Source organism: Trichocoleus sp. FACHB-262 (assembly GCF_014696035.1).
In the GTDB taxonomy this organism is placed as follows: domain Bacteria; phylum Cyanobacteriota; class Cyanobacteriia; order FACHB-46; family FACHB-46; genus Trichocoleus.
The window spans coordinates 57,672-173,014 of sequence record NZ_JACJPK010000085.1; the positions used below are offsets into that span (position 1 = coordinate 57,672).

Below are 115,343 nucleotides of genomic sequence, written 5' to 3' on the forward strand. Positions count from 1 at the left end.
TCTCGTCTGTTGGAGCTGTTACGAGGATCTCGCTGTCTACTGATTCTGGATAACTTTGAGGCGATCCTCCAAGGAGGTATGCGAGCAGGAGCTTACCGCAGCGGTTATGAAAGCTATGGAGAGTTGCTGAGGCGGGTCGGCGAGATCTCCCATCAAAGTTGCTTGGTGATTACGACTCGGGAGAAACCTCAAGAAGTCGGAGCGCTAGAAGGAGATTTGCTACCCGTGCGAACGCTGCCAGTAGCTGGGTTAGAGGCGATCGCAGGGCATGAAATTTTGCTGGCTAAAGGATTGGCAGGTTCGACCACCGAACAAGAGCAGTTGATCGAGCACTACCGAGGAAATCCGTTGGCGCTCAAGATTGCCGCTACCTCAATTCAGGATTTATTTGCCGGTGATATTGCAGCGTTTCTCGACCAAGGTATGGGAGCGTTTAACGGCATTGCGACCTTACTGACTCAACAGTTTGAGCGCTTGTCAGACATAGAAGCTCAGGTGATGTATTGGCTAGCAATTAATCGGGAACCAGTTGTTCCGGCAGAATTGCAAGTCAACATGATACCGGAGATTTCCAGACCCAAATTGATGGAGACTCTGGAATCGCTGACATGGCGCTGTCTGATTGACACAGCCAAGCCGACTGCTGGTGCGACTCGCCCACTGGGATTTACGCAACAGCCCGTGGTGATGGAATATGTGACCGAGAAACTGATCGAGCAAGTCTGTGAGGAGATCGTCACAGTGTCTCCTCGCTTGCTGTTGAGTCATGTATTGATGCAGGGGCAAGCCAAAGAGTATGTTCGGGAAAGCCAAATTCGGCTCATTCTAAAAGCTGTGGTGGAGCGATCGCTGACCAAATTAGGCTCTCTGCAACAGCTTGAGCAAAAACTGAATCAGCTGCTGACTCAGCTACAGAACCAATCACTCAGCTTCACCGGATATGGCGGTGGCAATCTCCTCAACTTATTTCGTCAGCTAGAGACGAATTTAGCAGGTTATGATTTTTCCGGGTTAAAGATCCGCCAAGCCTATCTACAAGATGTCAATTTACACGAAGTAAATTTCGCTCAGGCAGAATTCATTCACTGTGTTTTTGCAGCGACTTTCGGCGGCATTACTTCCGTAGCCTTTAACGCCGATGGTCAGCTCTTAGCCACCAGTGATACCAATGGCGACATTCATATTTGGAGGGCAACAAACAGCAAGCAGATGGTAGCTTGCAAAGGCCATAATAGTTGGGTTTGGGCGGTTGCTTTTAACCAGGACAGCCGAATTTTAGCTAGTTGTGGGCAAGATCATACAGTGCGGCTGTGGAATGTAGAAACAGGACAATGTCTCAAAACTTTGCATGGACACACCAGCATTGTCACGGCGATCGCCTTTGCGCCTCATCCTAGTTTTCCCGATAGTACAACGGCGCAAATTCTCATTAGTAGTAGTACCGACCATACCATCCGCATTTGGGATATCCAGACAGGAGATTGCTTAAGAGTTTTGGCAGGGCATACCGCTTGTGTCTGGGCGGTGAGTGTTGCTGCTAATGGCCAAACCCTAGCCAGTGCAGGTGAAGATCAAACCATCAAGCTCTGGGCGATCGCCACAGGAGAATGTTTCAAAAGCTTCCCGGCACATAGTCATTGGATTAAAGCGCTGGCACTCAGTCCAGATGGGCAAACGCTGGTGAGTGGCAGTTTTGACAATACCGTGAAGCTCTGGAATGCTAGCACGGGAGAATGTCTGAAAACGCTTCCAGGGCATGTCAGCACCGTAGCCTCTGTCGCGTTCAGCCCGAACGGCAAAGTGGTTGCTAGTGGTAGCTATGACCAAACTGTAAAGCTGTGGAGTGTGCCTTCAGGTAAATGTCTCACTACTTTAGAAAAACATACCAATCGAGTTTGGTCTGTAGCTTTTCACCCAGAGGGACAGCTACTCGCAAGCGGGGGAGATGACCATACGGCCAGAATTTGGGATATCTCTACGAGCCAATGTGCCAGAACTATTCAGGGGCACAGCAACTCGATTTATGCGATCGCCCTCAGCCCAGATCAGCAATGGCTCGCGAGTGGTCATGAAGACCAAACAGTTAGATTATGGGATTTCAACGCCATAGATTCAGACGCATCTCGCAGTTTGACCTACCCACTGAAAAAAATCTTTCGCGGACATACGAATCGTATCTTTGGCGTCGCCTTTACGCCGGATAGTCAAACTTTAGTAACAGGCAGCTTAGACCGCACAATTAAACTGTGGAATGTGCAAACTGGAGAATGCCTAAAAACATTGCAAGGTCACACCAGTTGGGTTTGGGCGATCGCCTTAAGTCCAGATGGCAGATTAGTCGCCAGTGGTAGTTACGACCATCTAGTCAAGTTGTGGGACATCACCAGTGGAGAATGTCTCCAGACATTGTCAGGACATACGAGTTCTGTGTTGTCAGTTGCCTTTAGTCCAGATGGCCGCTTGCTTGCGAGTGGTGGTTATGAGCAAATGATTAATCTGTGGGATGTGGCTACAGGCCAATGTCTCAGAACCCTCCAAGCACATGCTAATCGAGTGTGGTCTGTGTCGTTTTGCCCGGATGGCCAACTATTGGCAACCGGGGGAGATGACTTCACCGTCAAACTGTGGAATATCGCCACTGGAGAATGTGAGAGAACTCTGTCAGGACATACTAGTGCCGTCCTATCCATTCTCTTTCATCCCAGCAGTGACCAGCTCATTACTGGTAGTGCTGACAGAACGATTAAGATCTGGAGCTTAACTACCGGAGAATGTCTCAACACCTTGTCGGGTCATCAAAACTGGGTTTGGTCCTTGCTCTTGGATGCTCATCATTACCTGTTGTGGAGTGGTAGCCAAGACGAAACGATGAAGTGTTGGGATCTGGAAACTGGAACCTGTCTCAATACCCTGCAACCACCCCGACCCTATGAAGGAATGAATATTACAGAGGTCAAAGGCTTAACAGAAGCCCAAAAAACCACATTAATCGCCTTGGGAGCGATCGCTGACTCATAGCGGCACCCCAAACTAGCGTTACTCTGCACTCAAAGATTTGGTTAAACCCCGCGGGCGATCGACATCTAGCCCCCGATACACCGTGATGTAATAGGCCAAGAGTTGTAAGGGAATCACCGTCAAAATCGGCGAGAGCAACTCATCTACCTCTGGGATTGGCAGCAACGAATCAAACAAAGCGGCGGCTTCAGAATTTTCAGGCGTGGTAATGCCAATTAACCTAGCGCCACGAGATTTCACCTTTTGCAGATTCGCCAAAGTTTTGTCATAAACTTGCCCTGGCATCGCGATCGCAACCACCGTTACTTGCTCATCCAGAATCGCGATCGGCCCGTGGAGAAACTCTCCCGCCGCATAACCTTCAGCATGGATATAGCTGGTTTCCTTTAGCTTCAAGGCTCCTTCGAGCGCAATGGGGTAATTAATCCCCCTAGCCAAAAAGATAAAATCTTGAGTATCCACCAACTCTTTCGCTAGTTGGGCGATCGCGTCTGTTGCTGCTAAGATTTGGGAGATCTTTTCGGGCAACCGTTCTAGTTCTCTGAGCAAGATATCGAGGCGATCGCTAGAGAGCGTTTGGCGGCGACAAGCCAGATCCAGCGCCAAGGTGTAGAACACTATTAACTGAGCGACAAAACTCTTGGTTGCTGCCACTCCCACTTCTTGTTCAGAAGGTGCATGTAGGATATGGTCTACTCGTTGCTGTAGGGTACTGTCCGGTTGATTGGTTAAACCTAGCAAGCGAGGACGACAGGATATAGCGAGCTGAGACCGCCGTTGTTGCTCGAATGTCAGCGCCTTGAGTGTGTCTGATGTTTCTCCCGATTGAGTGACCGCGATCGTCAGTGTATTGGCAGTTAGGGGAAATGGGTGATCTGGAAACTCCGAAGCATAACGAACTCTAGTCGGGATACCTGCCAACTGTTCTAGCCAGTATTGCCCAACTAAACTGGCATGGAGACTGGTGCCACAAGCAACAATGTGAATTTCGGCCAAACCGTTATAGAGGTTGGCTGGCAATCCCAGATGGATTGGAGACTCTGAAGTGCGATTCTGTGTCCAATCCAAATTCAGATACTTCTCTAGGCAAGCCCAAACGACATCAGGTTGCTCATAGATCTCCTTCAGCATGAAATGCCGAAATTCTAGGTGCCGAAATTCTGGGCGATCGTCCAGCATGGAGGATTAAGTTTAACAGGGCTGACAACATTGCTGACAATATTAATAGCAACCCAAGCTAGCTTAAAAAACATGGGGCAGAAGACCGAATTATTCACTGACGATCTTTCTGCCCCTTAGTAGATGGACGGAGAATTCAGCTTACTGATAAACCGTAACGGTTGGTAATTTGATCTGAACTGTGGGAGTCGCAGGTGCCTGGGTGCTGCTTTGCTCTCCTACTGTGGGCACCACGAAACCCCCCTTACTAGGTGCACTGGGGGAGGGAATAACAGATGGGAGACTGGGAGCGGGTGTCACCTTAATACCGCTGTTGGGTAAAGGACGACTGGAGTTAGTCACGGGGGGAATGCTCACCGCAGGCGTGATGGTGGGGAGCTTGACACTAGAAGTGCTGGGTCTATTTCCCGTCTTGGTTTCTGGTAAGGGTACCAGAATAGGAACAGACGTGGATGCAGTTGGTTTCGGAGACGTTACCCCAATTGGCTGACTAATCGGTTGACCAATCGGCTGGCTAACGGGCTGACTTGTGGATTGAGGAGGAGGGACTGGCACTGGAATCACAGTTGCAGTCGTGGGGGTTTTGGGAATCACTACTGGGGGTTGAGCAGGCCGAACGGTCCCAATTGGTTGCGTGGGTCGAACGATCCCAATTGGTTGAGTAGGTCGAGCCGATGGTAGGGGAGCAGGAACAGTTACAGGTCCATTGGCAGGCCGAGTCGGGCCAGTCGTCGGCAGAGCCGCAGGTTTGGTAGAGCCCACCGCAGGAATCGTGGTAGGTGGAGTCGAACCCGTGGCAATATTGCTGGGTAGTAAGGTCTCTGGAGCCAAATCGTTGGTGAGGTAAACATGACCCAGTGGGCGATCGTTGTAAACGCGCTTACTCAACCGCCAACCTGGATCAAGAAAAATCTTGGCGAAGCCTGAGTCTAAGCCACGGGTTCTGCCAATTTCCAACGCTGGTAAATTTTGTCCCCGGTTGGGTTGCCCGATGAGCACCAATTCATTGTTGCGTTTGACCACTCGCAAACTATACTTCAAGCCTAGGTCTTGACCTGCCATCCGCACAGAGTAGCCATTGCTATCGGTGCTACGTCCACAAATGCCAGTGAAATCAAAGCCGAGTAACAGCGGTTCTACAGGTGTATGGCTTCCTGTGGCGATTCCGCCTTCTTGCCAGCAGGCCTGCTTATTGGAGACCTGTTCTAAGATGAGGAGTTGGTGAGCTTGTCGGCCATAGGGAGCAGCTACCGCAATAAATTTGCTCTGATCTACCTCTTGTTGACTGAAGGTAGCAGCCGCGATCGCTGGATTAACGGAACTGATGGCACTCAACGCTAGCGTGGCTGAGACAGCCAATTGGAGTCGCAGGGAATTCGACATAGTGGGTGGGAGAAATCTTGTGTGTGAGGTATTAATAGTGATTGCACCAGTTCCGATAAAGTTGCTGGCCTTATATTAATTTTTTAACGACTTGGGACTGGGATGGTCCGGTTATTTTGAGCCTCATTTTCACTTAAAGTGCCCTAAATATATCAGTCAAGCCCGCAAAACTTAACCGCATTTCGGCTCTAAAGCAAATAAAATAGTGCAAGAGTACTATCAGTCAGCCTGAGGTAAATGGCACAGTTGACTTAAACTTCACTTAATAACTTAACCTCCGCTAGATATTGGGAGTGATGGGGTTAACTTATTGGTGCGAACACTAGATATGCGGTAATCTAATCTCCATCCGTCTGTGGTTGAGAAGCCCATGTCTTTCGTTGGCCTGCATATTCACAGTGACTACAGCTTGCTCGACGGAGCCAGCCAGTTGCCCGCCCTCATCGATCGCGCCTTGGAACTCGGTATGCCCGCGATCGCGCTGACGGATCACGGAGTCATGTATGGGGCGATCGAATTAATCAAAGTTTGCCGTGGCAAAAATATTAAGCCAATTATCGGCAACGAAATGTATGTAATCAACGGCGACATCGAGAAGCAAGAGCGCCGTCCTCGCTATCACCAAGTTGTACTGGCTAAAAACACCCAGGGCTACAAGAATCTCGTAAAGCTCACCACAATCTCTCACCTAAAGGGTGTGCAGGGTAAAGGCATTTTTTCTCGCCCTTGCATTAACAAAGACTTATTGCAGCAATACCACGAAGGGCTAATTGTCACGAGTGCTTGCCTGGGCGGTGAAGTGCCGCAAGCCATTATGCAAGGTAAACCAGAAGTCGCGCGTCGAGTGGCTCAGTGGTACAAAGATCTGTTTGGAGAGGATTATTATCTCGAAATTCAAGATCACGGTTCTACCGAGGACCGCATCGTTAATGTTGAAATTATTAAAATTGCTCGCGAGTTAGACATCAAAATTGTCGCCACTAACGACTCACACTTTATTTCTTGCTTTGATGTCGAAGCCCATGATGCGCTGTTATGTATTCAAACTGGCAAGCTAATTGCTGAGGATAAACGGCTGCGCTATAGCGGAACTGAGTATCTAAAATCAGCAGATGAAATGCGGCAACTCTTCCAAGATCATTTGCCTGATGAAGTGATTGAAGAGGCGATCGCGACCACCCTAGAAGTTGCTGAAAAAGTAGAACCTTACGACATCTTAGGCAAAGATCCTTTACCCAATTATCCTGTTCCCGAAGGTCACACTCCTGATACTTATCTGGAATATGTAACTTGGGAAGGTCTACTCCAGCGATTAAGCTGTCAATCCCGTCAAGAAATACCTCCTACCTATCGCGAGCGGTTGGAGTATGAGCTAAAAATGCTCCAGCAAATGGGATTTCCTAACTACTTTTTAGTTGTTTGGGACTACATTAAATACGCCAGAGATAGTGGCATTCCAGTGGGACCAGGCCGTGGTTCAGCCGCAGGTTCTCTAGTCGCCTACGCTCTAAAAATTACTAATATTGATCCGGTTCATCATGGCTTACTATTTGAGCGATTTTTGAATCCAGAACGGAAGTCAATGCCTGATATTGATACCGATTTTTGCATTGAAAAACGTGACCAAATGCTGGAATATGTCACCCGCAAATATGGTGAAGATCGAGTAGCGCAAATTATTACTTTCAACCGCATGACCTCAAAAGCGGTGTTAAAAGATGTAGCCAGAGTGTTGGATATTCCCTACGGTGAATCCGATCGCATGGCGAAATTGATTCCGGTGGCAAGGGGTAAGCCTGCCAAGCTCAAGGTCATGATTTCGGACGGCACTCCCGCCCCAGAATTCAAAGAAAAATATGATGGGAATCAAACCATTCCCAACACTTCAGTTACTTATCGCCGCTGGATTGATATGGCAATCCGGATTGAGGGCACGAACAAAACCTTTGGGGTTCATGCTGCTGGAGTCGTGATCTCAGCACAACCTCTAGATGAAATTGTGCCCTTACAGCGCAACAATGATGGCTCTGTAATTACTCAATATTTTATGGAGGACATCGAGAATATTGGCCTCCTAAAAATGGATTTTCTGGGTCTTAGAAACTTGACGATGATTCAGAAAACGGTTGACTTAATTGAGCAAACGCATGGTCAAAAAGTTGATCCAGATGAAATTCCTATTGATGATCCCAAAGCTTTTGCTCTACTCGCTAAAGGTGAACTAGAAGGTATTTTTCAACTAGAGTCTTCTGGCATGCGCCAGGTCGTACGTGACCTCAAACCTTCTAATCTAGAAGATATTTCATCAATTCTGGCTCTTTACCGTCCGGGGCCTTTGGATGCAGGTCTAATTCCTAAGTTTATTAACCGCAAACATGGCCGAGAACAAATCGATTATGCTCATCAAATTTTAGAGCCTATTCTCAAAGAAACTTACGGCATCATGGTCTATCAAGAGCAAATTATGAAAATTGCTCAAGATATGGGTGGCTATTCACTGGGTCAAGCCGATTTGCTACGCCGAGCCATGGGTAAAAAGAAGGTATCTGAGATGCAAAAGCATCAAGAAATCTTTGTGGACGGCTCAACTAAAAGTGGTGTGAAATCCAAAATTGCCGAAGAACTCTTCAATCAAATGGTGCTCTTCGCAGAATATTGCTTTAATAAATCCCATTCCACAGCTTATGGGTATGTAACCTACCAAACTGCTTATTTAAAGGCGAATTATCCAGTCGAATATATGGCAGCGTTATTGACTGCTAATAGTGGCGACCAGGATAAAGTTCAAAAATACCTCAGTACTTGCTTGAGTATGGGGATCGAAGTAGAGCCACCAGACATCAATCGATCGCTCGTGGACTTTACCCCGCTTAAAACCAGTATTTTGTTCGGTTTGTCAGCAGTGCGTAACGTCGGACAAGGTGCGATCGAGTGTATTTTGGCCGCTCGGGATGAAGGAGGTTCTTTCAAGTCGCTGGCAGATTTGTGCGATCGCGTGGATTCTCGCTCAGTGAACCGCCGAGCGTTAGAAGCTTTAATTCAGTGCGGGGCGATGGATGCTTTTGACCCTAACTCCAACCGCAACCAGCTAATTCAAGATTTGGAGCTAGTGACTGACTGGGCGCAATCACGGGCGAAGGATCGAGCGATCGGGCAGGGTAACTTGTTCGATCTATTTGGTGGAGCAACGGCTGAAAGCCCTGATACAACTGCTACTAATTTTGAATCTGCTCCTAAAGCGCCGCCCGTAGAAGATTTTCCTCAACAAGAAAAGCTACGGCTAGAGAAAGAATTGCTCGGTTTCTACATCTCCGACCATCCCCTGAAATCGGTGCAGCAATCCGCTAAAATCTTGGCCCCGATCAATATTTGTGACTTGGGCGATCAGCGTGACGATGTTACCATTAGCGCCATCATCATGCTGTCCAGTGTCAAGCCTGTCGTCACCAAAAAAGGCGATCGCATGGCAATTGTGCAAATTGAAGACTTAACTGGGCAAGCGGAAGCTGTTGTCTTTCCGAAATCTTTTGAGCGGATCGGCGCCTACATTATCCCTGACGCGCGGTTAATGATTTGGGGCAAAGTCGATCGCCGCGATGACCGCAACCAGTTCATTATTGATGATGCTGAACCTGTGGAAGAAGTACGAATGTTGATGGTGGAACTCGATCCCCAGCGAGCCAGCAATATTGAAGACCAACACCGCTTGCGGACAGTCCTCCTAGAGCATCGAGGCGAAGAAGAGAGAGCCAAAATTTCTGTAGTGGCCGTTATTTCAGCACCGAATCGCCGCCAATTTGTCCGTCTAGGAGCGCAGTTCCGCGTTCAAGATTATCAAGCTGCTGTGAATGCCTTGGCCCAGGCTGGATTTCAAGCTAGAGCATCGGCTTTGGTGAATGCGTAACATTGTGGTTTGGGGCTATGCTGGCGCTGGAAATAATCGTGATTAATGTCAGGCATAATTCGGGTAGTCGTACTAAGCTCAGAAGTAGTGCTACCTGAAAAATTCTTTGGAAGACCAGCATCCGAACTCCCCCAATTCCGAGTTAACAGCAGGTCTCAACAAATTGGTTGAGGCTGTGGTTAAATCCGCGATCGCCGCCCACAAAAGTCAAAACTTAGAAGACGCCTTGGCTATTCGAGATGAATTACAGCGTTTGCCGAGAACCTGGATGACTGAAGTCATCAATGGCGTGATGCTGGAATTAGTCCGAATCGACCCCATTTTGTGCCGCTGGTTCGTTCTAGATGTGTTTCTTTACGATGCTGACCCCGAAGGTAAAGCAGATGTAGCGGAGCGCATCAATCTAATGCTGGCTGACCTCAAAGCCAAGGATTCTTAACAAGCACTGGTTTAAGGCTGTTTAGGTGGGAACCAACCAGGACAAAATTCATCATAACTTGTTGCTTACCTCATGGTTATTTAGTAATTGATGGGCACTCTAAGTAAGGCTGTAGAAATCATTAAATCTGTACAGCGGATTCAGGGACCTCGGTAGGATGAGCGGTATTAAACCAGCAACCCTCTACTTCAGAAGTGTTCCCTAACTGAACTACTTTGTGAGGAGAGCCCGTGATGTCAGAAAAACTTTTGCTAGCTGTTACCATTACCTTCTCCCTAAACTTATTTTTAGGCGGTAACTGGTCCCCAGGTTCCCAAGCTTTGGAAACGGCCCAAACCCCGGTTGGTTCCAGTCAACTTGCCAATAACTCAGAAGCTCAAGCTTTCTTTACCAATCTCATCAAACCTCCTGCCCTATAGCCCTTCACGCCTTTGGGGTTGATAGAACTTGTTTGAGGTTGAAACAATCTGGCAATCCTCAAAGTACTATTGAAATGTTGTTAATGAAAACCATGTGCAAGATGCAGGATTATCAGCTCTAGATATCAAGGATGGGCCTCCACTCAGCGGCTTAATCTCAATTCTTAGAGCTAAAACTAACTGAGACGAATCCTGGGAACTCTCTGAATCTAGCGGCGTCAAACCAAACAGGAATGTTATAGACCCAGATTCCACCCATGAGTCACTCTCTTCCTGTATCCTGGTCCACGGTTGAGGCAAATGCTCCTCAAGTGCCAGTGCAACCCGAAAAACTCTCAAATTACGATTTGATTTTGCAATGTCAAGAAGGGCTACGGCCCGATCGCTCGGCATTTGCTGAATTAATGCGGCGCTACCAGTCCCATGTAGAACGGGTCTTGTATCATCTTGCTCCTGATTGGCAGGATCGCTCAGATCTGGCTCAAGAAGTTTGGATTCGGGTTTACCGCAATGTCAAACGCTTAAACGATCCAGTGAAGTTCCGGGGCTGGCTGAGCCGTATTGCCACCAACTTGTTCTATGACGAACTGCGGAAGCGCAAGCGAGTATCAGAGCCTCTATCGCTGGATGCGCCGCGAGCGATGGATGACGGAGAAATGGATTGGGAGATTGCTTCCGCTGATCCAGGCCCCGAAGAGCACTTGACGACCCGCGAGTTTTACGACCAACTTCGTGAGGCGATCGCTGACTTACCTGAAGTTTTCCGCACCACCATCGTGTTGCGCGAAATTGAAGGCATGGCCTATGAAGAAATTGCCGAGATTACGGGCGTTTCTCTGGGTACTGTAAAGTCAAGAATTGCTAGAGCAAGGCAGCGCTTGCAGTTTCAATTGCAAAACTATTTGGATGGTCAGTAACATCAACCGTAAGAGATACGGTTAGGGTCTCTGACTTAGGAACAGTGTCAGCTCCAAATTGTTCTTCTATGATTGGTCTATTAGACTCAATGGTCTGTAAATTTTAGTGTGTTTTCCTGGCGTGACCTGGTAGTGATGTAAAGATGATGTCTGATTTTGAGTCCCGTAACAGCTCTAAACCAACGTCCCCTGAAGATGGTTTCACTGGACAGATTGATAACCCCCATCAACCTACGGGTGCCCGTTCTATGCTCCAACGCGATCGCTTCGAATTATTGAGTGCTTACCTGGATGGTGAAGTCACTGCCGCAGAACGTAAGCAAGTCGAAGAATGGCTAGCAACAGACCCCGTTGTTAAGCGTTTGTACACCCGCTTGCTGGAACTCCGCCAAGGCTTGCAGGCGATGCCCGTACCTGCGGCAAGTCAATCGGTTGACCAAACCGTTGATGCCGTGTTCAAGCGAGTTAATCGTCGGCCTAAGCAACTTCTGCTTTGGGGTGGCGCAGCGGTTGCAGCTTTATTTGTAGGTGCGGTTTCCGGATTTCTTCCCGGCAACAACTCTTTCAGCCCCCAGTTTGCCCAGTCTCCTATTGAAGGCTCAGGTGCAGCTCAGAATGCACAACTGCCTAGCTCGGCGCAGCCCGTTAATTCTGATGCTTTGATGATTGCTCTAGACCAGCCAGTGGTGGAAATTCCCAAGGCTCCGGTTTCTCTACCAGCGGATGCAGTCGAAGATATTCATAACGACTCCAACGATAATATTCGCTAGATATTTGCTAGCGAACTATGAGTGGCTAGACGGGCTTTAGCGATCGCGGGCCTCAATTTTTCAGGCAACGAAACCAGGTCACAAAAGAGGTAAAACAGGGGTGGAAGCTGTTTTACCTCTTTCGTTTTGTCAATGTTTTCTCAACCGGGTCGTGCTTGTGCCAGCCAAATCCCATTGGGGATTAGGACGCCTCGGAGTTGTTGAATGTGATGGAGGTGCATGAGGTAAGCCCAAGCCCTGCCTAATGGTTGCCCCTCTGAGTCAAAAACCGTAATCACTTCTCGTTGATATTCGTTTTGCTCAGGCGATCGCCCTGGGACAAAATCTTCTAAAGCATCTAAGCGAGACAAGATGGCTGCGTCCTGGAAACTGACCAAAAATCCGTGCACCGTTTGAGTTCCCCAAGTCATGGCTGGGTAGCCCAACGGCAAAGCAAATAGCTGACCACGAGCGATCGCGGGTGTTGCCGTCACAACTTTGCCTGCACAGTAGCGTTGGTAATTCACCTCGCCTGGCTTCAGGGTGCCGTAGACAAAGACTTTCAAGAAATCCATTTGCAATGTAATAGACCAGTGCCGAGCATTTAGAATAGGTAGGCAAACCAGATGACTGAAATTTAGCAGGAGTTCCGTTCGTGGAGTCCCGGTATACCCCCAAAGCAATTGAGGACAAGTGGCAGCAAACTTGGGCTGAGCTAGGCTTAGACCAGACCTCTACAGATCCTAACAAGCCCAAATTCTACGCGCTGTCCATGTTTCCCTATCCTTCGGGTAATCTGCACATGGGGCATGTGCGGGTGTATACCATTGCCGATGTGATTGCGCGGCTGAAGAAAATGCAGGGCTACCGAGTGTTGCATCCGATGGGTTGGGATGCGTTTGGTTTGCCTGCTGAAAACGCAGCGATCGATCGCGGGATTCAACCTGCGGAGTGGACTTACAAAAACGTGGCTCAAATGCAGAAGCAGTTGCAGAAGCTGGGCACCTGTTTCGACTGGAGTCGAGAAGTCACGACCTGCTCTCCAGACTACTACCGCTGGACCCAGTGGATTTTCTTACAGTTTTACCAAGCTGGCTTGGCCTATCAGAAAGAGTCAGCAGTGAACTGGGACCCAGTTGACCAAACTGTGTTGGCGAACGAACAGGTAGACAATGAAGGTCGTTCCTGGCGATCGGGGGCACAGGTAGAGCGGAAGCTGCTGAAGCAGTGGTTCCTCAAGATCACCGATTATGCCGAGCAACTGCTCTCTGACTTGGACAAGCTCAAGGGCTGGCCAGAGCGAGTCAAGCTGATGCAAGTCAACTGGATTGGCAAATCGGTCGGCGCTTATTTGGAATTCCCCATTGTGGGATCTGACGAAAAAATTGGGGTGTTTACCACTCGCCCGGATACGGTTTATGGCGTGACTTATGTGGTGCTTGCACCAGAGCATCCCCTCACGGCTCGCGTCACGACGAGCGATCGCAAAGAAGCAGTGGAAGCGTTCGCCAAAGAAGTGGCGGGTCAGAGTGAATTGGAGCGAACCGCAGAGGACAAACCGAAGCGGGGTATTCCGACCGGAGGCAAAGCGATTAATCCGTTCACCGGGGAGGAAGTGCCAATCCTGATTGCCGACTATGTGCTGTATGAGTATGGCACTGGGGCAGTCATGGGGGTACCCGCTCATGATGTACGTGACTTCAAGTTCGCCACGGAAAAGAACTTGCCGATCAAGACGGTGATTGTGCCCGAAGGCGGCGATGCCAGTGCGCCTCTAGAAGCTGCCTATACTGAGCCAGGAGTCATGGTCAACTCTGGTGAGTTTGATGGCACGCCATCGACCCAAGGCAAGGAGGCGATCGTCAAATTTGCCGAAGCGCAAGGGTTTGGTAAAGCGCGGGTGCAGTATCGCTTGCGAGATTGGTTGATTTCCCGTCAACGCTACTGGGGTGCTCCGATTCCGATCATTCATTGCCCCAATTGTGGCGCGGTGCCTGTGCCTGACCAAGATCTCCCGGTGCAGTTGCCAGAAAATATCGCGTTCTCCGGTCGGGGGCCATCTCCTTTGGCTCAGTTGGAAGATTGGGTGAATGTGCCCTGTCCCAGTTGTGGCACCGCAGCTAAGCGCGAGACAGACACGATGGATACCTTTATTGATTCATCGTGGTACTTCCTCCGTTACCCAGATGCTAACAACGATCAGCAAGCCTTTGACCCTGCCATCACCAATGACTGGATGGCAGTCGATCAATATGTGGGTGGGATTGAGCACGCGATTCTGCACTTGCTCTACTCCCGCTTCTTTACCAAGGTGTTGCGCGATCGCGGTCTCCTCAATTTTGATGAACCCTTTGAGCGCTTGTTGACCCAGGGGATGGTGCAAGGTCTGACCTACAAGAATCCCACCACGGGTAAATATGTCACACCTAACTTGGTGAATGCAGCCGATCCCAAAGATCCCGAAACTGGAGAAGCACTGGAGGTCTTCTACGAGAAGATGTCTAAGTCGAAGTACAACGGGGTTGATCCAGAGGCGGTATTGGCTAAGTACGGCGCAGACACAGCCCGGATGTTTATCCTTTTCAAGGCTCCTCCAGAGAAAGACTTGGAGTGGGATGACGCCGATGTAGAAGGTCAATTCCGCTTCTTGGGTCGGGTGTGGCGCTTGGTGAGTGAGTTTGCCGAGAAGGATGGCGATCGCACCAAGAAAGCCAATCTCGCTGAACTAAGCAAGCCAGAGAAGGATCTCCGCCGCGCTATCCACACAGCAATCCAAGCAGTGACAGAAGACTTTGAAGGAGAATATCAGTTCAACACAGCGGTGTCTGAGTTGATGAAGCTGAGTAACGCCCTCACCGATGCCTCCTGCAAAGAGTTGCCGATCTATGTGGAAGGGATTCAGACGTTGCTCTTGCTGTTAGCTCCGTTGGCTCCACATATTGCCGATGAGCTATGGCAGCGGATCGGACATACCGAGTCGATTCATTTGCAAACTTGGCCTAAAGCTGACTCTGCGGCTTTGGTAGCAGATGAAATCACGATCGTAATTCAGATCTTGGGTAAAACTCGTGGCAGTATCCAGGTGCCTGCGGGAGCTGACAAAGCAGCGCAAGAGCAATATGCTCGCGAGTCGGAGCTGGCTCAGCGCTACATCGAAGGCAAGGAGATCAAGAAGGTGATCGTCGTGCCTGGTAAGTTGGTCAACTTCGTTGTGGCATAGAACATAGTAGGGGTTTGGTAATACTGAACCCCTTATTAAGGGCTCTCCTTGGATTGTGGAAATCACAATAAAATAATGGAGTAGTCGATCGCTCAGGCGGATTTCTCATGGCTACCAACCTTGACGCTGGTTGGGACTTATCAGTAGCCGATCGCAATGGTCAACTCGCCCTTGTGGTTGAAGTGAAGCGTAAAATTAATGCGTTGACAGAGTGGGCAGCGGGACTGCGGCACAATATTCTCGCACACGGTACTTTTCCTAAGGCTCCGTATTTTTTGATGGTCTTTCCCGATAGGTTTTATCTATGGACTAACGCCAAGGCTCATCTAGATCAGAGCGAACCTACTTATACCATTGATACCCGTCCGATTCTACAACCCTACTTTCAGCAGGCAGAGGTGACGGCTAATCAGATTAGTGGGCAAAGCCTGGAGTTGATTGTCGCATCCTGGCTGGGAGAGATCATGTACTCTGAACAGCCCCCTGAAAATCAATCTCAGCGCTGGTTAATTGATTCAGGACTATACGCTGCTTTGGCTGATGGAAGGTTTGAGCATGAGATTGCAGCATGAAGTAGAAGTATGCCTAAGCGAGTTTTTGGTCATATTCCAGAGTATCCAGTTGGCAGTTGGTTTGAGTCTAGAGCATCATTAGCAGCAGCAGGACTGCACCGTCCTCTAGTAGCGGGAATTAGTGGAACTGAAGCGGAAGGGGCAAACTCAATAGTCCTGTCAGGAGGCTATGAAGATGACGAAGACTGCGGCGATGAGATCGTTTATACAGGTCATGGTGGACGAGACCAAGACACTGGCAAGCAGGTTGCTCATCAGAAGTTAAACCGTGGCAATTTAGCACTGGCAAAAAGTAAGCTGAAAGGATTACCAGTTCGAGTGATTCGTGGTTCAGCACATAAATCTGACGATTCTCCTTCTACGGGTTATCGATATGATGGGCTTTATCAGGTAGAAATTATTGGCAAGAAAAGGGTAGAGCAGGATATTACATTTGGCGTTACCGTTTAGTAAAAATTCTTGAAAATGAAGTTTGCACCTCCTCAAAAGTTACAGAAGATGGAGCATTTTACTCAATACCGTGTCGCAAAGAAACAACTATTCTGAGAATTGTTCGAGATACCAAGCAAGCACAAAAAATTAAAGAGTTATATGATTACTGCTGCCAAGTTTGTTGTATTCGTCTTGAAGGAACGGCAGGTCCCTACGCGGAAGCAGCCCATATTAGACCACTAGGCATTCCTCATAATGGCTCAGACTCAATAGACAATCTTCTCTGCCTTTGTCCTAATCATCATGTACTGTTTGACTATGGTGCATTTTCAGTAGCGAATGATTTATCTTTACTAGGAATAGAAGGTGTTCTCACAGTATTAGCTCAACACAAGATTAATGTGGGTAATTTGCATTATCACAGAGAACATTATTTTCTTAAGCAAGGTGAGCTGTGAAAAAGTTGAGGGAATCAGCGATCGCCCCTACTTCTCTTCACTAACGAGCGATCGCCTAGATGAACTTATAATTCGAAGCTTTGGAGGTAATACTGCAATGACCATTAAGGCTATCGATCTACCAATGGAAAAAATTGCTGAGTTTTGCGATCGCTGGCAAGTAATTGAGTTTGCTCTGTTTGGTTCTGTCCTGCGCGATGACTTTCGTCCTGAGAGCGATATTGACGTAATGGTACAGTTTCATCCAGAGGCGCACCCCACATTCAGCACCTTAGACCAGATGGAAACGGAGTTAAAAACTATCTTTCACCGAGACATTGACTTGATCACCCGTCAGGGTATTAAAACTAGCCGCAACTACTTGCGTCGCCAAGCAATCCTCTCTTCCGCCCAGGTGGTCTATGCAACGGGATCTTCAATTCCTGCTTGATATGCTGCAATCCGCAGAACTCATCATGGCCTACACTGCTCAGTCCACAAAAGATGAGTTCTTGGCAAATGTGCAGTTGCAAGATTCGGTGATACGGCGATTATTAGTAATTGCTGAAGCCGCAAAACGGGTTTCAGAAACAACTCGTCAGACTTTGCCAACTATTGCATGGCAAGAGATCAATGGAATGCGGAATCGATTAGTGCATGAATACGACGACGTAGATCTCAACATCGTTTGGAATGCTGTGCAAAATGAGATACCACCTCTGATCGAAGAGTTGAAAGCCAAGGTTCCTCCTGAAAATTAAAGTAAGAGAAACAGCGTTGGCGATCGCCCATGTTTCTTCTCACTAAGGAGCAGCGAGGCCGTCTACTTTTTTTGCCACATTTAGCTTTGAACTCGTTTAAAGATTGCTAAAGCAGAAGTGAGGCAAGCCAATGCAACTAATAAAGTGCGGCGATCGCTTGGATAAATCAGCAACTTGAAGCGTTGGGGGCCAGAAGCTCAACCCACATTCAGCTCCCTAAACCAAATGGAAGCAAGATGAGTTTCTCCTCAATTCACACAAGAATTAGGAAGATGAAACGAGGTCTAGCAAAGTTTATGAATAGCCCACGTCAACCAAATCAGCCATTTACCTTATTTGCAGGTATGGTTACAGTCTCTTCTACCGCTGTTGCGCTTCTAGCTCTTTGGCTTGTGCCGCAGTTTCAAAGCATTGCGATTGGCATGTCAATTCCCCTGATAACGCAATTCGTTTTCTATAGTTATCGCTGGATTTGGTTGGGGGCTGTCCTCAGTGGCGTGGTTTGGTTCCTGGCTTATCGCCGCTGGATTTCCTGGGGTTGGGCCTGGGGTGTCCTGAGTAGTATTGAGCTTTGCACCGTTGCTTATGCAGTTTTGGCCCTCTTAGCACTGCATTCTTTGATGTTTAACATGTTGGAGAAGGTCGGGCAATAACAACCAACGCAATCTCGAACATATTCTCTCTACTTTTTCTTACCAAATTTGGCTTTGAGGTCGTTGAGCGTGGCGGGTTGGGGTTTCGTGCGATCGCCCTGCTTTTCACCCTGCTTTTCGCCTTGCTGTTTGCCTTCATTCCCCTTACTGGGCTTACTGGTGGGCCTAGGAGCTTCTTGTCCAGAGCGCATGGTTAGGCTGATGCGCTTGAGGGCTTCGTTGACCTCCAGCACTCGTACCTTCACTACCTGACCCACTTTCACAATCTGTTTGGGGTCGCTGACAAAGCGATCGGCGAGTTGGGAGATGTGGACTAAGCCATCTTGATGCACTCCGATGTCAACAAAGGCTCCGAAGTTCGCCACATTGGTGACTACACCTTCCAATTCCATTCCCACTTGCAAGTCAGAGATCTCTTTCACCCCTTCTCTAAAGGTGGCGTATTGGAACTCAGCGCGAGGATCACGGCCTGGTTTTTCTAACTCACTGATAATGTCGCGTAGCGTCGGTTCTCCCACCGTCTCAGTTACATATTTTTTCAGACTGGTAGAGTTTACCCGTTCTGCAACTTGAGTGATCTGGGTGAGAGGTACTTGCAAATCCTTGGCGATCGCTTCTACGACTTTGTAACTCTCTGGGTGAACGGCGGTGTTGTCCAGTGGATTCTCGCCGTCTCGAATGCGTAAAAAGCCTGCGGCCTGCTCGAAAGCTTTAGGGCCGAGCTTTGGCACTTTCAGGAGTAAACGGCGGTTCTTGAAGGCACCGTTTTGGTTACGGTAGGCGACGATGTTGTTAGCGATTGTGGGAGTAATGCCCGAAACAAAGGTCAGCAGTTCCTTAGAAGCGGTGTTGAGGTCTACGCCTACATAGTTAACGCAACTCTCTACGGTTTCGTCTAGCTTCTTCTTCAGCAGCTTTTGGTCTACGTCATGTTGGTACTGCCCCACCCCAATCGATTTAGGGTCAATCTTTACCAGTTCTGCTAAGGGATCTTGCAAGCGCCGCCCAATGCTGATCGCGCCTCGCACGGTGATATCTAAGTTGGGGAATTCTGCGATCGCTACCTCACTGGCGGAATAGATCGAAGCACCCGACTCGTTCACCATCACCTTGACTGGTTTGCGGTCTAAGGTTGCTAGCACTTCTGTGACGAACTCACCCGTTTCTCGTCCAGCGGTGCCATTGCCGATCGCAATTAACTCAACTTGATATTCCTCAATTAGTCGCTTGAGGGTGGCAGCGGCTTGAGCGCGTTGAGCGACTGCTTGGTGGGGAAAGATGGCTTGATAGGCAAGAAACTGGGCAGTCTGGTCAAGGACAGCCACTTTGCATCCGGTGCGGAAACCAGGGTCGATCGCCAAGGTGGGTTTCATGCCAGCGGGACTGGAGAGGAGCAATTCCCGGAGATTAGTTTCAAAGGTTTTGATCGATTCCATATCTGCGTAGGCTTTGCGATCGCCCCGTACCTCACTGATTAAAGAGGTTTTCATCAAGCGATTAAACGCATCTTTGATCATGGTGCGGTAGAAGTCGCGTACTGTTGGAGTTTTGGTGCGGATTGTCTGTGACTCCAAATAGGAGAGCACTGCTGTTTCATCGAAGGTGAGGTCAAAGTCTAAAATCCCTTCTGCCTCGCCGCGATAGAGCGCTAAGAGATTATGGGGAGCGATCGCTTTAGCTTTGGCTTGGAAGTTGCGGTACATCTCGAACTTAGTGGTACCTTCTACCTGATCTGACTTCATTTTGGAGACAAAGACTCCGGTCTCCATTAGGTAATCCCGCAAATAGGCTCTTAGCTCGGCTTGCTCGGCGATGCCTTCTGCCAAAATATCCGAGGCACCTTGGAGAGCATCTTCAACCGTCTTCACTCCCTGTTCCTCAGAGAGATATTTGCTGGCTTCTGTCTCTAAGGCAGCAGGAGCCGCACTAGGGCGGTTCAAGGTTTGAATAAACTCAGCTAGCGGTTGTAGTCCCTTTTCCCTGGCAATGGTGGCTCTAGTGCGGCGCTTGGGCTTGTAGGGCAGGTAAAGGTCTTCTAATTCGTTTTTCTGAAGGCAAGGAACAATCTTAGCTTGCAGTTCCTCGGTTAGCTTTCCCTGAGCCGCGATCGCCTCTAAGATGGCAGCTTTGCGCTCTTCCAACTCGCTGAGGTAAGTGTAACGATCGAAGAGATCTCGCAGTTGCACCTCATTCATTTCCTCGGTGCGCTCTTTGCGGTAGCGGGCAATGAAGGGAACGGTAGCTCCTTCAGCAAAGAGTTCTAAGGCGCTTTTAACCTGGTGGGGTCTGAGGTCTAGCTCTTCAGCCAGAATTTGAGGAATGTTCAGCATCGCGATCGCAAGAGTCCAGTGGGAACGTCAGGGTTAACTGTTTTAGCAGTTTTGATCATCTTATCTCCACCTGCATGACTCAGCCAAAATTACTGGCTTAATTAATCTGTACTGGAGGCGATCGACTTCCCTATTAACCAGCGTAAATCTGGCAGTGACACAGACGAGCAATCAACGTTCAGAGCTGGATTTCAGCTTTTCTACCTAGATCTGTAAAATTACTGAGATTCGTGTCAGCGATCGCCAACTTATGTCTAAAAAAGCAGATATGAGGGGTTATGTGCGACAAAGATGTGAATTTTTATGCAAAACATTTGTCTGAAATGATAGAACAGTTCATTCTCTCTTTTAGAATTAACACTAACATGCGTAACCTAAAGGAATGTCTCCGGTGACAGATTCTCCATCATCTGAACAAACATCTACTTCCGTTCTAACTAAACTCCTAGACGTAGATGCTGATTTGGCATCTCAGGAAGCTACACTCTTGGTGCAGCTAGAGGCTGTCCGTGAAAAGCGCAATAGCCTGAAAAGCGTGATTGGTATGTTTAGCTCCGCAGATACAGGTTCAACTCCTGCTGCACCTGCCGCACCTGCTGCGCCTGCTAAGCAGCCTGGCAAACCGGGTAGAAAGCCTAGAGCGAGTAAAGCTCAGGATGCTAAACCTGCACCTGTAGCCGATGAGGTGGCTCAGGAGCCTTCTACGCCTGCGTCTCCTCCAGAAGTAGAAGCAGAAACTGAAACTCCCGCTCCTGCTAAATCCGGTCGAGGTCGGCGGGCTAACCCTGAAAAACCTAAGCGTGGCGCTAAGCCAGCTAGAAAGCTAGAAGGTTGGCAGCGATATGTGCGGTCGGAGTTCGGTAAAACTCCTTTGCCTGAAGCCGTCTCGGTAGTGCTGCAACGCCAGCCCGAAGACATTATCGAAGTACCCGCGATTGTTGATGCCATCTTTGAGCAGGAAATGCCTCAGACTGTGCGCAACAAAGCTCGCGATCGCATTTTGCATGTGCTCTCGGCGGGCGTGAAAGAGAATAAGTGGTATCGCGGCAGAACTGGACAATACAGCCTGTCTCGCAATGCGGCTGCCTCTAACAAAGCGTCATAAGCAAAAACAAACCCCAACCTCTTTCGTTTAGCAGCTGAGCTAGCCAGAAGGTTGGGGTTTGTTTTTGGCTCTCTCAAGCACTTCTAGAAGGCGATCGCTATCTAGACTTGGGGGACATCATCTTGGCCAATCTGCCGCTCTACGTTGTCGATCGCAGCGTTGAGACCCGCCAATTTAGTTTCTAAGTCATCTCGCATCGATCGCAAGAAACCAAGTTTGCGTTCTAGGCGAGCTTTGCGAGAAATGGGTTCGTTACCGTAGCAGGCGTTGCCCCAGTTGTTGCTCCAGAAAGGAAACATAGTTCACCTCGCGTATATGTCTCTAACTTCTCTCTAACTTCCATGTTGGCTAAACTTTGCCAGGGACGCTGGACGGATCTCCTCACCTCCAAGGTAGGGCGAAGGATGGCAAGTGGCAGGCCAGCTAGAAAACAAATTCGTCGTAGTGGCAGGTGGGGCAACTGACATAGTGACCTTGCCAGCGAATCGGGCCATCGCCGCACTCTGGGCAGTAGAACGTGAAACTAGCGGAGATTAAACGGGTGCTAGGGCAAGATGCCTGGTTTTGTCGTTGGCGCGACTGAGAATTCTTTGCAGGCTGAGGTGGAGGCTGAGAAACTAAATATTTCTCTCGGTAAACTTGTTCGGCCATACCTTGCGCTTCTGCTTGAGTCCAGCGTTTCTGGGGCTTTAGCGTGGCCACTTGCCGGAAGGGATGCAGCATGGCGCTATCTCCGAGCAAAGTGGCGATCGCGCTGGCTACAGCTTTGCAACAACTCGCAGGCGATCGCACCACTTGTTCTTCGCTGAAGCGGATGATCAGCCAGCCTTGGTCTAGGAAATATTGATTTCGCTGTTGGTCTTTGGCAGAACCGAGATAGTGGATCGGTTTCTGGGTGCCGTAAGCGTAAGGCTCGTCAATCTCAAGATCAATATGTAAGTTGAGTGCCGCATCAATGTAAGCGAAGTCAGGCACATAGGGCTGCTTACACGCTGGGTTACTCACCAGCAGTCCCGTCTGGATTTTGCCAGGGAAATAGCGCCACAGATCATGCTCAAACTGGCTTTCAGAATGACCTTTGGGAGCCTTCATATGCACTCCCATCGGCGGCAAAGTTTGCTGCAAAGCTGCTTGAACTTGCAATGGAGATTCAGCAGCGGCGATCGCGGGAGGAATTAAAACACTAGGAAATCGCTCCATACTGCGATCATGGCAAATTATTCTTTACTTGTGCAGCGGTCGCATCCCAAAGCATCAGTTCATGCGTTGAGCTAAATTTCTAGCTTAGATCCAAGGTTCGTCATCGTCGTCCTCTGTCTCTGTCTTGGTCCTGGGATTAGTGTCCACTTTTCTGAAGGTCTCTGGATAGCTGGGAGTGGGAGTGAAAGGCTCATCCTCTTCTAGGAAGTCCCAGGGATCGTCTTCCTCATCGGCAAAGGCATATGTTGCTGCTTGAGGCTGAGGAGTTGAGGCAGGCGGTGGAGGAGAGACGGGAGGTTTGCTGACGACTGGCTCTGCGGTGGTTGGCGCTTGACTAGGCGGATAATGGCTCTGAAAACCTGTATTTGCCTGATCTACTACCGTTTGGGTGCGCTCCTTCACTTGCTCTGCCACGGTCTGACTGGTGGTTTTCGCTTGCTCCGTAAAGGTTTGGGTTTCTTCTTTGAGTTGATCTGTAAAGGTCTGTGCTGTTTCTTTGGCTTGTTCCGCGATCGCCTGTGCCCGTTCTTTGGCTTGCTCTGTCAGGCTTTGGGCTTGCTTCACCAGCGAGATATAGTCGTCTTTGAGGATGTTTCGAGCTTTGCTTAGCGTTTGTTTAATGCCAGGTCGATAGAGTTCAAACGATTTCACCGCACCTTCTGGCACCAGCACCCGCTTACGCCCAAAGCTGATGATGCGGCTCGGAGGTAGTTGATAGATATCCCCGGTGATGCCACTCCAGCCACTAGAGACAAACAAATATTGCGTGATTTCTCCGGTTTTCAGTTGGAAGCGGTAATCGGTGATGCGGCCAACTTTGTTACCAGCGTCGCTCCAGACTTCGCAATTGAGCAATGAATCTAGCTGCTTCACTTTTTCGCCGTCGGTTTCCTCTGGTTGGGAATGCACCAGAATGCTATTGGTACCGAGTGTTTGAATTTGTGGCAGCTTAAAGACAATCTTTTTTGCGCCTAAAAAGCCTGACTTGCAAATAAAGCCGAGGACGCGATGGGCTGCGGGATACATCCACAGCATATCGACTCGCCCCAACTCTTCCATGTTGTTGCGATCGAGGACTAATTGATTGAGCAAGTCGCTTTGCTTAACAACGTCTGCTTCAGCCGTCATGAAAACCTTAAGGTGAAGTGATGTCCTTACCTTTCAAGTCTATCCCAGTCGTTGTGAGATCCAGAACTTCCCTCAGCGATCGCCCCTCAACTCCGCTCCCTTTAAAGCTCGACCCTGACGGGAGTCCCCAACACCGCGATCTCATACAATTCACGAATGTCTTCATTCAACATCCGCACACAGCCATGCGAAGCCGCCTGACCCACAGAGTCGCGATCGGGGGTGCCATGAAAGCCAATCGAGTTGCGGCCATCGGTCCAAAAGGCAATCCAGCGATCGCCCAAAGGATTGCCAGGACCCGGAGGCATCACTTTTCGAGTGAAAGGATTGGTCCATCCAGGATTTTGCACCATCCCCATGACTCGAAATTGACCTGTGGGCGTCTCCCATCCAGAGCGACCGACTGCAACCGGATAGCTGACTTTGAGTTGCTTGCCTTGGTAGACGTAGAGGCGGCGTTGCTTCAGCTTCAGCACCAATCGAGTTTCTTGCGTCGTCACATCTGGCAGAATCGGACGAATCGGAGGCAACTCTGGAATATAGGGAGTCAGAGCCTTAGCTTTTAGCTCTGGCATAGGAGCTGGCGCTTGATTACGGTTGAGGTTCGTTTGGGCAACTTGGGCAACTACTGGAGTAGCAACAGCACTCAAGCAAATGGCTGCCCCTAAACAAACCCACAGAGAACGATCTGGAAACACGGCTACGCTTTGTCCTAACGGTCGAAATTCTGGTGCGATGGAGTTACTGCTGCTGCAATGGAATCACCAGAGAGCAGCAGGATTTGGATCAGTGATCGGAGCTGGGGTGCTTCCGGAGCCCTGAGTTGGCTGAGTTGGCTCAGCTTCTGGGGCGGCAGTCGGAGTATCTGTTGGTGTTGCGTTCTCTTCTACTGAGGCAGCATCAATATTTGAGGGAGCTTGAGGAGAAGTCACAGGCTCTGAAGTCGGAGATGTTTCTGCGGCAGGAGTAGGAGTAGGAACGGGTTCCTCGATCGCTGGCACGACGAAAGACCCTGGCGGTGTTGTGGCGGGCTGAGAGGTATTAGTGGGCTGGGAAGTGGGGCTGGTTTCTGGCGCGGGTGTAGGTTCTGGGGTAGCACTGGGCCTGGGTGAAGCAGGAGATTCAGAAGCGGGAGTGGGGGGCGGCGCATCTTGAGCTTGAGCGGATAGAGGAGCCGCAAGCGCTAAACTCACCACAGATAGCGAAACGACGGAACCACAGAGCCACTGAAAGATGTGGGATGACTGCTGACTCATGGATGTGTCCTCCTGAAAATTGGGGCTTTTTCTAATGGATGCGAGGTGGAGATACTTTTCTCAAGAGCGAGGCATTTCTAGGGGTGTGCGATCGCAAGAGAGATTAGTGCCTACCAAGCTACCATTCTGCCAAGTGCCAGATTGAGATGAACCATCCGCAAAGATGAATGTTCCGCGTCCGTTGCATTTATTTTGGCGAAACTCTCCGACATAGCGATCGCCATTCTCCAGAGTCCAAAGGCCTTGACCCTGAAACCAGTCATCCTGAAATTGCCCGACATAGCTTCTGCCATTGGCAAAGGTGAAGGTGCCGCAGCCATTACGTTTGCCGTTGCGATATTCGCCGTCATAGCGATTGCCACTGCTATAGGCCATCGTGCCACGCCCATCCGTAGGTTCGCCATTGGCTAGAGGGCCAAAATATTGCGTCCCCGTTTGGTATTCGTAGTCAGGAGCACGATTGGGCAAAGCCGGGGGCGGTGGTTCTTGGCAAGGTAAAGCGGGCAAACTGGCAACGGTGACTGGCGATCGCTGAGCTGTATTAGTTTGTGCCGTAGGCGCTTCAGCTTGGGTCAAGCGGAGAATCACGGTGCTGGCAACTGCGGTTAGGCTGATGCCAATCAGTACTCCTGCCGCAATTAAGCGCCACTTACGCTCCTGTGGTGGAGTAAAAGCAGGGATGGTTTGACTGGGATGAGGAGATTGGGCGGCCAAATTGTCTGCCCGAGTTAAAACAGCAGCGGTTGTAGTGGCGCTACCCAGGGCGATCGCCGTCGTTGAGAGCTGAGATACCTGCCCCGGACGCATGCTTTGGGGAGCTACCTGCACGAGTTGGCTTAACTTACCTGGCTTGAACTTTCCTTGGGCGGGTTGTCGTTGCTGTTGCTCCCTTTGCAAGTAAACATATTTACAAGTGATGTCTTCTAATTGTGTGGCGCTGTTAATTTGCCAACCTTCAAGGCAAGCTCCCGTTAGTGCAGCCAAATTGAAATTGGTAGATGTCGCGATCGCCTCTGTCAGGTTGGTGTGATTTAAATTGGCTTGACTGAGATCAGCACCTTCTAAGTTTGCCTGACTGAGATTAGCTTGGTTCAACTTGGCACTACTGGCATAAGCTCCTTGCAGATCGGCACCTGAGAGATCTGCGCCTGTCAAATTAGCGCCAATTAAGCAAGCGCGACTCAAATCTACACCACTCAGATTCGCCCCTGCTAAGTTCGCCTCAAACAGATAAGCTCTGCTGAGGTCTGGTTTGATCGTAGGGTTTTCCTCTCTCCAAGAATTCCAAGAATCTGCTCCTTGTTCCAGCAGACTCAGAAATTCGTGCTCTGTTTCTATCATGGAGAACTCCTACTCGCACAAACTACATCGGGACGTGGGAGCATAACTAGCATCAGTAAAAATGATATAGCTTGTCATCTCCCTTGAGAATGTTGTCTGAACAGGGCGAATGGTTGCCAACATGACTGGTCTAAATCAAGCGATCGTCACTCTGCAAAATCGCTTGCATTAGGTTAAGCCATCAGTAGACTTTCGTGGTTGCTCCCTTATTCCACCGTCTAAACTGGCACAACGAATATTCTTCCTAGCTCAGTAATAGCAAATGCCCTCGACTCACTCTCCTCTAGGTCACAGGCAGAAATGAGAACCACCATCTGCTAAGGTGTGCCTCTAGACAGGCGTTTGGGCACTTCGGGTCACTTACTTTTGTTGTATTGCTGGCTCAGGCAATCTGCCAGCGAGTCATTTAACCGTTGGTTTAATCAATCTGGAGTGATCACAGATGAATGTGGAAGAACTTGTGCAACGCTACAGTGCTGGAGAGCGAGACTTTAGCATCATTGACCTCAGAGGAGCTGTTCTGGAAGGAATTAATTTGAGTGGAGCCATTTTGCATGGAGCTATGCTGGATGGAGCTAACTTGCGGCGGGCCAACCTCAGCCAAGCAACATTGAGCGGAGCCGCCCTCAAGGGTGCGGATTTGACTCAAGCTGACCTGAGTGGTGCGGATTTGAGTGATGCTGTGCTCGATGAAGCAATTTTAGAAGGAGCCATGCTCGACAGCGCGATTTTAGATCAAGCTGATCTGAAAGCTGCTAACTTAGCGGGGGCAGTCCTCAGTGAAGCAGACTTAAGTGAGGCAGATTTAGAAGCAGCCAATTTGACTGGAGCCGACTTAGAGGTGGCGAATCTACATCAAGCCAATTTAAGCAAAGCGGCACTAGAACGCGCCAATCTAGAAGGAGCCAATCTAGAGGATGTCAATCTAGCCGGAGCCAAACTGGAGGATGCCAAACTAGAAGACACCGTTCTAGAGAGTGGAGATAGCACCCTAATCAGCTAGGCAGGGGTTAGGTGAGTCGAGGAAGTGTTGGCGATCGCGATCGCAATTCTCCCAACGCTATTACTTCAGCTTCTGTTGCGATCTCTCTGTTTGGTCCAAAACTTCATCGGCAATTTGGCACCAATCCTGTCGTAAGGGCGCGTCTTCTGGCTTGCTCGTTAAGGTGCGTCCTTTCAGTTCTGGGTGCTGAGCGTAGAATTTCTCATTCACTTGTGGATAGAAAGAGCCTGTAGGCAGGTTGAGGGCTTCATAACGTTTCAACACCTGCTCTTGGCAACTGGAGCCTGGAACGGAATCGGCAACTTGAGAACTGGGGATGATCGAGTCTTTTAGCCAAGCCAGCAGAGCAGGGCCAAACCAATAGCTCACGCCTACGAACACCAAAACACTGATTCCTAAAATCAGCAATTTTTTGACCAGATACCAAATGGGTTTGAGTAATAAATAATAGATGGGCTTGATCACGAGCCAGGAAACCAGATTGCCCAAAAACCCCAAAAATGACCGTTTCGGTGGCTGAACCGAACTCGGTGCAGGGCTGACCGGAGCAGGAGCAGGAGCAGGAGCTAGAGGCGCTGGCTGAGGAGCTGGTGCGACTGGTTGCCGAGCGATCGGAGCAACCACCCAAGTTTTTGCCCTAGAGACACTAGACTTGGCTTTCGGTTGTCTAGCGGGAGCCGCAGGCTGAGCAGGTTGAGCGACTCTGGCAACCGCTAATGTCTGGGCTTGAGAAACCGGGTGCGATCGCACTAGAGGCTGGAGAGCTTGTCTGACTTCTTGGGTGGATGCGTAGCGATCGCACTCGTGTTCTGCCAACATCTTTTCCAAGACAGCAGCAAATTGAGAGTTCAGCTTTAAGGTTTGCCGCCAGCACCAAGTACGTTGGTGAGCATCATATAAATCAGCCGGATTCTTGCCAGTAAGTAATACCAAAATGGTTACGGCTAAAGCATACAGATCACTAGCTGCGGAAGCTTTGCCATATCTCTGCTCAATCGGAGTGTAGCCTGGCTTCTCTAGCTGCGTGGGGATGGGCTGTTGGGTCAACTGGCGCACTGCGGTCGCCGCCACCTGTTTCACACCGCCAAAATCTATTAGAACTGGCTTACCTGTAAACCGCTGCTGAATTAAATTGTCTGGGGAAATATCACGATGAATTACGCCTTGAGCGTGAATGTATTCCAGCACAGGCAATAAATCGAGCAAGAGACCCAGGGCATCCGGTTCACTAAACTTTTGTCCTTGCTCTAGCAGTTCCCAGTAAGTCGGGCCTTCAATATATTGTTGAACCAGGAAAAGATAATCTTCTCCATTTAAATGAGTCTGAATTAACTCGCGAAATTCCGGGATTTGGGGATGGTGCAGTTGGTAGAGCACCCCCGCTTCTCGTTGAAACAGCTCAGCCGCCCTTTGCAGAACTGCTGTCCCTTTAACTTGGGGAGCAAATTCCTTCAAGACGCAATATTCATGAAAGCGGTTGAGGTTTTCAGCCAAATAAACACGTCCGAAGCCCCCTTGGCCCAACATGCGAACAATTTTGTACCGCTTGTCTAAAATCAGGTCCGGATGAATGGGTGAGGAGTGAGGCATTGATTGAGCGTGCTTTCCCAGCCAGCGAGTCTGTGTCAGATTAGAAATCTTATTGTCATCTTACACAAGTCGTTGCTCGGATCTGGGAAATTTAACCTGACCTCAAAATGCTAAGAAGCGGCTGACGAATTAGGCTGACGATTGTAATCATCCTGGAACCGCACAATGTCGTCTTCTCCCAAATAATCACCGTTTTGCACTTCAATCAAGACCAGCGGAATTACGCCGGGGTTTTCCAGCCGATGTTGGGTGCATTGAGGCACATAAGTAGATTGATTGTTGTACAAGGTTAATTCTTGGCCATCACAAAGCACCCGCGCTGTACCTGAGAGCACAATCCAATGTTCGCTGCGATGATGGTGCATTTGCAGACTGAGGCGATGACCCGGTTTGACCTCAATGCGCTTAATCTTGTAGCCTCTGCCTTCTTCGAGAATGGTGAAAGATCCCCAAGGACGTAGCTCGGTGGCGGCGATACTAGCCGAGACAGGACTGGATGTAGCCATCGATGCAGGATGTGAGGTTACTTGAGTCATTTCTCGAGGTTTAGCCAAAGTTTTCCTCCCTGGAATTACTTCAAAACGAAAAATCTAGAGGATTTGAGCCAGCGATCGCACTGCCTTACAAACCTCTTTTGACTCTGGAGGACACCATAGCAAATGTTTACTGAAGGTTGTCATCCTAATTGGTGTCATGCACTCATCTCTAGCATCGAGTCTGACATTGAATCTGGTGTTGAACTTTGTAGCTGTATTGCCGTCAGACAGGGAGGTTTGCCCTTAAACCAAGACTCAAAAGACAAATCTGGAAATTAAATACTTAAAAAATTAGGGTGAAACACAGAAAAATATAACCCTAAACTCGAAAATTATTTCAATTCAGCATTTGTTCTCTCTTCATAAACCCTATCCTTATCAGTCTTTGAGGTACCGAATAGATTAACTACTGCAATCCTGGTTAGCTAAGCGCTTTAGGAAATGCAGTTAGGCACTGAACGAGGTAGACGATAGAGAGCTAGGAAAGGTTGCAGCTAGGAAAGGTGCGATCGCCATCTACTTCTGAATTTTGCGAGTTGACAAACTTGGCCTCCCTCTGTAGATAGATTTAGTTATGTAAAGCAACATCACTCTATAGGGTGATGATGATCGCTTAAAAAACTCCGTATCGTTCGTAGAAGCTGCACTCGTTAGCAGTACAGGGTACGTGCCAAGTGTATGGCTTTGTATCAGCACCCGTGAGCCATCTACCGTTGACCGTACACGCTTTAGTTCCCTTTTATGTTTGTTCCCTCCAGTGCATGGCAGAGCATCCAGTGAGTCAGTCCCGTCACTAGATCTCGTTTAGAACCGATGCTACAGAAGTTGCTCTACCTCTATAAAACAAACTCAGTCAGTCGATCAGTTTCTTTATTACTAGAGGTAATTGAGCTAGGAGATATGTCAATTGTGGAACCAAGAACCTGATTTTTTGAGCTTGCCACCCTATTTCTCAATATCCTTTAGTTCAGTTTCTAAGGCTATCTTGAGGTTCTTAGGTAGGGTGGACTACAAAGATTTTGTCATGCTTAAACTACACTGCAAATAAAGCCTAGGTTAAGCAAATTTTGTAGGCTTTGTTACTTGCAATTGTTGGATTTTAACTGAGCATATTGATCAGTTATTGATTCATGCTTCAAGTGCGTTTTAAACACCAGATTGGCTAAGGCCAAGGAGGATTGTTTATGCAATTACAAATTGAGTGTAACAACACTTCCTTGACAGACCAAGCTTGCCTATTATGCAATCAAGAATTTGAGTTGCAAGAAGCAAGAGTTATCGTTTGCAATGAAGGCGGAAAGAACTGTGGCGATCTCTGCCCTGGGTGTATTTCCAAAGGTCCAGAGTGGATTTGGCATCGATTGCTACAGACATCAAATATCTCACTAAAGGCAGAGATGATCTCCATTTCCCTCTAGCCCTGGAATGTTTTTACTAGCCTTAACTAGACGCAACATAAGAGTTGAAAACTATCTAGTTTAAAGGCTGGCTTCCGGGTAAAACCGTAATCCATGATTCTTGGTTAGCCATGAGAGTTGCTTTAGTTCATGACTATTTAACGCAACGAGGTGGTGCAGAGCGAGTCTTTGAACTGCTTTGCAAGCGATATCCTAAGGCCGATATTTTTACCTCTCTCTACGATCCTAAACGAACAATTGACCTAGGCGATCGCTTTGTCAACACAACTTTACTTCAGCGCATTCCAGGAGCTAGCAAATACTTTCGATTGATGGCACCGTTCTACTTTCCAGCATTTCGATCGCTGGATTTACGGGACTATGACTTAATCATTAGCAGTAGTACTAGTTTCGCTAAAGCAGTTAAAAAAGGCCCAGGATCATGTCATGTTTGTTTTTGCCACAATGTGACGCGATTTCTTTGGGATACCCAGACTTATTTGCGGGAGTATGGCACCTATCACAGGTTCTATCCCTTGCTGGAAAATGTTTTCCACCGGATGCGAAATCTGGATTTGCAATATGCTCAGGAACCTGATCTATATATTGCCAATTCTAGTGTGGTAGCAAAACGCATTCAGCAAATCTATGGCAAGCCAGCCCTAGTAATTAATTATCCAATTGACAGCAGTAAATTTCTGTTTGCTGACCACAAAGCAGACTTTTATCTAGCTTCGGCTCGGTTGATTAGTTATAAGCGGATGGATGTAATTATTGAGGCGTTTAACTGGCTGGGATGGCCCTTGCTGATTACAGGTGATGGGCCAGAGCGATCGCGCTTAGAAGCTCAAGCCTTAAGCAACATTCGGTTTCTCGGTCATGTTAGTGATGCCAAACGCACTCAACTGATGGCGCAAGCCCGCTCAGTAGTAGTAGCAGCTCTAGAAGACTACGGTTTGGTACCTGTAGAAGCCAACGCTAGCGGCACTCCAGTCATCTCTTATGGAGCTGGGGGAGTGCTAGATACCCAAGTGCCGGGAAAAACGGGTGTCTTTTTCAATCGGCAAACGCCCGAAGCGCTGCAAACTGCTTTATTTGCAGCCTCAGATATGACTTGGGATTATGGCAAAATTCGCCAACATGCCATGAGCCGTTTTTCGGAAGAGGCCTTCTTTGACCAAGTCGATCAGGTGATGGAGCAGGCTTGTTACTAAGATTGCGGATGATTTGATTGTTGAACTGTTTCCGAGGTGAGGGATGGTAGACCTAACTGAAAGCAAGCTCATAGAAGCTGCTGACACAGATCCAGGATATGGACAACTGTTTGCAGTGCTGATGCGGCGACGCTTCTGGCTCTTGGGTGTATTTAGTGGCGTTGTATCGATCGCTGCGGTCCTCACATTTCTAGCTGAGCCTATTTACCAAAGCTCCATGCAATTGCTGGTGGAATCCAACTACCAAAGCAAAAAAGGAGAAAACGGCAGTACAGAAGTCCCTTTCGCGGACGCTACGGTTGAGGTGGACAATGCCACGCAACTAACTCTAATGCGGAGTTCTCATCTCTTACAGCGGGCGGTCAAGATTCTGAAGCCGCAATACCCAGAGATTACGGTGGCGGAGATTCAAAAATCGTTGGTCTTGACTCAGCTGATGGAGGACAAAGTCAAAACCAAGGTGTTTCAGGCGGTCTATACCGATTCTGATCCAGAGAAAACCAAAAAAGTTTTGCAAGCCATTCAAAAGGTTTACCAAGACTACAACCGGGAGCAGCAACAGCAGCGCTTATCCAAAGGTTTGTCTTTTATTACTGACCAAGTGCCGAAGGTCCAACGGCAGGTAAATCAAGCGGAAGATGCGCTGGAGAAGTTCCGCGATCGCCAAAATCTAATTGATCCCGAAGCCCAATCGAAAGCTTTGTTTGATGCGCTGAATAGTGTGCGGCAAGAACAACGCACTAATCAGGCGCAGCTCAAGGATATGCAGGCTCGTTATGTGGCTTTGCAACAGCAAGTCAAGCGATCGCCCCAAGAAGCCTTGGTTGCCTCTCGCTTGAGCCAATCGTCACGCTACCAAACCTTACTAAACGAGCTGCAAAAAAGTGAATTAACCCTAGAGCAGCAACGGCTCCGCTTTAAGGATTTTGACCCGCACATTAAGTCTTTGCTAGAGCAGCGGCAACGACAACTCGGTTTATTGCGGGCCGAGGTCAGCCGTGTTTTAGGAACCGTTCCCGCACAATTTAACGCCTCAGGGAACGACTTACTCAAAGCAGGCCAACTAGGCGCAACAGACTTAACGCTGATTACTCAATTGGTTGATGCTCAGGTCAATACCAGAGCTTTACAAGCTCGAGGGCAAAGCTTGAGCCAAACGGAACAGCAATTAACGGCAGAACTTAAGCGCTTTCCCCGCTTGCTAGCGGAATATGGGCGGCTACAACCGAATGTGGAAGTGGGTCGGGAAACACTGCAACAGTTGCTGAAGGCGAAGCAAGAACTAGCGCTGGAAATTGCGCGGGGTGGCTTTGACTGGCAAGTGGTAGAAGCGGCCCAACTAGGAACCCAAATTGGCCCGAGCCTGAAGCAAAACTTACTTCTAGGAGTGGTAGCAGGCTTAATTCTGGGCAGTGTCACCGCCTTTGTCCGGGAGGGTATTGATGATGCGGTTCACAGCTCCGATGAACTGGAGAAACAAGTGGCAGTACCTTTACTAGGCTTGATCCCAGCGGTGCCTCGCTCTGGCTTTAGTGAGCCGATGCTCAACTTATCCTTCCGCAAAACTCCCGCTTTGGCTCCTGCTACGCTTCAAGTCGTAGATTGGCCTCCCTTCCGGGAATCGCTGGACCTGATTTACAAAAACATTCAGCTACTCAACTCCACCTTCCCTTTTAGCTCCTTGGTAGTTACCTCCGCTTTATCGGGTGAAGGTAAATCGACTCTGGCTTTAGGGTTGGCGATGAGTGCGGCTCGCTTGCACCAACGAGTGCTGTTGATTGATGCGGATCTCCGCCGTCCCAGTTTGCACAAGCAGCTAAATCTGCCCAATGAGCAAGGACTGTCTACCTTGCTGGCTAGCGATCGCCCGATTACGGAGGAGCACAGTTATATTCAGCCAGCGATCGCCTATAGCAACATTTCCATCTTGACGGCTGGCCCCACGCCCGCTGATCCCGCCAAGCTCCTGAGTTCGCGCCGCATGGCAGAGCTAATCTCTACTTTTGAGGAATCCTACGACCTCGTGTTACTGGATGCTCCGCCAGTTTTGGGCATTGTCGATGCCATTCTCACAGCGTCCTTCTGTAGTGGAGTGTTGATGGTGGGACGGATGGGACAAGTGACCCGTAGCGAGCTAACTCAAGCCACCAACATGCTGAGCAAACTCAACATGGTTGGCGTAATTGCCAATGGCGCTGAAATGCCAGCAAATAACTATCTACCCTACGCTCGGTCTGCCTAGTAATCTGCGTGTTGCCGTGGATTGAATCTTTGAATCTATCAACTTCAGATGTCGAAATTGGTTACCGATTGAATTTCATCCGAGTCACCTTATCCCTCTGAATCGCTATGAATCTACTTTCAATCCCTACAAATTCTGTCCAGGTTCTCCCCAAGAGCGATCGCTCTTTTAAGTACGAACTGAAATGGCGGCAAAAACATCTAGTAGTCCGCCGCGCTCCCAACAGCGCTAGCAACCACCTACCCTCTCTAGAAAGCCAGCGTTGGCTAATCGCCTGCCTCAAGCGATCGCCCATTCGCCTGATCAGTCTTGCTCCGGATGTAGGAGAAGAGAAACTCCGGTTCTGGGCGGATGCCTGTGAGCAAGCAGGTAAGTCTTTGTTCCTGACTATTCCCAACACCTCAGAATTACCGAAGAAGCAATCTGGCAGGAGTTGGCGGATCAAGCGTCTGCTGGACCGAGTTGCCGCCGCGATCGCCATTCTCCTCCTCAGTCCTGTGTTCCTTGCGATCGCCTTACTGGTACGTTTGCAATCTCCTGGCCCAATTCTCTTCTGCCAGTGGCGAGTGGGCGAACGAGGTCGTTTGTTCCGGATCTATAAGTTCCGCACCATGAGCGCGAATGCCGAGCAACTGCACCACCAAGTGATGGGCCATCAGCCAGGCTTGCACAAACATGAGAACGATCCCCGCGTCACTCCTAATGGTCGTTGGTTACGCAAGTACAGTCTGGATGAGCTACCCCAACTATTTAATGTGCTGCGCGGAGAGATGAGTTTTGTTGGTCCTCGTCCTTGGGCGCTGTATGACGCAGTCCGGATCAGCCCCGAAGTCAGGCAGCGACTGAATGCGCTCCCCGGAATTACCGGACCGTGGCAGGTGATGGCTCGTTCCAATATGCGAGACATTGATACAGTCAACCGCTCTGATTTGAAATATCTCCGTCACTGGTCACTTTGGCAGGACTTAAAAATTCTCCTGCTCACAGTGCCCAAGGTTCTAACTGGTTTCGGTGCCTACTAAGGTCGTTGGATGATATGCCATCCCCACATTATCCCGTCTTCAACTCCCCTCTCCTGTAGGAGAGGGGTTGGAGGAGAGGTTATCAAGGCCTTTCCTGAAGCGTGACAACTCTTACCCCACTAGAAACATAATGCAGTTCAAGCTTCCAGCGTTTCTCCGTCAGTTGCTAAAAGCGACAAGTTTTTGGAAAGATAACGACCTGATTCTACGAGAGTTTCAGTATTTTCCAAAAATCGCAATATTGGCTGTGGTTTTCTCGCTTCTAGCGGCAGCATTTGAGGGATTCGGATTAGGGTTCTTGTTGGCGTTCTTACAAAACTTGGTTAACCCTAGTGCTGAACCTTTTCAAACCGGAATTCGTTGGTTTGATCTTTGGATTTTAGGTATAAACACATCAGAGACCAGCCGTTTGTTTCGGGTCTCTGGCTTAATTTTGTTATCAACTTGGTTGCGAGCAGGATTTAACTACCTGACTTATGTGTATACCGAAAAAGCCCAAATGCACTTGGTGAATCGCTTACACAAGCGAATTTTTGAGCAGTGGCAATCCTTGAGCCTGAGTTACTTTAGTAAATCCCAATCGGGTGAACTGCTGAATAGCATCACTAGTGAAATTGGGCGGTTGAGGCAAGTTTTTAATTTAAGTGCTTTCATTATGACTAAAGGCTTAACCCTTTTAGTCTATGTGGCGATTATATTTAGCATCTCCTGGCAGCTATCGATTAGTTCGGTGATGCTATTTGTCCTGCTAGGGGTAGGGTTATCCACGCTCAATAAGCAAGTGCGAGAAGCAAGTTTTCCGGTGTCGCAAGCCAACGGTCGGTTTGCTTCGATCGCGATGGAATTTATTAATGGAATTCGTACCGTCCAATCTTTTGCGACACAAGATTTTGAGCGCAGGCGGTTCTATAAAGCCAGTGATGACATTGTGGAGGCAGGAACCAACGCAGTCATTGGCTGGGCGATCGTGCGTCCTCTAGCAGAAGGATTAGCAACCACTATTTTGATCGGTATGATCATTGTGGCACTGACTGTGTTTGTGGCTAATGGCACGATGCAAACCGCTTCGTTGCTCACATTTCTATTCATCTTGTTTCGTCTAGTGCCCGCAGTTCATGAAATCAATGGCAACCGAGCATTAATTAGTAGCTTTCGCGGCTCAGTAGACAATATTAAAGAGCTTCTGCGCACTGATAATAAACCATATTTACCCAATGGAGTTCGGGAGTTTACTGGAGTCAAAAAAGCGATCGAATTGGTCTCCGTTGACTTTGGTTATGACCCAATTCATTTGGTGCTGCAAAATGTTACTCTCACGATTAATCGCGGCCAAATGACCGCTTTAGTAGGGGCATCAGGCGCAGGAAAAACCACATTGGTTGATTTGATTCCCCGCTTCTACGACCCAACTCAAGGCAAAGTGTTGATGGACGGCGTAGATCTGCGCGAGTTTGATGTCAATTCGGTCCGTCGCCGCATGGCAGTAGTGAGCCAAGATACGTTTATCTTCAACACTTCTGTCCGTAACAACATTGCTTATGGCTTAGACGGGGTAGATGAAGCTGCAATTTGGGAAGCTGCTAAATTTGCCAATGCTCTAGAGTTTATTCAAGAAATGCCAGAAGGGTTTGATACCCAACTGGGCGATCGCGGGGTGCGGCTCTCTGGGGGTCAACGGCAACGACTGGCGATCGCACGGGCACTGCTTCGCAACCCAGAGGTTCTGATTCTCGATGAAGCCACGAGTGCGCTGGATTCGGTTTCAGAACGTTTGATTCAGGAATCTTTAGAAAAACTGTCTACAGGTCGCACGGTGATTGCGATCGCCCACCGACTCTCCACGATTGTCCGAGCGGACAAGGTGGTGGTGCTAGAGCAGGGGCGAATTGTTGAGCAAGGCACCTATCAGGAGTTGCTCGCTCAAGGTGGCAAGCTGTGGAAATATCACCAAATGCAACATGAAGTTGGCTCAACCGCTGGATGAAGCATATAAGGAGTCGCAACCGTTAAGCCAAGGAGATTGCTATGAAAATTCTGGTCCTAGAAAATGAACCTTCTTCTCGTCGAGGCGGACAGGAATGGTGTTTGCTCGAAGTTTGTACAGGTCTAGCGCAGCGGGGGCATGAAGTTCATCTGATCTATCGGGAAGATGGAGATTTTTTGCCCAAGTACCAGCAATTTTGCAAGTCGATGACCAAGGTACGACGTTATGTAATTGATACGACCGGAAAACGTCATCTCATCCTCTCGTCGCTTTCCTGGCTCGGCTCCCTGTTGCCAGCACTCAAGATTAATCCTGATGTTGTCTATATTAATCAGACGAGAGAAGCATTTTTTGGGGGCGCTGTGGCTCGGCTGAAGCGGGTGCCCCTGGTCTGTCACCTACATATCTTTCCCCACAAAACATTTCGGCCACAGATTAAGTGGGGGTTGAAACATGTCACCCGGTTTATGACGGTTTCGCAGGCCACGCTTCAAGGTTACCTGCGAGCTGGATTTGACCCCAAAACGCTGCAAGTGGTTTACAACGGCATTGACCTGAAACGGTTTTCGATGCAGGGCGATCGCCAGCAAACTCGGCAGCGGCTAGACGTACCTCCAGATGCTTTTGCCGTGCTCTATGCAGGTCGCATCGATCGCCCTAAAAACATTGAAATGCTGATCCGGGCCTTTGCTCAACTGGGATTACCACCTGAGCAAGCACGGTTGATGATTGTCGGCAGTCCTGTGGTTCACTCCTCACCCGAAGCGGCAGCAGCGTATGTCCAGGAACTTAAAGACTTGTGCAGCCAACTGAATATCAGCGACAGTGTGCATTGGTTAGGCCGCCGCACCGATCTCCCGGAAATATTCCGGGCTGCCGATGTTTCGGTATTGCCCAGTTTATTGCCAGATACCTTCGGGTTGGTCTTAGCTGAGTCGATGGCCTGTGGAACTCCAGCCCTCGGCCTCAAATATGGTGGCATTCCCGATGTTCTCTCAGATGAATTTGAAAAGTTTCAGATTCCTGTCGGAGATGTGGCGGGACTGAGCGATCGCCTGCGGTCTCTGAGGAATTGGCAAGAAACAGATCCGACTTTAGGCCAGCGGTGTCGCGCCTATGTCGAGAAGCGTTTTCCGGTGGAGCGGATGGTGGCTGAAGTAGAAACCGTGTTGCAGGAAGCAGTCGAGGCAGGTCCGGTGCGGTTAGGTCCCTCGCCCGAAAGCCTGCAAGCTTGGGAGCACGAAGTCGTGACCAATCCGACAGCACTGGCAGGATTAGTGACTCGGTAGCAGTCCCCCAATCGTATGCAAGCGATCGCCAACTAGCGCCAGTCGCAAGGTCTAAATCTCAGAGGTATCCGATGAATTTAGTGGAAACTCACAGCAATCCAGATGTTTCGATCATTATTCCGCTCTATAACAAGGGCCGATATATTGCTAGAGCTTTAAATTCCATCTTGGCTCAGACACATCAAAATTTTGAAATCATCGTGGTGGACGATGGCTCCACGGACAACGGGCCAGAAATTGTCCAGAGCTACACAGATCCTCGTCTGCAATTTATCCGTCAGGCAAATGCAGGACCAGGCGAGGCTCGCAATCGAGGAATTCGGGAAAGTCGAGCCTCCCTGATCGCTTTTTTGGATGCGGATGATGAGTGGCTGCCAACCTATTTGACTGAGTCTGTGCAGAAGCTCCAAGCACATCCAGATTGTGCAATGAGTGCCTTTGGCCGCTTCTTGGGTAGCGATCGCACTAGTTGGGAGCCTGAGTGCCGACGGTTTGGAGTGACAGAAGGGGAGTGGCGGATGCCAATTAACCTGGATGGTCAGTCAACCAAGCAAGTCATAGACTTCTTTCATCCGGGTGCGATTGTCTGTCGGCGACAAGTGTTAGAACGTTTTGGTGGCTTTTATACCAAGAATGGCTGCAACTATGGCGAGGATGTATATCTGTGGGTGCAAATTGCCCTGAACTACAAAATCTATCGCAATCCCACGCCTCTCTTTTGGTGGCATACCGAAGCCTCTGAGATCTCGGCTTATAGTGCGAGAAAGATAGTGCCGCCTTGGCCGATGCTGAGCGATCCTCAGCCTTTACGGATGGATTGTCCGCCTGAATATCACTTGACGTTGGAGCGTTATTTGACTTATTTAGCGGTCATTGCTGCCGAACGTTGCATTCGGGCAGGCGATCGCGTCACCGCAGAACAGCTTTTGCAAGATTATCCAGTGGCACAAAATTTTTTGGGAGACTACCTCAAACTCCAGGTGCATCTCTGGTTAATGGACTCGCCTGGCTTACGGGATCGGCTGCGGCAGGTCAAGAGCTTGGTGCGATCGTAAACTCAAAGACTTTGCGGTGTGAGATGAGTCGCTAGGGATGAAATTGAGTCATGAAAATTGCTTTTGTCGTCGGGGAATTTCCCTCTCTATCTCAAACTTTTATCCTGAGCCAAATTACAGGATTAATTGACCGAGGACATCAAGTCGATATTTATGCCAACGTTGGGCAAAAGCAGCCTAAAACTCATCCAGATGTCGAGAAGTACGATTTGCTGCGCCATACTCACTATTGGCCCCCTATCCCTGAGAATCAAATCTGGCGATGGGTCAAGGGGACTGGGTTACTGTTGACGCATAGCTTCAAAGATCCAGTGCTGTTGGGGCGATCGCTCAATGTGTTGAAGTACGGCAAAGAAGCGGCCTCTTTCCGATTGCTCTACCCCACCCTTCCCCTACTCAAAGAGCGGCCTGCCTATGACATTATTCATTGCCACTTTGGTTGGAGTGGGTTGCAAAGTGCCTTTCTCAAGGATATTGGTGCCCTCAGAGGGAAACTAATTACTACCTTTCATGGCTTCGATATTACGACCAGTTTGAAGCTGTTTGGCGATCGCCTCTACGACCCTCTATTTCGCATGGGCAACCTGTTTCTGCCCATCAGTCAGCGGTGGCAGCAACGCTTGATTGAATTAGGTTGTGATGAGCAAAAAATTATGGTTCACCGGATGGGCATTGACTGCCAAAAGTTTACCTTTGCACCGCGCCAACCCGATGCCGATGGTCGCATCCGCTTAGTCACGATCGCCCGCTTAGTGGAGAAAAAAGGAATTGAGTACGGCATTCGAGCTGTGGCTCAACTAGCTGAAACGTACCCAAACCTGGAGTATCACGTAGTTGGGGATGGGCCACTGCGAGACGCTTTATCTGATCTGATTCAAAACCTGGGTGTGCAGAATCGAGTGAAGCTGCTCGGTTGGAAACAAGACCAAGAAGTGTTTGAGATTTTGAACCAAGCTCACATTTTGCTAGCGCCGAGTGTCACCAGCCAAGACGGTGATCAAGAAGGAATCCCCGTGGCTTTGATGGAAGCAATGGCAATGGGATTACCTGTGATTAGCACGTTCCACAGTGGCATTCCAGAGCTAATCGAACATGGCAGTTCTGGTTTTTTAGTGCCTGAGCGGGATGCTGATACTTTAGCTAGCAAGCTCAGCTACTTAATTGAGCAGCCAGAAATTTGGCCTCAAATGGGGCACGCAGGTCGTTCTTATATAGAAACTCACTACAACATCAACCAGTTGAATGACCGATTGGTGGAAATTTACCAGCAACTGTTGCTTCAACCCTGTTAGTAAATTCAGAGGATGACCTATGCCCCAAGTTTCTGTCGTGATTCCCACCTACAACGCGATCGCCTACCTGCCCGATACCGTGGCGAGTGTCCTAGAGCAAACTTATCCAGACTTCGAACTGTTAATCGTAGATGATGGCAGTTCCGATCGCACCGTGGAATGGGTATCTGCATTAACCGATCCTCGCATCAGGCTGATTACCCAGGAAAATCAAGGGTCAGCGGGAGCCCGGAACCGAGGCATTGCGGAAGCTCAAGGAGAATATATTGCTTTTCTAGATGCCGATGACTTGTGGGCACCGACCAAGCTAGAAAAACAGGTGCGGTGTTTGGAGGCAGATCCAGCCGTTGGGTTGGTCAATACTTGGGTGGTGAATATGGATGCGGCGGGCAACTTAACCGACCAAGTGTTAATGTCGGATGCTGAGGGAGAGATTTGGCAAGCGATCGCCGAAGAAAATCAGATCTTTTGTGGTAGTTCTCCGATGGTGCGGCGTAGCTGCTTTGAAACGGTGGGAGTTTTCGACCAAACACTGCGATCGGCGGAAGACTGGGATATGTGGATTCGCATTGCCGCTCGCTATCACTTTGCCGTGGTCAAGGAGCCGTTGGTGTTTTATCGCCAGCATGCCAACAGCAAATCCAATAACTTGCAGCGGCATCTCAACCATCGTTTGAAGGTAATCGACAAAACCTTTGCCTCTGCCTCCTCAGAAGTCCAGTATTTGAAAAATCGAGCCTATGGGCGGGCTCATCTGTCGGTCGCTTGGAAGCCTCTGCTGGCGAAGGATTACGACACTGCGTTAAGTTTGCGGCGACAGGCTTTGACCTACTATCCTCAACTTCGTTCCACCAAAAGCTATCTGCGCCTGGGTCTGATTATTACCGCCATGCGTTGGTTAGGTCCGCAAGGCTACCAAAAGCTGAGAAACCTGTTGCACACTCTCCGCAAGCAGAAGCCCTGGCTGAAACAAGAAGTGCCTGGTTAATTTCCTGGTTAATTTCCTGGTTAATTTAGTGAGCCTAGGCTTTGACAGCAATGAATGATTGAACTTTGTGAGGATTGGGGAAACAGATTATGACCGCAGAGACCAAGCATCAGGGGCCTCTCGTCAGTGTGATTATTCCGACCTACAATCGCCCCGATTACTTAAAGCAGGCGATCGCGAGTGTCGTTCAGCAAACCTACACTAATCTTGAAATCATCGTTTCAGATGACTGTAGCCCGGAGCATCCCCAACCGATTATTGATGCTTTTCAAGATGCGCGGATTCGCTTGCGCCGCAATCCGACTAACTTAGGCATTGGCTTGAACGCAACCTACGCCTTCAAAGAGGCTCAAGGTAAATATGTAGCGAGCCTGAATGATGATGATCTTTGGTGTCCAGATTTCCTAGAGAAATTAGTACCACCGTTGGAAGCTAGCCCAGATTTGGCTCTAGCGTTCTGTGACTACTTCATCATCAACTCAGAGGGGACGATCGACGCTCTAGCCACAGAGAAACAATCTTGCCGGGAAAAGCGGCATCAATTGCCAGCAGGTATTTATCGGCCCTTTTGGGAACTGGGTTTAATCGATCGCTCGGTATTTGCAGCTTCTGCGGCCTTAATTCGATATGAGGCTGTGGCTTGGGAGCGCTTACAGGAAGCAGGCGTATTTTGGGACTACTACATTAGCTATCTGGCTTGTCGTTCTGGTCAGGGAGCTTACTACTGCCCAGAGCGCTTAGCTTGCTACCGCATCCACGCTCAGTCAGAAAACATGACCAGCGGGAATCGCAACGCCCAAGCCAAAATTCGTAAAGGTAAGGCAGGAATTGCTTGCTATGAAAGCTTTATGGCTGATGCTCCGACTCCAAAGCTACGGAAATACTTTGAGCGGGAATGGGCCTACGCTAATACGACTTTGGGGATTGGATTGTTGCGGGCAAATCAGGCGATCGCAGCTCGACCCTATCTCTTGCGATCGCTCCAATACCAAAAATTGAATCTTCGGACGATGGTGGCTTTGGCTTTAAGTTTTATCCCTCAGTCGTTAGCGAGCCCTTTTTTGCAAATGCGAAATGTCTTTGCCGAGCATTCCAATCATTTGTAGGTCAACTCTCTGTTCTGTTCCTGAAGATGGTTGCCTTAAAATCCTGAAAACCTGAAAATCTATTGAATTTTGAATTATTAAATAATAGACCTTTAGAGGAAAAGAGAAATGATTCAAGCCACCTTAATTCGCTCAATCTCAACAGTTATCATTGCCCAAAATGAGGAAGAATGTATTGCTAATGCCATTCAATCTTGCTTACCTTTTGCGGATGAGATTGTTGTGGTTGATGGTGGCAGTCAAGATGCTACAGTGCAAATTTCTGAGAGCCTGGGCTGTAAGGTTTATACCAATCCTTGGCCAGGATACTCGAAGCAACGCAATTTTGGAGCAGACCAAGCAAAGCATGATTGGATCTTTTTTCTAGATGCTGATGAGGTGGTAGATACAGAGTTAGCGATCGCAATTTCAGCTTGGAAAACGGGTTTGGAGCCAACTACTAAAGCTCTCTCTGTGAAACGAGTTGGAGACTTTTTTGGCAAATGGCTGGATAGCCGAGCCGAAGCCCATGTGCGCTTGTATGACAAAACTCAATGTCGAATTAAAGATGTGCTCGTTCATGAAGGGCCTGATGTCAAAGACGACCCTGTGACGTTGTTGCCAGGAACTTTATGGCATCAAGGATTTCGAGATATGAGTGATTTAGTAATTCGATTTAATAAATATACTGATTTGGATGCTAACCAAGCTCATTTGTTAGGCAAGAAATTTAGTTTAATTAGATTGCTATTAAAGCCACCTGCAAAGTTTTTGCAACAATATCTTTGGTATGGCATGTATCGCCAAGGTTTAGCAGGTTTTACATTAGCTAGTTTGTGGAGTTATTACATTTTTCTCAAGGAAATCAAGCTCTATGAAATTGATTGGCGAGCTAAAGGGGATACTCAACCAGAACCGAAAGAATTTGGTTTATCTGTGACACCCACTCATCAAGTTCAAGCTTAAGTTTCTCGCACTTTTTTAGTCATTAACTACTTCACAAGCTCATGCAAATTCGCTCCTCCAGAGCAGCCACAAAAAGCTTTGACTTTGGTTTGAAACCAGCCCCTGCTTGGATGGCAATCCTGGGTTTTACCTTGTTTTCAGCCTTATGTCTGGTGGTGAAAGCAGGGCTACTCAGAATTGCGTTTCCGGGGGGCGCTTTTCTGGTGGGATTGTTTCTCTATGGGCGTTATCCCTTGCTCTACCTAGGCTTTACTTGGTGGATCGCGTTTTTGTCGCCTTGGGTGCGACGCATGGTGGATTACAACAGTGGTTGGGTGGACCCAAGTACTATCTTGTTGGCTCCTTTTTTGGTCATGTTAGTGACCCTAGCAACTTTGGTGCGATCGCTGCCTAGAGCCACACGCCAGGGAGGTTTGCCCTTTATCTTGGCCTTTGTGGGAGTTATCTACGGCTTTTTGGTGGGGCTGATCAAATACTCACCAACGGCTGTAGTAGTCCCCATGCTGAACTGGTTCACCCCGATCCTGTTTGGGTTTCATCTATTTGTCAATTGGCGGAGTTATCCGAGTTACCGCCAAAGCTTAGAGCGCATATTTCTTTGGGGCGTTTTAGTTTCAGGGGCTTACGGCGTGTATCAATATTTGGTGGCACCACAATGGGACCGATTTTGGCTAGTCAATTCCAAAGCCATTGCCTTTGGTACCCCAGAACCCTTGGGCATTCGGGTCTTTAGCATTATGAACTCTCCTGGCCCCTTCGCCACAGTCATGCTGGCAGGCTTAATGTTGCTGCTAAGCGGCAAAGGCAAGCTGCGATTTTTTGCCTCTGGGGTGGGCTATTTGTCGTTTCTGTTGTCTCTGGTCCGCTCGGCTTGGCTTGGTTGGGGAGTCGCGATGTTGACCTTTTTGCCATCCCTGAAACCAAAGCTACAGATGCGTCTGGTGGTGACGATTGTGGTGATGGCGCTTTGCATTATTCCGCTCGCCAACCTTGATCCGTTTGCCGACACGATTGGAGCCCGTTTGCAGTCTCTCACGAATACCAAAGGAGATGTCAGCTATAGCCAGCGCAGCGAGGGCTATGCCGCGACCTTGAGTTTAGCCCTCTCCCAATTTCTCGGCCAAGGTTTGGGATTTGTGCTGGAAGGCACCAGTTTGGGTAGTAATGACAGCGGCATTTTGAGTATGTTTTTCTCGCTTGGTTGGTTCGGCACCATTCCTTATTTAGGTGGCATTATTTTGCTGCTGTTTAGCTTATTTCAGTCTGTCGATATTCGGGCCGATACCTTTGCTAGTGCGGCTCGTGCGATCAGTTTGGGCGTATTTGCCCAAATTGGCTTAGGCAGCGTCACATTGGCCCTTTCAGGAGTTGTGTTCTGGGGTTTTGCGGGTATGGCTCTGGCTGCTAGCCAATACCATCGCTACCAACGGTTAACAGCTTTGCAGTCAGGATGAAAAGTTTAGAAAAAGCGATCGCGACTCTCTCGTTCTTGATCGCGCTGGATTTCACTTAGTTTCAGGAGAAATGCATGAAAGATGCTTCAAATTATCCTGCGGCTGCAATCAGTCCAGCACAGTTAGGCACTTCAACTAAGGGAGTAATCGCAGATTCATCTACCAAGAAGAAGCTAGAACTAATTCAGGCTTGTCGAGGTATTGCAGCGCTGTTGGTGGTGTTGTTTCACGTCACTGAATTTAGTCAGGAAAAGTTAAATCAAAACTTCCTGTCAGGGCTATTTGCTTTTGGGGGTTCAGGCGTTGATTTCTTTTTTGTGTTGAGTGGATTTATTATCTTCTTCGCTCACCAAGCTGATATTGGGCAGAAACAGAAACTTAACGCTTTCATGGTTAAACGGGTTATTCGTGTGTACCCCCTCTATTGGATCATCACCCTGACTTTATTGCCAATTTACTTTTTAATTCCCTCATTTGGCAAAGGCTACGAGCGAGATTTAGGTGTGATTTTAAAGTCACTTTTGTTAGTGCCTCAAGAAAACTTTCCGGTTTTAATCGTTGGCTGGACCCTAAGCCACGAAATTTTCTTCTACTTTATCTTTGGTTTGGCAATTTGGCTCACACCTAAAGTTTCTCGATTTGTGCTTTGTAGTTGGCTAGGCGGGACTTTGGCCTTTTTCTGGTTGAGTGTCAGCGATCGCGCCTCCGCTGTACAGCCACCCCTGCTCTTGAACTTTATTTTTAATCCGCACAATCTAGAGTTTGCTTTTGGTTGTTTGGCGGCTTATTGGGTAGTAGGGAAAAGAATAAAACCAGGAGTAATCTACTTGATTGCAGGAGTAGTATTATTTATCACTTCGGGGTTGGGTGATAACTACACAAACGTAGAAATTCCTGATGTGATTGCTTATGGGTTACCCTCGATGTTAGTTGTATTAGGGGCAGCCTCGATTGATTTGAATCAAGGCTGGAAAACTCCCACTTGGCTGGACGGATTAGGAGATGCTTCCTACTCGATTTATTTAGTGCATTATCCCTGTTTGGCTGCCTGTTTCAAGGTGGCGATCGCGCTAAATCTTGTCAGTTTATTTGGGAATTTCCTCACCATGAGCCTGTTGACTGTGATCGCAGTCATTGTTGGTTGGTTGACCTACTTGTATCTTGAAAAACCGTTAATTACTTGGCTACGACGTAAGTTAGTTCCGAAGCAATCTGCTTGGGTTAATGCTCAATAACTTCAGTTGAATTCAGTGTTGATAAAAAACCAGCTTATTTAGTTCTGAATTGATTCTGGCGTTTCTAAGGATTTCTTATGAAGATTCTCTTCTTAGATCAAAGCGGCAAGCCAGGAGGGGCAGAATTATGTCTGCTGGATATTGCGAAACCCTATCGCGATCGCTGTTTAGTCGCTTTATTGGCAGATGGCCCTTTCCGGGATCTCCTAGAGCAACATCAGATTCCGGTACAGGTGCTTAGCTCTGAAGGCATCCAAGTACGAAAAGATAGCGGCTGGCGGCAAGGCTTTGGTAGCTTAGCTCAACTCCTGCCCCTAATTACCCAAGTGGTGCAGTTGAGCCGCAACTACGACTTGATCTATGCCAACACCCAGAAAGCCCTTGTTGTGGGAGCTTTGGCTGCTTGGCTCAGTCGTCGGCCTTTGGTTTATCACTTGCATGATATTCTCTCACCCGACCACTTCAGCTCCATGAATCGGCGGCTTGCTGTCACTTTGGCAAATCGGTTTGCCTCTTTAGTGATTGCCAACTCAGAGGCGAGCCAAACCGCTTTTATTGCGGCGGGTGGTCGTGCTGAGTTAACCCAAGTCATTTATAACGGCTTTGAACCCCAAATCTATCAATCTTCCAACGCTGAGGCTGTGCAATTGCGGCAGCAACTGGGCTTGGAGGGGCAGTTTGTAGTGGGTCATTTTAGTCGGCTTTCCCCTTGGAAAGGGCAGCATGTCTTGCTGGAGGCTTTGGCGCATTGCCCACAGGATGTCATGGCTTTATTTGTCGGTGACGCTTTATTTGGAGAGCAGCAATATGTCGAACAACTGCATCAACAAGTCAACGCGCTCGGTTTACAAAAACGGGTGCGTTTTTTAGGGTTTCGTTCTGATGTCGTGACCCTGATGAAATCTTGTGACCTGATTGCTCACACGTCCACAGCTCCAGAACCGTTTGGGCGGGTAATTGTAGAAGCCATGCTCTGCGGCAAACCGGTGGTTGCTGCTAAATCGGGCGGTGCGATCGAATTAATTACGCCTGAGGTTGATGGTTGGCTAGCGACTCCTGGAAATCCTCAACAACTGGCAGCTGTGATTAATCTCTGTCGGAATCAACCAGAACGCTCCCGCGCGATCGCCCATCACGCTCAAATCCAAGCTAGTCAACGCTTTGACCTGGACATCATCAACCAAAAAATTGCTCAACTCCTAGGGCAAACCCTTGCACGAGTCCCGCAGGTTTAATTACACCTAGACTCTTCCTCGTTATTCGCAAGTTGCCAGCTTATGAAGTTTTCCCTTGCTTGTTCCATGAAACGCTACCGTTATCCCTTACTAGCCTTACTCAGTGCTCTACTAATTGCCTGTACCGCTTCCTGGTCTCCCTCGCAGGCCCAATTACAACCAGAGCAGGCTCGCAGTGCTGACTCATTCGTGAACTCGATTGGCGTGGCAACTCATCTACGCTATGTTGACACTGCCTATGGCAGCTACGACACGATTATCAGACCCAAATTGCAAGAGTTGGGAGTGCGCCATATTCGTGACGGAGGTAAGAACTCAGAGTTTTATCGCCGACTCAACGATTTAGCTACCCTGGGAATCAAATCAACCTTAGTGATGGATTCTAGAGATGGCATTACGCCTGCCAATGTTGTTGCAGAGGCAATTCAACCTGTCTTGTCCTCGATTGAAGCAGTCGAAGGGCCAAATGAGTGGGATGTGAATCCTCAAGCAACTTATAAAAACCAAGCTTTTCCGGAAGGGCTGCGGGCTTACCAAGATGAACTGTATGCCGCAGTCAAGGCAGATCCAACGACAGCCGCATTACCTGTGCTCATGCCTTCCTTGGCCATTCCCTACTATGCTCCTCGCTTAGGCTCCCTGGCTTCGGCGGATCTGGGCAATATGCATAGCTATGCGGGGGGCAACTTGCCCAGCCAGGACCTAGACACAAAGTGGGTGCCTTTGACTCAGGCAGTCACGGGGGTAGCTAAGCCAATTGTGGCGACGGAATGCGGTTGGCATAATGCCACCAGCGATCTCAAAGCGTCTCAGCCAGGGATTTCGGAACTTGCAGCAGCTAAATACGTCCCTAGACTCTATCTGGAGTATTTTAATCGGGGCATCCAGCGATCGTTCCTTTACGAACTCATCAACGAGCGCCAGGGCACTACCCAAGAACAGAACTTTGGTCTGCTCCGGAACAATGGCTCTGCTAAACCTGCCTTTGACTCCCTAAAGAACTTGATTGCTCTGCTAAAAGATCCGGGTTCTGAGTTTGCTCCGCAGGCTCTGAGCTACAGCCTGAGCGGCAGCAGTGGTCCCCTAAGTCCCGCTGTGCATCATACGCTGCTGCAAAAACGGGATGGCCGATTTTATTTAGCGCTGTGGCAAGAGGTTTCTAGTTTTGATTTGCAAACGAAACTGGATGTTTACGTTCCTCAGCAGACTGTGACTGTAACTCTGGGAACGCGAGTGCGTCAGGCAACCACCTACAAACCGTTAGCGTCTGTCGCTCCTGTGCAGCGGTACGCCAATCCCAAGCAATTAAACTTGACTATCTCTGATCATCCGCTCGTGATTGAGCTAGTTCCAGCGTAAGTGAACCGATAACCCAAGCAACTGGAGGATTCTATGCCTGTAACCTTGCGATCGCAGCAACCATCTGTGAGCTTATTTATCCCTAACTTAGCGGGGGGCGGAGCAGAGCGAGCGATGTTGCACTTGGCTCAAGGCTTTGCGGCAAGAGGCTTAAAAACTGATCTAGTGCTGGCTCAAGGAGAGGGTGCTTATCTTGATAAGGTGCCTGCCAATGTCCGTTTGATTAATCTCAAAGCCAAGTCCCCTGTCATCGTTTCTAAAACTTGGGCGCTCAGACGCTACTTGCAGCAAGAAAAACCCGATTTCTTGCTCTCAGCTTTAGATATCGCTAGTTCTGCAACCTTGGCCCAGCGCTTAGCAGGGGTGCCAACTCGGATTGTGATGTGTGTGCAAACCAATCTCTCGCAGCAGTTTCAAGATAGGCATGGAGGGACTGGCAACGTTCGGCCTTTTTTGGTGCGGCAGTTTTATCCTTGGGCCGATGCGATCGTGGCTGCTTCTCAAGGAACAGCGAGAGATGTGGCGCAGATGGCAGGCTTGTCTGAGGATAAGGTGCAAGTCATCTACAATCCAGTCGTGATGCCAAATTTAGTCGAGAAAATTAAAGCACCGATTCATCATCCCTGGTTTGCGGCTGGAGAACCTCCGGTAGTTTTGGGGGTGGGGCGGTTAGTCAAGCAGAAAGATTTTCTCACCTTAGTCCGCGCTTTTGATTTGGTGCGACAACGCCATCCCGCCCGATTGATGATTTTGGGAGAAGCCGATCCACGCGAGCCTCTGGTGAAGCCAGAGTTGGAAGCTTTGATTCAAGAGTTAGGCTTGCAAGATAATGTAGCGTTGCCTGGCTTTGTCGAAAACCCTTATGCCTACATGGCACAGTCAGCCGTGTTTGTGCTCTCCTCGATTTATGAAGGATTTGGCAATGTGGTCGCAGAAGCCTTGGCCGCAGGTACTTCTGTCGTTTCGACAGATTGCGAAAGTGGCCCCGCAGAGATCTTGAGCAATGGCAAATATGGTCGCTTGGCTCCTGTCGGTGATTTCAAAGCTTTGGCAGATGGAATTATTGCCGCGCTAGAGCAACCAACCGATGCTGAAGTGTTACAGCAGCGGGCCAATGCTTTTGCTATGGACAATATCGTGGGGCAATATCTGGATGTGCTGGAGAACCTCAGCCGCCAAGATGCTCTTCAAGCTAGCTAATCTACAAGACAGCTAAGTCGTTGAGCAGAGAACGTGATGCGAATTCTCCATATCCTGAATGATGTCCGAGAACTCGGAAACGGCATTATCAATGTGGCGATCGATCTGGCCTGTTTGCAAGCCAAAGCGGGGCTTGAGGTAGCCGTAGCCTCTGATGGTGGCGAGTACGAAACCCTTTTAGCAGACTACGGTGTCACACATTTCCCCTTAAATCAGCAGCGGCAATTGGGGAATTTCCTCCGAGTTACCAAGGAATACCGAGCGATCGCCCAAACGTTCCAACCGGATATCGTGCATGCCCACATGATGACCGGAGTGGTTTTGGCGCGCTGCTTACGCAGATTTGGCAACTATAAGCTAGTTTCTACCGTTCATAACGAGTTTCAGCGCAGCGCTACTTTAATGGGCGTGGCTGATCGCGTGATTGCAGTGAGCCAAGCGGTGGCTGATTCAATGGTGCGCCGAGGCATTCCTCAAAGAAAGCTGCGAGTGATTCGCAATGGCACTTTGGGGAGTCCTCGCCAGCGTTCTTCTCTCCCTGCGATCTCTCTCCAGCATCCCGCGATCGCTACCGTGGCAGGAATGTATCAGCGCAAAGGCATTACAGAATTGATTACGGCTTTTGCTCAAATTGCCGCAGATTTCTCAGAGGCACATCTGTATTTAATTGGCGAGGGGCCTGACCGCCAGATGTTTGAAGCCCAAGCTCAGGCTACGCCAGTATCAGAGCGCATCCATTTTCTAGGGTTTCAACCCCAACCCCAAAGATATTTGCAAACCACGGATATTTTTGTGTTGGCTTCTCATCAAGAACCATTTGGCTTGGTGCTGTCGGAGGCGCGGGAGGCAGGCTGCGCCATCATCGCCAGCAATGTAGATGGTATCCCAGAAGCATTAGATCAGGGGGCCGCAGGTTTATTAGTTCACCCTAAAGATAGTGCAGCGATCGCGGCAGCTTTATTAGAATTGCTTCAGTGTTCTCAGCAGTTGCAAGCCTGGAAGGAACAGGCCCAACGCAACTTAGCTTGGCTGAGTGTGTCGCGTGTGCATCAAGAAACTTTAGCAGTCTACCAAGAGCTGATAGCAGAACGCGATCGCTCTAAAGCATTTACCAGTTTTGAATTGTAATATTTGCTGTTTCCTCCCTTGAATTCAGGCACTGGCTTGAAGGTGGGTCTCTATCTAGTCAAGTAGAACAACTCGTCAAACCAGACATCCTATGTAGACCTGTCCCCCGTCTTCTCTCCTTCAGGAGAGGGGTGCTGTAGGCGGGGTGAGGTTGGCCTGGACAAATCTCACTCATCCAGTACTTCAGCCATAACCCATGAGTTTTCAGTCTCCGCTTGTTTCAGTGATTATCCCTGCATATAACACTGAACTCTATATTGGCCCAGCTTTGGAATCAGTTCTGTCACAAACGTATCAAAACATTGAAGTTTTGGTAGTAGACGATGGTTCGCAGGATCGAACTGCCGAAATTGTTGAATCTTTTGTGCAAAGAGATCCGCGCGTGCAGCTACTGAGGCAGAAGAATGCTGGAGTGGCAGCGGCTCGGAACCTAGCGATCGCCCATGCTCAGGGAGAATACATTGCTCCGATTGATGCCGATGATATTTGGTATCCCCAAAAGCTAGAAAAACAAGTGCAATGTATGTTGCGATCGGGGCCAGAAGTTGGTCTAGTTTATACCTGGTCGGTTCATATCGATGAAGCGGGAGCCATTATTGGCAAATATAATCTAGAACGAGCTTATAAACCAGAGGGTTCTATTTATCCAATTTTGGTTTATTCCAACTTTTTGGATAATGCTAGTAACCCAATGATCCGTCGCACTTGCCTAAATCGGGTGGGAGGATTTAATCCAGAATTGCGGGCGCAAAATGCTCAAGGCTGCGAAGATTGGGAGTTGTATTTACGCATCGCTGATGCTTATGAATTTCGCGTTGTGCCTGAGTTTTTAGTTGGGTATCGCCAGTTACTCGGCAGTATGGCCAGCAATTGCCGAGCGATGGCTAAATCCTATCAGTTGGTCATAGCAGAAGTGCAAACTCGCCACGCTGAAATCCCACCTACTATCTATCGTTGGTCTAGGGGATGCTTCTATCACTATTTGATGGGTAAAAGCTATAAATCTGGAGCGCACTGGCACACATTAGAGTGGCTGGCTCTGACACTTAAGGATGATCTGAGCTTGCTACTGCGTCCTGGTTTGTATCCCATGATCCTGACCTGCTTACTCAAAATTGCCGCTAAACCAGTTACTTCCTTGATTTGGCCTGATCACCGCTCTTGGCTGGAATTTAGACAGCGCTTTAGATTGCCACCGCGTCCGCTAACGATTGAAGAGATTAACAATCAGGAGACAAAGCCCCTGCCAATTCTGAAACCCTATGATTGGGTACTTTTATGGCGTTGGACAAAAGCAATGAAAATTTGTCAACAGCTTGCCTCTATCAAATCAAAAAAATCACAAGAATTGCTGCTTTCGCATTAAACTTTTAGCAAAATAGGAATTTATGAAAGAGGCGAAAGCAATCAGAAAATTGTTTCCTTTATTGAAGCTGTATCCTTGGGCAATCCCAGTTATTGTAGTCTTGGGAATTTTAGCTTCTCTCTCTGAAGGATTAGGAATTAGTTTATTTATTCCTTTATTGCAAAGTTTTTATTCTGGCACGGCTCAAACTGCTCAGAGTAATGTCTTGATTGCTTTTTTTGATCGAATTTTTGCTCAAATTCCGATTCAAAACCGTTTACCCATTACTGCTGGATTTATCTTTGGCAGCGTTTTGCTAAAAAATGCTTTGTTGTATGGCAACACTCTCCTGTTTTCCTGGTTAAATTGGCGGATTAGCTATCAGTTGCGTTCGGGTATTTTTAGACAGCTATTAAGTGTTAGCTATAGCTTTTTAGAGCGTTATCCGTCGGGCAAGCTTCTCAGTACTTTAGATAACGAAACCTGGCGCACTAGCCAAGCGCTATCTGTACTGGTGGGTCTCATTATTAGTAGCTGCACAGTCGTTGTGTTTACAATTTTGCTGCTGCTCATTTCCTGGAAGCTAACACTTTTGGTAGCAGCGGTCATGCTACTAATTTCCAGCATGATTCAATTTATGACTCGCAAAGTTAAGCAGTTGGGCAAGCAGGCTGAGAAGGCAAACGCCGTCTTTGTGCAACGGGTGTGGGAAGGATTGCTAGGGATGCGAGTGATTCGGGAGTTTGGCCGCGAATCCTATGAACAAGCCCGCTTTGATCAAGCTTCTCGGCAAGTTTGTCACTCCTTTATGGAACTCGATCGCATTTCTGGGGCAGTTTATCCGCTCTCCGAAGTGCTGTCTACCGGTTTGCTGGCTGGCATTTTAGTCATTGCCTTGCAGCAACAAGTAAATCTGCCCACCTTACTCACCTTTGTGTTTATGCTCTATCGACTGCAACCGCAGGTGCGGCATGTAGATGGAGCGCGAGTGAATTTGATGTCACTCACCACGGCGATCGATGATGTCATGTCTCTGCTCGATCGCAGTGATAAGCCTTATATTCGCTCTGGCAAAGCTCGGTTTACAGGATTGCGGCAGGCGATCGCGTTTCGAGCCGTAGATTTTTGTTATGGGACAGGTGAGAAAACCGCGCTGCAAAATATCTCAATTTGTATCCCTAAAGGTAAAACAACGGCGATTGTGGGGCCTTCTGGAGCGGGTAAATCTACTTTGATCAGCCTGATTTGTCGGTTTTATGACCCCACTAGTGGCGAAATTGAGATTGATGGTCAGCCTTTGCCTCAGCTCAATCTGGCCGATTGGCGCGATCGCATTGCAGTGGTTAGCCAGAGCGTGCACATCTTTAGCACCACGGTTTACGAGAATATTGCCTACGGTCGGCCCGAAGCAACAGAAGCAGAGGTAATCGCCGCGGCTAAACAAGCCAATGCCCATGAATTTATCACCCAGCTTCCGCAGGGATATCAAACTCAGGTCGGTGATCAGGGAGTGCGCCTCTCAGGGGGCCAACGACAACGTCTGGCGCTCGCTCGTGCGATTATCCGGAACCCCGAAATCTTGATTCTTGACGAAGCCACCAACGCCCTCGACAGTATCTCAGAGCATCTAATCCAAGAAGCCATCAATGCGCTCAGCCAGCGTTGCACCTTGATTGTGATTGCCCATCGTCTCTCGACCATTGAGCAAGCCGACCAGATTATTGTGATTGAGGAGGGACAGGTGACAGAGCAAGGAACCATGGCAGAACTGCTCAAGCGCGATCGCTTATTCGCCCAGTTATATCGCTTGCAATATCGCAATGTTCAGCTCTAGGAATGGTGCTATACCAATTCTCTAAACTCAAATTACAGATTATTGTAGGGGCGAACGGCCGTTCGCCCCTACTCTTACAACGGATTAAATCACTGAGTTTATGTATCTCTATCGCTGTGTGACAACACCCGATTCACACCGCTGAGAATGGCTAACAATGATGCAGTGACGATGTTGGAATGAATGCCCACGCCATGCAGCGAACCAGAGAGGCGATCGCTCGTGACTTCGACATAGGCGATCGCTGCTGCATCACTGCCTTGGTTGAGGGAGTGCTCCTCGTAATGGTCTACGCAGATATCCAAATTCAAGGCTTGAAGGAAGGCATCGATTGGACCGTTGCCTTGTCCTTGTAGTGTGACTGGTTGGCCATCCTTCTCCAATGTCACGCTGATCGTTTGCTGTGAATCCACTTCTTCGAGGTGATGAGCGAGATATTTGAGGGGTGAAACAGCTTGCAAATATTCCTGCTCAAACAACTTCCATAAGTCAGCTGCGGCCATCTCCTGACCATGTGTATCTACGGCTTGCTGCACAATACGGCTGAACTCGATCTGTAAGCGTCGAGGCAACACCAAGTTGTAATCTCGCTCTAACAAGAAAGCAATTCCACCTTTGCCAGACTGGCTATTCACTCGAATCACAGATTCGTAGGTGCGTCCGACATCGGCTGGATCAAGCGGTAAGTAAGGAATTTCCCAGATATCCTCCGATGACTGTGCTGCGAATCCTTTTTTGATCGCGTCTTGGTGCGAGCCAGAGAAGGCGGTGAAAACTAAATCACCGACATAAGGATGGCGAGGATGAATTGGAAGTTGCGTACAGTCTTCTACTAATCTGGCGACTTGATTAATTTGGGAGAAATCTAAACCTGGATCAACGCCTTGAGTATAGAGATTGAGTGCCAGTGTCACCAAGTCTACATTTCCGGTGCGCTCACCATTGCCGAATAGACAGCCTTCCACGCGATCGGCCCCTGCCATCTGAGCCAGTTCTGCTGCTGCGATCGCACACCCGCGATCATTATGAGGATGCACGCTTAAAACCACACTGTCTCGCATGGTTAGATGACGATGCATCCACTCCACCTGATCTGCAAAGATATTGGGAGTAGACACTTCCACCGTGGCAGGGAGATTAATGATGGCTTTGCGCTCGGGAGCAGGTTGCCAAACTTCTAGCACCGCATTACAGATCTCCCTCGCAAAGTCTAACTCTGTCGAGGTAAAGACTTCAGGCGAATATTGGAATTGCCAATCGGTGTCTGGTTGCTCGGCAGCGAGTTCGTTAAAAAGTTGAGCGGCGGTGACTGCGAGGTCAATAGTGCCAGGGCGATCGAGTCCAAACACAACACGACGAAACACGGGAGCGGTGGCGTTGTAGAGATGTACAATCGCGCGTTTGGCACCGCGTAGAGACTCGAAAGTGCGGCGAATCAAGGCTTCGCGGGCAGGAGTCAAAACTTGAATCGTGACATCATCGGGAATCAAGTTTTGCTCAATCAGATGACGCACAAAGTCGAAGTCAGTTTGTGAGGCGGAGGGAAACGCAACTTCGATTTCTTTGAAGCCAATCTGCACTAGCAAATTGAACATCTGTAATTTTTGCTCTCCATTCATCGGCTCGATCAGCGCTTGATTACCATCGCGCAAGTCGGTGCTGAGCCAGATGGGAGGTTGGGAAATGATATTGTCGGGCCAGGTGCGATCGCGTAAGGCGACTGGGGGAAAGGAGCGGTATTTGTTAGCGGGCTGTTTCAACATGATCGACAAATCCTTAATTTTTGCGGTTGATGAGGTGTTGTGGCGGTGGTAATTAAAAGATTGGGGTTGTCAGATTGCAATGTAGGTTGCCACTCAGTCCGAGCCTGACAACCCACCCACAGTCGCAGTAATGCCTCAAATGTTTGTTGCAGTTGCATTGGGAATCTCCGATAAGTGTCCAAATACTAAATAGACCTAACCCCCCAGCCCCCTTCCCTACTAGGGAAGGGGGAGCTAGAAGCCCCTCTCCGCGTCGGGGAGGGGTCTAAAAGAAGCCCTTCAATTGGAAAAAACTTGAAAAAACTAGATTCAGCTCACAGAATTATTTGCGCGCAAGGCGCAGCAGCAGTCCCAGCCCTAGGAGTAGGGTTGAGGACTGGCGTAGCGATCGCTGCTGTATGCGCATAAGACAAAGTTGGTATGACTGCTTGTATCCTAACGGCAAGCGATCGCTGGGTCAAGAGATGATGGTTGAGCCAGGAGTTAGAGCCCTAGCAACCTAAAGAGTCCGAAGACATTACTTAGAGGTGATAGAACGTTCCCTACGGTATCGGAGATACCTGCTAGAGAGGAGCGACCAATAATGACTGTATCGTTGTTGCGGAGGGGTGGATTGCTATTGTTATTCAAGCCTTGGGCCAGGTTAACTGAAATGACCCGCTTGGATACGGTACCGTCAGGATTGAGGCGAATCAGTGTTACAGCGCTTTGTTTAGCCCGACGCTTATTGAAGCCCCCTGCTGCCAGTACTGCCTGATTTAACGGCGTATTGGGTGGTACTTCTACAGCTCCTGGTTTGACCACTTCACCTACGATATTGACGGTGATCTTATCGGGGGAGAAGCTGGCGGCAGCAAGTTCGGTGGCTTCCTTGGCACTCATGGCGGTGGCAGTTGGAATCACAATCGTGTCGCCATCTTGTAGGGGGAGATCTTGGCGTAGGTCGCCTCCTGCTAAAAGTTGCCAGAAGTCAATTTTGGTCACTTGAGCAGGGCCAGAATTGGTGCGACGACGCAGTTCGATATTGCGGATATCGGCAGTTTGGGTGATGCCGCCAGCGACCTGAATCGCCTTAGTAATGGTAGGAATTTTTTGTTGAGTATTGGTGTTGATGCCAGTCTCATTATCAGTTGCACCGCTAATAATATAAGGGCCTGGACGCTGCACTTGGCCCACAATGGCAACTTTGAGGGGACGAGTTTCAGTCGTGGAGAAACTCGCAGAGGCTAACTGCGATGCCTCGTCTAAATTGATACTTTCAGAAGCAGGAATGAAGATACTGTCGCCATCCCGTAAGGCAACATCTTGATTGATATCCCCTGTTTTTAGGAGCTGCCACAGATCGACATTGAGCACAGCAGCGCCAGTACTGCCAGGTCTAGCTCGGCGAATTTGTACACGACGCACATCTGCCGCTTGGGTAATGCCACCTGCAAGTTCGATCATCCTTGTGACTGAAGTTCCGCCAATGTCGGTAGCTGAGGCTTCTGGCTTGGTACTGTAAGAACCGGGACGATTGACTTCACCCGCGATCGCGACTTTGATGGGGCGAGCTGCTAATAAACTAATCGTGACTAGAGGCTGTCTGAGATAAGGGGCAAATTTAGCGCCAATGTCGTTAGAAGCTTGTTTTAAGGTTTTGCCTTGCACCGAGACAGCACCCACTTGGGGTAGGTTCACAGTGCCACTCGGCAAGACAAGAAACTCGCCGCTGTACTCTGGGACTTCAAAGAAATCAACTCGAATGCGATCGCCCGCTCCCAAAATGTACCCAGCGTCTCCGGTTATTGCTGCACTCGGTTGTAGGTTGGGGACTGTCTGAGCAAATTGCGCCACACCGGGAGCAGGCCAGGCAATCAAGCCCACCAGCGCCAATAATACTAGCTGCTTTGCGGCTTTGACCCGTTGCTGGGGTCGTCCAGATTGTTGAGTTGGTCCCAGCGCTATGGCTTGGAGATACCACCGGATTGGGGATTCTAAGCTTGAGCGATTCATTGACACCTCCACAAATGGCTAGTTAAGAGTTGGGCTTACGACTAAAAGCTGGCACCCTAAGCACTGCCATCAAGACAAACAAAATGGAGAACTTTTGTAGCAATTCAGTTTGTCCAGTCTCCCCTAGGTTTGAAGAATTCGAGGTTCTAAAGTTCCCAAAATGCATAACTTGCGATGTGGGGATCGTAGGTTAGAGAAGCAATTATCTAAGTTAATCCTATAGAGGGGTGGCTATAAGTCTTGTTTCTATTTAGATCAGATATAGGCTTTCATCTACAGATCATGGATGACTTTAAGGTTGATATAGTACTCTTTCTCATTCGCAGCGGCTTCGAGTTTGGCGAAGACTTTTCTATGGATGCAAATGGTGACTTGATCATCGGCAATCCAGATACCTTTTCAGCTTTGACAGAGTTATTGGATTCTTTGAAGGATTAATTGCTAGGGCAAACGAGTGAATGGATGCAGCGGTTCTCTCGTTGGTGGCATGAGCAAGTTTTGGTGTAGCTCAGCAGGTAGCTAAAGCCAGTTAGTGATCCTAGAAATGCAGGTTTAACCAAACTGCACGCAATCAGTAAAGTTGGCACTATTGCGGAGCTAATTTAGGCCAAATAACTGAATAGAAGTAAACCAGAAATACCTAAGCTGAGCTTATGAGTTGAGCCAGGTAGGCTTTGGTGTAGAGCTATGTTGCTTCCAGATTATTCCTGAATTAACAATTCATCGTTTTAAGTTTCTAGGGGTTCAAGGTGACTTGCAAGATGGGATGCGGCACCGCTCGGAGCTTTATCGCCATGTCGCTTCCTTTGAAATTGAGCAACGTCGTCAGGCATACGCTTTAGGAATTGACTTGGCTCAACATGGGGGTAAAACGGTTTTAACCCGTTCTCAAGATAGTTGTGCCGTCTGGGTCAGCCTGCGATCGCGCTGCGGTATGACCAAATAGCTCACATTCGTATCATCCTGACTAGCTATCGAGACCCTGCTGGGCTACGACGGCCAGGAATCCTTCTGGACCTAACGGCGTAGAAGGACATAGTGACGGGAGGCTGAGAGGTAGGATTAGCTTCAGGAGCAGCGGCTGGTGGCTCTGGGTTGGATTCTGAGTTGGATTTGACCCAAGGGAAGAAGCTGAGAACTGTCTGCTTGAAGTTCATGGAGTTGACCTCGCTGATGCACGTTGAACTTGGTGGAAGTTCTATAGCTTGAGTAAATCTCGCTAGCAGCAAGTGAGGTGCGGTGGTTGATCCAGAACTTCAATTGGCTGATTCAGGATGGCGATCGCAGGCCTAAACTCTGGGTTTTGCTGGAGTGGGACTGTGACAGTTGGCAGATTGGTAAGGTTGGCTGATTTTGAGAAGTTGGTTGCCTCCTTTTTGAAACTCGTAAGAAACTAGCTGGATTTCTGTCTGGTGGCCTTGTTGCTGGAAATGATCCAGTACGGGTTGGAGATGGGGAGAGGTTGCACCAGAAATATCTAAAATTGGGAAGATACGAACTTCGGTGGCAACTCGACAAAGTTCTGCGATCGCCTGAATATGAAACTCGGTCGAGAGCTGATCGGAGTAGGTAAATAGCAGGTGGGAGCAGAGGGCTAGGTCAAACTGCTGGTTTGAAAAAGGGAGATGGGGGAGTTCGGCGGTGAGGTAGCGTCCTTCTGGGAAACCCACTGGAAAATCTTGGAGAAATTGGTTCATCGCAGCCATGCGGACTTCTCCTAGCTGTTCGGGAGAAGCGATCGCGTCCCAGATGTAGCTGTCCCGGTTGGCTGTAACGCCGTTGATAATCTGGGGATAGGTTGCCTGGATGCGTTGGGAGATTTCGTTGGCGCTGAATTGATAAATCGGGTCGCAGGATGTGGCGGCGTAACCTTGGCGGGTCATTTCAGCATTGAAGCTAGCGGGGCCACCGCCACAGTCCAGAATTTTGCGGCTGAGATCTGTGGCGGTCAGGTTAAACATAGCGATGTATTCGCTCAGCGATCGCCCCCAAGGCACAATGGTTTCTAATTTAATACCCACTTGCTACACCCCCTTTTCTCTCTTCACTCCTCACTCCTCACCTCCTAGTGAATTAGCTCCCCTTTCAAGACAGTAACCGCTTGCCCAGCAATGGCAACGCGATCGCCTTGACAATGAACTCGCAATACCCCACCACGGGGAGAAGCTTGGTAAGCCAAAAACTCATCTTTTTTGAGGCGTTCTTGCCAATAGGGGCCAAGGCAGCAATGGGCGGAACCTGTGACTGGGTCTTCATCAATACCTGATTGGGGGGCAAAGAAACGGGAGACAAAATCGTACTCTCCAGCATCAGCTCGGCTAGTGACAATGATGCCTCGGACAGGAAATGTTTTGAGTAAAGTCAGATTGGGTTGGAGATCGCGGACTACTGCTTCTGACTCTAGCTCTACTAAATAATCAATTTGGTTGCTGCCGACATAGTTGAGGTTGGTGACACCGAGAGCAGCAGCTAGATCTGGTGGAGGCGCGATCGCGGTGGCGGGTTGAGCGGGAAAGTTGAGAACAATCCAGTCTCCTTGGCGCTGGGCGGTGAGGAGTCCGCTGCGAGTATGAAATTGTGCTTCTTGGTCAGGTTTTAGATATCCCAATTCCCACAACGCATGAGCGCTAGCTAGAGTAGCATGACCGCACAGCTCAACTTCAACGGTAGGGGTGAACCAACGGAGATTAAAGCCATCTTCCTGTTGCAGCAGAAAAGCGGTTTCCGATAAGTTCATTTCTCTAGCAACGTTTTGCATCCATTGATCATCTCGTGACTCAGGTAAGACGCAAATAGCGGCAGGGTTGCCACTAAAGGGTTGATTGGTAAATGCGTCTACCTGCGTAATTATCAGTCCCATAAATGTTCCAGTTTCTTGGCCTGAATGACTCAGCAACATTTAAGAGCCTATCGGAAAACTGGGTTTATCTGTAGTAATGCTCCTCAATCCACATGCGAATTTCCGCTTCTGTGCCAAAGCAAACATAGTCGCCATTGTTGGGGTTGTAGCCATGCCAGTAGAGATTTCCCTGGCGATCGCTTTTCTGCCAAACTCGAATCTCTGTATAACGAGCAATCACTCGCCTCAATGATTGCCACAAGTTAGAGAGATATTGAGATGTTGAAGAAGTAAATCTTAAGGTTTTCATGATGAACCTCACGAAAGGTAATTCAAGTTCTTGTTAATTACTATGGATGGTGTTGTAATTGACTGAAAAGGTACAAAAATGAATCAATTTGACTAGTACAATTTTTCATCCTAAAAATTGTTCAAGTGCAGCAATTAATTGGTAGTTTCAAGTGATTTCTGGTTGGCTGTAGTAGGGAAGAAATCTGAATGTTTGTAGTGGGACTGATTCTTCTAAGCTAAGTAAACTGTTAGAGATTTACCTCGTTCAGAAGATTCATGCGATCGGGGGATGTGTGCAAGAGTAAGGTTGGGTTCTACTGAATCGTAAGCTAGGCTTTGATTTGAATTTAGCTTTGGCTATTCAGGTTTGGGTGAGGATTGTCAGAAAATTTTGAAACTTAGAGATAGTAACTAATACAGTTGTGCAAGTCCAAAAACTGTTCTAGTAGAAACTGAACAAAACTGTACCAGGTTAATTTGAAAAGAATCATATATATTTCAATTTGTGGCAGCTAGTAATGCTTGAGTTTTGCTTAGAGCTGTTAGTGAATTTCGGCTCCAACTGTTTTTAACTGCTGCTTCTGTTATTGGAGCGAGTGATGAGAATTCCCTTAGACCGACAGTCACCAAAACCTGTTTATTTGCAAATCCGCGATCGCCTTCGTCATTTGATTCAATCAGGAGCGATGCAGCCAGGAGAACGCCTGCCATCGATTCGGATGTTGGCTGAAAATGCTCAAGTCAACAAACTGACAGTGATTGAAGCTTATGGCGTGTTAGAGGCGGATGGTTTGGTGTCTGCTCGTCAAGGTGCGGGATATTTTGTCAACTCTTCCTCCATTCCCGCCCCACAGTCGGAGCCTACCTTTGCTCCAGCGCAGGATGTGATCATTCCGCAACAACGTAGCATCTCTTTTTTTGATGTCTACGCGGACTCGATGCTGGCGCAAACCCAAAAGGGGGTGATCAATCTAGGCTGTGGTTTCCCTCGGCCACCAGAGTCAGAGGATTTGCGGCGGATTGCTAGACGCGCGATCGTAGATATAGACACAGCTTTATTCAATTATGATTTGCCTCAAGGGCGCTTGGTGCTGCGGAAACAGATTGCCCAAATGCTGGTGTGGCAACAGGGGTTACAAGTTTCGACAGACAACATCATCATTACCAGCGGTTCCAAGCAAGGGCTGTCCTTGGTGATGCACTACTATGTGCAACCGGGAGATTGGGTGATTGTGGAGAGTCCCACCTATCATGGGGCGATCGCAGTCCTAGAGAATTTGGGTGCGAGAGTGATTGGCATCCCGATGACCGCAACCGGGATGAATTTGGAACTGCTAGAACAATATCTTGGCAGTCATCGCCCGAAGCTGATTTACACGATTAGCACGCTGCACAATCCTACTGGGATTACAACTTCCCAAGCGCATCGGCAACGGTTGTTAGAACTGGCAGAACAGTATGCCTGCCCCATTTTGGAAGATAACGCCTATGAAGGACTGAATTTTGAGCCTGTGCCTGCTCCGATTAAGGCGATCGATCGCCAGGATTTAGTCACTTACATTGGCACCTTTTCTAAAACACTGATGCCTGGATTACGAGTCGGCTACATGGTGGTGACTGGGAAGCATTACCGCCCGTTAGTGGAGCGCAAGTTGCTGAATGATCTGCATGTCTCCACAGTTTCGCAAGCCATCATCAGTGAGTATCTAGCCTCTGGTCACTATCGGCGGCATCTCAACCATCTCCGCACCGAGAATTTGCAAAGCCGCAATGCCATGCTGCAAGCCCTAGAACGCTATTTTCCTCAAGAAGCATCTTGGACTGTGCCCAATGGCGGGCTGTTTCTCTGGGTGCATCTGCCATCTCAATTACCAATGGAAATGATCCGCCAAGAAGCGATCGCCCAAAAAGTCGTGATGTCCTGCGGCTCTCTCTTCTTTCCTGACCAAAAGGGCTACACCGCTATGCGCTTAAATTACTCCTCTACTCCAGCCGAGATCGAACGAGGTATTTCGGTCTTAGGACAACTGTTGAAAAAGTATCTGTAAATCTTAGCTGATTCTCTACTTTAAAGGGCACGAAGAGAGGGAGCGATCGCTAACGAATTCATTTGTTGTTAGATTTATTTAGTTATTTCAAAGCTTCAATTGTGAGTAAGATGTGGCGACTGAGTTGGGTGGTAGCAGGGTTAGGAAGTTTGGCGATCGCCCTGCTGATAGTGGCTCGAAACCCATCTACCCCAGAATCCATGCCGCCAACTATGTCACCTGTCTCATCTCAAAGGCAACCCAATTTGCCATTGCAGTACAAAACCTACAGTTTGGCTCATAGCACTGTCCATACCTTGCTGATTCCAGCGCAAAGCTCATTTGCAGTGGTGCCTGCCCTCTCAGAAAGTGTTGATACATTAGATAATTTCGCCCAGCAGCATGGCGCGATCGCAGTTCTAAACGGTGGCTTCTTTGACCCAACCAATCAGAAATCAACTTCCTATGTCGTAGTGCAAGGCAAACTAGTAGCCGAGCCAAAACAAAACGAGCGTTTAGTCAACAACCCAGATTTATCTCCTTACCTGAACCAAATCTTTAACCGTACCGAGCTTCGTCGCTATCAATGTGGTTCTGCTTTTCGTTACGACATAGCTCCGCACAACGCACCTCTCCCTGCCAATTGCCAGCTAATCGATGCTTTGGGCGGTGGCCCTCGCCTGCTCCTAGAGCTGACCGCACAGCCAGAAGGATTTGTGGATACCGTTAATGGAGAAGTGATTCGAGATCCATTAGGCAGCAACCAACCCAACGCCAGAACCGCGATCGCCCTCACCCAGAGAGGAGATGTGGTTTGGGTCATGGTGGCGCAAAAATCAGAAACACCCGCCGACTCAGGAATGACCTTTACCGAATTGATCGCCTTCCTGAAAACCTTAGGCATTGAGCAAGCCATGAACTTAGATGGAGGCAGTTCCTCCTCCTTTTATTACCAAGGCAAAACTTGGTATGGCAAAGTAGACCCCGAAGGATATCCCGTTCAACGTCCAGTTAAATCTGTGTTCTTAGTGCTGCCAAATTAGCGTTGTCAAGATCGAGCGATCGCCCTATCCCCTATTGAAAACACCTTCACCACTAAACCCTTTTGGAGGGGGTCTGGGGGATGCAACCGTCCCTCAGCGGGGGTTTGGGGGCGAGTGCCCCCAAGCTCTTGGTTTTTCAAAGAATGTCATATCCAAAAACGATCGCAGATTAGACTGCAACCCTCGATGCGATAGAGATAAAATCTGCCCGTTTATATAGACTGACAGATTTAATATCACCCACACATTAAGCCTAGAGAGAGTGATACTGTTCGCCTGGGAGAGCCAAACTAGACCAATAAAACCATTCGGAAAGCTGCCATGCGTTGGGAATTTGGTCGTAGAAGCGAAAACGTTGAAGATCGGCGTGGTTCTAGAGTTTCTGGCCCCCTCGTTGGCGGCGGTATTGGTTCCATTCTTTTAGCGCTGGTCGTGGCATTCTTAGGTGGTGACCCCAGCGTCATTCTGGATCAAGCTGCCCCCTCCGGCGATCGCTCCTACCCCGACTCCCCCCAAACGACCAATTCCCCAACCCAAGACAAAATGGCTGACTTCGTTTCAGTCGTGCTTGCCGACACCGAAGACACTTGGAATCAAATTTTCCAGCAGGCAGGCGAAAATTACGTTGAACCTAAACTCGTGCTGTTTTCGGGAGCCGTGGAATCTGCTTGTGGCTACGCCGAAGCAGCAGTCGGGCCATTTTATTGTCCTAGAGACCAGAAAGTTTACATCGACTTGAGTTTCTACGAAGACCTGCAAAATCGTTTTGACGCACCCGGAGACTTTGCTCAGGCTTATGTCGTCGCCCATGAAGTAGGCCATCACGTCCAGAACTTGCTAGGTATCTCCGATAAAGTGCGATCGCTCCAAAGCCAAGCCAGGAGCAAAGTAGAAGTCAATCAACTCTCTGTGCGCTTAGAGCTACAGGCCGATTGCTTTGCAGGCGTTTGGGCCAACCAAGCCAACCGTTCCCGCCAAGTTTTAGAAACAGGTGACATCGAAGAAGCCCTAACTGCTGCGAGTAGCATCGGTGACGATCGCTTACAAAGCCGCTCAAAAGGTTATGTAGTGCCTGAATCCTTCACACACGGTAGTGCCGCACAACGAGTCGAATGGTTTCGCCGGGGTGTTCAGAGTGGCGACCCCGATCAATGCAATACCTTCGCTGCTAATAGTCTGTAATTCGTTACGGCTCGACTACCTTGTAACTCGAAACTCTGAAGCTGCGTAGGCAGCTTTTGTAAACATGGCCGCACCCTTTGGGGTAGCGGTTTTTTACGTATTGGCTTTAGAAGTACCGCTAACGCAGCTTCTAGCTGAACCTGCGATCGCCTTCCCGTCGAGGCTTGAAGGCGTAGTTAAGCCATGCTTATAACTGCCCCCAGAAAAATGGCTAGCAGAAAACCGGAAAAATGTTGCAATTTGTAAATAATCTGTTACATTAATTTACATAGAGTAACAAAGGGAACCGAAACATGCGCTACACCACCGACGAACACGGCGTTCTCAACAACTACGCAGTAGAACCTGCCATGTACTACTCCGAATATCCCTCCCCAGCACAACAGCAGCGTTACCTGTTCCAAGCCGCGATCGCTGTTCTTTTGGTTGCAACTTCTGTATTTGTCGCTCTTTCGGCTAGCTAACATCGCTGCTGAACTTGTATAAAAATCGCTAGCTAGCATACGACTTCCCAGCCTCAGTCTTTGACTGGGGCTTTTAGTTTTGGACAAACATCAAAGGCTAATTAAACAAAAAAATCTCCAGCCTTACGACTGGAGAACTGTGTGAGATCGCGCTTCGGAGAAACAGGTAGTTAGTCTATGACCAATGCGGTAGTGCCCCTAACTAGACTGCTAACTAGCGAGTTAACAGCAAATCTTGGTCTGTGACGGAAGAGAAAGCAGCTTCTTTAGGCAGCCCAGTCAACATAATTTCGGGATGCTCCAACTCTGGATGTTCTAGCAGCAAAGCATGTAGCCTCGGATTTGCTTCCAAGAAGCCACTACGCCTGTGATTGCTGGTCACAGTTAAACGCCCGGTGACGGTAGAAAGCAGTGTGGCTAGGGTTTGGTACGGCTTCATAGGCGGTTGAAGAATCCCAATTGCCATTATTATTCCGGGCGATCGCGAGCGATGTAGAATCGTAAGCTACAAAAAGCGATCGCCTTTCTTTAACTTGTGGTTCAAAATCACTCAAAAGCGCTCTCTGACTTGCTATACCAGTATTGGCAGTTTTCTGGATTTTTGAGATCAACCATTAAGGAGTGTTGCGATGCCTACCTATCCAGGAATTTCGAGTGAAGCATTTCGGCATCCCCTGGATCGCCAAGCGGAGCAAGCTTTACGCAATGTTCCTGGCTTTGATCTCGTGGCGCGGAAGTTTGTGGAATTCCTCTACGAACGGCCCCAACTGATTTATCTCATGGGCAATGGCATTCAGGTTGGTCCCCGTCAGTACGCCTCGATTTATCACATTTTTCGCGAATGTGTCCGTGACTTAGACATCTATCCAGAACCTTCCCTGTTTGTAGTGCAAAATCCTCTGGCCAATAGTTATGCCTTGGGAGAAGAGCATCCTTATATCGTCCTTCACACAGGACTGCTGGACTTACTCACCGATGCAGAAATTCGGGTAGTGCTAGCCCATGAATTAGGTCACATCAAATGCGGTCATACCACACTGATCCAGATGGCAAACTGGGCGATTCAGATGGTGGCGGCGATCGGAGAAATGACGATGGGTTTGGGCAATATCGTCGGTAGTGGGTTAATCTATGCCTTTTACGAATGGCGACGCAAAGCCGAACTGACCTCCGATCGCGCTGCGCTCCTCGCCACCGATGATCTGACGCTGGTGATGCAAACCATGATGAAAATCGCAGGCGGCAGTAGCAAGCATCTGCAAGAGTGTAGCCTGAATGAATTTATCCGCCAGTCAGAAAGCTACCAAGAGCTAGATCAAGATGGTCTGAATCAGATTTACAAGTTTTTGCTCTACAACGGCAACGGCTCTCAAGGCTCCATGCTCAGCCATCCTTTTCCCGTTGAGCGCATCCGCTACATCCGTGAATGGGCCAGCTCAGAAGAGTACCGTCAAATTCGCCAGGGCCACTATCAACACGCCGAAGCCGCAGGAGCCGTCAATACTTCTGCCAAATCCTCCCAAGCCGAAGCAGAGGAGTTACGGCGGCAATTGGCGGAACTACAAAAAGAGATCAATCGGATTCGACGGGACAAGTAGACCGAGATAAATAGAGCGATCGCAGGTGATTTCAGTCTAGAGCGATCGCCTTTGCTAAGTCGATTCAGCCCATCAGAATCACATTGTCAATGACGTGAATAATGCCGTTATCGGCTTCGATGTCGGGAGCAACCACCGTGGCGTTTTTGACTTCAAATCCATCGGACAGATCAAGGCGAATCGGTGAACCTTCTACCGAAGTAAGAGAGTCTACCTTAGCCAAGTCAGCTTGAGTCCATTTCCCCGACACGACATGATAAGTCAGGATTCGCGCCAGCTGCGGGATATTTTGCAACAGCGTATGAATGGTTCCAGGAGGGAGCTTGGCGAACGCGGCATCATTCGGTGCAAAAACGGTAAACGGTCCTGGGCTTTTAAGCGTTTCAACGAGACCAGCCGCTTGTACTGCTGCCACCAATGTATTAAAGGAGCCTGCACCTACTGCAATATCAACAATGTCTGCCATAGCGTTTGGAGTTGAAGGGATAGGAACTAAAGAACAATAGGGTTGTAGGGGTGAAGCATTCGGCTAAGTATGTGTAAAACTGCTCGGAGGAGCCTCACCCGAATGCTTCACCCGCTTTCTCGGTGAAACATTTGTGAATGAGTCTGCTTAGCGATAGGACTGGGACTGAACATCTCGCAAGCGAGCTTCTGGACGCTTAAAGCGATCGATCTGGGCTTCAAAGAAATCTCGGTTGGCTTGCAAATGCTTCGGATTCTGATCATCTAAGGGATAGAGCAACGCTGTACGCAGGGCTTGAATCACCGCTGAGGTGACACAATACATCGATCGCTGGAAGCTCACCCCTAGCTGGATCAGCATGTCATCTTCGCCTCGGCAATGCTTCTGGTAATAGTCCACCAAGTAAGGCGGCAGAAAGTGCAACATATCCTGCATCAGTAATGTGGGGGGAATCCCTGCCGTCCCTACTGGATTCACATCGGCGTAAAGAATACCGTAGTGGAAATCTTTTTGCTCGGCTGGCACTTGCTCAGCTTGAGCGTTGTAGGACTTGGTGCCCCGGAAGGGAGCGGTGCGGTAAAACACAGCTTCCACATAAGGGAGCGCGGCTTCGTACAGCCAGGTGAAACCACAGGATTTAGGGATGATTTCGTAGCATTCTCCGCCGATATAGACGTGGTGGTAAATGGGGCGGCCTGCGACTGCAAAGATGCCATTCACCAAGAAATTCATCGCTTCTGGAACGCTAGTGATTTCGCCGCAATCGTAGCGATCGCTCATCTCAAAGAACACCGGAGCCATCACTTCCCAGAACAACCCTAGGTTGGCGTAGTAAGACAACTGCCGCACCTGCTCAATAAACATTTCTGGGAACAGCTTGTAGAGGCCCAGCATGGCAGGATTGCCTTTAAAGTAAGCCTTGATGGCGCGATCGGCGGCGGCTTTATATTCGGGAGTGTCGAGGTAGGGGTCAAATTTGCCACCCATGCCCCGATGCCACAACATCGCTCGCATACAAGCTTCGGCAAATTCCATGTTGACGCGATCGTGCAATAAGTGATGGAACAGCTTGGGCATCTGGGTAGTTTCGCCCTTCTGCATGAATGCTAGGAGTTCTGGATGGGCAGTTGCTTCCCCTCGCCAAATCCGCAAATCGGCGTCATCTCCGGCGTAGTGGTTGTGCAGGTCTAAATATTCTTGGGGTAGGAAGTATTTGAAAAAGGGCAAGGGATTGAGGAAGACGCGCTCGGCAATGTAAAGGAGATCGCGCCAGTAGAAATCCATCGGCACTGCATAAGCTTTGTAGATACCGATAATTTGCATCAGGTTTTCTGGCGTATCAGGCAGCATGGCACCACCCGCTTCTAACCGATGAATCACCTCGGCAAATTCATGGTTAGAAGGAGGCAGTTTGGTTGCGGTTGCAGTTGTCATGTTGCAGATCTCCTTTCCGGGATAGGGATTAATTCAAGAAGCTGTAGTTAAGCGATCGCGTCGTATTTTCAGGGCGTGAGCATTGCTCAGGACATCATGAGTCCACTGTTCTCTAATCGGATTGAGCGGCTGGAGGGGTGAGGGCGACTTGCTGTGGGCTGTGCTCGGCCACCATTGCCACGAGGGAACTGGTGGTGTTTTGGCTCCAGCGCACTAGGGCATTTGGTTGCACTCCTAATAGAACAATTAACGCGACTAGGGCGATCGCTGGAATTTTTTCTTCCCAGGTGACTTTAGGCAGGTAGCTGAGTTTGCCTTCCAAACGACCAAACAAAGCTCGGTTAATCAAAATCACAAAATAAACTGAGGTCAGCCCCGTACTGGCTAAGCAGAGCAGCGTTTGCGCCGAAAATCTACTGTAGCTGCCTTGGAAGCTGAGAAACTCACCGACAAATCCGACCATTCCAGGAATTCCAGCACTCGCCATTGTCCCCAAGATTAAGGCTCCACTGATCAGTGGCAGTCCCCGCTTGGGGTTCAACAATCCTTGCAGTTGGGTTAACTCGCGGCTACCCGTTTTGGCCTCAATCACACCCACCAGATAGAACAGGAGCGCCAAGATTAAGCCGTGAGCCACCATCTGGCAGACTGCCCCCAAAAGGCTCAGTTCCGTAGCAGCCGCACTAGCCAGCAAAACATAGCTGAGGTGGGAGACAGAACTGTAGGCGATCATCTTCTTCATGTCGGTTTGAGCGATCGCGACTAAAGCTCCATACAGAGCGGTGACGACAGCAGCGTTAGCCAGCCAAGGTGCAACGACATTCCAGGCATCCGGAAACAAGCTGAGGCCGAAGCGGATCAAGCCATAGGTGCCCAGTTTGGAAACAATGCCACCTAACAAAATCGAAACAGGCGTGGAAGCTTCGACATAGGCATCCGGTAGCCAAGTATGAAACGGTACCAGCGGCATTTTGATGCCAAAGCCCAAGATTAAAATCGAGAGCAATATGAGTTGCAGTCCCATTGGTAAGGTAGAAGCCAGCGCTTCCACTTCCACCGTGAAGGTGCTGGAGCCACTCGCCCAAGCCCAAGCTAAAAATCCAACCAGCAAGACAATTCCAGAGAGCGCTTGGTAGATCAGAAACTTGGTTGCTGCATAGCCTCGGCGATCGCCACCCCAAATCACGATGAGTAAATAGATGGGAATCAGCTCTATCTCATAGAACAAGAAGAATAACAGCAAGTTCTGAGCGAGAAAGGCTCCTGCCACCGCTGCGCTGAGTAGGAAGATCAGCGAATAAAACAGCCGAGGGCGAGACACTTGCTCAGGTGTACTCTGGATCGCGATCCAGATCAGCAATCCATTCATCACTACCAACGGCAGTGACAAGCCATCAACTCCGAGCCGATAATCTAAGCCCAGCGGAGCAATCCAACTAATATGTTCTTGAAATTGCAGACCTGATGCTTGAAAGTCGAACTTGAGCGCTAAGAACACCGTAACGAGGAAAGTCAGACCCGCGATCGCCCAAGCCACAAAACGCGATCGCTGCGGGCTCCAGGTTTGCGGCCAAAATCCGATTAAAGCAGCGCCCAACACAGGCAGCCAAATGATTGTACTGAGCATGACGCGATTTACTCCAGCAAGATGAATCAATTAAACGAGCGTGATCGTTCCAGCATCTAAGTCGTAGTAAGCGCCCACCACTTTCAGTTGGCCTGATGCGATCAGATCGGCTAGTACTGTGGAGGCTTTGAGCTTGCTAACTTGCAGCGACACATTGGCCTTCACTGACTTTGCCAGCGGATCACCTGTAAACTTGTTGGCGCGACTTAGAGCAGGTTTAATCGCATCGATCAAGCTGCCAATTTGTCCTGGCACCTGGGCACCCTTCATTGTGGCTTCTACAGCTCCACATCGTTCGTGACCGATTACCATAATTACTTTGGTTCCGAGCACCGCCGCCCCAAACTCCAAACTGCCAATCTCTTCAGGAGTTGCGACATTACCTGCAACGCGGCAGACAAATAAATCGCCAAATCCCTGGTCAAAAACAATCTCAGAAGGGATGCGTGAATCTGCACAGCTTAGAACAGCAGCAAAGGGATTTTGGCCTTTAGCAACTTCCTGGATCCTGGCCCAATCTTGACGAGGCTTTTCCAGTTTGCGGGTGACAAAGCGCTTGTTGCCATCCATTAATAGTTTCAGCGCTTGATCGGGAGTGAGGTCCTTTTTGTCAACTTTGGGCTTGGCAGCAGCGGGTTGAGCGGCTGGTTTGGTAACTGCTGGCTCCTTTGCTTGCGACTTAGCACCTAAGCCCACGGCGATCGCACCACTGCCTAAAGCACCTGCTCCAAACTTCAACATGTTGCGGCGAGAAAACTGTGATTGCTGCTGAGCCATGACTGTTTATCCTTTTATGCTTACAAATGCTGTCAACGAGGAACTAAAAACGATGGGGTCTAGAAAGACCAACTGACTAGAAATCCGATCGCAATCAAACTAAAAACCACCAACAGAACATATAACTGCGACTGACCAGATGCGGTATATCGCAACGCTTGGCCACTAAACAAAGTCACAAAACCCACGGCATTCACCGCACCATCGACCACATGGCGATCGAACCAAGCCGTTAACCGAGCGCTGTAATTCACCAAGCTCACAATGGTCAGTTGATAGAGCCGCTGAATGTAAAAGTCGTGGGCAAAGAACTCTTGCAGTGGTTGCCAAAACAACTTGACAGGCTTGGGTAACGCGTTGCCGAGATAAATTGCGCCACCCAAACTACCGCCTAACACACTCGACCAAACGATCAACGGAGCTAATTGTTTGTTCAGGTCTGCCCAGTTTGGCAATAGATTAAATTGCTCTAACACCAAAGGCAGCAACAACGTGAAGACAGTCAGCACAGTCATGGGTAAAGCCATCGGCCAACTTACCTCTGGCGATCGCTCAGTCATTGCGGTTGGCTGGCCACCAAACGTTAGGCCAAAGACGCGCATCAAACTGAAGGTCGTCAGCCCATTCACGATTAACAACACACCTACTAACCAAGGTCGGGTTGTCCACAGAGAATCGGCTAGCTGCAACAATCCCCAAAAACCGCCGAATGGAGGGAGCGCAATCAACCCACCGCCACCGACTAGCAAAGCTAAACCGGAGATGGGTCGCCGAGACCACAAACCGCCCAGCTGAGTTAAGTCTTGGCTAATCGTGGTCCAAATCACCGCTCCTGCGGCCATAAACAACAGGGCGAACGAACAGGACTGGGTTAACAGCAGTAACTGAGCTGCCTCTGGGTGTTGAGTGCCCACTGCAATAAACACCAAGCCCATGTAAGCACTGACTAAGTAGGACAGCGCCCGCTTGATGTCAATTTGGGCGATCGCGATTAACGAAGCTCCTAGAGCTGTCGCAGTCCCGAACACTACCAAAGCCGTTAAAGCCACGGGAGAGAGGGCTAAAACAGGTTGCAGTTTGATCAGCACATAAGCCCCTGCCCCGACTACTACTGAGTTCCGCAAAATTGAAGCGGGGATTGGCGCTTCCATCGCTTCATCTAGCCACAGTTGAAAGGGGAATTGGGCACATTTACCTAGTGGGCCTGAAATCAGCGCCAAGCCTAGTAGTGTCGCGCTTAAGGGAGAAAGATTGGCAGTTGCAGCCCATTCTCCTAGCTCTGTAAAGTTCCACGTGCCTGCTAAAGGGAAAAGCGCAAGCACACCCATAAAGAGGATCAAATCGCCGACTCGCTTCGTCCAGAAGGCATCTCTGGCCCCAGTCATGACCAATGGCTGTGCGAACCAAAATCCGACTAAAAGGTAGGTTGCCAGGGTTAGCAGTTCTAGAAAAACGTAACTAAAAAACAAAGAGTTACAGAGAGCTAGACTGCATACCCCCGCTTCAAAAAAGCCCATCAGGGCAAAAAAGCGAGCCCAACCCCAGTCCATCTCCAGATAGCCGATCGCAAAGAGTTGGGTGAGTAAGTTCAGCCCAGTGACCACGGCGATCGCGCTAAGAGTTACCGGGGATACCAAGAATGCAAGATCAATTTGCAAACCTGCGGCATGTAGCCAAGGGAAAAAGATTTGTTGAGGCGCTTGTTGTCCGATCGACCAAAGGGCCAAGAGACTGTGGCCAAACGCCAAAGTGGTCATTAGTAGGTTGAGATAGCCTGCGGGCCTTGGACCAATGCGGTCTAACAAGCCTGGTGACCAAGGAATCGCCAGTACCGTGCCCACTAAGGCATAGCAAGGAATCAACCAGATGCTCTCCAAGAGAAGCTGGCTCATAGCAAGTGCCTAATTGTGAAAAAACAGCAGTTAAAACGAGTTAACTACTTGCAAGCTCAGGGGGCACCCGACAGATAGCTTGGAAGCAATCAACTAGTTCGCTCTATGAGCATCATAGAGTGACTTCGTTATAAGTAAAAGTCAATATGTCAAATATTTTCCATAGACTTAAGTCTATGGAAAACCCTTTTATTACTGCAAAATTGTGATTGCTTAAATAGTTATGCCCAAAGGTAGTAGTAAATCACGCAAATTTTATGGGTTGCAATATAGACATTGTGCTGGGGCGGCAGTGGTTAGACCGTTGGGAAAGAGAACTTCTTCAGAAGAATGACATTTTTGACATTCATATCTCACGCTACGAGTCAACTGAGTTGGGGAGTGACAATGGGCACAAAGTAGACCCGGTAGAGCCTCTACGATCGCAAATCCAGGGCAACCGCATTGAGGACAAACCTGACGAATGTTTCTCACCAAGTCTTCAGTTGCAGCAGCGATCGCCTGCATCCGAGTGGGATTATGCATGGCTCGCATGTCGGTTTCAATATGGATGCGGCCTGAGGTGGATTGAGCCAAAGCTTGCTTCACAGCATCGTAAAGTGCTGTTTCTGTCCCGATTCCCTTAAAGATTGCCGACGGATTTTTAGTGTCGCGATCGCTCATCACAATCAAGCCATGAGTCGGAAATCCCGCTTTGGCAGCAAAGGCTTGAGCTTCTGCATAGCTGGTGATTGTTTGCGAGGCAAAATTAGTTTCGGTAGAAAGGGTTTGTCCCACAATTTCGATTTCTTGCCGTTGATCCAACAACAAAATAATTTCGCGATCGCAGGATAACCAAGGAATTTGTGGGTGAGGTCCAAAGGCTCCTTCACTCGCGATCGCCAGCGTTTCCCCAGTCAGAGATAGAGCTTGTTTTGCCTTTAATCGGGCTGTTTCCAGTTGGCTTCCGGGACGATTTTGCTCTCTAGTAAAAGTACCAAAGCGATCGGTATCCAATTGTGGTGGCACTACAATTTTGAGGCCCAATTCCAACTCTACAATTGGGGCAATCACCGTTTCTTTTTGGTGCATGCTTGCTAGGACAGCAACACGATCTTGAAATCCAAGAAGCTCTGGCATTTGACGCACGCTAATGATGAGATGACTTGGAATTAGTATTGTGAATCACCCAATAACTGATAGCTAAAGCAAAAATTGCGATTGCCAAACCAATTAAATCTAATCCTGACGTTTTGCCAAAATCTAAAATAATAATTTTACGAGCAACCGCCACAATTGAAGTGACAATAACTAACTCAACCTGAATCACATGCTTTCGGAGATAAGCCGTAATATTTTCCAGAATCTCCAAAGCAATTAAAACATTTAAGAACAGCCCAAAGATCTCAAGTAAATCTTTACCCAGGATATTATAAGGCGGTAATAGTAAATCCTTAATCAGCACCACTCCCAAATCAACGATCGCAAATAAAATAACCACTACCATCGCGATCGATAGAGCTTTGGAAGCCAGATTCTCCAGCTGTTTCACACGGATGAGAAAAGCTTCATCATCGCTCCAATCAGAAATTTGGCTTCTAATTTCTTTCCACATTTGCTTGCTCATCCACTGTTTAGAAAAACCTCTCCCCAAACCCCTCTCTTACCGGAGAGGGGCTTTAAGTCTTGCCTTAGAGAGGTTGGGGTTTAGGTTTCTAGTTGTGTTTGTGGGCGATTTGTAAGGTTGCCAAGGCGATCGCGCTGGTAAGAACAAAGAGAAAACTTGTAAAGTTGAGCGTGGGAGTCGAATCTTGCGTGGCCCAATTGAGCATGAAGAGTAAGCTAGAAGTTGCCGAAGCCATGACTAGATACCTCAAAAATCAAGGAGTTAGCAGCACACTGGAGTTAAAAATAGACCTTAGGGAGAAATGACTCAACCAACGTCATCATGGGCGAAACGGTGGTAGAGAAAGTCAAGGGCTTGGTTGCGTAACTTGTAGTAGTGTGGATCTTCCATAATCCGGGCGCGATCGCGGGGGCGAGGGAAGGGAATGGTCATAATCTCACCAATATTGGCAGCAGGGCCATTGGTCATCATGACTAAGCGATCCGCTAAGAATAGCGCTTCATCAATGTCGTGGGTGATCATCAGAACCGTACAGCGATGGTCGTTCCAGATTTTGAGCAGTTCTTCTTGTAACTCTTCCTTGGTGATCGCATCCAACGCACCAAAGGGTTCATCCAAAATCAACACCTCTGGCCGAACGGCGAGGGCACGGGCGATCGCCACCCGTTGTTTCATCCCTCCAGACAGTTGTGTTGGCTTTTTGTCAGCCGCTTCCGTCAGCCCCACTAAGGCGAGATGGTCACGGGCGATCGCCATTTTTTCGGCTTTAGACTTTTGCTTATGCACCGCGTCAATGGCAATGTAGACGTTTTCCAGTGCGGTTTTCCACGGCAACAGTGCATAATTCTGAAACACGACCATGCGATCGGGGCCAGGTTGGGTGATGGGTTGCGATCGCAGCCGCACCTCCCCACGGGTGGGAGTGGCGAACCCGGATATCATGTTCAGCAGCGTTGACTTGCCACAGCCAGAGTGACCAATCACACAGATGAACTCTCCCTGCTGCACCGTCAAGTTCACGCCTTGCAAAACGGGATAAGGACCGTTAGCAGTTGGGTAAATCTTGGCGACATCTTGAATGCTGAGAAACGGTTCGGAGGAGGTAGCAACTGAGCTGCGCTGTTTGGTGCTGCTGGTCTCGGAGTTTGTATAAGCAAGGGGACGATTGTGCATCGATGGAGCTCAACTTTTTAAGATTGGGTGGAGAAAAGCCTGAAGTTCAGCTCCCCAGGATTAGGGGGCTAGGGGGCAAAATACTACGCAGCTGTGCGGGTGGAAGCCTGAACTGCTACATCTGCGACGCTGAAGGCACGTTTGATCTTCAAGTGATTGAGATAGGCGATTGGGTCATCGGCGTTAAATGGCACCTGATCAAACAGTTGAATTGGGCTGCGGTTGTAGTTCACTTCTAGGCCTAATTCGCGAGCGGCAGTGCTGAAAACTCCAACTCGACAGATCCGCTCCAAAATTTCCACCCAATTCCGCGGAAATGGCGTGTCTCCCCAGCGGGCCAACTGAGTCATAATCCACAACTGTTCGGTGCGACTGGGGCGGTTAATCACCCCTTCCCCATAAAACTGATGGTGGGCATACTCTTGCATGGGGCGATCGAGGTCACAGACGGTGGGGTCATGCTCCTCAATCTGGATATAAGCCATATCCGTGCTGAGATACTCGCGCCGAGCTAGGATTTCGCGAACTTCTGCGGCATTGGCGGGGTCAGCACAATATTGGCCTGCTTCTAGCAAAGCTTTCACCAAGGCGATATGAGTGTTGGGATAAGCAGCTGCCCACTCTTCCCGCACGCCTAGAACTTTTCCTGGATGACCCAACCAAATTTCTAGATCGGTAGCAATGACGAAACCTGCTCCTTCTTCGGTAGCGCGCATATTCCAAGGCTCGCCGACGCAGTAGCCATCAATCGTCCCTGCCTGGAGGTCTGCCACCATTTGTGCGGGTGGAATTGTGGTGAGAGAGACATCTTGATCCGGGTCAATGCCTCCAGCCGCTAACCAGTACCGCAACAACAGGTTGTGCATAGAAGAGGGATGGACAATTCCCATTGTGTGCCGTTGCTGAGCGGTGCGCTGAAGATATTTCCGGAAATCCGAGAGGCTATACACCCCTGCCTCATAAAAGCGTTTGGCTAGGGTGATGGCGTTGCCATTCCGGGTCATGGTGAGCGAAGTGACTGTGGGAAGGGAGCGATTCTCATGCCCTCCCAAGGTTAACCACATTGGCATTCCAGAGGGCATTTGCGCCGCATCCAAATATCCGCCGGATATGCCATCGACAATACCTCGCCAACTGGTTTCCCTCACCAACGTGACTTCATCTAGGCCATGCTTGGCAAAGAACCCTTTTTCTTTGGCGATCGCCAGAGGCGCACAGGCAGTCAACGGCACAAAACCAATTTCTAAATTGACTTTTTCTAAACCATGACGGGCGATCGCAGTGGTTTTTCGCGCCCGAAGCTTTTTAATGCGTTTTTGCTGGTTTAAGAAGTAAATAATTTCACTGCGTAAGCTGTAGTAGCTCGGATGTTCCACCACTTCCAAGCGCTTGCGAGGCCGAGGGATATCCACCTCTAGAATCTGCCCAATCTTGGATTCTGGCCCGTTGGTGAGCATGACAATCCGATCGGAGAGCAGCACGGCTTCATCCACATCGTGCGTCACCATAATCGCGGTGACTTGGTTCTCCTCACAGATTTTCATGAGCTGTTCTTGCAAGTTGCCACGAGTTAGGGCATCTAAAGCTCCAAAGGGTTCGTCGAGCAGCAGCAGCTTGGGCCGAATTGCCAAGGCACGGGCGATCGCCACACGCTGTTTTTGACCTCCGGATAACATTGCGGGGGGCTTGTCGGCGTGGGGGCGTAATCCCACCATGTCAATGTGCTGTTCGATGATGGAGCGACGCTCACTCACGGGTAAATCTTTCATCACCGCGTTCACGGCCAAGGCAATGTTCTCGCGCACGGTTCGCCAGGGTAGCAGAGAGTAGTTTTGAAACACCACCATGCGATCGGGGCCAGGTTGGGTGATCTTTTTTCCTTCTAGCGTCACGATGCCTTCTGTCGGGAGATCTAGCCCTGCCACCATATTCAGGAGCGTCGATTTGCCACATCCAGAGTGACCAATTAGGGAGACAAACTCTCCTTTTTTGATTTGCAGGTCAATGCCTTTCAGCGCAATATACTCTTGACCGCCCGACAGGTGAAAGACTTTATCAATTTGATCAACGGCAACAAAGGTAGACATGGTTCATCTCGGAGGTAGGGTTAACAACGCCTGCCTGTATCCTCTGAACTGGCAAAGGCGTGAGTTTGCAATTGGAGTACTGCTGGCGAATGCAATAGCTGATGGAGCGATCGCCGCTATTTCTGTTCCGCAGGGACAATTAACGATTCGACATAAGCCATTGCTTTATCTAGCAAGAGACCTACCACACCGATGTAAACCAAGGCCAAGATGATTTCGCTGATTTTGTTAGCGTTCCAGGAATCCCAGATGAAGAAGCCAATCCCCACACCCCCGACCAACATCTCTGCCGCAATAATCGCCAACCAAGATAAACCAATCCCGATTCTCAAGCCTGTAAAAATGTAGGGTAGAGCAGACGGAATCAGGATGCTGGTGAAATATTCCTGTTTCGAGAGCTGCAAGACTCTAGCCACGTTGTTGTAGTCCTGCGGAATCTGACGAACGCCTACCGATGTATTGATCAAAATCGGCCAGATAGAAGTAATAAAGATGACGAAGATAGCCGCAGGTTCGTTTTTCTGCAACGCTGCTAGGGAGAGGGGCAACCAAGCCAGGGGAGGAATGGTGCGTAACAACTGAAAGAGGGGGTCAAGGGATTTGTAGATCCCGGTATTGACTCCAATCAGGATGCCGAGGGCGATACCGACAATCGCAGAAGCTGTAAAGCCCACAGCAACTCGCTTTAAGCTAGCCAACAACTGCCAGAACAAGCCAACATCAGTGCCACCGCGATCATAAAAAGGATACAAAATCAAAATCCAAGTCTCTTGCACCACCTGAATGGGGCCAGGAAGTGTAGCTCCAGGCAGCCAGCTAAACAATTGCCAAATCGCTAAAAAGATAGCGATCGCGATCGCAGGTGACTTAACCGCCTTGAATAGGCTACCAACAGAACCAAGTAGATCAAAGCTACGACGGCGGCTTTTGAGGCTGATAGTCATTTGAAAAACTCTCCTTGATGTTGCTTCTTAGGGTTTGGAGCAGAACTAAAATGGTCTACTTACACACGTTTAATCTGGAGACTGTCGAGATAAGCTTTGGGGTTTTCTGGGTCAAATTTGATGCCATCAAAGAAGGTTTCCACACCACGGGAAGTGCTTTGAGGGATATCCGCAGCAGCAACTCCTAATTCCTTGGCAGCTTCTCGCCACAAGTCTTCTCGGTTAACTGCGTCGATGATGGTTTTAGCCCTCGCTAAGGTATCCGGAGGTAGGAAATTCCAACGCACGCTCTCGGTGAGGAACCAGAGTTCATGACTCTTGAAAGGATAAGAAACGCTTCCTTTCTCGCCTTTCCAATACAGAGGTGCCATTGAGCGATCGTCAATTACGCGACCTGTGCCCATGTCGATTTTGCCCATGAAAGGATCGAGGAGGATTTTGACGGACACGTTGAGGTATTGCCGACTGGCTAGGATTTCAGACAATTCTTGGCGATTGTTGAAGTCATCGCACCACTGCTGGGCTTCCATCACGGCTTTAAGAATTGCTTTAGTAGCTTTGGGATGCTTATCTACCCAATCAGCCCGAATCGCTAAATATTCCTCCGGGTGCTCCTTCCACATCTCAGCCGTCAAAGCTGCCATATAACCAACCTTGTCAGCCACAATCCGGTAGGGCCAAGGATCTCCGGTGCTAAAAGCTCCCATTGTGCCAGTCTTCATGTTGGAAACCGTTTGGGCTGAGGGAACTGGTAGCAGGCTGATGTCATTATCTGGATCAATTCCCCCGGCGGCGAACCAGTAGCGAATCCAGAAGTCTTGGTTCACATGGGGGAAAGTGTGCGCCGCCACAAACTGAGCTCCTAGAGATTTCTCTTTGCTGATCACCCCTTTTGCCTGACTCGCATTTAATGCAAACCCAGCTTCCCGATACTTATTCGCGATCGCAATCCCATTGCCATGTGTAACGAGTTGCAATAGGTTGTACATCGGGATTTTTTTATTACCCTTCGTGATAATCCCTTCTGAAATCAGGTGAGGCATCGGCATCTGATATTGCCCTCCATGCACGCCGCCACCTTCGAAGCCCGTTTCTGTGTTGTCTCGCATGGTGCCCCAAGAAGACTGCTTATCGAGCACCACATCACTCATGCCATGCCTCGCAAAAAAGCCTTTTTCTTTGGCAATGATCAGCGGAGCAGACTCGATAATAGGGATGTAACCCAGCTTGATCGTGGTGGTTTCTGGCCTTTGCTCTGGGCTCAAGTTAGCTGCTGAGACAGGTTGTACGGCTTGAGACCTAGTAAATGAATCGGGAGGATTTCCTAAACAGCCGTGGAGAAATATGGAGCCCACCGCAGAGGCTCCAGCCGTGATCAGAAACTTGCGACGCGAAACCGAACGATCAAACGGGCTCATATCCTATCCTTAGAAACTCAGAGGTGAATAGCGCGGCTGTCCTCGAAAGAACACCAATATCAATCCTCTAGAGACAAAGAGGCTCTAGATGCAATTAAGCTGAGGCAGAGTTTCGTGAACGGATGACTAGACCCAATGCCGAATCATCAGTTTGACGGACTCTTGCTGCTGAAATAGGTAAAAGTCAGGAGGGAAAGCACAACCCCAAAGCCTGCGATTTGGGACTGTGCAACGTCTTGTGGAAGGGAATTGAACTTCTCTATAGTCAAGATAATACTCTTAGAATCCCATAAAGAAAATACAATGTTTTTGATTTATGGCATAGATTATTCTCTATGATAGAGGCATTAAATCTCTGAAGTAGGGAAGCTGTTGGCAGCAATCGGGTGAGCGACTAATCCGTCCGCAGAGGGGTAGAAGTAGATGATGCCAAGGGGAAGTTTTCGTAGCTGTTCCAGCGCTGGCCGTTATGCAGCAGTAAGGTTAGGTGCAACGCAAGGAACTCAAACTCTAAAGACCGATGTTGAAACTCTGGCCAAGCGGCGCGGAAGTTTTGCTTAGATAAGTCTCGGAACGCTACCGTCATGTGTGGGGCAAACGGACGTTGTTTTGCTTTCTGATCAACAATTCCCAGTGCTGTTTCCATATGAGCGATTAAAGCTTGGTGCAGATCGAGCAGGGCGGGAGTTCTTAAAACATTGATATAAATCACCCGTGGCACAAAAGCACTAAACCCGGATAATGAGATAGGGATGGGGGTTTGAGCGATCGCAAACTCACTCAAACTCTGCTTCAGTGTGTCAATCTCATCCATTGACCACTCAAAGGGAGCCTGTAACGTGATATGCGGCGGAGATTTTTGGGCAGCTCGACTGGCGTATTGCTCGGCGAAGTGCTGCTTAATCTCGTTCGCATAGTCCTGAATTGGCTGCGGTGGCAACAAGGCAACAAAGAAGCGACGTTTTTGCTGGTTCAAAGTGCAAGCTAATCTAGACAGGCTACCTAAATTGATACACCGTTATAAGGAAGACATGCATGCCCTGGTTCGTGAAAATTGAAAAAGGTTTAGTAGATAAACCGCTTTTTGACAAATACGTCCCAGATCACAAAGCTTATGTGCAATCTCTGATTGAGAAGGGACATCAAGCCAAAACGGGTTATTGGGCACAACGAGGGGGAGGAATGTTGCTCTTTAAGGCAGAGTCAATGGATGAAGCGGCTGCGATCGTGGCTCAAGACCCGCTTGTACAAAATGGCTGTGTGGATTATCAGCTTTATGAGTGGCGAGTTGTAGTTGAATAAGCTGTAGTTAAATTAATTGCTGGCAGTCACAAAATTTTAATTTTTTATTGAAGTGTAAATTATGAGTAAGGATAGTACAGGCTACAAAATCGTTAGTGATAACCGCCAAGCTCGGTTTCAGTATGAGATTTTGGAAACCTATGAAACAGGTATTGAGCTAAGGGGAACCGAAGTCAAATCTATTCGCGCCGGAAAAGTCAACTTGCGAGATGGGTTTGCTTTGGTGCGAGATGGAGAAGTGGTGTTGCTCAACGTCCACATCTCTCCTCACGAAACCACCAACCAAGCGTTCAACCATGACCCGCGCCGTACCCGCAAGCTATTGATGCACCGCGAAGAAATTCGCAAGCTGATTGGTAAGGTAGAGCAGCAAGGATTAACCTTAGTACCGCTAAAAATGTATATGAAGCGGGGTTGGGTAAAGGTTGATTTGGCCCTTGTGAAAGGCAAGAAGTTGCACGACAAGCGGGAAGATCTCAAGCGCCGAGACGACAAGCGAGACATGGAACGAGCAATGAAGCGCTAAAGCCCTTACTATTTCGCAACGGTTTGTTTCACAAGGCCAACAAGGGCGAACAGCCGTTCGCCCCTACAGTCAGATTAAGTTTGGGGTAACTCAGCAGATGAGTTTTTGTCTGCCAAGGGTTGAGGTACATAGTAACTAGCAATGATCGCGATCATCAGCCACCAAAGCGTACTGATTTGAGGCCGATACCAAACCGTATCGACAAGGCCATGCACCAACATACCGACAAGGCTGGCGATCGCAGCCATTAGCCAAAAGCCCTCTCGGCTGCCTATGTTTCGTAGGCGTTGCAGTTGCAGCCATCCTTGCGTAAACGTAGTTAATAACAACCAAGCAAAACAGGTTAGGCCAATAAGTCCCGTCTCTACTATGATTTCCAGGAGGATTGAGTAAGCGCTCAAGGCACTGTAGCGGGGCGACACCATGTAGGTGGGATAGATTTTGTTAAAGACGGTATTGCCTGGCCCCACACCCAAGATGTAGTTGGGCAACAAACGATTATCTGGATCATCTTGGATTAGCCGAAGCACCCCAGCCCACACATTGATCCGAAAATTATTGCTACTGTCTCCCCTACCTGCAAAGATACTAGCCACGCGATCGCGCAATGGCTCCACCAACAGCACGGCCAGCACTAAAAAGCCTGTGACTCCCCCCAAAACCATGGGTAGCAGCCAAGTTTGCCAGAAGCGAGGTAGCCGTGTACTCAACCAATGGGTTAAGAGCATCAACAAGACAAAACCAGCGGCCACAACCCCAATCCAGCCACCCCGACTAAAGGTCAGCATCAAGCAGCTTGTATTGACTAAGGTCATGGTCGCAGCCAATGCCTTCGCGGGCCATCGTCGCCAAGCAAAGCAAGCCGCAATACTAAAAGCTACTGCTGGAACCAAATATCCTGCAAGCAAGTTGGGATTGCCTAGATAGCTGTATACCCGCGTTGTCTTAGCCAGGGGTGATTCTGGATCAACCCAAGTAGCCAAGGCAGTTGTGCCTAGACGCCACTGCTGTAAGCCGTACACACTGACAATTAAGGACACGTGTAAATAGAGCGTAATCACCCAAGAGCGGAGTTTAGGCGATCGCAAGATACGGGCCATCAGAGCAAACAGCACGAGATAAAGTGTGAGCTTGCCCCAACCCACCAACGCGGCTTGCTTCACCGGAGATAGAGCCGTTGCAACTGTCGAAACACCCCAGTACAACAAGACTAATAAGTGAATGGGGGTGCTAAATTTTGACTCAGCTGAGTCTGAAATTGTCAGGAGTGCCCAATAGCCCAGACAGGCAGCCAGCAGCATGCCGATCAGGCCATTGGAGACGAACGGAGCGAGGCCAAAGACGAAACTCAGCAGCAAGGCTCCGATGGGTTCCGACCATTGCATCAACCAACTACTTTGCCGCCATGCTTGTAATGGGCCGACCAGTCGATATAAATAGCTCCCACCCCGCCACTGAGCTAGGGACAAATTGGCGAGAGTAAGCTGTTGCCACGCTGAGTTCATAGGCTGTTTTCTGTCGGTCAAAGGGAAACGGCTGTAGCTACCGCAAAGGTCATTGCCATTATCCCTAAAAACAACCCTTCAGCAAGCTCGGTCCGGAAGAATCCCGATTAGAGGACTTCCTCTAGTTCAGTCATTTGCGGCAAACTGACCACATAACGATATCCTGACTCCGGGGTTCCTTGGATCGAGATTTGCCCACCATGCATCTCTGCTAATTGGCGGCTCAAAAGCACTCCCAAACTTTCGCGAGAACCAATTTCTTGACTAGATTCTACGGCTTCTGCGGCTTCTGCGGCAGTTAAAGCACTGGTGCTCGTAGTCCCGATCGCCAAGCCATTGTCTGCATTATTATTCCAGGTCTGATGCCCAGAATAGGCTGTCTCAGAGCCATTAATTCCGGCAGGAGTAGGAGCTTGATAAGTATAGAGTTCCGTGTTGGGCAGACTATCTCCTAACCAAGGATGAGAAACCCAAATTGCAATATTCAGTCGATTTTGCTTCCGAGAAACATGAATCCGGACAATGCTTCCGGCACTTGATGCCTGGATAACACCAAACACTAAGTGATACAGGATCTGTCTGACTTTATTTTTGTCTAACAACCAAATGCGAGAACCTGGCTCAATGCTTAGGCGAATTTGTTGTTCCCGCCGATTCGCAGCCTGCTCCAAAGTATTGATCGCTTGCTGGCATAACATCTCAATATCTACAGAAGCCAGGTTGAGTGTTTCAGCGCGATCGTCTAGTGTTCCTAGCTCTAGAATTTCATTCACTAGCGAGAGGAGATACTGTCCGCTCTGATAAATAATATTGAGATATTCTTTTTGCTTAGTCGTAAGCGGGCCGTAAATCTCCCGATTCAACACACTCGCCATTCCCATCACTGAGGTTAAGGGGGTGCGTAGTTCTTGAGTCAGTTGGGCCAACAACTGAATTTTGACTGGATTGTTGAAGGGCGCTTGGACTAACGCTAATTTTTCTGCCTGACTAACATTCCGGGCTGCTTGCTCCAATGAAATGGCAAGAGCACTGGTAGAGGCGACATTGATTTCATAACCTAACTCACCTTCAACAGAGCCTGGGAGAGCCTGAACGTGAGGAGCTAGTTGCTGAGCTTTGACAAGACGATTGCGCTCAAACTCACTCATACTCCAGCGAGCTGTGAGTTCTAAGAACTGAATCTCCCGGCTAGTAAAATTACGGGGGACTAAATCCATCACAGCTAAGGTACCCAGGCAATTACCAGCGGAGTCTACTAAGGGAACGCCCAAGTAAGCCCGGATACGATAACGTTGTGCTAGAAAGCTAGTGGCAAAGTCTGGATCGGCACTAGTGTCATTAATCGCTAAGACTTGCTGGTTCTCAATCACCTTGCTACAGAAAGAATCACTGCGTAGCATCTGGCGAGAGGCGGCCAACTCATTCATCAGACCTAGCCGAGACAAGCCTACCGCTGACTTAATCCATTGGCGGTCTTGATCAATAACACCCAACATACAAACAGGGATGTCTAAAAAGAGGGCAGCTGTTTGCGTAGCCTCTTCAAAAACTGGAACACTTTCTGCCTCTAGCAGCCCCAAGTCTACCAACGCTAACAAGCGTTGCTGTTCTTGAGCTGAGCTTGCCAAGCTGTTGTGATGAAAAAATAGTCTGTTTTCAGGGTTCATTATTCTAACCCCTACCCCCATATGTGTTGACCATGTGACTCATCTAGCTCTTACCAAGGGTAGTCAACTATACAGAGAATGCCCTAACTCTGTGCTTGACAAACGTGGTGAAGTGAAAGATTAACGAATTGAATGATTAATGAACCAACCCTAAAATCTGCTGCACTTGGCTCACAATCGTCTCTGCCATCACTATGCCCAAACCTAGGATGCAATCAACATTCTAGAGTCCGTTGAATCAGGTATCTGGATGATGCTATGAGATGTAAATTGATGCCATACCTCAGAGAATATACTGATGCCAACCATGAAACTATCTAGAATTCGAAATAGGACATATTAGACAGGGAGAGAAATCAATTCAGGACTTCTCGATCAGTAGGGCGACCCAAGACGAAGGCATGATTTGAGCCTACAACTCTTGGCTACGCTACAGTTTTCAGGTGTAGTAGAAAAATTCCCGGAAAAAGTAAAAATTTTATAAAGCTGCAGTATCAAATTAAGCTGTTAAATACAAGGCTATAGTACCTCTGGCGTGTTACATATTTCTGGATTCAGCCAGGATTTATCCCTGCTTATGCCTTAGACTGGAGTGCTAACTGTTTGGGTGACTGAGCGCACTTTTGCCAGTGCTATTTGGCGGTAGGAGCGCTAAGCCACGCAGGGTGAGCTAGGAGGGCGGCCATTACTCGCACGCCTCGTAGCTGGTTAGACAGGGGTAGATGGCCTCTAGGAGCGCTAAGGTTCCAGGTAAACCCTTGAGGATAGCGAGTCCAGTTGTTGGCAGCTTTCCAGCCAATTTTAGGCCAAAGCTTGTCCCAGTCTTTGCCAACGCTCAGCCAGATTTCTCGCTGCACAGAAAAGCCAAATTTGCCTTCGGAATGCACTAGCCAGAGGCTATTAATGGTGTGTAAATCTGTGATTGGTAAACTACCGACTTCTGTAAAGTAGACCCATTTACGCTGGGCTGCGGCAGGACCCGCTAATTCACAGAGTTTCTCTAAGGTAAGGCGATCGGCTGCTTCTAATTCTTGTTGAGCCAGTAACTTTTGCAGTTCGCTGTAGTCGAGGTTGCGCTCAGAGCGTAGAGGAACAATGCCTGTAGAGAAGTGGGTTTGAAGAAAATCTGTGGCTTTGGGGGAATTGGCTGCATAAAGCGCTTGATAAGCTGTGCCTTCAACGAAGCTTGGAACGGCAGCACGGCGCTCTAGCAAAAACTCCATCAATAAGGCTAGCCCTACTTCGTCTGCCTGAATGATGTCTTGCAAGGCTTGCAACTGAGTCTTAGGGGAGTCCGACTTTAACTTGAGCCGGAGGTCGTCTAGGTGACTCGCGGTATGGGTTGCAGAAGAGAGATTTGAATCAGTAGTGAAACCGCTCATGTCAAGTTGCTGCAATTCATTCATGGACTGGAAGCTCTTGCCCAACGCAGGCTGGAAAAATTAGCTGGAATCTAAATGACTGCGATCGCTGCTGGATAGCCGCGCCTCAGAAAGCTCATTTTATCCGCTGGACTGCAAAATTCGATTGATGATGGCTGTGGAAGAGGTAGGTACTTCTACAGGAACAAATTCTATCTGACCCCCACAGGCTCGGACACTGGACGCTTCTGGTAAAGTCTCCAGCTGATAGTCTCCGCCTTTGACATAGACATCAGGTTTAAGGGCGGCAATTAGGGGATCAGCAGTGGTTTCTGCAAAGACAACGACTGCATCTACAGGTTTGAGCGCTGCTAAGAGTTCGGCTCGCTGCTCTGCTGGAACAATTGGTCGAGGTGGCTGTCCTGGTGTGTGAGGTTTAATGGCGGCAACAGAAGCGTCATGATTGAGACCAACCACTAGCGATCGCCCTAGAGTTTTTGCTGACTGGAGGTAGCGAATGTGCCCAACGTGGAGTAAGTCGAAGCAACCATTAGTAAATACCAAAGGTCGCCAACGGTTTGGCGCTGCGGCAATTGCTTGCTGTAGTTCAGTCAAAGTATAAACGCCAGGAATCATCAGTTAGCTTTGCTCTCAGCAGTCAATCTAATTTCCTGCGGAGATGCTCCGCCCAACCCTTATGGTACCAACAAATCACTCCGTAACTCTGCTGAGCCTGGATTCGGCTTAGTTACTCTGCCTCTTTCGCTTCCGTGGGAGGATGGTAGCCTCTCTCAAAGGCAAAGCGAACGAGCTGCGAACGATTTTCTAGCTGCAACTTACTCAGGATATTGCTGAGGTGAGTTTGCACGGTGCGAGGACTAACAAATAAGCGATCGCCAATTTGCTTGTTGGTATAGCCTTGAATCACTTCCCAAAAGACTTTTTCCTCGGCGGGAGTGAGTGGTAGGGGGGTGGGACTGGCTTCAGTAGTAACGTTGGATTGCTGAATTAAGCGAATAATCTCGGCATGAGTGCGGCGCGATCGCTCTAACTGGGCCTCAATTTTGGCGACTAGTTCCCTAGGCTCAAACGGTTTGATTAAGTAGTCATCTGCGCCAATATCATGCCCTTGAATGCGGTCTTCAACTTCTCCTCGGCTAGACAGAAAGATAAAGGGTACAAGCTGACCAGAGCGCATGGCCCGAAGACGGCGACAAAATTCGAACCCGTCCATTTCTGGCATCATGACATCCGATACAACTAAATCCGGAGAGCTTTGTTCAAAAGCTGATAGTCCTTCGACTCCAGAGCCAGCGTCTTGAACCACGTATCCACGATTTTGGAGGTAGCGTGTTAAAGCGATTCGTAAAGTAGTATCGTCATCGACGACTAAAATTCTTTTCATCCAAGCTCTCACGCACGCAGTACAAACAGCTTAACAGGCACTCAATCTATTCCTAATATGGGTTGTATATCAGTTTGCTTAAGATTGCTGAAGCAAACTAGGAATGATTTTTGTTGATACAGTAGTCCTAAATAATTTATGAAATTGGCGGGTTGTGACAAGCTCACCTCGGGAATGCGACTCTGACAACCCATTGGAGATCGCTATAATGCTGCCTTGATTTACTAAAAATACTTCTATTGCCATTTCTATTGTAAGAATTCCCTCCTATCAGCTCACTATTTAGGTTGTGTACTTTAGGAATGTTGCTAATTCATTCAAGAATTTGGAGCCAACCAGAGCTGGTTGCGTCCTAGCAGTGCCACAAGCCTGATAGCCTACCAGAGAAATATGGAGCATGGATAGCCACGTCAACAAAAGTAACTTGGTTCAGATTGAGTGTTTTTTTACCCGCGCGATCGCTTAGCATATTCCCCTGAACCCTTTTGCTGTGTGGTAATCAGGAGCCGCTGTTAGGTTATGTACGAAAAGCTTACGCCCCCCGAAACTGGAAGCCGCATTACGTTTGAGAACGGAGAACCCATTGTTCCTGACAACCCGATTGTGCCGTTTATTCGGGGAGATGGTACGGGAATTGATATTTGGCCAGCAGCCCAAAAGGTGTTTGATGCCGCAGTCCAAGCAGCTTATGGCGGCAAGCGCCAAATTGCTTGGTTCAAGATTTATGCTGGCGATGAAGCTTGCGAGAAGTATGGTACCTATCAGTACTTACCAGAAGACACTTTAAACGCCATCAAGGAGTATGGAGTTGCGATTAAAGGACCGCTCACAACTCCCGTGGGTGGTGGTATTCGCTCGCTCAACGTGGCTCTACGTCAAATTCACGACCTTTATGCCTGTGTACGTCCTTGTAAGTATTATCCAGGTACCCCTTCGCCACACAAAAGCCCAGAAAAGCTGGATGTGATTGTCTATCGGGAGAATACTGAAGACATTTACCTAGGCATTGAGTGGCGGCAGGGCAGTGAAATCGGCGATCGCTTGATTAAGTTGCTAAACACCGATTTGATTCCTGCGACTCCAGAGCACCGCAACAAACAAATTCCCTTAGATTCGGGGATTGGCATTAAGCCTATCAGTAAGACAGGCTCTCAGCGTCTCGTGCGACGAGCCATTAAACATGCGCTACGACTTCCCGCGAAAAAGCAAATGGTGACTTTAGTGCACAAAGGCAACATTATGAAGTACACCGAAGGTGCATTCCGGGATTGGGGTTATGAGTTAGCTACAACTGAGTTTCGTCATGAATGCGTGACAGAGCGAGAGTCTTGGATTCTGGGTAACAAAGAAGGCAACCCTAACCTTTCTGTAGAAGACAATGCTCGCCAAATTGAACCAGGTTACGACGCTCTGACTGAGGAAAAGCAAGCGCAGATTCGTCAAGAAGTGGAAACAGTGCTTAACGCTATTTGGGATACCCACGGCAACGGTCAGTGGAAGACCAAAGTGATGGTGAATGACCGCATTGCAGATAGCATTTTCCAGCAGATCCAGACTCGACCGGATGAATACTCGATTCTGGCCACGATGAATCTGAATGGAGACTACTTATCTGATGCGGCAGCGGCGATCGTCGGGGGCTTGGGCATGGGACCCGGGGCCAATATTGGGGATAGTTGTGCCATCTTTGAGGCGACTCATGGCACGGCTCCTAAGCATGCTGGGCTCGATCGCATTAATCCTGGGTCGGTGATTTTATCTGGGGTGATGATGCTGGAATATATGGGCTGGCAAGAAGCAGCCGACCTGATTAAGAGGGGAATTGGTGCGGCAATTTCTCAGGGTGAAGTCACCTATGACTTGGCTCGCATGATGGAGCCTCCAGTAGAACCACTAAAGTGTTCGGAATTTGCTGAAGCAATTATTCAGCACTTTAATGACTAAGCGACTAGAAAGAGCAGCCTAGGAGCTAGAAGGCAAGAGCCAGAACTTTATAGTTTTCTTGGTTCCTGCCTTCCCTGTAAGATTTGACTCAATGATTTATGGGTTGGAGAAGGTGTTAATTTGTCCGCCTCCAATGTTTCGTCCTGGAACCCGACGCGGCGTGGAGAAAGGCTGTTGATTCAGTTGGCTGGGCTGAATGCCTGCATTGCCAGAAAAGCCAGAGTTGTTGAAGCCGTTGTTGTTTTGAGATCCTGAAAAAGAAGACTGCCCGAAGTTGGGGCTTGAGTTAGTGCTAGGCACCACTGGGGCGATCGCCGGGGCATCAGGGACAACAGGCGCAATCCCAGAGGGGAGGCTGCTATCTGGCTGGGGCTGGGTCAGATAGTTAAAGGAGTTGCTAGGAGGAGCACTACTCACCCCTGGAGTGGAACTGTAGTTGATGCCGCCATTAGTAAAACCAGGAGTGATCGCGTTGGGTTGAGCAGAGGGCTGAGTGGAGCTAGGCGAAGTGGTGTTATTGTCCAGTCCCGTCGTCGGGCTTGATGTAGAAGCGCCTGCGGCATTTTTCTGTAATTGAGCCTGCTCTATTGCGGTTTGGAGGGCACTAACAGGGGCTGAAGCAGGGGTACTAGAGGTGTTCGGCAGATTTAAACTAGGGATAGTGGAAGCTTTAGGGGGAGCTAATAAAGCACTTGGCGCTGTAGTGGGCAAGCCAGGCGCGTTAAGCCCTGTAAATCCAGGCGTTGCTTCGTCTCCGGGTTGACTGGGTAAACCCCCGTTAGAGCTGAGCAGGGGTGATGTAGCCGATCCGGAAGGAGCAGATAAACTGTTGCTGGGCGTGCTGTTGCCGTTCTGAGCAGTGGCTGGGTTCTTAGGTTTCAGCAGCTCACTAAACAGGCTTGGCTTGGTAGCTACCTTGTCCTTGCCGCCTTCCTGCTTATTTTGGGCTTGGTCAGCAGGAGTGCTGTTAAGTTGGTTTAGTAGTAGCGGCAAACTGTCAATATCCGCGCCAATGGCTCCATCTTCCGATGAGACGGCAGGATTAAACCCACCCTCAACATTCGTAGCGCTCTGAGTATTTTCAAACCACTCTGGATGCAACCAATATTCCAGGGTAAATAGCACAATCAGCATCAAGATGATGCCAGGTCCCCATACCATAGGCTGCTTTAGAGCCCGTAGTCTGGCTTTCAGGTGACTAACTGGAGCAGGAAGCTGTTTCGAAAATGGCATGGTACTACGCAGCAAAGTGAATAGTCGCAGGTCGTTACAGTCAGAATAACTTCAGTTGCTCAGATATCCAAGCTTGGGATAACGAGTCTGAGTTTAACTTTAACTAAAACCTGTTTACGTTCAATCTAAGTTCAATTAGCTTCAGAACGCCTCTAACGTCCGGAGCACTTCATGAAAGTTTTGATGCTGATCCCAATCACCTTTACTTGAGTTGCTACCTCAAGTGTCTTGGTGACGAAACTGAGTCCGAGCTGGGGTAGTCACAGCACCGACTGGAACTAGGTGCTTCTGTTTGATCAAATTTCGGTTTTGTAACTTTGTCTTCCATTCGCGAATAGCGATCGCCGTTCTGGTAATCGGAGACTGGTAACCATCAGCCGCTCCAGCGGTACTTGGATGTTCTGGTTCAGGGCGGTGAGGTTGCACCGCCATGCAATTGGAAAGGCTATCCAGATAGGGCTCCAGATTGAGCGCCCGCAGTAAAGCCTCAGCTGATAGGTAGCGATCGCGTGGCGCATGGTGCAACATCTTGGTGAGCACGCGACCAAAATGCTCACTGACTTGAGCTGAGCCTTGCCAGTCGATTTCCCCTGTACTGGGGTCGTAGTCAAAATCGAACGGGGACTTGCCTGTGAGCAGATACACACAAGTAACGCCCAAAGCGTAGATATCACTAGCAAAGACTGGGCGCATGGACAGTTGCTCTGGCGGAGCGAAGCCAACAGTGCCAATAAAATGTGTAGTGGGGGCTCGCTGACTGGTGTCTTCCAATCGCGCAATCTGTTCCTTAACAGCCCCGAAGTCAATCAAGACGAGCCGACCGTCATCTCGGCAACGAATAATATTTTGGGGTTTAATGTCTCGGTGGATGACTCGGTGGCTGTGAACGTAGCGCAGAAGCGGCAGCATCTCTACCAGAAATCGCTTGACCACTGCCTCAGATTGGGGACCGTAGCGCCGAATCTCCCGGGCGAGGGTAGAGCCACGGACGTATTCTTGCACGAGATAGAACTCGCCGTCCGCCTCAAAGTAGTCCAATAATTGAGGAATTTGCGCGTGACTGCCTAATTTGCTAAGAGTTTTGGCTTCTTGCTCAAACCGCTTCCGGGCTCGATCCAACGTCACAGGATCGTTAACTTTGGGACACAGTTGCTTAATGACACAGAGTGGGTGATATGGCAAGGAGACATCCCGCGCTAGGAAAGTGACCCCAAAGCCACCGCGACCTAGAACACGCAAAACCTTGTAGCGATCGCGAAACAACTGGATTGAACCACAAACCTGGCCTGGTGCCGTTTGGTTCAGGATGTTAGCGCGAAAATTAGATAGATCTGCTAATGAAGGAGCCATCAGACTTTACTCATGACTGCTGGAATAAAAGATTCCAAGCCAGCTTCATACAAACTTTAACTGGTATGGAGCCTTAGCAATGTGATCTAGGACAGACCACCAAAGGATTTGCTTGCTATTTACAGTCTAGTCAGAGATGTCTCGATTTTGTTGAAATCTTTATACTACCTTAGTTAGAATATTGGGTTTGCTTATCAGCTAATAGTCCTACCCCAAAAGTCGGTAATGTCATAGCCTAAGTCGCTCACCATTTGTCGGAGCAGTGGCATACTCAAGCCGATTACGTTGGTATGGCATCCTTCCAGCTTCTCGACAAAAGCGCTACCTTTACCTTCCAGGGCAAAACAACCCGCACAATTCAACGGTTCACCTGTTGCCACGTATGCCTCAATTTGGCGATCGCTGACATGGGCAAAGTAGACGCGAGTCACACGGCAGCGGACTAGGGATTGGTTTCGGGTGAGGTCGATCAGGGCATGACCTGTGTATAAATCACCGATTTTGCCCCGCATTTGTTGCCAACGGGCGATCGCATCGGCTGCATTAGCGGGTTTGCCATGAATTTCGCCGTCAATCGCTAAGACAGAGTCGCAGCCTAGAATCAGGGCTTCTGTAAAGTAAGGGGTGACGGTTTCAGCTTTACGCAGCGCCAGCGTTTGCACCAAGTCCGCTGGATTTGATAGCTGTATCTGAGACTCGTCAAAATTGCTCTGACTCACGAGCGGCTGAATGCCAGCGTTTTGTAGCAGGCGACGACGAGCGGGAGAAGCGGAGGCTAAAACAAACTGTGGGATACCCATCCAACCTTAATTAACGGGACTTACTGGACTTAATTAACTGAAAAAGAGTTGAGGATGTTTGCAAATAAACTACGCACTTTGGGCCACCGTTGCTCGGTAGTGGAAGCGTTTAATGTGTAAAGCCGACCATTGCTCACCACTACACTAGCGAGATTGTGCCGTTGTTGGTTGTTGGGCAACTGCACTGCATATTCCAAGGTGTAGTAGGTTTTGCCGTTGAACTCGCGGGAATCGGCGGTGACCAGTTCGGCTTTGCGCTTAGACCCTGTGGGAGCGATCGCACTTTTGGAGAGTTGATAGCCGACTTCACCCGGACTGCCTAAATCCTGTAGCGTTTTCTGGTTGGGGACAGGATTGATCACAATGCTGACGTTCTCAGTCGGCTCAATCAAATCGTGCAGCACGACATCTGGACCGTTGGTGACTTTAACTTCGCTCCAACCGAGTGGATACAGAAATTGGTAGCCATCAATGCTGTCCACATAGCTAGTCATGCCGCTGGTGGCTGAAGCGGCACAACCAGAGAGGCTGAGACATAAAACGATCAAGAGTGCTGCGATTTTTCTCAGCATTGCCATACCCTTCCCCGATGTACTAACCAAAGAGTCCGTGAAGTTAACTCAAGAACTTACTGGCTCCGTGGTTTTGTGCCTTTATTGTCTCATTTAGGGGGAATTCGGCAGCAGGAAGTATTGCCAAGCTAAATCGTTTAGCCACAACTGCCACAATCACCACTGCCACAGTCACCCCCGCTACAATCGCAGCTAGAGCAGTCTAGACCAGAGCCGCAATCCAGGTCAGCGCAATTGGCCTGCTCTCCCCATTTAAAGTTCATGCAATCGGCGCAATCAACACAGGACAGTAACCCGTCTACTCCATAACAGTCGTTTTGTGGCTGGGAGCTGCGATCGCGCCTTTTCTCTTCCCCCTCTTGCTCGATCTTGCTGGCCGCTTGTAGTCTGCAATGGTTTCTCCGAGCTTGCAAAATCTGGTTAGCAACCTTGCATTCAGCGAAGCGCGATCGCGTGGCTGGAATGGCAGTCCACAAGCCTTGCTCTAGAATCACCCGCTTCACATATTGTGAGCAGGATTCACCTCCATGCAGCACCCGATGGGCACAGAAGAAGCCTTTGCGGGGGGAGAGATGTTTTTGGTACCCAGCGATCGCACTGGCCGCTGCTTGACGAAGCCAAAGATCAGGGATTGACGTTTCCATTGCAGGCGAATTCCAACTCAGAAGCTCAAGGAATTGATACAGGCAGCAGTGTCAGCCTATACCAGGACTATGAAATAGCTACTGTAGAATTCATCAGAGTTGTGCAGGGTTCCAGGCAGACTTGCAAATCTTTATCGCAGCTTCTGCGCCGTGCGGAGAATTTGCCCTGCCAGAACTGCTGCGCCGAAACCATTGTCAATATTCACCACACCAATCCCAGCGGCACAGGAGTTGAGCATGGTGAGTAAAGCCGCTAAGCCGTTGAAACTAGCGCCATAGCCAATACTGGTGGGTACAGCGATCACGGGGCAGTCGGTCAAACCTCCGACCACGCTGGGTAAGGCTCCTTCCATGCCTGCCACCACAATCAACACGTCTGCTTCTGCGATCGCCTGACGGTTACTGAGTAAACGGTGAATCCCTGCGACTCCCACATCCCAAAACCGCTTGACTTGAAAACCAGACAGTTCGGCCGTGATGGCGGCTTCTTCAGCCACAGGCAGATCGGCTGTACCCGCTGACAGCAAACCAATTGTCCCAGAATGGCGAGGTTCTAAACGGCCAGGCACTAAGGCGCAAATCCGAGCCAGGGCGTAGTAACGCAATTCTGGAATCTGCTCTCGCAATTGAGCGTACACATTAGGTTCGATCCGAGTCGCCATGACGACTGGATTGCGATCGCGCATCACCTTGATAATTTCAATAATTTGCTCTGGGGTTTTGCCCGGACCCCAAATCACCTCAGGGAAGCCTGTCCGCAGGGTGCGGTGGTGATCAATGCGAGCAAAATCCTCAACGGGTTCAAAGTCAAAATGCTTGAGTTTTTCTAGGGCTGAGTCAGGGCTGACTTCACCGTGAGCTACAGCTTGCAGAAGGAGACGGATGGCTTCGGGTTGGGTCACAGGATTCAGGATTAATTAATCTTTGTTGTCTTCAATTTTAAGTTCTGCGATATTCCACAATCCCCAACTGGGTAAACCTGTGTACTGAATTCCCTGGATGCGATCGCGCACCGCCACGATGGCAATTTCATTCACTAGGTAAATCACGGGCAATTGCTCCTGCACAATCCGCTGAAAATCGCCGTAAATCGCTTTGCGCTTAGTTTCGTCTAGCTCTTTAGCACCAGCAGTATACAGGCGATCGATTTCTAACTCCCAAGCTTTCGGTTGCCAGCCTTGAATTGGTGGTTGTCCTGGCTGTTGCTTCAGGTTTAAGGAATGCGACCCGCCACTACTCAGCCAAAGATTCGCCGCTCCGTGGGGTTCAATGCCACCCGTAAAGCCGATCATATGAGCTTCCCAATCCCGCGAGCTAGAAACTTTATCCAGCAAGGTGTTGAAGCTGATTGGGGTGAAATCAACTTGGATGCCAATAGCCCCTAAGTCTTGCTTGATTTGCGCTCCCATCGCGACTCGCTGACGATTTTCCGCGTTAGTGAGCAATGTAAAGCGGACTGGATGATTCTCTGCATCAAGCAACTGACTTTGGGCGTTGTACTTAAAGCCTGCGCTTTCCAAGAGCTGTCGCGCTTTTTGCAGATTGTAGTCGTAGGTTTTTAGCCCTTCTTGGGGTGAGAGATAGTAAGGGCTTTGCACCGAAATGGGCGAATCTTGCAGCTCACTAATACCCCGAAACAGGTTGTTATTCATGCGGGGGCGATCGATGGCGTGGGCGATCGCTTGCCGAAAGGCCAAGGTATTGAACCACTTAGACTTAATCGGGTCTACAAAGGGCCGATTATTTTTATCTCTCGCTTCCGTCAGGTTAAACGTCAAATAGGTAGTACCCGACCAAGGGCCACCATTGTAGAGCTTAAATTTGCCCCGCTTTTCTTCCCGCTTTAACAACGAAAAATACTCTGGGCGTAGAGGTCGCACATCACCCATCACATCCAAATCGCCAGAGCGGAATCGGAGCAGTTGAGTGTCGGTGTTTTCGATAAATTGCCAAACAATCCGCTCGATATAGGGTAGGGGTTGGCCTTGAGGATCGCGCCGCCAGTAGTAAGGGTTGCGACGAAACACAATCCGCTGTCCCGAAACGTAGCTTTCGATTTGGTAGGGACCGTTGACGACTAGTTGCTTGGGATTGGTGGCTGTACTCCAGGTGGAAATGAACTGGGGGTTGCCATCGGAACTGAGTGTCTGCACCGATCGCTCTAAAGCATGTTTAGGCAAAATCGGCGCACCATCATGCCCCGCCAGCGATCGCAGCAATGGCGCAAACGGTTCGGGCAAAATAAATTCCACCCGGCGATCGTCTAGTTGCCGCACCTGGGGGAAAGCTCGGTTAACACCAATCCGTAAGCTATCAGCGTAATCCGTGGGAATTTCTGGGTTGAAGATGACCTGCTGAAAGGTAAAGACGACATCTGCCGCCGTCAACGGTTGACCATCCGACCATTGCAGATTTGGCCTTAAGTTGAAGATCACCCGCTGTTTATTAGCTGAAATGCTCCAAGATTCTGCCAGAGCAGGTTCTACCTCACCCGTCACCCCGTTTTCTCGCAGCAGATGCTCCTCGGTAAAGAGAAACACATTGGGAAATTCTTGGTTAAAGGTGGGATTAAATGTTTTGGGATCGCTTAAGGATGTCAGAACTAATTGCGGCACTTGGGCGGCGGCAGTGCGGAACTCCGTTGGACGACATCCAGTTAGGAGTAAAGAGGGCGCGATCGCCAAACTCAATACCAGCAGGACAGAGAGCCAACGATGGAGCAATTTCATCCCAAAAGAAATAGCGGTCATGGAGACGTTGCAAAGCTTTTCCGCATCATAAACCGCTATGTTGTTTGTGTCCGAATGATGGCTAATTCTGAACAAATTACTCGCTTAACTTGAGTTCGTAAATGTTCCAGAGGGAGCCACCCAAAGCCGTGAATTTCACCCCTTCAACGCGATCGCGTACTGCCGACAATGACAGTGGATTGACCAGATAAATCACAGGCACTTGCTCCTGAGTAATCTGCTGCGTTTTGGCATAAATAGCTTTGCGCTTGGCCTCGTCTAGCTCTTGAGCACCTTGGATATAAAGGCGATCGATTTCTTTTTCCCACTCCGTTACTTCCCAACCCTGAATGGGAGGTTGTCCCGGTGATGGACCTTGATTAAAGCTGTGTAATCCGCCTTGGCTTAACCATACGTTCGCGCCATCATTAGGTTCTACCCCTCCGGTTAAGCCCAAAAGATAGCAGTCCCAATCTCTGGTCGTAGAGAGTTTTTCCACCAACGTATTGAAGTTAATCGGATTGAAATCCACTTGAATGCCAATCTTCTGGAGGTCTTGCTTTACCTGTGCCCCCATTGCCTCCCGGATTTTGTTGCCAGAATTAGTAATCAAAGTGAACCGCACCGGATGGCCTTCGGCATCTTGCAACTGTCCCTGGGCGCTGTATTTGAACCCCGCCCCTAGCAATAACTGTTTGGCTTTTTCGGGATTGTAGTTGTAAACCTTTAATCCTTCCTCAGCCGAGAGATAGTAGGGGCTTTGCAAGGAGATGGGAGAGTTCTGCGGCTGACCGATCCCCCGAAAGGTGTTGTTGATCATGGCTTGGCGATCGAGCGCATAGGCAACTGCCTGCCGAAATGCCAGCGTATTAAACCACTTGGACTTAATCGGGTCTACAATCGGGCGACCATCTGAGCGCCAAGCTTTATTGAGATTAAAGGAAATAAAGTTGGTGCCTGCTGCGGGACCGCCATTGTAAATTGTGAACTTGCCGCGCTTTTCTTCTCCCTTCAGCAGCGAGAAATTTTCGGGCTGAACTCCTAAAGCGTCTAAGCCACCAGAGCGAAACTGAAGCAGTGAGGTATCGGTAGACTCAACAATCTGCCAAATAAAGCGCTCAATATAGGGCAGTGCGTTGCCCTGAGCATCCTTACGCCAGTAATGAGGGTTGCGCTGAAAAATCACTCGCTGACTAGGAACATAGCCTGCCAGCATATAAGGACCATTGGCAATAATCTTGCTAGGGTCTGTATCCACGCCCCAAGTCGATAAGAACTTGGGATTGCCATCTGAACCTAGGGTTTTGACAGAATCAATCAGAGCGTGACGAGGCAGAATCGGTAAACCAGTGATGCGGAGGAACGGCGCAAACGGTTCTGGTACTGTAAATTCAATCTGGCGATCGCTCAGCTTGCGAACCGTTGGTAAGGCCCCGCTCTCGCCTATTCGCAAAACATCCCTCGTATCGGTGGGGATTTTTTCGTTGAAGTAGAGGTCGTTGTAAGTAAACGTAATGTCGTCTGCTGTCAGAGGTGCTCCATCTGACCACTTCAACCCGTCGCGTAGGGTAAAGACAATCCGCCGCTTATCCTCCGAAATCTCCCAGGATTCCGCCAGAGCTGGCTCAATTTCACTGTTGCCGTTTTCGGTGACCAACCCTTCGTAAATGTAGGTGAAAACGTTAGGAGCTTCTTGGTTAAGGGGATAGTTAAAGGTTTTGGGGTCACTGAGGGTGCTAACCACAATCTGAGGCACCTGGGCTGCTTCAGTCTTAAAGTTGGTGGGATTGCAAGCACTTAGGGCGATCGCCAACATAGCGACCAAGGCAACTAAACCCCAACGACGCAGCGGTACAGTCAAAAAAGCAGCAGAGAACATGTTGCACGAACATCAATCTTCTTTGCCATCATAGATCTCAATTTCTCTGAAGTAGGTAGGTGAAGCTAAAAGTCAGATTTTCTGGCTGAAGTCTGCTTGAGGCTACCTAATGATGTGGTTGGTTTAGCGCCAGTAAGGGCGGCCTCGCCAAAATACCCCCACAATGAAGCCCATAAACAGCGTTTCTCCAGGATTGACTAGGATGGCTGGCAACGGAATGAATGAGCGAACCAGTGATCCCAAAATCAAACACAGCACTAATGCCCATAGCACGCCAGCGTTGATGGATACTTGCTGCCATTTTGTTTCTAATAAAAAAACCGCTAACCCTCCAATGCCAATGCCAGCAGCCACCTGCATAATCACTACCCAAGGTGGACTAAATAAAGCGTTTAAGACCGCTCTGAGCAAACCCACTTGGGTGTAACCCATTCCTAAGGCCACTTCTATCACTGCCACGATCGCTAAAGTGGCAAGTGTCAGTAAGGCGAGCGATCGCCAAGGCAAAAACTTTAAGCGGCGCAATGGATCGAACATGTTTAAAGGGGCAGCTAATTGCCTCGATTCTACTTGCTACGTTGCTTGCTGCAATAGTACGACTGCATAAGAGGAAATCCCTTCCTCTCGGCCTTCTGGGCCTAACTTCTCGTTGGTTGTGGCTTTGATGCCCACTTGATTGGGGTTGAGTTCTAAAACAGTGGCAAGGCGATCGCGCATGGCTGAGATGTGGGGCTTTAGCTTGGGCCGCTCCGCCACAATCACAGAGTCAATGTTGCCAATTTGCCAACCTTCGTTCCGGATTAATTGATGCACTTGCTCAAGTAGCTTGAGGCTGTCGGCTCCCGCCCATTGGGGATCGGATGGGGGAAAGTAAAGGCCAATGTCGCCCAAGCTCAGGGCTCCTAGCATGGCATCCATAATGGCGTGGGTCAGCACATCGGCATCACTATGGCCCAGTAAGCCGAGTTCGTGGGGAATGTTGACACCACCCAGAATCAGGTTCCGTCCCTCCACTAGGCGGTGAATGTCGTAGCCGTTGCCAATGCGAATATTCATGAACTCTGCGATCGCTGCATTAAGCAATCTGCATCATCTCGGTGTCTTCAGTCAACAAGTGTTGCCAACAGGTGTTGTTAAAAATGCTTGGCTTCAAGGTTTGGGACGGACAACATCTCTCAGGGTAGTTTCGCCATTAAATTGAGCCAATGCAGTATTGTGTGTTGTAAAAGTGGCGGCGCGATCGCTGGCTACTCGGTAACTACAGCAGATTTGAAGTATGAATCCTCTGAGAAGTAGGGTACATCGCTTAATTGATCAACTGTCGGATGAGGAGATAGAAAGTATATGGCCAGTATTAGAAGCGCTTTATTACGATTTTTATATGCTCCGGGCGATCGAAGAATCGAAGCAAACCCTGCAACCCGGTGACACGCTCACTCGTGAAGAAGCGTTGCGATCGCTGCCTTTGCTGTGAAAAACGTTGTAATCCAATGCTGTGGCAGCGCCAACATGCGTGAATTACCACTAAAGAGTAGATTGCATAAACCTTTGAAGCTGGAAATTCGTTACGAGAGGTCTTTTCTCTTAGACCTAAAAGAGCTAGAGCCGACTGTGTATCAGCAGGTGTGCCAATTTGTCTTTGTGGAGTTTTTACAGATAACGCAATTACAAGACTTGCCAGAACTTCGACAAATGGGTTCTAGAGCAATTTTCTATCGGTTCACCCTCGATCATCACTTCGTCGGCATCGAAGTCACAGGTCAAATTATTAAGTTTCTGCGTATCCTTCCAAAGCCGAATGTTTAGAGGACTCAGACAGACTCTAAACTCCATCGGTAAACTGATGAATGGTAAAGACAATAGGTGGAAATACTGTTTATGGATGCCGCTGCACTTTGGCAACGTTACCAAGACTGGCTTTACTACCACGAGGGCTTGGGATTTTATCTAGATATCAGCCGCATGCGGTTTGATGATGCCTTCGTCGCAGCATTACAGCCTAAGTTTGAGCGGGCCTTTCGGGACATGGCTGAGCTAGAAAAAGGCGCGATCGCCAACCCGGATGAAAATCGCATGGTCGGGCATTATTGGCTCCGCGACCCCGACTTGGCTCCCACAGCGGAACTCAAACAAGACATTGTAGAAACGCTAGGGCAGATTGAAGCGTTTACTCAAAAAGTTCATAGCGGGGCCATTCGTCCCCCCCAAGCTGAAAAATTCACCGATGTCCTTTCCATCGGGATCGGGGGTTCGGCATTAGGGCCGCAGTTTGTTGCTGCAGCACTAGCACCAGATTTTCCGCCCCTCAATCTTCACTTCATTGACAACACCGATCCCGCAGGCATCGATCGCGTCTTGACTCAGCTTCAAGATCGGCTCTCTAGCACGCTGGTAATTACGATTTCCAAGTCTGGCGGTACCCCAGAAACACGTAATGGCATGCTGGAAGTGCAAAAAGCCTACAACGACCAAGGACTCAACTTTCCGCAATATGCGATCGCCATTACAGGGCAAGATAGCAGCTTAGATAAACTCGCCAACTCAGAAGAGTGGTTAGCCACTTTTCCCATGCACGACTGGGTCGGCGGACGCACCTCCGAGCTTTCGTCAGTCGGCTTGCTACCTGCGGCCCTGCAAGGAATTGATATCCGCACGATGCTAGAGGGTGCGAAAGAGATGGATGCTGCGACTCGGACTCCCAACCTCAAAAGCAATCCAGCCGCTCTCCTAGCTCTAGCGTGGTATTACGCCGGGAATGGTCGAGGCGAAAAAGACATGGTGGTGCTGCCCTACAAAGACAGCCTGCTGCTGTTTAGTCGCTACCTGCAACAGCTAGTCATGGAATCTCTTGGCAAAGAGAAAGACTTAAACGGCCAAGTGGTGCATCAGGGGATTGCCGTTTATGGCAATAAAGGCTCGACCGATCAGCATGCCTATGTGCAACAGTTGCGCGAAGGCGTGGCCAATTTCTTCGTCACCTTTATCGAAGTACTGCGCGATCGCCAAGGCCCTTCTGTGGAAGTTGAACCCGGCGTGACCTCAGGCGACTACCTCTCAGGCTTACTGCAAGGCACCCGCCGCGCCCTCTACGAAAACCAGCGGGACTCCATCACCGTTACTATTCCCCAAGTTGATCCCTACAACGTTGGAGCTTTGATTGCCCTGTACGAAAGAGCTGTGGGTTTCTACGGCTTTCTCGTCAACGTCAACGCTTACCATCAGCCCGGTGTAGAAGCAGGCAAAAAAGCCGCCGCTTCCGTACTTGACTTGCAAAAACAAGTGGTCAAGGCGTTGCAACAATCTAGTCAACCTCTGTCTTTGCAGGCGATCGCTGAAAAAGCAGGTGTCCCAGACCAAATCGAGTCCATCTACAAAATCGTCCGCCACCTAGCCGCCAACCAACGCACCGTCACCCTCCACGGCAACCCTGCCCAACCTAACCAGCTAACCGTCTCAGCCCTCTAACCCCTTAATTTAATTGTTCAATTCTTTTCCCTATAGCGCCCGTACCTACGTTCCTGACCTGATATAGCAATCCTAAATGAGGTGGATGGGTGTGCTTCTCGACCCGCTAGTTTCATAAATCATTTAAGGACTGCTACATAAAAAAGCCCACTATTAAAGTTAGTGGGCTTTTTAGCTAAATCAATGAGTAAATCTTTGAAGTTAAATTAGCAGATCAAGCAGATTCAACACTGCTCAGGCTGCCTATTTCTGGCCGCCGACAACTTGTTGTTTCAACACATCAATTTCTTGAGATAGCTCTTGGCGATTCTCAACCTTCAATAGATATCTGTAAACAAACCAAGCTGAGTAGCCAATTCCAACTAGTTCAAAAGTAGGAGCTAGAAGAGGGATATCGTTGATCGCGTCCAAAATCGCTAGGGTGATCTTGACAGTAACGATGCCCCCAAATAGAAGGCCTAAGTTAATCAGAAGACGCTGATTCTGATTAAAGAAATCCGATAGCAGGTCGGGCAACTGTCCTAAATAGTAAGAAACGCGATCGCCAATTTGTGACCATTGCTCAGAAGACTGAGACTGCTGATGAGGTTGAACAACGAGCGGAGCAGGTTCAGTAGAAGTTACTTCAATGTCTGCTCTACCTTCTACGTCAGCAAACTCAGGGGTGCTGGAATCAGTATAATCAGATGTTTTCAGTTCGGGATTCATATGAATATCTCGAGAACGACAACCTGGGTAATATAGCTTTGGGAAGCTCCAACTAACGGCAGACAGTAGCAGAGTTAGAGAACTGTTTTTGCTAGTTTTCAAACATATCTGACACTAAAGCAGAGCTTCACAAATTGCAAGATAGTTAATAACTGCGACTTCAAAATTTGTTAAGTAAAGTTTCAGTTAAACGATTGCTTACAGCATCCCATAAGACTAGAATCAGAAATTTTTGCCTGAATCTGTCTTAGGTTGGGTTGTTTGGGAAGATGACTCGATTGGCGCTAAGTGACGGTATCATGGGTGATGAGCGCATCCAGCGTGATGATTTGGCCGCAGCGAGTAAGTCTGCTACGCGAGTAAGCTCGATGAACATTGCAGTTGAACGGCAGAATTTAAGACAACCGTATACTCTGCGATCGCATCAGGAAAGCAAGCAAGCGCTCGGACTATTGTTAAGCTAAGTTTCTCCGCACTGTTACATCTACATGGTTAAAGCCAGCGTTATATGGAGCGATGATTGCCGCTCATGACCATGTAGATCGTTGGCAGTTGCTAGAAATGCTTGGTTCTAGATGCTTGGTCTGGATTTTGCTATTGAAGAACCGTAACCTTCATCCAGCAAGACCTAACAGTGAATAGAACTTAAAACGAAAAGTTTTCTTCATCGTCAATTCTGACATCCCAATTAGCAGACAGTACCTCGGCCACGACTGCTTCTAGGGCAGCGGCATTTAAGGTGCGGGTAGTTTGCTCTTGCAGAGGATTGGAGACTGGAATCAACCGGAGTTGTCTTGAATCTTGAATTAAATCAAAACAAGGTTCCTGTTCAGCTGACTTCTTAAGTTCTAAATAATCGAAGCTACAGACGTTCAGATACAGGGCATGATTGGCGACTAAGGTTGATTGTTGAGGGTCGGCAAAAACCTCTAACACGCACCCTTCCCCTTCGCTGAGGAGATTGTCATCTTGGGTATAGATATAGCGAACTCGGCCCAAGTCAGCTAACAGCCGCTGCATGTCTTGTTTACTCACAATGATGCCAGTGTCAACAATACAGGGCGCTGGCAACCTCATATCTCTAGGCAGGGGATCATGACTCATGGGAAACAGCCTCAAATGGGCCTTATAGCGGGATGCAGTGATCGAATTTGACGGTAGAACTTGGCAAGGACTGGGCAACCAAGGCTGGTTAACCAAAGTCAGAGAAGTTCTTAAGAGGCGCTAATGGGACGACTTCAGGACAGCTAACCCCTGAGAGGGTAATCGCTGGATGTAGAAAATGGTTGTGTACGAAACAATCTTAGCTCAAGATTTTCGGTTCGCTACTAACAAAATTTCAGGGGATGGACTGGTCTGACCTAGTTTAGCAACACCCTCTTGAGTGATTGATTAATATATTTCACTTTAATAAATCTATGCCTGTTTTAAGGCTGAGACTGGACCAGTTATAGATTCGGTCGCTGACCTAGCTGCACCGGGTAGATGGCGTTAAGGAATCTGTCACAGAGGCGAGATTTAGGCTGTTCTTTAATTGTGCTTGGTCTAGTAAGGTATGAGTTCGGTCAAAAGGCTGAAAATCTGCTCTAATTCATCAGCTATCTGATTGGGAGCATTGGAGGGCAAGGGCTGTGGCACAAGTAAAGCAGAGCGAGAAAGCTATGGGAATTGGTTCTAGAGTCGCGGCGGCGATCGCCTTCTATACCTGTTTACCTGTTCCTCCGACTTGGGCGTTGGAATTTCAAGGAGTAGCTCGTCTCGCGCCTTACATAGGGTTGCTAATCGGAGGGCTGTTGGGCGCGTTGGATCTGGGGCTACAGGCGATCTCGATGCCCGTTTTGACTCGCAGTGCCTTGATTGTAGTGACTTGGATGGCTGTGACAGGTGGCTTGCATCTAGATGGAGCGATGGACACCGCCGACGGCTTGGCAGTTTTAGACCCAGAACGTCGGCTGGAGGTAATGGCGGATAGTCGCTCTGGAGCTTTTGGGGTAATGGCGGCGATCGCGCTCCTCTTGCTTAAAACTGCTGCTCTGAGTGACTTGGAAGGGGATCGATGGCTGGCTTTAATGGCGGCAGCAGGTTGGGGCCGTTGGGGACAACTCGTGGCAATCGCCCGTTACCCTTACCTCAAACCCACGGGTAAAGGAGCCTTTCACAAGGAAGCCATTCGTTCGCTCTGGGAGGCAGTACCTAGTTTGTTTTTGTTGTTGAGCCTGAGTGGGCTACAAGTTTTGCTTAATCCAGCTCACTGGCCTGTTGCTTTGGGGATGGCTGCGGGGGGCATTGCGATCGCTTGGCTAACTGGCACATGGTTCAACCACAAGCTCGGCGGTCATACGGGTGATACGTACGGAGCCACCGTGGAGTGGACAGAAGCTGGTTTATTATGCTTACTGGCTGGGCTCTAACTAATTTTGAGTAACGCCTTGAGTGACTAAGCTAGCAGCTTGTTTGATCGGAATCTCAACCCAAAATTTAGTGCCTTGTCCTACGAACGATTCACACCAAATTTGCCCTTGATGCTTCGCCGTGACGATTTGGTAGCTGATCGACATGCCCATGCCTGTGCCCTTGCCAACAGATTTGGTCGTAAAGAAGGGATCAAAAATTCGCTGCTGCACCTCTGGAGTCATTCCTAAACCATTATCAGTAATGCAAACGGCAATACGATCTCTGCTCTGCTGGTGAGTAGTAATCCGAATCGTGCTGGGGGATTGCTGTAGGGTCGCTGCGTGGCTTTGGTTCTCCCGCTCTTCTAGGGCATCCAAAGCATTGCTAAGAATGTTCATAAACACCTGATTGAGCTGGCCCGCATAGCATTCTACGAGAGGCAGCGGGCTGTATTCCTTAATGATTTCTATCGCAGGACGCTGAGAATTTGCCTTGCAGCGGTGTTGCAAAATCAATAGCGTGCTGTCAATGCCTTCATGAATATCCACAGGCTTGACTTCTGCTTGATCGAGGCGAGAAAAATTTCTGAGGGAGAGGACAATCTGCTGAATCCGGTTAGCCCCCATACGCATCGAGGTAAGAATTTTTAGCAGGTCTTCAGCCAAAAAATCGATATCAATTGTGTCTGCACAGTCGCTCACCTCTGGGTGCGGATGAGGGTAGTGTTTTTGATAAAGCTGAAGCAGTTGGAGCAAGTCTCGCGCATACTCGTTGGCATGGCTAATATTGCCAGAGATGAAGTTGACAGGGTTATTGATTTCATGAGCCACTCCAGCAACCAAACTGCCTAGAGCCGACATTTTCTCGTTTTGCACGAGTCGGAGTTGCGATTGTTGGAGTTGGTCTAAGGTGGTGGAGAGCTTGGCGGTGCGTTCGGCGACCCGTTGCTCTAGAAGTTCGTTGGATTTTTTTAGTTGGCCTTGTTCGCGAGCTTGTACCTGCCAGAGCACGACAATCATGGCTCCGGTCAACCCCACAATCACTAGGGCAATTACATCTAGCGATCGCAGTTGTGACTCAATATTTTCGCGTGGAATCACCAGTGCCACTGACCAATTGGCTTCTTTGAGGGGGAGGTAAGCGACATATTTCCAGGTGCCATCAATGCGCAATAGCTTGATTCCCTCTTGTTGGCTCACCATTTGTTGGGCGATCGCGGCTAAGCTTTTGTCCGCTGACTTTAGCAGGTTGGCAGAGGGCTGCTCCGATGTAAACATCAGCTCCGAGTTGGGATGTGCGATGACTTGTCCTTTTGAGTCAAGCGCAAAGGCATAGCTATTGTCGCCATAGTTAAGGCTGTCAACCACATAAGCAATACGATCGAGCCGTACTAAATTATGAATTTCTCCAATGGGAGGACTGGTCGTATCTAAACCTCGTCGGATTGGAGTCGCCACTGAGATGGTGGGAATTTTGGCGGCTCGGCTGATGAGGGGATCACTGACATTGGTTTGTCCCGCCATTGCCTTTTGGAAGTACTCGCGATCTTTGACATTTGCAGGTTTCCCGCCGATCACTTGGCGCTGACCGTCAGCCTTAGCGATCGCAATGGCATAGACATCGTTAAAGCGCAAGACTTCAGTTTTCAAGTACGGTTCAGCGCTAGACCAATTCATTGATTTGACGACTGTGGTATTGGCCAGCGTCTCTATATGAACTGTCAAAGTTGCCAGCCAGCGATCGATCTCGTCTACACCCTGCTCTACTTCCAAAAAAGCGTTTTGCTGCAAACTCTCCAACATCACATGGTGGACAAGTTGATAGCTGTAATAGGCTCCTAAACTCACAATGAGGGTTGTGCCGCCAATTACAAGATTCATTAAGTAACGTTGGGGCTTAAAGTATTTTCTAAAAATTTTCATAGTGCGCGGCAGCAGAGAATTGCTTATGACAGAGGGCGATCGCCGGGGAGAAGGGGTTGAGTCGGTAAATTGGCAAAGGTAATCTTGAACCACTTTTCCTGAAGGCGTTTAAGCTCTCCTTGGGTACGCAAATCACCCAAGAAACGGTTGAGGAGGTCGAGTAGATCTTGATTGCCTTTTTTCACAGCCCAGGCTGCATAAGATTTACGGCTGACTCGCTCACCTAACTCAAAAATGGCGGGTTTTTCGCTGACCAATACCGACAGGGAGACAATGTTGTGGAGAACTGCATCCAGTTGCTGATTCAGCAAATCTTGATAAGCCTGGGCGAAGCCGCGATACTGCTTAACTTGACCCAGAGTGCCGCCCTGCTGCTTCAGTTGGGCGGCAAGGTCAGGAATGGCTGCTAGAGAAACTCCCCCTTGCTGGACTCCCAAAACTTTGCCTGAGAGGTCCGCAAGGGTTTTGATGGTGAGATCATCTTTGCGTTTGATGTAAGCAACGGTGGATTCGGCGATCGGCATGGTGAAGTCTAAAGTTTTGGCGCGATCGTTGGTGATACCCACTGCGGTTAGGGCTAAGTCATACTTACCGTCCGCTACTCCCGGAAGAATGCCCTGCCAAGGCAGAATTTCTTGGTGAATCTCAAATGCAACGGTCTTTCTAAGCTGTGCTAGTAACTCGTGATCGAAACCAATCGGCTTTTCATTGACCAAAAACTCGAAAGGAGGATAGTCATCCTCAGTAGCAACTAATAAATGTCCTCGTTGCTTGATTTGGGTCAGCAAAGCATTGCTGGCTTTGAGGGTTGAGCCGCTTTGTGGCGATTGAATACAACCATGAGCCGCTGAGGTCAGTAGCATTCCTGCGCCAGCTTGAAGGAAAAATCGTCTCCGAATGGTCATACCTTCAAAGCTACAGCAACATCCTTTATCAAGGTTCCCTAGGGCTGCTTGTGACGCTCATCACTTTATTTTATAGAACCAGGATTTTGAGCACTCCTGCCAAAACTGTCATCGTATCAACAGGATTTATCGCTCCTAAGTCAATCTTTTGATTCAGTTGAGGTACTGCATGAACCTGTAAATATTCCCAATCCAACTCAATGTCTTGAAGATCGTTAGAGTTAGCAATCTCCATTCTGTTCTCCTGCAGCAGGATGCGATATTTATAAGGCCACATTGGTAAACCAACTTTGTGCTCTTGCATCAAGAAATACATGTCCTGCTTGATGTTTTGCCACCACATGAGGCCACCCAAAGTGGTAATTGGTTTCCGGAAGGCCACGCTAAGGCTCCTTGAGTGGGAAATGAGGAATTGCTAATTCAAACTAACTTGCTATTTGGTTTCCATCCAGTTCTTACCTGCATTAATTTCCACTAGAAGCGGCACGCTGAGTTGAACAGCAGTTTCCATAGTGGATTTAATTTGAGGTTTTAGTGACTCCCATTCTTCTGGAGGTAGTTCAAAGATCAGTTCGTCGTGGACTTGTAGTAACAGATTGGCTTGATGAGAGCGGAGAATCTCGTGCAGTTTTGCCATCGCGATTTTGATGATGTCGGCGCTGGAGCCTTGGATTGGGGCATTGGCGGCAGCTCGCAGCAAACCTGCATCGTACTGACCAGGCCGCAAGCTATCAAGATCAATCTCTTCTGGTTTCCGACCGCGCAACTTCAATAAATTGTCGTTCGTAAAGTTGAAATAGCGCCGACGCCCAAAAATAGTTTCAACATAGCCTCGTGCGATCGCCTGTTGTTGCATAGTTTGCAAATAGGCAAAAACTTTCGGGTAGCGTTGGTTAAAGCGATCGATAAAGAGCTTGGCTTCTGAGGCTTTTACGCCGGACTCACGAGCAAACCGCTGTGCCCCCATGCCATAAATCACGCCAAAATTGATGATCTTACCCAAGCGGCGTTCTTCGGAGGTGATGGTATCTTTTTCCAGCAACAACCGGGCTGTGAGGGTATGGACATCCTCATTGTTGCGGTAGGTTTCCACCAAAACAGGTTCTTGGCTGAGATGGGCCAGAATCCGCAACTCAATTTGGGAGTAATCAGCCGCTGCGAGGAGCCAGCCTTCCTCTGGAATAAAGGCTTTGCGAATTTGCCGACTAAAGGCAGTCCGAATCGGAATGTTTTGCAGGTTGGGGTTGGAGGAAGAAAGTCGGCCCGTAGTGGTGCCTGTTTGGTTAAAGTTGGTATGGACTCGGTGGGTGTCAGGCCGCACTAGATTGGGGAGCGCATCGACATAGGTAGACTTAAGCTTCGACAGCGTGCGAGATTCCAACATGGCATCCACGACGGGGTGATCGCCTTGTAACTTCTCTAGCGTGGCGGCATCCGTGGAGTAGCCTGTCTTGGTTTTGCGGGATTTCTTGCGATCGAGACCGAGTTTTTCGAATAGCAGCTCACTCAGTTGCTTCGGTGATCCAAGGTTGAATTTCTCACCCGCAGCTTCGTAGGCTCGGGCCTCGATCAAAGCTAGCTCTTTTTCCAGCGATCGCGAAAAGTCCCGCAAATATTCCTGGTCGATGCGAACCCCGCAGTATTCCATCTCGGCTAACACGGGTTCTAGGGGCTGTTCAATCTCTAGTAGCAAGCGGTGTATTTCTGGAACGGGTGCTAACTCGTCTCTCAGCTTGGCGACCAAATGGAACGTAGTATAGACATCCATGCCACAGTAGTTGGCGACGCTCGCAATATCAATATCTGCGATCGTTTGACCTTTGGGAACCAGCTCGGTATAGCTTTGCGGTGTGATGCCCAGGTAACGGCGGCTTAAATCGGTCAAATTATGGCTGTTGTCTGGGTCAAGCACGTAGCTCGCCAGCATAGAGTCAAACACTACACCCGCTAGTTCAATGCCTTGGCAACGGAACACCAGGCGATCGAATTTGGCGTTTTGTAGTGCTTTTGGGTATTTAGTGCTTTCTAGGAAGGGTCGTAATGCTTCTAAAACGGTGGCTTTATCCAGATTGGCACCCGTTTTGTGTCCCACGGGCAGATAAGCCATGTCACTTTCACCCGCTCCCCAGCAGCAACCGATTCCCACTAGTTCGGCGTCGCGTGGTTCTAGGTCACTGGTTTCAGTATCCCAAGCCACGGGAGTCGCTGGATCGGTCAAGGCTTGTAACCGCTGTACCAGTTCGGCTAACTGCTCTGACGATTGAATGATTTGGGGGTGGATTAGGGCAGGGCCTTGCTTTTGCTGCTGAGCTGCATCGGTTTCCTCAGCACTGAAGAAAGCCAGATCCTCGCTTTCAAAGTCTGAGAGAAACGGGTTATTAGGAGTTCCTGTGGCGATCGCTGATGCAGCTTTGGCTCCGTCGGTTTCTGAGAAGTCAGGAGTGGCATCATTGTCAGCCTCTGCGCCACCAAAAAGTTTTTGCAGTTGTAGCGTCTTCTTCATCAGAGACTGAAACTCTAGTTTTTCGAGCAATGGCACTACTGCTTCGCGATCGAACCCCTTGAGTTGGCAGTCTTCTAAGCTGATTTCCAGGGGCACATCCAGATGGATTTGGGCCATCCATTGCGAGTGCCGCGCCTCTTCCCGTCCTGCTTCCAGCTTTTGCTTTACGGCTCCCTTGATTTCGTCTAAGGAGGCATAGATCTGTTCTAAAGAGCCATAGGTACTCAACAACTGCACCGCAGTTTTCGCGCCAATGCCCTTTACCCCTGGGATGTTATCGGAGGAATCTCCACAGAGGGCTTTGTAATCGACAACTTGGCTGGGTAAGACGCCCAATTTGGCTTGCACTTGCTCAGCGCCAAATTCATTCGGGTGGCCAGTGGTGCCACGGGCGAAAGGATTGCCCAGATGCAACACCTTGATTTTTTGATCGGGATCAATCAGTTGGAATAAGTCTTGGTCGCCACTCAAAATTTTGACAGGGTACCCCGCCGCACTAGCTCGCCGCGCTAATGTGCCAATCACATCGTCGGCTTCATAACCGGGAGCAGTGACCACAGGCAAGTTGAGGGCTTGGAGCAATTCCTTCAGGTTTTGCAAATCGGGCTTAAAATCTTCTGGCGTTTCTGGACGACCTGCCTTGTAGGTTTCGTCGGCATCGTGGCGAAACGTGGGCGCGCTCAGGTCAAAGGCGATCGCTACATAATCTGGCTGCTCAGATTCCATCACTTCTAGCAACGCTTTGAGAAAGCCATAACTTACGCTCGTGGGAATGCCAGTGGACGTGCGTAACCCGCCATCTCGCCCTTTGGCGAAGGCAAAATACGAGCGAAAAGCTAAAGAGTGACCATCAATCAGAATCACCTTGGGGTGCTTTTCTGGGAGGGAATTGTGAGTAGACAAATCAGAAGCAGAAGTAGATTGAGCCATAGATCCCATTCTAGCGAGTTCCGCTCCTTACCCGATTCTCACCTGGGTTTGTCGTTGGTGTTGTTGGCCCCTAAAGAGTCGTAGGAATTTTCTGCCGATGATTGATCAGTATCTATATGAATAATGGTTTGCACCGGGCCGTAGCGTTCCCGAATTGTGCCCTCCACTCGTTCTGCAATCACACGGGCGGCTCCGAGAAATTCTGGGTGCAAGACCAAATACATTTCAACAAACACTTGCCGACCCACAATTCCACGCGACTGAATGCGGTAGCAATGAGTGACGCCTTCGACTTGCCGTGCCAGTTGTGCCAAAATCTCCGGGGCGATCGCCACTTGCCGCACGAGTAATGGTAACTGCCAGTTCAGCACACGCCAGCAACTGCGGATCGCGACGAAGATCACTATGACCGCCAGCAGGGGATCGAGCCACACATAACCGCGCCAGACTCCTACTAAGCCGATCAACACGACCACACTCAGCCAAGCATCTTGCAAAATATGGTTGGCATTCAGCCGGAGAGCCGCACTCTCTAGCACCCTGGCTTCGTAGCGCTCGAAAAAGGCCAGACAAATCCCAATGGCGATCGCCACACCCAAAAGTTGAATCAGCGGCAAATTAATACTGACTTCAAAAGGAACAGCGGCGTTGCGCGTCGACGCTTCTAACTGTTTCAACGCCCCACCCAGCAAGTTGAGGCTAGAAAACCCTAGTAGGGCCACGAGGAGCAGAGCCCCGATTGACTCTAAGCGCCCATGCCCCCAGACTTCTCGCCCGGAAGTACGATGGGGAGAAGTGACTGCTAAGAGGCTGAGAAGCGTACTAAAACCATTAATTAAGGTGTGTACCGATTCCGCTAAAAGACTAAGGGATTTAGCTGCCCAGCCAGCCCAAACCTTCACTGCAAAAATTAGCAGTGTCAACCAAAGAGTAGCCAATAAAACTTGATGAATCGCTCGACGGCGACTGTATGCCTCTGCCATAGACCCAAAGGCTATCACAATTTATTCCTGCCTCAGTGAATGATTCTAAGGACTTAGGGAAATTCTGTCTCTAGGGGTTTGAGCATCCTCAGCCGATAAATCCTAGTTGATGCGAAGCAAATCCGATCGCTCCTCCTGCTAGCACTAACCACATAGAGTTGATTTTGAAGCGAAACACCGCGATCGCACTCAAAATTGCCACGCTCACTGTGAGCCAATCCATCAATGCCGCTTGTGCCAAGGTATAGGTCACTCCCGCCATGAGTCCCAAAGAGGCCACATTCACCCCATCGAGAAATCCGCTAGCGTAGGGAGATTGACGCAACTTAGTCACCCAAGGGTTAACCACCCACACCAACAAAAAAGCAGGTAAAAAAATGCCGAGAGTCGCAGCGATCGCCCCGGCGTTTCCTGCCAGCAGATAGCCAATGAACGTCGCCGTGGTGAAGACTGGACCTGGTGTAATCTGACCAATGGCAACGGCATCCAAAAGCTGCTGGGATGTCAGCCAATGGTTGCGCTCGACTAAATCCCGTTGTAAAAATGCCAGTAAGACGTAACCACTGCCATAGAGCACACAGCCAAGCTTGAGAAAGAACAGAAAGACACTAACCCAACCCACTGAGGTGACGGTCGTTGCAGGGGCACTGATTTGAGGCACGACTCCCGACAACGGCAAGAAGAATGCTCCCCAAGGCTTGCCTTTACTTAGCCCGTTTTTCACGAGCATGACCGCAATACCTAGCGAAACGAGCACCAAAATCTCGTTCCAGCCCGCTAAGTAAGCCGCGATCGCGCTTACCCCTGCAACAATCGTGGGCCTGTCCTTAGCTGCCTTTTTACCCAGATTCCACACCGCCTGAACCACGATGGCAATAATGACCGGTTTGATGCCATAGAGTAGCCATGACACCTGGGCCACAGTTTGATAGCGAGCATAAATAGCAGCCAATGCCCAGACAATCAGCATGGCAGGCAGAATAAAGCAAGTTCCTGCCACCAATAAGCCCCGCCATCCGGCTCGTTCGTAACCGATGTGAATGGCTAACTCTGTCGAATTGGGACCAGGAATCAAATTCGTGACCCCGAGTAAA

Annotated in this window: 104 protein-coding genes (2 of these 104 cut by a window edge); 49 read left to right on the plus strand and 55 right to left on the minus strand. The window is 49.0% G+C overall.

Annotated elements, in window-relative coordinates; all coding sequences use genetic code 11:
- A protein-coding gene (locus H6F68_RS16950) for an NB-ARC domain-containing protein (RefSeq protein WP_190560795.1) crosses the window boundary here: on the plus strand, positions 1-3,018 show its 3' portion. It extends 630 nt beyond the left edge of the window; only the last 3,018 of its 3,648 coding nucleotides appear in the window; the start codon falls outside the window, past its left edge; it ends in the stop codon at positions 3,016-3,018.
- Positions 3,019-3,036: 18 nt separating this feature from the next.
- Here H6F68_RS16950 and H6F68_RS16955 read toward each other — a convergent pair whose 3' ends face one another.
- Positions 3,037-4,197 (minus strand): isomerizing glutamine--fructose-6-phosphate transaminase, encoded by a 1,161-nt coding sequence (locus H6F68_RS16955; RefSeq protein WP_190560797.1) that lies wholly within the window; start codon positions 4,195-4,197, stop codon positions 3,037-3,039.
- A 141-nt stretch (positions 4,198-4,338) separates the two neighbouring features.
- Positions 4,339-5,580: a DUF3747 domain-containing protein gene (locus H6F68_RS16960; RefSeq protein WP_190560799.1), complete on the minus strand. Its 1,242-nt coding sequence runs from the start codon at positions 5,578-5,580 to the stop codon at positions 4,339-4,341.
- Positions 5,581-5,950: 370 nt separating this feature from the next.
- Between H6F68_RS16960 and H6F68_RS16965 the strand changes: the two genes are divergently transcribed.
- The 5 genes from H6F68_RS16965 to H6F68_RS16985 all read left to right on the plus strand — a co-directional run bounded on the left by H6F68_RS16965 (position 5,951) and on the right by H6F68_RS16985 (position 12,029).
- A complete protein-coding gene (locus H6F68_RS16965; RefSeq protein ID WP_190560801.1) occupies positions 5,951-9,484 on the plus strand; it encodes a DNA polymerase III subunit alpha in 3,534 nt (1,177 codons plus the stop codon).
- A 106-nt stretch (positions 9,485-9,590) separates the two neighbouring features.
- Positions 9,591-9,923 carry a hypothetical protein gene (locus tag H6F68_RS16970; protein WP_190439616.1) on the plus strand — a complete coding sequence of 111 codons (333 nt, stop codon included), beginning with the start codon at positions 9,591-9,593 and terminating at the stop codon, positions 9,921-9,923.
- 233 nt (positions 9,924-10,156) lie between these two features.
- Positions 10,157-10,342, plus strand: coding sequence for a hypothetical protein (locus tag H6F68_RS16975; protein ID WP_190560803.1), 186 nt, complete (start codon positions 10,157-10,159; stop codon positions 10,340-10,342).
- A gap of 257 nt (positions 10,343-10,599) precedes the next feature.
- Positions 10,600-11,259, plus strand: coding sequence for a sigma-70 family RNA polymerase sigma factor (locus H6F68_RS16980; protein ID WP_190439613.1), 660 nt, complete (start codon positions 10,600-10,602; stop codon positions 11,257-11,259).
- A 143-nt stretch (positions 11,260-11,402) separates the two neighbouring features.
- The gene (locus tag H6F68_RS16985) at positions 11,403-12,029 is read left to right on the plus strand and encodes an anti-sigma factor (RefSeq protein WP_242017025.1); all 627 of its coding nucleotides are present in this window, start codon (positions 11,403-11,405) and stop codon (positions 12,027-12,029) included.
- A 140-nt stretch (positions 12,030-12,169) separates the two neighbouring features.
- Here H6F68_RS16985 and H6F68_RS16990 read toward each other — a convergent pair whose 3' ends face one another.
- On the minus strand, positions 12,170-12,583 hold the full coding sequence (locus tag H6F68_RS16990; protein WP_190560805.1) for a gamma-glutamylcyclotransferase: 414 nt from the start codon (positions 12,581-12,583) through the stop codon (positions 12,170-12,172).
- Positions 12,584-12,663: 80 nt separating this feature from the next.
- Between H6F68_RS16990 and leuS the strand changes: the two genes are divergently transcribed.
- The 7 genes from leuS to H6F68_RS17020 all read left to right on the plus strand — a co-directional run bounded on the left by leuS (position 12,664) and on the right by H6F68_RS17020 (position 18,083).
- Positions 12,664-15,228 (plus strand): leucine--tRNA ligase, encoded by a 2,565-nt coding sequence (leuS, locus tag H6F68_RS16995; protein ID WP_190560807.1) that lies wholly within the window; start codon positions 12,664-12,666, stop codon positions 15,226-15,228.
- Between the two features lie 107 nt (positions 15,229-15,335).
- The gene (locus H6F68_RS17000; RefSeq protein ID WP_190560809.1) at positions 15,336-15,800 is read left to right on the plus strand and encodes a hypothetical protein; all 465 of its coding nucleotides are present in this window, start codon (positions 15,336-15,338) and stop codon (positions 15,798-15,800) included.
- Between the two features lie 9 nt (positions 15,801-15,809).
- On the plus strand, positions 15,810-16,250 hold the full coding sequence (locus tag H6F68_RS28520) for a YDG/SRA domain-containing protein (RefSeq protein WP_199300137.1): 441 nt from the start codon (positions 15,810-15,812) through the stop codon (positions 16,248-16,250).
- Positions 16,251-16,378: 128 nt separating this feature from the next.
- Positions 16,379-16,690 (plus strand): HNH endonuclease, encoded by a 312-nt coding sequence (locus H6F68_RS29825; RefSeq protein ID WP_399314353.1) that lies wholly within the window; start codon positions 16,379-16,381, stop codon positions 16,688-16,690.
- A 97-nt stretch (positions 16,691-16,787) separates the two neighbouring features.
- The gene (locus H6F68_RS17010; RefSeq protein WP_190560811.1) at positions 16,788-17,120 is read left to right on the plus strand and encodes a nucleotidyltransferase family protein; all 333 of its coding nucleotides are present in this window, start codon (positions 16,788-16,790) and stop codon (positions 17,118-17,120) included.
- Positions 17,092-17,430, plus strand: a complete 339-nt coding sequence (locus tag H6F68_RS17015) for a DUF86 domain-containing protein (protein ID WP_190560813.1) — start codon at positions 17,092-17,094, stop codon at positions 17,428-17,430. The genes H6F68_RS17010 and H6F68_RS17015 overlap by 29 nt, the downstream gene beginning before the upstream one ends.
- A gap of 296 nt (positions 17,431-17,726) precedes the next feature.
- The gene (locus tag H6F68_RS17020; RefSeq protein WP_190560815.1) at positions 17,727-18,083 is read left to right on the plus strand and encodes a hypothetical protein; all 357 of its coding nucleotides are present in this window, start codon (positions 17,727-17,729) and stop codon (positions 18,081-18,083) included.
- Between the two features lie 29 nt (positions 18,084-18,112).
- Here H6F68_RS17020 and H6F68_RS17025 read toward each other — a convergent pair whose 3' ends face one another.
- Positions 18,113-20,413 (minus strand): Tex family protein, encoded by a 2,301-nt coding sequence (locus tag H6F68_RS17025; protein WP_190560817.1) that lies wholly within the window; start codon positions 20,411-20,413, stop codon positions 18,113-18,115.
- A 382-nt stretch (positions 20,414-20,795) separates the two neighbouring features.
- Here H6F68_RS17025 and H6F68_RS17030 point away from each other — a divergent pair, with 382 nt between their 5' ends.
- The gene (locus H6F68_RS17030) at positions 20,796-21,518 is read left to right on the plus strand and encodes a hypothetical protein (protein ID WP_190560819.1); all 723 of its coding nucleotides are present in this window, start codon (positions 20,796-20,798) and stop codon (positions 21,516-21,518) included.
- Positions 21,519-21,619: 101 nt separating this feature from the next.
- On the opposite strand, the gene H6F68_RS17035 is transcribed toward H6F68_RS17030, so the two are convergent.
- From H6F68_RS17035 to H6F68_RS17060, 6 genes are all read right to left on the minus strand, one after another.
- Positions 21,620-21,817, minus strand: coding sequence for a hypothetical protein (locus H6F68_RS17035; RefSeq protein WP_190552285.1), 198 nt, complete (start codon positions 21,815-21,817; stop codon positions 21,620-21,622).
- Positions 21,818-21,941: 124 nt separating this feature from the next.
- Positions 21,942-22,718, minus strand: a complete 777-nt coding sequence (locus H6F68_RS17040; RefSeq protein ID WP_190560821.1) for an endonuclease domain-containing protein — start codon at positions 22,716-22,718, stop codon at positions 21,942-21,944.
- Between the two features lie 84 nt (positions 22,719-22,802).
- Entirely contained in the window at positions 22,803-23,846 is a 1,044-nt protein-coding gene (locus H6F68_RS17045; protein WP_190560823.1) for a PRC-barrel domain-containing protein, read from the minus strand.
- Positions 23,847-23,947: 101 nt separating this feature from the next.
- Complete coding sequence (locus H6F68_RS17050; RefSeq protein WP_313930185.1) at positions 23,948-24,544, minus strand: L,D-transpeptidase; 597 nt, start codon at positions 24,542-24,544, stop codon at positions 23,948-23,950.
- A gap of 63 nt (positions 24,545-24,607) precedes the next feature.
- Positions 24,608-25,102, minus strand: a complete 495-nt coding sequence (locus tag H6F68_RS17055) for a hypothetical protein (RefSeq protein WP_190560825.1) — start codon at positions 25,100-25,102, stop codon at positions 24,608-24,610.
- A 60-nt stretch (positions 25,103-25,162) separates the two neighbouring features.
- Positions 25,163-26,443 (minus strand): pentapeptide repeat-containing protein, encoded by a 1,281-nt coding sequence (locus tag H6F68_RS17060; protein WP_190560827.1) that lies wholly within the window; start codon positions 26,441-26,443, stop codon positions 25,163-25,165.
- Between the two features lie 442 nt (positions 26,444-26,885).
- Between H6F68_RS17060 and H6F68_RS17065 the strand changes: the two genes are divergently transcribed.
- Positions 26,886-27,446: a pentapeptide repeat-containing protein gene (locus H6F68_RS17065; protein ID WP_190560829.1), complete on the plus strand. Its 561-nt coding sequence runs from the start codon at positions 26,886-26,888 to the stop codon at positions 27,444-27,446.
- Positions 27,447-27,506: 60 nt separating this feature from the next.
- Here the strand turns inward: H6F68_RS17065 and H6F68_RS17070 are convergent, their stop codons facing one another.
- Positions 27,507-29,036 (minus strand): serine/threonine-protein kinase, encoded by a 1,530-nt coding sequence (locus tag H6F68_RS17070; protein WP_190560831.1) that lies wholly within the window; start codon positions 29,034-29,036, stop codon positions 27,507-27,509.
- 110 nt (positions 29,037-29,146) lie between these two features.
- Positions 29,147-29,542 (minus strand): phosphomannose isomerase type II C-terminal cupin domain, encoded by a 396-nt coding sequence (locus H6F68_RS17075; RefSeq protein WP_242065554.1) that lies wholly within the window; start codon positions 29,540-29,542, stop codon positions 29,147-29,149.
- A 1,558-nt stretch (positions 29,543-31,100) separates the two neighbouring features.
- Between H6F68_RS17075 and H6F68_RS17080 the strand changes: the two genes are divergently transcribed.
- The 18 genes from H6F68_RS17080 (at position 31,101) to H6F68_RS17165 (ending at position 54,896) form a co-directional block, all read left to right on the plus strand.
- Positions 31,101-32,183, plus strand: coding sequence for a glycosyltransferase (locus H6F68_RS17080; protein ID WP_190560833.1), 1,083 nt, complete (start codon positions 31,101-31,103; stop codon positions 32,181-32,183).
- A gap of 43 nt (positions 32,184-32,226) precedes the next feature.
- Positions 32,227-34,425, plus strand: a complete 2,199-nt coding sequence (locus H6F68_RS17085; RefSeq protein ID WP_190560835.1) for a polysaccharide biosynthesis tyrosine autokinase — start codon at positions 32,227-32,229, stop codon at positions 34,423-34,425.
- A gap of 107 nt (positions 34,426-34,532) precedes the next feature.
- Entirely contained in the window at positions 34,533-35,447 is a 915-nt protein-coding gene (gene hepC, locus H6F68_RS17090; protein WP_190560837.1) for a heterocyst development glycosyltransferase HepC, read from the plus strand.
- A gap of 130 nt (positions 35,448-35,577) precedes the next feature.
- Positions 35,578-37,431 carry a heterocyst formation ABC transporter subunit HepA gene (hepA, locus tag H6F68_RS17095; protein ID WP_190560839.1) on the plus strand — a complete coding sequence of 618 codons (1,854 nt, stop codon included), beginning with the start codon at positions 35,578-35,580 and terminating at the stop codon, positions 37,429-37,431.
- Between the two features lie 41 nt (positions 37,432-37,472).
- On the plus strand, positions 37,473-38,720 hold the full coding sequence (locus H6F68_RS17100; RefSeq protein ID WP_190560841.1) for a glycosyltransferase family 4 protein: 1,248 nt from the start codon (positions 37,473-37,475) through the stop codon (positions 38,718-38,720).
- Between the two features lie 71 nt (positions 38,721-38,791).
- On the plus strand, positions 38,792-39,775 hold the full coding sequence (locus H6F68_RS17105; RefSeq protein WP_190560843.1) for a glycosyltransferase family A protein: 984 nt from the start codon (positions 38,792-38,794) through the stop codon (positions 39,773-39,775).
- 50 nt (positions 39,776-39,825) lie between these two features.
- On the plus strand, positions 39,826-41,067 hold the full coding sequence (locus tag H6F68_RS17110) for a glycosyltransferase (protein ID WP_190560845.1): 1,242 nt from the start codon (positions 39,826-39,828) through the stop codon (positions 41,065-41,067).
- 19 nt (positions 41,068-41,086) lie between these two features.
- Positions 41,087-42,055: a glycosyltransferase gene (locus H6F68_RS17115; protein ID WP_190560847.1), complete on the plus strand. Its 969-nt coding sequence runs from the start codon at positions 41,087-41,089 to the stop codon at positions 42,053-42,055.
- An 89-nt stretch (positions 42,056-42,144) separates the two neighbouring features.
- Positions 42,145-43,161 carry a glycosyltransferase family 2 protein gene (locus H6F68_RS17120; protein WP_190560849.1) on the plus strand — a complete coding sequence of 339 codons (1,017 nt, stop codon included), beginning with the start codon at positions 42,145-42,147 and terminating at the stop codon, positions 43,159-43,161.
- Positions 43,162-43,269: 108 nt separating this feature from the next.
- On the plus strand, positions 43,270-44,106 hold the full coding sequence (locus H6F68_RS17125) for a glycosyltransferase family 2 protein (RefSeq protein ID WP_199295809.1): 837 nt from the start codon (positions 43,270-43,272) through the stop codon (positions 44,104-44,106).
- Positions 44,107-44,147: 41 nt separating this feature from the next.
- Positions 44,148-45,560, plus strand: coding sequence for an O-antigen ligase domain-containing protein (locus H6F68_RS17130; RefSeq protein WP_190560851.1), 1,413 nt, complete (start codon positions 44,148-44,150; stop codon positions 45,558-45,560).
- 74 nt (positions 45,561-45,634) lie between these two features.
- A complete protein-coding gene (locus tag H6F68_RS17135; RefSeq protein ID WP_190560853.1) occupies positions 45,635-46,795 on the plus strand; it encodes an acyltransferase in 1,161 nt (386 codons plus the stop codon).
- Between the two features lie 77 nt (positions 46,796-46,872).
- Positions 46,873-48,030, plus strand: a complete 1,158-nt coding sequence (locus H6F68_RS17140; protein ID WP_190560855.1) for a glycosyltransferase — start codon at positions 46,873-46,875, stop codon at positions 48,028-48,030.
- A gap of 42 nt (positions 48,031-48,072) precedes the next feature.
- Positions 48,073-49,389 carry a hypothetical protein gene (locus H6F68_RS17145; protein ID WP_190560857.1) on the plus strand — a complete coding sequence of 439 codons (1,317 nt, stop codon included), beginning with the start codon at positions 48,073-48,075 and terminating at the stop codon, positions 49,387-49,389.
- A gap of 33 nt (positions 49,390-49,422) precedes the next feature.
- Complete coding sequence (locus tag H6F68_RS17150; RefSeq protein ID WP_190560859.1) at positions 49,423-50,589, plus strand: glycosyltransferase; 1,167 nt, start codon at positions 49,423-49,425, stop codon at positions 50,587-50,589.
- Positions 50,590-50,625: 36 nt separating this feature from the next.
- Positions 50,626-51,717 (plus strand): glycosyltransferase family 4 protein, encoded by a 1,092-nt coding sequence (locus H6F68_RS17155; RefSeq protein ID WP_190560862.1) that lies wholly within the window; start codon positions 50,626-50,628, stop codon positions 51,715-51,717.
- Between the two features lie 196 nt (positions 51,718-51,913).
- A complete protein-coding gene (locus tag H6F68_RS17160; RefSeq protein ID WP_190560863.1) occupies positions 51,914-53,083 on the plus strand; it encodes a glycosyltransferase family A protein in 1,170 nt (389 codons plus the stop codon).
- Between the two features lie 22 nt (positions 53,084-53,105).
- Positions 53,106-54,896 (plus strand): ABC transporter ATP-binding protein, encoded by a 1,791-nt coding sequence (locus H6F68_RS17165; protein ID WP_190560865.1) that lies wholly within the window; start codon positions 53,106-53,108, stop codon positions 54,894-54,896.
- A gap of 98 nt (positions 54,897-54,994) precedes the next feature.
- On the opposite strand, the gene leuA is transcribed toward H6F68_RS17165, so the two are convergent.
- A complete protein-coding gene (leuA, locus tag H6F68_RS17170; RefSeq protein ID WP_190560867.1) occupies positions 54,995-56,659 on the minus strand; it encodes a 2-isopropylmalate synthase in 1,665 nt (554 codons plus the stop codon).
- Between the two features lie 483 nt (positions 56,660-57,142).
- Positions 57,143-58,654: an SLBB domain-containing protein gene (locus tag H6F68_RS17175; RefSeq protein ID WP_190560869.1), complete on the minus strand. Its 1,512-nt coding sequence runs from the start codon at positions 58,652-58,654 to the stop codon at positions 57,143-57,145.
- Between the two features lie 282 nt (positions 58,655-58,936).
- Here H6F68_RS17175 and H6F68_RS17180 point away from each other — a divergent pair, with 282 nt between their 5' ends.
- Complete coding sequence (locus H6F68_RS17180; protein ID WP_190439507.1) at positions 58,937-59,092, plus strand: hypothetical protein; 156 nt, start codon at positions 58,937-58,939, stop codon at positions 59,090-59,092.
- A 220-nt stretch (positions 59,093-59,312) separates the two neighbouring features.
- Entirely contained in the window at positions 59,313-59,600 is a 288-nt protein-coding gene (locus H6F68_RS17185; protein WP_190560871.1) for a hypothetical protein, read from the plus strand.
- Between the two features lie 25 nt (positions 59,601-59,625).
- Here the strand turns inward: H6F68_RS17185 and H6F68_RS17190 are convergent, their stop codons facing one another.
- From H6F68_RS17190 to H6F68_RS17205, 4 genes are all read right to left on the minus strand, one after another.
- A complete protein-coding gene (locus H6F68_RS17190; RefSeq protein ID WP_190560873.1) occupies positions 59,626-59,811 on the minus strand; it encodes a hypothetical protein in 186 nt (61 codons plus the stop codon).
- Between the two features lie 132 nt (positions 59,812-59,943).
- Entirely contained in the window at positions 59,944-60,675 is a 732-nt protein-coding gene (locus tag H6F68_RS17195) for an SAM-dependent methyltransferase (protein ID WP_190560875.1), read from the minus strand.
- Positions 60,676-60,719: 44 nt separating this feature from the next.
- Entirely contained in the window at positions 60,720-61,514 is a 795-nt protein-coding gene (locus H6F68_RS17200; RefSeq protein ID WP_190560878.1) for a PhzF family phenazine biosynthesis protein, read from the minus strand.
- A 64-nt stretch (positions 61,515-61,578) separates the two neighbouring features.
- A complete protein-coding gene (locus tag H6F68_RS17205; protein WP_190560880.1) occupies positions 61,579-61,803 on the minus strand; it encodes a hypothetical protein in 225 nt (74 codons plus the stop codon).
- A 580-nt stretch (positions 61,804-62,383) separates the two neighbouring features.
- On the opposite strand from H6F68_RS17205, the gene H6F68_RS17210 reads away from it, so the two are divergent.
- From H6F68_RS17210 to psb34, 5 genes are all read left to right on the plus strand, one after another.
- Complete coding sequence (locus H6F68_RS17210; protein WP_190560882.1) at positions 62,384-63,832, plus strand: PLP-dependent aminotransferase family protein; 1,449 nt, start codon at positions 62,384-62,386, stop codon at positions 63,830-63,832.
- A gap of 110 nt (positions 63,833-63,942) precedes the next feature.
- Positions 63,943-64,854, plus strand: coding sequence for a phosphodiester glycosidase family protein (locus H6F68_RS17215; RefSeq protein ID WP_206755534.1), 912 nt, complete (start codon positions 63,943-63,945; stop codon positions 64,852-64,854).
- A 321-nt stretch (positions 64,855-65,175) separates the two neighbouring features.
- Entirely contained in the window at positions 65,176-66,036 is an 861-nt protein-coding gene (locus H6F68_RS17220; protein ID WP_190439485.1) for a neutral zinc metallopeptidase, read from the plus strand.
- 64 nt (positions 66,037-66,100) lie between these two features.
- A complete protein-coding gene (locus H6F68_RS29420; protein ID WP_277876091.1) occupies positions 66,101-66,229 on the plus strand; it encodes a hypothetical protein in 129 nt (42 codons plus the stop codon).
- Positions 66,230-66,329: 100 nt separating this feature from the next.
- Complete coding sequence (gene psb34 / locus H6F68_RS17225) at positions 66,330-66,500, plus strand: photosystem II assembly protein Psb34 (protein WP_190439482.1); 171 nt, start codon at positions 66,330-66,332, stop codon at positions 66,498-66,500.
- 214 nt (positions 66,501-66,714) lie between these two features.
- On the opposite strand, the gene H6F68_RS17230 is transcribed toward psb34, so the two are convergent.
- On the minus strand, positions 66,715-66,939 hold the full coding sequence (locus H6F68_RS17230) for a hypothetical protein (RefSeq protein WP_206755532.1): 225 nt from the start codon (positions 66,937-66,939) through the stop codon (positions 66,715-66,717).
- A 190-nt stretch (positions 66,940-67,129) separates the two neighbouring features.
- On the opposite strand from H6F68_RS17230, the gene H6F68_RS17235 reads away from it, so the two are divergent.
- A complete protein-coding gene (locus H6F68_RS17235; RefSeq protein ID WP_190439476.1) occupies positions 67,130-68,098 on the plus strand; it encodes a M48 family metallopeptidase in 969 nt (322 codons plus the stop codon).
- Between the two features lie 64 nt (positions 68,099-68,162).
- Here the strand turns inward: H6F68_RS17235 and H6F68_RS17240 are convergent, their stop codons facing one another.
- The 13 genes from H6F68_RS17240 to H6F68_RS17300 form a co-directional block, all read right to left on the minus strand.
- Positions 68,163-68,564: a fasciclin domain-containing protein gene (locus tag H6F68_RS17240; RefSeq protein WP_190439473.1), complete on the minus strand. Its 402-nt coding sequence runs from the start codon at positions 68,562-68,564 to the stop codon at positions 68,163-68,165.
- A 147-nt stretch (positions 68,565-68,711) separates the two neighbouring features.
- Complete coding sequence (locus tag H6F68_RS17245; protein WP_190560886.1) at positions 68,712-69,998, minus strand: CO2 hydration protein; 1,287 nt, start codon at positions 69,996-69,998, stop codon at positions 68,712-68,714.
- 112 nt (positions 69,999-70,110) lie between these two features.
- Positions 70,111-71,625 carry an NADH-quinone oxidoreductase subunit M gene (locus H6F68_RS17250; RefSeq protein WP_190560888.1) on the minus strand — a complete coding sequence of 505 codons (1,515 nt, stop codon included), beginning with the start codon at positions 71,623-71,625 and terminating at the stop codon, positions 70,111-70,113.
- Between the two features lie 30 nt (positions 71,626-71,655).
- Positions 71,656-72,402: a carbonic anhydrase gene (locus H6F68_RS17255; RefSeq protein WP_190560890.1), complete on the minus strand. Its 747-nt coding sequence runs from the start codon at positions 72,400-72,402 to the stop codon at positions 71,656-71,658.
- Positions 72,403-72,461: 59 nt separating this feature from the next.
- Positions 72,462-74,294, minus strand: coding sequence for an NAD(P)H-quinone oxidoreductase subunit F (locus H6F68_RS17260; RefSeq protein ID WP_190560892.1), 1,833 nt, complete (start codon positions 74,292-74,294; stop codon positions 72,462-72,464).
- 255 nt (positions 74,295-74,549) lie between these two features.
- A complete protein-coding gene (locus tag H6F68_RS17265) occupies positions 74,550-75,365 on the minus strand; it encodes a DUF6671 family protein (protein ID WP_242065548.1) in 816 nt (271 codons plus the stop codon).
- 58 nt (positions 75,366-75,423) lie between these two features.
- On the minus strand, positions 75,424-75,888 hold the full coding sequence (locus tag H6F68_RS17270) for a phosphate-starvation-inducible PsiE family protein (RefSeq protein WP_190552245.1): 465 nt from the start codon (positions 75,886-75,888) through the stop codon (positions 75,424-75,426).
- 100 nt (positions 75,889-75,988) lie between these two features.
- Positions 75,989-76,135: a hypothetical protein gene (locus tag H6F68_RS17275; RefSeq protein WP_190560896.1), complete on the minus strand. Its 147-nt coding sequence runs from the start codon at positions 76,133-76,135 to the stop codon at positions 75,989-75,991.
- A 71-nt stretch (positions 76,136-76,206) separates the two neighbouring features.
- Positions 76,207-77,073: a nitrate ABC transporter ATP-binding protein gene (locus tag H6F68_RS17280; protein ID WP_190439450.1), complete on the minus strand. Its 867-nt coding sequence runs from the start codon at positions 77,071-77,073 to the stop codon at positions 76,207-76,209.
- Positions 77,074-77,156: 83 nt separating this feature from the next.
- Positions 77,157-79,160 carry a nitrate ABC transporter ATP-binding protein gene (locus H6F68_RS17285; protein ID WP_190560898.1) on the minus strand — a complete coding sequence of 668 codons (2,004 nt, stop codon included), beginning with the start codon at positions 79,158-79,160 and terminating at the stop codon, positions 77,157-77,159.
- Positions 79,161-79,276: 116 nt separating this feature from the next.
- On the minus strand, positions 79,277-80,104 hold the full coding sequence (gene ntrB, locus H6F68_RS17290) for a nitrate ABC transporter permease (RefSeq protein ID WP_190560900.1): 828 nt from the start codon (positions 80,102-80,104) through the stop codon (positions 79,277-79,279).
- 59 nt (positions 80,105-80,163) lie between these two features.
- Positions 80,164-81,522 carry a CmpA/NrtA family ABC transporter substrate-binding protein gene (locus H6F68_RS17295; protein WP_190552241.1) on the minus strand — a complete coding sequence of 453 codons (1,359 nt, stop codon included), beginning with the start codon at positions 81,520-81,522 and terminating at the stop codon, positions 80,164-80,166.
- A gap of 394 nt (positions 81,523-81,916) precedes the next feature.
- On the minus strand, positions 81,917-82,498 hold the full coding sequence (locus H6F68_RS17300; RefSeq protein ID WP_190560902.1) for a 2'-5' RNA ligase family protein: 582 nt from the start codon (positions 82,496-82,498) through the stop codon (positions 81,917-81,919).
- A gap of 59 nt (positions 82,499-82,557) precedes the next feature.
- On the opposite strand from H6F68_RS17300, the gene H6F68_RS17305 reads away from it, so the two are divergent.
- Positions 82,558-82,824 (plus strand): YciI family protein, encoded by a 267-nt coding sequence (locus H6F68_RS17305; protein ID WP_190439423.1) that lies wholly within the window; start codon positions 82,558-82,560, stop codon positions 82,822-82,824.
- Between the two features lie 61 nt (positions 82,825-82,885).
- Positions 82,886-83,350 (plus strand): SsrA-binding protein SmpB, encoded by a 465-nt coding sequence (gene smpB, locus H6F68_RS17310; RefSeq protein ID WP_190560904.1) that lies wholly within the window; start codon positions 82,886-82,888, stop codon positions 83,348-83,350.
- A gap of 74 nt (positions 83,351-83,424) precedes the next feature.
- Here the strand turns inward: smpB and H6F68_RS17315 are convergent, their stop codons facing one another.
- The 5 genes from H6F68_RS17315 to H6F68_RS17335 form a co-directional block, all read right to left on the minus strand.
- Complete coding sequence (locus H6F68_RS17315; protein WP_190560907.1) at positions 83,425-84,855, minus strand: IctB family putative bicarbonate transporter; 1,431 nt, start codon at positions 84,853-84,855, stop codon at positions 83,425-83,427.
- 107 nt (positions 84,856-84,962) lie between these two features.
- Positions 84,963-86,522 (minus strand): GAF domain-containing sensor histidine kinase, encoded by a 1,560-nt coding sequence (locus tag H6F68_RS17320; protein ID WP_242065549.1) that lies wholly within the window; start codon positions 86,520-86,522, stop codon positions 84,963-84,965.
- Positions 86,523-87,154: 632 nt separating this feature from the next.
- A complete protein-coding gene (locus tag H6F68_RS17325; RefSeq protein WP_399314323.1) occupies positions 87,155-87,928 on the minus strand; it encodes a GUN4 N-terminal ARM-like repeat domain-containing protein in 774 nt (257 codons plus the stop codon).
- Positions 87,929-88,024: 96 nt separating this feature from the next.
- Positions 88,025-88,519, minus strand: a complete 495-nt coding sequence (locus H6F68_RS17330; RefSeq protein ID WP_190439404.1) for an adenylyltransferase/cytidyltransferase family protein — start codon at positions 88,517-88,519, stop codon at positions 88,025-88,027.
- Between the two features lie 112 nt (positions 88,520-88,631).
- Entirely contained in the window at positions 88,632-89,288 is a 657-nt protein-coding gene (locus H6F68_RS17335) for a response regulator transcription factor (RefSeq protein WP_190439401.1), read from the minus strand.
- A 519-nt stretch (positions 89,289-89,807) separates the two neighbouring features.
- Here H6F68_RS17335 and H6F68_RS17340 point away from each other — a divergent pair.
- The gene (locus H6F68_RS17340; protein ID WP_190439398.1) at positions 89,808-91,232 is read left to right on the plus strand and encodes an NADP-dependent isocitrate dehydrogenase; all 1,425 of its coding nucleotides are present in this window, start codon (positions 89,808-89,810) and stop codon (positions 91,230-91,232) included.
- A gap of 96 nt (positions 91,233-91,328) precedes the next feature.
- Here the strand turns inward: H6F68_RS17340 and H6F68_RS17345 are convergent, their stop codons facing one another.
- The 10 genes from H6F68_RS17345 to ispF form a co-directional block, all read right to left on the minus strand.
- Positions 91,329-92,393: a hypothetical protein gene (locus tag H6F68_RS17345; protein ID WP_190560908.1), complete on the minus strand. Its 1,065-nt coding sequence runs from the start codon at positions 92,391-92,393 to the stop codon at positions 91,329-91,331.
- Positions 92,394-92,684: 291 nt separating this feature from the next.
- On the minus strand, positions 92,685-93,815 hold the full coding sequence (locus tag H6F68_RS17350; RefSeq protein ID WP_190560910.1) for a serine/threonine-protein kinase: 1,131 nt from the start codon (positions 93,813-93,815) through the stop codon (positions 92,685-92,687).
- Between the two features lie 194 nt (positions 93,816-94,009).
- Entirely contained in the window at positions 94,010-94,615 is a 606-nt protein-coding gene (locus H6F68_RS17355; protein ID WP_190560912.1) for a nucleoside triphosphate pyrophosphatase, read from the minus strand.
- A gap of 29 nt (positions 94,616-94,644) precedes the next feature.
- On the minus strand, positions 94,645-95,187 hold the full coding sequence (psbP, locus tag H6F68_RS17360; RefSeq protein ID WP_190560914.1) for a photosystem II reaction center PsbP: 543 nt from the start codon (positions 95,185-95,187) through the stop codon (positions 94,645-94,647).
- Positions 95,188-95,324: 137 nt separating this feature from the next.
- Positions 95,325-95,831 (minus strand): membrane protein insertion efficiency factor YidD, encoded by a 507-nt coding sequence (gene yidD, locus H6F68_RS17365; protein WP_190560916.1) that lies wholly within the window; start codon positions 95,829-95,831, stop codon positions 95,325-95,327.
- Positions 95,832-95,962: 131 nt separating this feature from the next.
- On the minus strand, positions 95,963-96,733 hold the full coding sequence (larB, locus tag H6F68_RS17370; RefSeq protein WP_190560918.1) for a nickel pincer cofactor biosynthesis protein LarB: 771 nt from the start codon (positions 96,731-96,733) through the stop codon (positions 95,963-95,965).
- 15 nt (positions 96,734-96,748) lie between these two features.
- A complete protein-coding gene (locus H6F68_RS17375; protein ID WP_242065550.1) occupies positions 96,749-98,581 on the minus strand; it encodes an ABC transporter substrate-binding protein in 1,833 nt (610 codons plus the stop codon).
- A gap of 76 nt (positions 98,582-98,657) precedes the next feature.
- Positions 98,658-100,439 (minus strand): ABC transporter substrate-binding protein, encoded by a 1,782-nt coding sequence (locus H6F68_RS17380; RefSeq protein ID WP_190560920.1) that lies wholly within the window; start codon positions 100,437-100,439, stop codon positions 98,658-98,660.
- 123 nt (positions 100,440-100,562) lie between these two features.
- A complete protein-coding gene (locus tag H6F68_RS17385; RefSeq protein ID WP_190439366.1) occupies positions 100,563-100,976 on the minus strand; it encodes a peptide chain release factor 1 in 414 nt (137 codons plus the stop codon).
- A 36-nt stretch (positions 100,977-101,012) separates the two neighbouring features.
- A complete protein-coding gene (gene ispF / locus H6F68_RS17390; RefSeq protein ID WP_190560923.1) occupies positions 101,013-101,495 on the minus strand; it encodes a 2-C-methyl-D-erythritol 2,4-cyclodiphosphate synthase in 483 nt (160 codons plus the stop codon).
- A gap of 220 nt (positions 101,496-101,715) precedes the next feature.
- Here ispF and H6F68_RS17395 point away from each other — a divergent pair, with 220 nt between their 5' ends.
- From H6F68_RS17395 to H6F68_RS17405, 3 genes are all read left to right on the plus strand, one after another.
- Positions 101,716-101,913: a hypothetical protein gene (locus H6F68_RS17395; protein WP_190439362.1), complete on the plus strand. Its 198-nt coding sequence runs from the start codon at positions 101,716-101,718 to the stop codon at positions 101,911-101,913.
- A gap of 35 nt (positions 101,914-101,948) precedes the next feature.
- Positions 101,949-102,245 carry a cytotoxic translational repressor of toxin-antitoxin stability system gene (locus tag H6F68_RS17400; RefSeq protein WP_199295808.1) on the plus strand — a complete coding sequence of 99 codons (297 nt, stop codon included), beginning with the start codon at positions 101,949-101,951 and terminating at the stop codon, positions 102,243-102,245.
- Positions 102,246-102,317: 72 nt separating this feature from the next.
- Positions 102,318-103,904 carry a glucose-6-phosphate isomerase gene (locus H6F68_RS17405; RefSeq protein ID WP_190560925.1) on the plus strand — a complete coding sequence of 529 codons (1,587 nt, stop codon included), beginning with the start codon at positions 102,318-102,320 and terminating at the stop codon, positions 103,902-103,904.
- 243 nt (positions 103,905-104,147) lie between these two features.
- Here H6F68_RS17405 and H6F68_RS17410 read toward each other — a convergent pair whose 3' ends face one another.
- Positions 104,148-104,612, minus strand: coding sequence for a CAAD domain-containing protein (locus H6F68_RS17410; protein WP_190439356.1), 465 nt, complete (start codon positions 104,610-104,612; stop codon positions 104,148-104,150).
- 269 nt (positions 104,613-104,881) lie between these two features.
- Between H6F68_RS17410 and H6F68_RS17415 the strand changes: the two genes are divergently transcribed.
- Positions 104,882-105,076: a hypothetical protein gene (locus H6F68_RS17415; RefSeq protein ID WP_190560927.1), complete on the plus strand. Its 195-nt coding sequence runs from the start codon at positions 104,882-104,884 to the stop codon at positions 105,074-105,076.
- Between the two features lie 181 nt (positions 105,077-105,257).
- Here the strand turns inward: H6F68_RS17415 and H6F68_RS17420 are convergent, their stop codons facing one another.
- Positions 105,258-105,716 (minus strand): hypothetical protein, encoded by a 459-nt coding sequence (locus tag H6F68_RS17420; RefSeq protein WP_190439354.1) that lies wholly within the window; start codon positions 105,714-105,716, stop codon positions 105,258-105,260.
- Positions 105,717-106,243: 527 nt separating this feature from the next.
- On the opposite strand from H6F68_RS17420, the gene cobS reads away from it, so the two are divergent.
- Positions 106,244-107,023 carry an adenosylcobinamide-GDP ribazoletransferase gene (gene cobS / locus H6F68_RS17425; RefSeq protein WP_399314335.1) on the plus strand — a complete coding sequence of 260 codons (780 nt, stop codon included), beginning with the start codon at positions 106,244-106,246 and terminating at the stop codon, positions 107,021-107,023.
- Here the strand turns inward: cobS and H6F68_RS29080 are convergent, their stop codons facing one another.
- The 6 genes from H6F68_RS29080 to H6F68_RS17455 all read right to left on the minus strand — a co-directional run.
- A complete protein-coding gene (locus H6F68_RS29080) occupies positions 107,024-108,928 on the minus strand; it encodes an ATP-binding protein (RefSeq protein ID WP_190560987.1) in 1,905 nt (634 codons plus the stop codon).
- Positions 108,929-108,951: 23 nt separating this feature from the next.
- Positions 108,952-109,791, minus strand: coding sequence for a transporter substrate-binding domain-containing protein (locus H6F68_RS17435; protein WP_242065551.1), 840 nt, complete (start codon positions 109,789-109,791; stop codon positions 108,952-108,954).
- Between the two features lie 112 nt (positions 109,792-109,903).
- Entirely contained in the window at positions 109,904-110,215 is a 312-nt protein-coding gene (locus H6F68_RS17440; protein ID WP_190560931.1) for a hypothetical protein, read from the minus strand.
- A gap of 51 nt (positions 110,216-110,266) precedes the next feature.
- Positions 110,267-113,266 (minus strand): DNA polymerase I, encoded by a 3,000-nt coding sequence (gene polA, locus H6F68_RS17445; protein ID WP_190560933.1) that lies wholly within the window; start codon positions 113,264-113,266, stop codon positions 110,267-110,269.
- Between the two features lie 38 nt (positions 113,267-113,304).
- Complete coding sequence (locus tag H6F68_RS17450) at positions 113,305-114,249, minus strand: cation diffusion facilitator family transporter (RefSeq protein ID WP_190560935.1); 945 nt, start codon at positions 114,247-114,249, stop codon at positions 113,305-113,307.
- Positions 114,250-114,337: 88 nt separating this feature from the next.
- Positions 114,338-115,343: the 3' portion of a chromate transporter gene (locus tag H6F68_RS17455; protein WP_190560937.1), read on the minus strand. The gene runs 206 nt beyond the window's last position; only the last 1,006 of its 1,212 coding nucleotides appear in the window; its start codon lies off the right edge, out of view — the gene reads right to left on this strand; the stop codon is at positions 114,338-114,340.

What these genes read in the sequence shown, in the direction of transcription:
- H6F68_RS16955 (WP_190560797.1), bottom strand. Translation starts at nt 4,197, where the DNA reads ATGCTGGACGATCGCCCAGAATTTCGGCACCTAGAATTTCGGCATTTC.
- H6F68_RS16960 (WP_190560799.1), bottom strand. Translation starts at nt 5,580, where the DNA reads ATGTCGAATTCCCTGCGACTCCAATTGGCTGTCTCAGCCACGCTAGCG.
- H6F68_RS16965 (WP_190560801.1), top strand. Translation starts at nt 5,951, where the DNA reads ATGTCTTTCGTTGGCCTGCATATTCACAGTGACTACAGCTTGCTCGAC.
- H6F68_RS16975 (WP_190560803.1), top strand. Translation starts at nt 10,157, where the DNA reads ATGTCAGAAAAACTTTTGCTAGCTGTTACCATTACCTTCTCCCTAAAC.
- H6F68_RS16980 (WP_190439613.1), top strand. Translation starts at nt 10,600, where the DNA reads ATGAGTCACTCTCTTCCTGTATCCTGGTCCACGGTTGAGGCAAATGCT.
- H6F68_RS16985 (WP_242017025.1), top strand. Translation starts at nt 11,403, where the DNA reads ATGATGTCTGATTTTGAGTCCCGTAACAGCTCTAAACCAACGTCCCCT.
- H6F68_RS16990 (WP_190560805.1), bottom strand. Translation starts at nt 12,583, where the DNA reads ATGGATTTCTTGAAAGTCTTTGTCTACGGCACCCTGAAGCCAGGCGAG.
- H6F68_RS17000 (WP_190560809.1), top strand. Translation starts at nt 15,336, where the DNA reads ATGGCTACCAACCTTGACGCTGGTTGGGACTTATCAGTAGCCGATCGC.
- H6F68_RS28520 (WP_199300137.1), top strand. Translation starts at nt 15,810, where the DNA reads ATGCCTAAGCGAGTTTTTGGTCATATTCCAGAGTATCCAGTTGGCAGT.
- H6F68_RS17010 (WP_190560811.1), top strand. Translation starts at nt 16,788, where the DNA reads ATGACCATTAAGGCTATCGATCTACCAATGGAAAAAATTGCTGAGTTT.
- H6F68_RS17015 (WP_190560813.1), top strand. Translation starts at nt 17,092, where the DNA reads ATGCAACGGGATCTTCAATTCCTGCTTGATATGCTGCAATCCGCAGAA.
- H6F68_RS17020 (WP_190560815.1), top strand. Translation starts at nt 17,727, where the DNA reads ATGAATAGCCCACGTCAACCAAATCAGCCATTTACCTTATTTGCAGGT.
- H6F68_RS17025 (WP_190560817.1), bottom strand. Translation starts at nt 20,413, where the DNA reads ATGCTGAACATTCCTCAAATTCTGGCTGAAGAGCTAGACCTCAGACCC.
- H6F68_RS17030 (WP_190560819.1), top strand. Translation starts at nt 20,796, where the DNA reads ATGTCTCCGGTGACAGATTCTCCATCATCTGAACAAACATCTACTTCC.
- H6F68_RS17035 (WP_190552285.1), bottom strand. Translation starts at nt 21,817, where the DNA reads ATGTTTCCTTTCTGGAGCAACAACTGGGGCAACGCCTGCTACGGTAAC.
- H6F68_RS17040 (WP_190560821.1), bottom strand. Translation starts at nt 22,718, where the DNA reads ATGGAGCGATTTCCTAGTGTTTTAATTCCTCCCGCGATCGCCGCTGCT.
- H6F68_RS17045 (WP_190560823.1), bottom strand. Translation starts at nt 23,846, where the DNA reads ATGACGGCTGAAGCAGACGTTGTTAAGCAAAGCGACTTGCTCAATCAA.
- H6F68_RS17055 (WP_190560825.1), bottom strand. Translation starts at nt 25,102, where the DNA reads ATGAGTCAGCAGTCATCCCACATCTTTCAGTGGCTCTGTGGTTCCGTC.
- H6F68_RS17060 (WP_190560827.1), bottom strand. Translation starts at nt 26,443, where the DNA reads ATGATAGAAACAGAGCACGAATTTCTGAGTCTGCTGGAACAAGGAGCA.
- H6F68_RS17065 (WP_190560829.1), top strand. Translation starts at nt 26,886, where the DNA reads ATGAATGTGGAAGAACTTGTGCAACGCTACAGTGCTGGAGAGCGAGAC.
- H6F68_RS17070 (WP_190560831.1), bottom strand. Translation starts at nt 29,036, where the DNA reads ATGCCTCACTCCTCACCCATTCATCCGGACCTGATTTTAGACAAGCGG.
- H6F68_RS17075 (WP_242065554.1), bottom strand. Translation starts at nt 29,542, where the DNA reads ATGGCTACATCCAGTCCTGTCTCGGCTAGTATCGCCGCCACCGAGCTA.
- H6F68_RS17080 (WP_190560833.1), top strand. Translation starts at nt 31,101, where the DNA reads ATGAGAGTTGCTTTAGTTCATGACTATTTAACGCAACGAGGTGGTGCA.
- H6F68_RS17085 (WP_190560835.1), top strand. Translation starts at nt 32,227, where the DNA reads ATGGTAGACCTAACTGAAAGCAAGCTCATAGAAGCTGCTGACACAGAT.
- hepC (WP_190560837.1), top strand. Translation starts at nt 34,533, where the DNA reads ATGAATCTACTTTCAATCCCTACAAATTCTGTCCAGGTTCTCCCCAAG.
- hepA (WP_190560839.1), top strand. Translation starts at nt 35,578, where the DNA reads ATGCAGTTCAAGCTTCCAGCGTTTCTCCGTCAGTTGCTAAAAGCGACA.
- H6F68_RS17100 (WP_190560841.1), top strand. Translation starts at nt 37,473, where the DNA reads ATGAAAATTCTGGTCCTAGAAAATGAACCTTCTTCTCGTCGAGGCGGA.
- H6F68_RS17105 (WP_190560843.1), top strand. Translation starts at nt 38,792, where the DNA reads ATGAATTTAGTGGAAACTCACAGCAATCCAGATGTTTCGATCATTATT.
- H6F68_RS17110 (WP_190560845.1), top strand. Translation starts at nt 39,826, where the DNA reads ATGAAAATTGCTTTTGTCGTCGGGGAATTTCCCTCTCTATCTCAAACT.
- H6F68_RS17115 (WP_190560847.1), top strand. Translation starts at nt 41,087, where the DNA reads ATGCCCCAAGTTTCTGTCGTGATTCCCACCTACAACGCGATCGCCTAC.
- H6F68_RS17120 (WP_190560849.1), top strand. Translation starts at nt 42,145, where the DNA reads ATGACCGCAGAGACCAAGCATCAGGGGCCTCTCGTCAGTGTGATTATT.
- H6F68_RS17125 (WP_199295809.1), top strand. Translation starts at nt 43,270, where the DNA reads ATGATTCAAGCCACCTTAATTCGCTCAATCTCAACAGTTATCATTGCC.
- H6F68_RS17130 (WP_190560851.1), top strand. Translation starts at nt 44,148, where the DNA reads ATGCAAATTCGCTCCTCCAGAGCAGCCACAAAAAGCTTTGACTTTGGT.
- H6F68_RS17135 (WP_190560853.1), top strand. Translation starts at nt 45,635, where the DNA reads ATGAAAGATGCTTCAAATTATCCTGCGGCTGCAATCAGTCCAGCACAG.
- H6F68_RS17140 (WP_190560855.1), top strand. Translation starts at nt 46,873, where the DNA reads ATGAAGATTCTCTTCTTAGATCAAAGCGGCAAGCCAGGAGGGGCAGAA.
- H6F68_RS17145 (WP_190560857.1), top strand. Translation starts at nt 48,073, where the DNA reads ATGAAGTTTTCCCTTGCTTGTTCCATGAAACGCTACCGTTATCCCTTA.
- H6F68_RS17150 (WP_190560859.1), top strand. Translation starts at nt 49,423, where the DNA reads ATGCCTGTAACCTTGCGATCGCAGCAACCATCTGTGAGCTTATTTATC.
- H6F68_RS17155 (WP_190560862.1), top strand. Translation starts at nt 50,626, where the DNA reads ATGCGAATTCTCCATATCCTGAATGATGTCCGAGAACTCGGAAACGGC.
- H6F68_RS17160 (WP_190560863.1), top strand. Translation starts at nt 51,914, where the DNA reads ATGAGTTTTCAGTCTCCGCTTGTTTCAGTGATTATCCCTGCATATAAC.
- H6F68_RS17165 (WP_190560865.1), top strand. Translation starts at nt 53,106, where the DNA reads ATGAAAGAGGCGAAAGCAATCAGAAAATTGTTTCCTTTATTGAAGCTG.
- leuA (WP_190560867.1), bottom strand. Translation starts at nt 56,659, where the DNA reads ATGTTGAAACAGCCCGCTAACAAATACCGCTCCTTTCCCCCAGTCGCC.
- H6F68_RS17175 (WP_190560869.1), bottom strand. Translation starts at nt 58,654, where the DNA reads ATGAATCGCTCAAGCTTAGAATCCCCAATCCGGTGGTATCTCCAAGCC.
- H6F68_RS17180 (WP_190439507.1), top strand. Translation starts at nt 58,937, where the DNA reads ATGGATGACTTTAAGGTTGATATAGTACTCTTTCTCATTCGCAGCGGC.
- H6F68_RS17190 (WP_190560873.1), bottom strand. Translation starts at nt 59,811, where the DNA reads ATGAACTTCAAGCAGACAGTTCTCAGCTTCTTCCCTTGGGTCAAATCC.
- H6F68_RS17200 (WP_190560878.1), bottom strand. Translation starts at nt 61,514, where the DNA reads ATGGGACTGATAATTACGCAGGTAGACGCATTTACCAATCAACCCTTT.
- H6F68_RS17205 (WP_190560880.1), bottom strand. Translation starts at nt 61,803, where the DNA reads ATGAAAACCTTAAGATTTACTTCTTCAACATCTCAATATCTCTCTAAC.
- H6F68_RS17210 (WP_190560882.1), top strand. Translation starts at nt 62,384, where the DNA reads ATGAGAATTCCCTTAGACCGACAGTCACCAAAACCTGTTTATTTGCAA.
- H6F68_RS17215 (WP_206755534.1), top strand. Translation starts at nt 63,943, where the DNA reads ATGTGGCGACTGAGTTGGGTGGTAGCAGGGTTAGGAAGTTTGGCGATC.
- H6F68_RS17220 (WP_190439485.1), top strand. Translation starts at nt 65,176, where the DNA reads ATGCGTTGGGAATTTGGTCGTAGAAGCGAAAACGTTGAAGATCGGCGT.
- H6F68_RS29420 (WP_277876091.1), top strand. Translation starts at nt 66,101, where the DNA reads ATGGCCGCACCCTTTGGGGTAGCGGTTTTTTACGTATTGGCTTTAGAA.
- psb34 (WP_190439482.1), top strand. Translation starts at nt 66,330, where the DNA reads ATGCGCTACACCACCGACGAACACGGCGTTCTCAACAACTACGCAGTA.
- H6F68_RS17230 (WP_206755532.1), bottom strand. Translation starts at nt 66,939, where the DNA reads ATGAAGCCGTACCAAACCCTAGCCACACTGCTTTCTACCGTCACCGGG.
- H6F68_RS17235 (WP_190439476.1), top strand. Translation starts at nt 67,130, where the DNA reads ATGCCTACCTATCCAGGAATTTCGAGTGAAGCATTTCGGCATCCCCTG.
- H6F68_RS17240 (WP_190439473.1), bottom strand. Translation starts at nt 68,564, where the DNA reads ATGGCAGACATTGTTGATATTGCAGTAGGTGCAGGCTCCTTTAATACA.
- H6F68_RS17245 (WP_190560886.1), bottom strand. Translation starts at nt 69,998, where the DNA reads ATGACAACTGCAACCGCAACCAAACTGCCTCCTTCTAACCATGAATTT.
- H6F68_RS17250 (WP_190560888.1), bottom strand. Translation starts at nt 71,625, where the DNA reads ATGCTCAGTACAATCATTTGGCTGCCTGTGTTGGGCGCTGCTTTAATC.
- H6F68_RS17255 (WP_190560890.1), bottom strand. Translation starts at nt 72,402, where the DNA reads ATGGCTCAGCAGCAATCACAGTTTTCTCGCCGCAACATGTTGAAGTTT.
- H6F68_RS17260 (WP_190560892.1), bottom strand. Translation starts at nt 74,294, where the DNA reads ATGAGCCAGCTTCTCTTGGAGAGCATCTGGTTGATTCCTTGCTATGCC.
- H6F68_RS17265 (WP_242065548.1), bottom strand. Translation starts at nt 75,365, where the DNA reads ATGCACCAAAAAGAAACGGTGATTGCCCCAATTGTAGAGTTGGAATTG.
- H6F68_RS17270 (WP_190552245.1), bottom strand. Translation starts at nt 75,888, where the DNA reads ATGTGGAAAGAAATTAGAAGCCAAATTTCTGATTGGAGCGATGATGAA.
- H6F68_RS17275 (WP_190560896.1), bottom strand. Translation starts at nt 76,135, where the DNA reads ATGGCTTCGGCAACTTCTAGCTTACTCTTCATGCTCAATTGGGCCACG.
- H6F68_RS17280 (WP_190439450.1), bottom strand. Translation starts at nt 77,073, where the DNA reads ATGCACAATCGTCCCCTTGCTTATACAAACTCCGAGACCAGCAGCACC.
- H6F68_RS17285 (WP_190560898.1), bottom strand. Translation starts at nt 79,160, where the DNA reads ATGTCTACCTTTGTTGCCGTTGATCAAATTGATAAAGTCTTTCACCTG.
- ntrB (WP_190560900.1), bottom strand. Translation starts at nt 80,104, where the DNA reads ATGACTATCAGCCTCAAAAGCCGCCGTCGTAGCTTTGATCTACTTGGT.
- H6F68_RS17295 (WP_190552241.1), bottom strand. Translation starts at nt 81,522, where the DNA reads ATGAGCCCGTTTGATCGTTCGGTTTCGCGTCGCAAGTTTCTGATCACG.
- H6F68_RS17305 (WP_190439423.1), top strand. Translation starts at nt 82,558, where the DNA reads ATGCCCTGGTTCGTGAAAATTGAAAAAGGTTTAGTAGATAAACCGCTT.
- smpB (WP_190560904.1), top strand. Translation starts at nt 82,886, where the DNA reads ATGAGTAAGGATAGTACAGGCTACAAAATCGTTAGTGATAACCGCCAA.
- H6F68_RS17315 (WP_190560907.1), bottom strand. Translation starts at nt 84,855, where the DNA reads ATGAACTCAGCGTGGCAACAGCTTACTCTCGCCAATTTGTCCCTAGCT.
- H6F68_RS17320 (WP_242065549.1), bottom strand. Translation starts at nt 86,522, where the DNA reads ATGAACCCTGAAAACAGACTATTTTTTCATCACAACAGCTTGGCAAGC.
- H6F68_RS17325 (WP_399314323.1), bottom strand. Translation starts at nt 87,928, where the DNA reads ATGAATGAATTGCAGCAACTTGACATGAGCGGTTTCACTACTGATTCA.
- H6F68_RS17330 (WP_190439404.1), bottom strand. Translation starts at nt 88,519, where the DNA reads ATGATTCCTGGCGTTTATACTTTGACTGAACTACAGCAAGCAATTGCC.
- H6F68_RS17335 (WP_190439401.1), bottom strand. Translation starts at nt 89,288, where the DNA reads ATGAAAAGAATTTTAGTCGTCGATGACGATACTACTTTACGAATCGCT.
- H6F68_RS17340 (WP_190439398.1), top strand. Translation starts at nt 89,808, where the DNA reads ATGTACGAAAAGCTTACGCCCCCCGAAACTGGAAGCCGCATTACGTTT.
- H6F68_RS17345 (WP_190560908.1), bottom strand. Translation starts at nt 92,393, where the DNA reads ATGGTATGGGGACCTGGCATCATCTTGATGCTGATTGTGCTATTTACC.
- H6F68_RS17350 (WP_190560910.1), bottom strand. Translation starts at nt 93,815, where the DNA reads ATGGCTCCTTCATTAGCAGATCTATCTAATTTTCGCGCTAACATCCTG.
- H6F68_RS17355 (WP_190560912.1), bottom strand. Translation starts at nt 94,615, where the DNA reads ATGGGTATCCCACAGTTTGTTTTAGCCTCCGCTTCTCCCGCTCGTCGT.
- psbP (WP_190560914.1), bottom strand. Translation starts at nt 95,187, where the DNA reads ATGCTGAGAAAAATCGCAGCACTCTTGATCGTTTTATGTCTCAGCCTC.
- yidD (WP_190560916.1), bottom strand. Translation starts at nt 95,831, where the DNA reads ATGGAAACGTCAATCCCTGATCTTTGGCTTCGTCAAGCAGCGGCCAGT.
- H6F68_RS17375 (WP_242065550.1), bottom strand. Translation starts at nt 98,581, where the DNA reads ATGACCGCTATTTCTTTTGGGATGAAATTGCTCCATCGTTGGCTCTCT.
- H6F68_RS17380 (WP_190560920.1), bottom strand. Translation starts at nt 100,439, where the DNA reads ATGTTCTCTGCTGCTTTTTTGACTGTACCGCTGCGTCGTTGGGGTTTA.
- H6F68_RS17385 (WP_190439366.1), bottom strand. Translation starts at nt 100,976, where the DNA reads ATGTTCGATCCATTGCGCCGCTTAAAGTTTTTGCCTTGGCGATCGCTC.
- ispF (WP_190560923.1), bottom strand. Translation starts at nt 101,495, where the DNA reads ATGAATATTCGCATTGGCAACGGCTACGACATTCACCGCCTAGTGGAG.
- H6F68_RS17395 (WP_190439362.1), top strand. Translation starts at nt 101,716, where the DNA reads ATGAATCCTCTGAGAAGTAGGGTACATCGCTTAATTGATCAACTGTCG.
- H6F68_RS17400 (WP_199295808.1), top strand. Translation starts at nt 101,949, where the DNA reads ATGCGTGAATTACCACTAAAGAGTAGATTGCATAAACCTTTGAAGCTG.
- H6F68_RS17405 (WP_190560925.1), top strand. Translation starts at nt 102,318, where the DNA reads ATGGATGCCGCTGCACTTTGGCAACGTTACCAAGACTGGCTTTACTAC.
- H6F68_RS17410 (WP_190439356.1), bottom strand. Translation starts at nt 104,612, where the DNA reads ATGAATCCCGAACTGAAAACATCTGATTATACTGATTCCAGCACCCCT.
- H6F68_RS17415 (WP_190560927.1), top strand. Translation starts at nt 104,882, where the DNA reads ATGACTCGATTGGCGCTAAGTGACGGTATCATGGGTGATGAGCGCATC.
- H6F68_RS17420 (WP_190439354.1), bottom strand. Translation starts at nt 105,716, where the DNA reads ATGAGTCATGATCCCCTGCCTAGAGATATGAGGTTGCCAGCGCCCTGT.
- H6F68_RS29080 (WP_190560987.1), bottom strand. Translation starts at nt 108,928, where the DNA reads ATGAAAATTTTTAGAAAATACTTTAAGCCCCAACGTTACTTAATGAAT.
- H6F68_RS17435 (WP_242065551.1), bottom strand. Translation starts at nt 109,791, where the DNA reads ATGCTACTGACCTCAGCGGCTCATGGTTGTATTCAATCGCCACAAAGC.
- polA (WP_190560933.1), bottom strand. Translation starts at nt 113,266, where the DNA reads ATGGCTCAATCTACTTCTGCTTCTGATTTGTCTACTCACAATTCCCTC.
- H6F68_RS17450 (WP_190560935.1), bottom strand. Translation starts at nt 114,249, where the DNA reads ATGGCAGAGGCATACAGTCGCCGTCGAGCGATTCATCAAGTTTTATTG.